97 protein-coding genes, 1 other RNA gene, 1 riboswitch and 3 other annotated features (1 of these 102 running past the window's edge) are annotated in these 115,343 nt (G+C 38.9%); of the genes, 12 read left to right on the top strand and 86 right to left on the bottom strand.

Annotated elements, in window-relative coordinates:
* The 7 genes from ruvX to HMPREF2802_RS00505 all read right to left on the bottom strand — a co-directional run.
* A protein-coding gene (gene ruvX / locus HMPREF2802_RS00535) for a Holliday junction resolvase RuvX (protein ID WP_070502424.1) crosses the window boundary here: on the bottom strand, positions 1–18 show its 5' end (the start). 411 nt of this gene lie to the left of the window's left edge; 18 of the gene's 429 nt are visible here — the first part of the coding sequence; it begins with the start codon at positions 16–18; its stop codon lies off the left edge, out of view.
* 2 nt (positions 19–20) lie between these two features.
* On the bottom strand, positions 21–284 hold the full coding sequence (locus tag HMPREF2802_RS00530; RefSeq protein WP_002471049.1) for an IreB family regulatory phosphoprotein: 264 nt from the start codon (positions 282–284) through the stop codon (positions 21–23).
* 68 nt (positions 285–352) lie between these two features.
* Positions 353–2,983, bottom strand: coding sequence for an alanine--tRNA ligase (gene alaS / locus HMPREF2802_RS00525; protein WP_070502423.1), 2,631 nt, complete (start codon positions 2,981–2,983; stop codon positions 353–355).
* Between the two features lie 329 nt (positions 2,984–3,312).
* Positions 3,313–5,775 (bottom strand): SF1B family DNA helicase RecD2, encoded by a 2,463-nt coding sequence (locus HMPREF2802_RS00520; RefSeq protein WP_070502422.1) that lies wholly within the window; start codon positions 5,773–5,775, stop codon positions 3,313–3,315.
* 20 nt (positions 5,776–5,795) lie between these two features.
* Positions 5,796–6,452 (bottom strand): tetratricopeptide repeat protein, encoded by a 657-nt coding sequence (locus HMPREF2802_RS00515; protein ID WP_070502421.1) that lies wholly within the window; start codon positions 6,450–6,452, stop codon positions 5,796–5,798.
* A gap of 557 nt (positions 6,453–7,009) precedes the next feature.
* A complete protein-coding gene (gene mnmA / locus HMPREF2802_RS00510) occupies positions 7,010–8,122 on the bottom strand; it encodes a tRNA 2-thiouridine(34) synthase MnmA (protein WP_049405562.1) in 1,113 nt (370 codons plus the stop codon).
* Entirely contained in the window at positions 8,123–9,265 is a 1,143-nt protein-coding gene (locus tag HMPREF2802_RS00505; RefSeq protein ID WP_070502420.1) for a cysteine desulfurase family protein, read from the bottom strand.
* 207 nt (positions 9,266–9,472) lie between these two features.
* Between HMPREF2802_RS00505 and HMPREF2802_RS00500 the strand changes: the two genes are divergently transcribed.
* On the top strand, positions 9,473–10,471 hold the full coding sequence (locus HMPREF2802_RS00500; protein WP_176744762.1) for an LLM class flavin-dependent oxidoreductase: 999 nt from the start codon (positions 9,473–9,475) through the stop codon (positions 10,469–10,471).
* Positions 10,472–10,626: 155 nt separating this feature from the next.
* On the opposite strand, the gene HMPREF2802_RS12080 is transcribed toward HMPREF2802_RS00500, so the two are convergent.
* The 3 genes from HMPREF2802_RS12080 to cymR all read right to left on the bottom strand — a co-directional run bounded on the left by HMPREF2802_RS12080 (position 10,627) and on the right by cymR (position 11,570).
* Complete coding sequence (locus HMPREF2802_RS12080; protein ID WP_002470877.1) at positions 10,627–10,788, bottom strand: hypothetical protein; 162 nt, start codon at positions 10,786–10,788, stop codon at positions 10,627–10,629.
* Positions 10,789–10,815: 27 nt separating this feature from the next.
* Positions 10,816–10,998, bottom strand: a complete 183-nt coding sequence (locus HMPREF2802_RS00495; RefSeq protein ID WP_002470875.1) for a CsbD family protein — start codon at positions 10,996–10,998, stop codon at positions 10,816–10,818.
* 152 nt (positions 10,999–11,150) lie between these two features.
* On the bottom strand, positions 11,151–11,570 hold the full coding sequence (gene cymR, locus HMPREF2802_RS00490) for a cysteine metabolism transcriptional regulator CymR (RefSeq protein WP_002470874.1): 420 nt from the start codon (positions 11,568–11,570) through the stop codon (positions 11,151–11,153).
* 224 nt (positions 11,571–11,794) lie between these two features.
* Between cymR and HMPREF2802_RS00485 the strand changes: the two genes are divergently transcribed.
* Complete coding sequence (locus HMPREF2802_RS00485; RefSeq protein WP_070502418.1) at positions 11,795–13,075, top strand: replication-associated recombination protein A; 1,281 nt, start codon at positions 11,795–11,797, stop codon at positions 13,073–13,075.
* Between the two features lie 250 nt (positions 13,076–13,325).
* Positions 13,326–14,261: a malate dehydrogenase gene (gene mdh / locus HMPREF2802_RS00480; RefSeq protein WP_070502417.1), complete on the top strand. Its 936-nt coding sequence runs from the start codon at positions 13,326–13,328 to the stop codon at positions 14,259–14,261.
* Between the two features lie 136 nt (positions 14,262–14,397).
* Here mdh and HMPREF2802_RS00475 read toward each other — a convergent pair whose 3' ends face one another.
* From HMPREF2802_RS00475 to HMPREF2802_RS00340, 29 genes are all read right to left on the bottom strand, one after another.
* Positions 14,398–15,171: a tRNA threonylcarbamoyladenosine dehydratase gene (locus HMPREF2802_RS00475; RefSeq protein ID WP_070502416.1), complete on the bottom strand. Its 774-nt coding sequence runs from the start codon at positions 15,169–15,171 to the stop codon at positions 14,398–14,400.
* Between the two features lie 77 nt (positions 15,172–15,248).
* Positions 15,249–15,439: non-coding RNA, 6S RNA (gene ssrS, locus HMPREF2802_RS00470), on the bottom strand.
* Positions 15,440–15,523: 84 nt separating this feature from the next.
* On the bottom strand, positions 15,524–17,290 hold the full coding sequence (gene aspS / locus HMPREF2802_RS00465) for an aspartate--tRNA ligase (protein WP_070502415.1): 1,767 nt from the start codon (positions 17,288–17,290) through the stop codon (positions 15,524–15,526).
* 12 nt (positions 17,291–17,302) lie between these two features.
* Positions 17,303–18,565, bottom strand: a complete 1,263-nt coding sequence (gene hisS, locus HMPREF2802_RS00460; RefSeq protein ID WP_070502414.1) for a histidine--tRNA ligase — start codon at positions 18,563–18,565, stop codon at positions 17,303–17,305.
* Between the two features lie 369 nt (positions 18,566–18,934).
* Positions 18,935–19,810, bottom strand: a complete 876-nt coding sequence (locus HMPREF2802_RS00455) for an N-acetylmuramoyl-L-alanine amidase family protein (RefSeq protein ID WP_049411469.1) — start codon at positions 19,808–19,810, stop codon at positions 18,935–18,937.
* The gene (dtd, locus tag HMPREF2802_RS00450; protein WP_070502413.1) at positions 19,807–20,259 is read right to left on the bottom strand and encodes a D-aminoacyl-tRNA deacylase; all 453 of its coding nucleotides are present in this window, start codon (positions 20,257–20,259) and stop codon (positions 19,807–19,809) included. The genes HMPREF2802_RS00455 and dtd overlap by 4 nt, the downstream gene beginning before the upstream one ends.
* Before the next feature lie 15 nt (positions 20,260–20,274).
* Positions 20,275–22,464: a RelA/SpoT family protein gene (locus tag HMPREF2802_RS00445; protein ID WP_070502412.1), complete on the bottom strand. Its 2,190-nt coding sequence runs from the start codon at positions 22,462–22,464 to the stop codon at positions 20,275–20,277.
* Between the two features lie 327 nt (positions 22,465–22,791).
* Positions 22,792–23,310 (bottom strand): adenine phosphoribosyltransferase, encoded by a 519-nt coding sequence (locus HMPREF2802_RS00440; RefSeq protein WP_049411459.1) that lies wholly within the window; start codon positions 23,308–23,310, stop codon positions 22,792–22,794.
* A gap of 12 nt (positions 23,311–23,322) precedes the next feature.
* On the bottom strand, positions 23,323–25,599 hold the full coding sequence (gene recJ / locus HMPREF2802_RS00435) for a single-stranded-DNA-specific exonuclease RecJ (RefSeq protein WP_070502411.1): 2,277 nt from the start codon (positions 25,597–25,599) through the stop codon (positions 23,323–23,325).
* Positions 25,600–25,968: 369 nt separating this feature from the next.
* Positions 25,969–28,254 (bottom strand): protein translocase subunit SecDF, encoded by a 2,286-nt coding sequence (secDF, locus tag HMPREF2802_RS00430; RefSeq protein ID WP_070502410.1) that lies wholly within the window; start codon positions 28,252–28,254, stop codon positions 25,969–25,971.
* Positions 28,255–28,561: 307 nt separating this feature from the next.
* On the bottom strand, positions 28,562–28,813 hold the full coding sequence (yajC, locus tag HMPREF2802_RS00425) for a preprotein translocase subunit YajC (protein WP_082144720.1): 252 nt from the start codon (positions 28,811–28,813) through the stop codon (positions 28,562–28,564).
* Positions 28,814–28,850: 37 nt separating this feature from the next.
* A complete protein-coding gene (yajC, locus tag HMPREF2802_RS00420) occupies positions 28,851–29,111 on the bottom strand; it encodes a preprotein translocase subunit YajC (RefSeq protein WP_002473120.1) in 261 nt (86 codons plus the stop codon).
* A gap of 23 nt (positions 29,112–29,134) precedes the next feature.
* On the bottom strand, positions 29,135–30,274 hold the full coding sequence (tgt, locus tag HMPREF2802_RS00415; protein WP_002473126.1) for a tRNA guanosine(34) transglycosylase Tgt: 1,140 nt from the start codon (positions 30,272–30,274) through the stop codon (positions 29,135–29,137).
* 15 nt (positions 30,275–30,289) lie between these two features.
* Positions 30,290–31,315, bottom strand: a complete 1,026-nt coding sequence (gene queA / locus HMPREF2802_RS00410) for a tRNA preQ1(34) S-adenosylmethionine ribosyltransferase-isomerase QueA (protein WP_070502409.1) — start codon at positions 31,313–31,315, stop codon at positions 30,290–30,292.
* Positions 31,305–32,318 (bottom strand): Holliday junction branch migration DNA helicase RuvB, encoded by a 1,014-nt coding sequence (ruvB, locus tag HMPREF2802_RS00405; RefSeq protein ID WP_070502408.1) that lies wholly within the window; start codon positions 32,316–32,318, stop codon positions 31,305–31,307. Before ruvB ends, queA begins: the two co-directional genes overlap by 11 nt.
* Positions 32,319–32,352: 34 nt before the next feature.
* Complete coding sequence (gene ruvA, locus HMPREF2802_RS00400; RefSeq protein WP_049405507.1) at positions 32,353–32,958, bottom strand: Holliday junction branch migration protein RuvA; 606 nt, start codon at positions 32,956–32,958, stop codon at positions 32,353–32,355.
* Between the two features lie 14 nt (positions 32,959–32,972).
* A complete protein-coding gene (locus HMPREF2802_RS00395; protein WP_002471528.1) occupies positions 32,973–33,428 on the bottom strand; it encodes an ACT domain-containing protein in 456 nt (151 codons plus the stop codon).
* Between the two features lie 11 nt (positions 33,429–33,439).
* Positions 33,440–34,741 (bottom strand): GTPase ObgE, encoded by a 1,302-nt coding sequence (obgE, locus tag HMPREF2802_RS00390; protein WP_070502407.1) that lies wholly within the window; start codon positions 34,739–34,741, stop codon positions 33,440–33,442.
* Between the two features lie 121 nt (positions 34,742–34,862).
* Entirely contained in the window at positions 34,863–35,147 is a 285-nt protein-coding gene (rpmA, locus tag HMPREF2802_RS00385; RefSeq protein ID WP_002471533.1) for a 50S ribosomal protein L27, read from the bottom strand.
* A gap of 12 nt (positions 35,148–35,159) precedes the next feature.
* Positions 35,160–35,480, bottom strand: a complete 321-nt coding sequence (locus HMPREF2802_RS00380; RefSeq protein WP_070502406.1) for a ribosomal-processing cysteine protease Prp — start codon at positions 35,478–35,480, stop codon at positions 35,160–35,162.
* A 2-nt stretch (positions 35,481–35,482) separates the two neighbouring features.
* Complete coding sequence (gene rplU, locus HMPREF2802_RS00375) at positions 35,483–35,791, bottom strand: 50S ribosomal protein L21 (RefSeq protein ID WP_002471542.1); 309 nt, start codon at positions 35,789–35,791, stop codon at positions 35,483–35,485.
* Between the two features lie 12 nt (positions 35,792–35,803).
* Positions 35,804–35,877: a sequence feature (ribosomal protein L21 leader region), on the bottom strand.
* Positions 35,878–35,906: 29 nt separating this feature from the next.
* Positions 35,907–36,431, bottom strand: a complete 525-nt coding sequence (gene mreD / locus HMPREF2802_RS00370) for a rod shape-determining protein MreD (protein WP_070502405.1) — start codon at positions 36,429–36,431, stop codon at positions 35,907–35,909.
* Entirely contained in the window at positions 36,431–37,270 is an 840-nt protein-coding gene (mreC, locus tag HMPREF2802_RS00365) for a rod shape-determining protein MreC (protein WP_002471543.1), read from the bottom strand. The genes mreD and mreC overlap by 1 nt, the downstream gene beginning before the upstream one ends.
* 217 nt (positions 37,271–37,487) lie before the next feature.
* A complete protein-coding gene (locus HMPREF2802_RS12075; protein ID WP_002471526.1) occupies positions 37,488–37,643 on the bottom strand; it encodes a hypothetical protein in 156 nt (51 codons plus the stop codon).
* Between the two features lie 71 nt (positions 37,644–37,714).
* A complete protein-coding gene (locus HMPREF2802_RS00360) occupies positions 37,715–38,173 on the bottom strand; it encodes a DUF4930 family protein (RefSeq protein ID WP_070502404.1) in 459 nt (152 codons plus the stop codon).
* Positions 38,174–38,621: 448 nt separating this feature from the next.
* Entirely contained in the window at positions 38,622–39,302 is a 681-nt protein-coding gene (gene radC / locus HMPREF2802_RS00355) for a RadC family protein (RefSeq protein WP_070502403.1), read from the bottom strand.
* Positions 39,299–40,000 (bottom strand): prepilin peptidase, encoded by a 702-nt coding sequence (locus HMPREF2802_RS00350; protein ID WP_070502402.1) that lies wholly within the window; start codon positions 39,998–40,000, stop codon positions 39,299–39,301. Before HMPREF2802_RS00350 ends, radC begins: the two co-directional genes overlap by 4 nt.
* Positions 40,001–40,216: 216 nt before the next feature.
* A complete protein-coding gene (locus HMPREF2802_RS00345; RefSeq protein ID WP_049411427.1) occupies positions 40,217–41,485 on the bottom strand; it encodes a bifunctional folylpolyglutamate synthase/dihydrofolate synthase in 1,269 nt (422 codons plus the stop codon).
* 11 nt (positions 41,486–41,496) lie between these two features.
* Complete coding sequence (locus HMPREF2802_RS00340) at positions 41,497–44,127, bottom strand: valine--tRNA ligase (RefSeq protein WP_070502401.1); 2,631 nt, start codon at positions 44,125–44,127, stop codon at positions 41,497–41,499.
* Between the two features lie 44 nt (positions 44,128–44,171).
* Positions 44,172–44,412 (bottom strand) — a binding site (T-box leader).
* Positions 44,413–44,471: 59 nt separating this feature from the next.
* On the opposite strand from HMPREF2802_RS00340, the gene HMPREF2802_RS00335 reads away from it, so the two are divergent.
* Positions 44,472–45,056, top strand: a complete 585-nt coding sequence (locus tag HMPREF2802_RS00335) for a DNA-3-methyladenine glycosylase I (protein WP_070502400.1) — start codon at positions 44,472–44,474, stop codon at positions 45,054–45,056.
* Positions 45,057–45,261: 205 nt separating this feature from the next.
* On the opposite strand, the gene HMPREF2802_RS00330 is transcribed toward HMPREF2802_RS00335, so the two are convergent.
* The 28 genes from HMPREF2802_RS00330 to HMPREF2802_RS00195 all read right to left on the bottom strand — a co-directional run bounded on the left by HMPREF2802_RS00330 (position 45,262) and on the right by HMPREF2802_RS00195 (position 78,335).
* The gene (locus HMPREF2802_RS00330; RefSeq protein WP_070502399.1) at positions 45,262–46,326 is read right to left on the bottom strand and encodes an AbrB family transcriptional regulator; all 1,065 of its coding nucleotides are present in this window, start codon (positions 46,324–46,326) and stop codon (positions 45,262–45,264) included.
* Between the two features lie 264 nt (positions 46,327–46,590).
* Entirely contained in the window at positions 46,591–47,880 is a 1,290-nt protein-coding gene (gene hemL, locus HMPREF2802_RS00325; RefSeq protein ID WP_070502398.1) for a glutamate-1-semialdehyde 2,1-aminomutase, read from the bottom strand.
* Between the two features lie 12 nt (positions 47,881–47,892).
* Positions 47,893–48,870 (bottom strand): porphobilinogen synthase, encoded by a 978-nt coding sequence (gene hemB, locus HMPREF2802_RS00320; RefSeq protein WP_049411414.1) that lies wholly within the window; start codon positions 48,868–48,870, stop codon positions 47,893–47,895.
* Positions 48,871–48,873: 3 nt separating this feature from the next.
* Positions 48,874–49,557, bottom strand: a complete 684-nt coding sequence (locus HMPREF2802_RS00315) for a uroporphyrinogen-III synthase (RefSeq protein WP_070502397.1) — start codon at positions 49,555–49,557, stop codon at positions 48,874–48,876.
* 13 nt (positions 49,558–49,570) lie between these two features.
* The gene (gene hemC / locus HMPREF2802_RS00310; RefSeq protein ID WP_070502396.1) at positions 49,571–50,497 is read right to left on the bottom strand and encodes a hydroxymethylbilane synthase; all 927 of its coding nucleotides are present in this window, start codon (positions 50,495–50,497) and stop codon (positions 49,571–49,573) included.
* A gap of 31 nt (positions 50,498–50,528) precedes the next feature.
* Positions 50,529–51,365 (bottom strand): cytochrome c biogenesis protein, encoded by an 837-nt coding sequence (ccsA, locus tag HMPREF2802_RS00305; protein ID WP_002471540.1) that lies wholly within the window; start codon positions 51,363–51,365, stop codon positions 50,529–50,531.
* Positions 51,366–51,388: 23 nt separating this feature from the next.
* The gene (gene hemA / locus HMPREF2802_RS00300; protein ID WP_070502395.1) at positions 51,389–52,732 is read right to left on the bottom strand and encodes a glutamyl-tRNA reductase; all 1,344 of its coding nucleotides are present in this window, start codon (positions 52,730–52,732) and stop codon (positions 51,389–51,391) included.
* A gap of 309 nt (positions 52,733–53,041) precedes the next feature.
* Positions 53,042–53,629 carry a ribosome biogenesis GTP-binding protein YihA/YsxC gene (gene yihA / locus HMPREF2802_RS00295; protein WP_070502394.1) on the bottom strand — a complete coding sequence of 196 codons (588 nt, stop codon included), beginning with the start codon at positions 53,627–53,629 and terminating at the stop codon, positions 53,042–53,044.
* A gap of 260 nt (positions 53,630–53,889) precedes the next feature.
* On the bottom strand, positions 53,890–55,152 hold the full coding sequence (gene clpX, locus HMPREF2802_RS00290) for an ATP-dependent Clp protease ATP-binding subunit ClpX (protein WP_070502393.1): 1,263 nt from the start codon (positions 55,150–55,152) through the stop codon (positions 53,890–53,892).
* Between the two features lie 242 nt (positions 55,153–55,394).
* Positions 55,395–56,717, bottom strand: a complete 1,323-nt coding sequence (gene tig / locus HMPREF2802_RS00285) for a trigger factor (protein WP_070502392.1) — start codon at positions 56,715–56,717, stop codon at positions 55,395–55,397.
* Between the two features lie 114 nt (positions 56,718–56,831).
* Positions 56,832–57,755: a hypothetical protein gene (locus HMPREF2802_RS00280; protein ID WP_070502391.1), complete on the bottom strand. Its 924-nt coding sequence runs from the start codon at positions 57,753–57,755 to the stop codon at positions 56,832–56,834.
* 15 nt (positions 57,756–57,770) lie between these two features.
* Entirely contained in the window at positions 57,771–58,379 is a 609-nt protein-coding gene (locus HMPREF2802_RS00275; protein ID WP_070502390.1) for an NUDIX domain-containing protein, read from the bottom strand.
* Between the two features lie 213 nt (positions 58,380–58,592).
* Positions 58,593–58,949, bottom strand: coding sequence for a 50S ribosomal protein L20 (gene rplT, locus HMPREF2802_RS00270; RefSeq protein WP_002470931.1), 357 nt, complete (start codon positions 58,947–58,949; stop codon positions 58,593–58,595).
* A gap of 46 nt (positions 58,950–58,995) precedes the next feature.
* Positions 58,996–59,196 (bottom strand): 50S ribosomal protein L35, encoded by a 201-nt coding sequence (gene rpmI / locus HMPREF2802_RS00265; protein ID WP_049411397.1) that lies wholly within the window; start codon positions 59,194–59,196, stop codon positions 58,996–58,998.
* Positions 59,197–59,213: 17 nt separating this feature from the next.
* Positions 59,214–59,747: a translation initiation factor IF-3 gene (gene infC, locus HMPREF2802_RS00260; RefSeq protein WP_040805965.1), complete on the bottom strand. Its 534-nt coding sequence runs from the start codon at positions 59,745–59,747 to the stop codon at positions 59,214–59,216.
* Between the two features lie 24 nt (positions 59,748–59,771).
* Positions 59,772–59,895, bottom strand: a sequence feature (ribosomal protein L20 leader region).
* A gap of 64 nt (positions 59,896–59,959) precedes the next feature.
* Positions 59,960–61,453: an amino acid permease gene (locus HMPREF2802_RS00255; protein WP_070502389.1), complete on the bottom strand. Its 1,494-nt coding sequence runs from the start codon at positions 61,451–61,453 to the stop codon at positions 59,960–59,962.
* A 128-nt stretch (positions 61,454–61,581) separates the two neighbouring features.
* A riboswitch (Lysine riboswitch) is annotated at positions 61,582–61,756 on the bottom strand.
* 67 nt (positions 61,757–61,823) lie between these two features.
* Complete coding sequence (thrS, locus tag HMPREF2802_RS00250; protein WP_070502388.1) at positions 61,824–63,761, bottom strand: threonine--tRNA ligase; 1,938 nt, start codon at positions 63,759–63,761, stop codon at positions 61,824–61,826.
* A 400-nt stretch (positions 63,762–64,161) separates the two neighbouring features.
* Positions 64,162–65,088 carry a primosomal protein DnaI gene (gene dnaI, locus HMPREF2802_RS00245; RefSeq protein WP_002470933.1) on the bottom strand — a complete coding sequence of 309 codons (927 nt, stop codon included), beginning with the start codon at positions 65,086–65,088 and terminating at the stop codon, positions 64,162–64,164.
* Positions 65,085–66,503 (bottom strand): replication initiation and membrane attachment family protein, encoded by a 1,419-nt coding sequence (locus tag HMPREF2802_RS00240; RefSeq protein WP_070502387.1) that lies wholly within the window; start codon positions 66,501–66,503, stop codon positions 65,085–65,087. Before HMPREF2802_RS00240 ends, dnaI begins: the two co-directional genes overlap by 4 nt.
* Entirely contained in the window at positions 66,500–66,973 is a 474-nt protein-coding gene (gene nrdR, locus HMPREF2802_RS00235) for a transcriptional regulator NrdR (RefSeq protein ID WP_002470932.1), read from the bottom strand. Before nrdR ends, HMPREF2802_RS00240 begins: the two co-directional genes overlap by 4 nt.
* A gap of 310 nt (positions 66,974–67,283) precedes the next feature.
* The gene (gene gap, locus HMPREF2802_RS00230) at positions 67,284–68,282 is read right to left on the bottom strand and encodes a type I glyceraldehyde-3-phosphate dehydrogenase (protein ID WP_002470923.1); all 999 of its coding nucleotides are present in this window, start codon (positions 68,280–68,282) and stop codon (positions 67,284–67,286) included.
* A gap of 413 nt (positions 68,283–68,695) precedes the next feature.
* The gene (gene coaE / locus HMPREF2802_RS00225; protein ID WP_002470929.1) at positions 68,696–69,331 is read right to left on the bottom strand and encodes a dephospho-CoA kinase; all 636 of its coding nucleotides are present in this window, start codon (positions 69,329–69,331) and stop codon (positions 68,696–68,698) included.
* Between the two features lie 15 nt (positions 69,332–69,346).
* The gene (gene mutM / locus HMPREF2802_RS00220) at positions 69,347–70,219 is read right to left on the bottom strand and encodes a bifunctional DNA-formamidopyrimidine glycosylase/DNA-(apurinic or apyrimidinic site) lyase (protein ID WP_070502386.1); all 873 of its coding nucleotides are present in this window, start codon (positions 70,217–70,219) and stop codon (positions 69,347–69,349) included.
* A gap of 15 nt (positions 70,220–70,234) precedes the next feature.
* The gene (gene polA, locus HMPREF2802_RS00215; RefSeq protein ID WP_070502385.1) at positions 70,235–72,865 is read right to left on the bottom strand and encodes a DNA polymerase I; all 2,631 of its coding nucleotides are present in this window, start codon (positions 72,863–72,865) and stop codon (positions 70,235–70,237) included.
* Positions 72,866–73,242: 377 nt separating this feature from the next.
* The gene (gene pnpS, locus HMPREF2802_RS00210) at positions 73,243–74,937 is read right to left on the bottom strand and encodes a two-component system histidine kinase PnpS (RefSeq protein WP_070502384.1); all 1,695 of its coding nucleotides are present in this window, start codon (positions 74,935–74,937) and stop codon (positions 73,243–73,245) included.
* Positions 74,937–75,644 carry a response regulator transcription factor gene (locus HMPREF2802_RS00205; RefSeq protein ID WP_049411368.1) on the bottom strand — a complete coding sequence of 236 codons (708 nt, stop codon included), beginning with the start codon at positions 75,642–75,644 and terminating at the stop codon, positions 74,937–74,939. The genes pnpS and HMPREF2802_RS00205 overlap by 1 nt, the downstream gene beginning before the upstream one ends.
* A 234-nt stretch (positions 75,645–75,878) precedes the next feature.
* A complete protein-coding gene (gene icd, locus HMPREF2802_RS00200) occupies positions 75,879–77,147 on the bottom strand; it encodes an NADP-dependent isocitrate dehydrogenase (protein ID WP_049407370.1) in 1,269 nt (422 codons plus the stop codon).
* A 66-nt stretch (positions 77,148–77,213) separates the two neighbouring features.
* Complete coding sequence (locus tag HMPREF2802_RS00195) at positions 77,214–78,335, bottom strand: citrate synthase (RefSeq protein WP_070502383.1); 1,122 nt, start codon at positions 78,333–78,335, stop codon at positions 77,214–77,216.
* 711 nt (positions 78,336–79,046) lie between these two features.
* On the opposite strand from HMPREF2802_RS00195, the gene HMPREF2802_RS00190 reads away from it, so the two are divergent.
* Complete coding sequence (locus HMPREF2802_RS00190) at positions 79,047–80,405, top strand: amino acid permease (RefSeq protein WP_002471205.1); 1,359 nt, start codon at positions 79,047–79,049, stop codon at positions 80,403–80,405.
* A 239-nt stretch (positions 80,406–80,644) separates the two neighbouring features.
* On the opposite strand, the gene pyk is transcribed toward HMPREF2802_RS00190, so the two are convergent.
* The 8 genes from pyk to HMPREF2802_RS00150 all read right to left on the bottom strand — a co-directional run bounded on the left by pyk (position 80,645) and on the right by HMPREF2802_RS00150 (position 92,874).
* Positions 80,645–82,405 carry a pyruvate kinase gene (gene pyk, locus HMPREF2802_RS00185; RefSeq protein WP_070502382.1) on the bottom strand — a complete coding sequence of 587 codons (1,761 nt, stop codon included), beginning with the start codon at positions 82,403–82,405 and terminating at the stop codon, positions 80,645–80,647.
* Between the two features lie 22 nt (positions 82,406–82,427).
* Positions 82,428–83,396, bottom strand: coding sequence for a 6-phosphofructokinase (pfkA, locus tag HMPREF2802_RS00180; RefSeq protein ID WP_049411358.1), 969 nt, complete (start codon positions 83,394–83,396; stop codon positions 82,428–82,430).
* Between the two features lie 323 nt (positions 83,397–83,719).
* Positions 83,720–84,667, bottom strand: a complete 948-nt coding sequence (locus tag HMPREF2802_RS00175) for an acetyl-CoA carboxylase carboxyltransferase subunit alpha (RefSeq protein ID WP_070502381.1) — start codon at positions 84,665–84,667, stop codon at positions 83,720–83,722.
* Positions 84,660–85,526 (bottom strand): acetyl-CoA carboxylase, carboxyltransferase subunit beta, encoded by an 867-nt coding sequence (accD, locus tag HMPREF2802_RS00170; protein ID WP_002471215.1) that lies wholly within the window; start codon positions 85,524–85,526, stop codon positions 84,660–84,662. The genes HMPREF2802_RS00175 and accD overlap by 8 nt, the downstream gene beginning before the upstream one ends.
* A gap of 265 nt (positions 85,527–85,791) precedes the next feature.
* Positions 85,792–87,027 (bottom strand): NADP-dependent malic enzyme, encoded by a 1,236-nt coding sequence (locus HMPREF2802_RS00165; protein ID WP_070502380.1) that lies wholly within the window; start codon positions 87,025–87,027, stop codon positions 85,792–85,794.
* Positions 87,028–87,239: 212 nt separating this feature from the next.
* Positions 87,240–90,434: a DNA polymerase III subunit alpha gene (locus HMPREF2802_RS00160; RefSeq protein WP_070502379.1), complete on the bottom strand. Its 3,195-nt coding sequence runs from the start codon at positions 90,432–90,434 to the stop codon at positions 87,240–87,242.
* Between the two features lie 14 nt (positions 90,435–90,448).
* Complete coding sequence (locus HMPREF2802_RS00155) at positions 90,449–91,384, bottom strand: DHH family phosphoesterase (protein WP_070502378.1); 936 nt, start codon at positions 91,382–91,384, stop codon at positions 90,449–90,451.
* A gap of 197 nt (positions 91,385–91,581) precedes the next feature.
* Positions 91,582–92,874, bottom strand: coding sequence for a DRTGG domain-containing protein (locus HMPREF2802_RS00150; protein ID WP_070502377.1), 1,293 nt, complete (start codon positions 92,872–92,874; stop codon positions 91,582–91,584).
* A 216-nt stretch (positions 92,875–93,090) separates the two neighbouring features.
* Between HMPREF2802_RS00150 and HMPREF2802_RS00145 the strand changes: the two genes are divergently transcribed.
* Positions 93,091–93,504: a universal stress protein gene (locus HMPREF2802_RS00145; protein ID WP_049406170.1), complete on the top strand. Its 414-nt coding sequence runs from the start codon at positions 93,091–93,093 to the stop codon at positions 93,502–93,504.
* A 114-nt stretch (positions 93,505–93,618) separates the two neighbouring features.
* Here HMPREF2802_RS00145 and HMPREF2802_RS00140 read toward each other — a convergent pair whose 3' ends face one another.
* A complete protein-coding gene (locus HMPREF2802_RS00140; RefSeq protein WP_002471203.1) occupies positions 93,619–94,308 on the bottom strand; it encodes a metal-dependent hydrolase in 690 nt (229 codons plus the stop codon).
* 152 nt (positions 94,309–94,460) lie between these two features.
* On the opposite strand from HMPREF2802_RS00140, the gene HMPREF2802_RS00135 reads away from it, so the two are divergent.
* Complete coding sequence (locus HMPREF2802_RS00135) at positions 94,461–95,519, top strand: M24 family metallopeptidase (RefSeq protein WP_070502605.1); 1,059 nt, start codon at positions 94,461–94,463, stop codon at positions 95,517–95,519.
* 53 nt (positions 95,520–95,572) lie between these two features.
* Here the strand turns inward: HMPREF2802_RS00135 and ald are convergent, their stop codons facing one another.
* Complete coding sequence (gene ald / locus HMPREF2802_RS00130; RefSeq protein ID WP_002471233.1) at positions 95,573–96,688, bottom strand: alanine dehydrogenase; 1,116 nt, start codon at positions 96,686–96,688, stop codon at positions 95,573–95,575.
* A 144-nt stretch (positions 96,689–96,832) separates the two neighbouring features.
* On the opposite strand from ald, the gene HMPREF2802_RS00125 reads away from it, so the two are divergent.
* Both HMPREF2802_RS00125 and HMPREF2802_RS00120 read left to right on the top strand, forming a co-directional pair.
* Entirely contained in the window at positions 96,833–97,336 is a 504-nt protein-coding gene (locus HMPREF2802_RS00125; protein WP_002471230.1) for a universal stress protein, read from the top strand.
* Positions 97,337–97,605: 269 nt separating this feature from the next.
* Positions 97,606–102,135: a putative mucin/carbohydrate-binding domain-containing protein gene (locus HMPREF2802_RS00120; protein WP_070502376.1), complete on the top strand. Its 4,530-nt coding sequence runs from the start codon at positions 97,606–97,608 to the stop codon at positions 102,133–102,135.
* Positions 102,136–102,437: 302 nt separating this feature from the next.
* Here the strand turns inward: HMPREF2802_RS00120 and HMPREF2802_RS00115 are convergent, their stop codons facing one another.
* From HMPREF2802_RS00115 to ezrA, 8 genes are all read right to left on the bottom strand, one after another.
* Positions 102,438–103,634: an acetate kinase gene (locus HMPREF2802_RS00115; RefSeq protein WP_002471232.1), complete on the bottom strand. Its 1,197-nt coding sequence runs from the start codon at positions 103,632–103,634 to the stop codon at positions 102,438–102,440.
* A gap of 81 nt (positions 103,635–103,715) precedes the next feature.
* Positions 103,716–104,663, bottom strand: a complete 948-nt coding sequence (locus HMPREF2802_RS00110; RefSeq protein ID WP_049411330.1) for a class I SAM-dependent methyltransferase — start codon at positions 104,661–104,663, stop codon at positions 103,716–103,718.
* Between the two features lie 660 nt (positions 104,664–105,323).
* On the bottom strand, positions 105,324–105,878 hold the full coding sequence (locus tag HMPREF2802_RS00105; RefSeq protein WP_070502375.1) for an RDD family protein: 555 nt from the start codon (positions 105,876–105,878) through the stop codon (positions 105,324–105,326).
* Positions 105,879–105,887: 9 nt separating this feature from the next.
* The gene (gene sppA / locus HMPREF2802_RS00100) at positions 105,888–106,883 is read right to left on the bottom strand and encodes a signal peptide peptidase SppA (protein WP_070502374.1); all 996 of its coding nucleotides are present in this window, start codon (positions 106,881–106,883) and stop codon (positions 105,888–105,890) included.
* Positions 106,884–107,039: 156 nt separating this feature from the next.
* Positions 107,040–107,813 carry a sulfite exporter TauE/SafE family protein gene (locus HMPREF2802_RS00095; RefSeq protein ID WP_070502373.1) on the bottom strand — a complete coding sequence of 258 codons (774 nt, stop codon included), beginning with the start codon at positions 107,811–107,813 and terminating at the stop codon, positions 107,040–107,042.
* Positions 107,814–107,857: 44 nt separating this feature from the next.
* Positions 107,858–109,081: a tRNA uracil 4-sulfurtransferase ThiI gene (gene thiI, locus HMPREF2802_RS00090; protein ID WP_070502372.1), complete on the bottom strand. Its 1,224-nt coding sequence runs from the start codon at positions 109,079–109,081 to the stop codon at positions 107,858–107,860.
* Entirely contained in the window at positions 109,078–110,214 is a 1,137-nt protein-coding gene (locus HMPREF2802_RS00085) for a cysteine desulfurase family protein (RefSeq protein WP_070502371.1), read from the bottom strand. The genes thiI and HMPREF2802_RS00085 overlap by 4 nt, the downstream gene beginning before the upstream one ends.
* A 291-nt stretch (positions 110,215–110,505) precedes the next feature.
* Positions 110,506–112,212, bottom strand: a complete 1,707-nt coding sequence (ezrA, locus tag HMPREF2802_RS00080; RefSeq protein ID WP_049411308.1) for a septation ring formation regulator EzrA — start codon at positions 112,210–112,212, stop codon at positions 110,506–110,508.
* A 270-nt stretch (positions 112,213–112,482) separates the two neighbouring features.
* On the opposite strand from ezrA, the gene HMPREF2802_RS00075 reads away from it, so the two are divergent.
* Entirely contained in the window at positions 112,483–112,947 is a 465-nt protein-coding gene (locus tag HMPREF2802_RS00075; RefSeq protein WP_070502370.1) for a GAF domain-containing protein, read from the top strand.
* 228 nt (positions 112,948–113,175) lie between these two features.
* Positions 113,176–113,778: a 30S ribosomal protein S4 gene (rpsD, locus tag HMPREF2802_RS00070; protein ID WP_070502369.1), complete on the top strand. Its 603-nt coding sequence runs from the start codon at positions 113,176–113,178 to the stop codon at positions 113,776–113,778.
* Between the two features lie 89 nt (positions 113,779–113,867).
* On the opposite strand, the gene HMPREF2802_RS00065 is transcribed toward rpsD, so the two are convergent.
* Positions 113,868–114,641, bottom strand: a complete 774-nt coding sequence (locus HMPREF2802_RS00065) for a glycerophosphodiester phosphodiesterase (protein ID WP_070502368.1) — start codon at positions 114,639–114,641, stop codon at positions 113,868–113,870.
* Positions 114,642–114,716: 75 nt separating this feature from the next.
* Here HMPREF2802_RS00065 and HMPREF2802_RS00060 point away from each other — a divergent pair, with 75 nt between their 5' ends.
* Positions 114,717–115,169, top strand: coding sequence for an SACOL1771 family peroxiredoxin (locus HMPREF2802_RS00060; protein ID WP_070502367.1), 453 nt, complete (start codon positions 114,717–114,719; stop codon positions 115,167–115,169).
* Positions 115,170–115,343 lie beyond the last annotated feature (174 nt).

The raw sequence follows: 115,343 nt of genomic DNA, 5'->3' as shown, positions 1-115,343 counted from the left end.
AATCTTATGCTTGAGCATCGTTAAACTTCTGAGTGCGCTTTAAGATAGTTTGATACGAGTTCTTCCATAATATCGTCGCGGTCGATGCGGCGAATCTGATTTCTCGCTTCATTGTGACGTGGAATATAAGCAGGATCTCCAGATAAGAGATAACCTACGATTTGATTTACAGGATTGTAACCACGTTCTTCAAGAGTGGTATAGACATTCTGTAGCACGGACTTGACATCTTCTTTCGGGATATCATCATAACTAAATTTCATCGTTTTGTCGAAGTTTTCCATTTTAAGACACGCCTCCCAGTTAGTATAGAATTGAACACACTCTCATTCTACACTACTCAGATGTTGAGTTATAGAGATTTAATATAATTTTTAATAAAACGTAAAGATTCTGTTATGTTCTCAGGTTCGCTGCCGCCACCTTGAGCCATATCAGGACGGCCGCCACCTTTACCACCTACAACAGGTGCCATTTCTTTGATGATATCGCCAGCTTTCACTTGATCTGTTAATGATTTAGGCACTGTAGCAATTAATGATACTTTACCGTTCACATTGCTGACTAAAATGATAATCGTATCTTGTAATTTAGATTTAAAGTCATCCATCGTTTCGCGAATCGCTTTAGGATTAGGTACTTCGACTTCAGTAGCTAACACTTTAAAACCATTGATGTCTTCTACTTGTTCAGTGATATCGCCCATCTTCAATGAAGTGATTTCTTTGTTGAGTTGATCTACGCGTTTATTTAATGATTTTTCTTCGTCGATTAATTGCGTTACTTTATTTACGACTTGGTCATCTGACTTCGCTTTTACTTGACCTTTAATCGTATTGAATTGAGATTGAATGTCCTCTAAATACAAGAATGCTGCTTGACCTGTGAGCGCTTCGATACGGCGTACACCTGCACCTGTACCTGATTCACTTACGATTTTAAACAAGCCGATTTCAGCAGTGTTAGAAACGTGAATACCGCCACAAAGTTCAATAGAGAATGGTGCCATGTTGACAACACGCACGATATCGCCGTATTTTTCACCGAAGAGCGCCATTGCACCCATTTCTTTCGCTTCTTCAATTGGCATTTCTTGAATACTTACTTCAATACTATTCCAAATTTCTTCGTTCACACGACGTTCAACTTGTTCTATCTCTTCTTCTTTCATCGGTCCGAAGTGAGAGAAGTCGAAACGCATGCGGTCTGGAGCAACGAGTGAACCTGCTTGGTTAACATGGTCGCCTAGCACTTCTTTTAAGGCTGCATGAAGTAAGTGAGTCGCACTATGGTTCTTCTGAATTGCACGACGTTCTTTATGATTAACTGATGCTGAAACTTCAGCTCCGGATTTAACCGTACCGAATTGGACTTCACCAGTGTGTAAGTTCTGTCCATTTGGTGCTTTAATCACTTCAGTGACTTGAATTTCGAAATTCTCATTACTAATCGTACCGTGATCAGCTACTTGACCCCCGCTCACAGCATAGAAAGGCGTTTCTGCGAGGATGAAGTAGATAGTGTCACCCGCTTCTGCCTCTTCCACTCGTTCACCATTTGCTATGATATCCGTAATGGTTGTGACTTTATCCATCACATCGTAACCTACGAAAGTGCTGTCAGTCGTAATATTCTTCAATACTTCACTTTGTACTTGCATAGACTCTGAAGATTGACGAGCTTGACGTGCACGTTCACGTTGCTTACTCATTTCAGTTTCGAAGCCAGCCATATCCACAGAGAGATCTTCCTGTGCAGCCATCTCTTCTGTTAACTCAACTGGGAAACCATAGGTATCATACAGTTTGAATGCATCTTCCCCACTAATTTCATTCGTCTGGCCTTTCGCTTTAGAAATGAGATTGTTAAGGATAGACATACCTTCTTCCAATGTTTCGTGGAAACGTTGTTCTTCTGATTTCACTACACGTTTGATAAAATCAGCTTTCTCTTTCACGTTTGGATAGTAAGGTTCCATAATGTCTGCCACGATATCCACTAAGCGATACATAAATGGTTCATGAATATCTAGTGATTGGCTGAAACGTACAGCACGACGTAACAGACGACGCAATACGTATCCACGACCTTCATTAGCAGGTAATGCACCATCAGCAATCGCAAATGAGATGGTTCTAATGTGATCAGCGATAACTTTAAATGCAACATCGTAGTCATCTTGAGTTAAGTATTTTTTATCAGAAATAGACTCTACTTCATGAATAATTGGCATAAATAAATCTGTTTCATAGTTTGTGCGGACATCTTGTGAAATAGAGGCCATACGCTCTAGACCCATTCCAGTATCAATGTTTTGGTTAGGAAGTGGTGTATACGTATGGTCTTTATTGTGATTGAACTCACTAAATACGAGGTTCCATACTTCTAAGTAACGTTCATTCTCACCACCTGGATACATTTCCTCAGATCGATCATCTTGACCATAATCTTCGCCGCGATCATAGAAGATCTCTGTATTCGGTCCAGATGGTCCTTCACCAATATCCCAGAAGTTACCTTCGATACGGATAATACGGCTTTCTTCTAAGCCGATATCTTCATTCCATAAACGGTACGCTTCTGTATCTTCAGGATGGATCGTTACATAAAGTCGCTCTGGCTCCATACCCATCCAGTTATCACTTGTTAGAAATTCCCATGCAAATTCAATTGCTTCTTTTTTGAAATAATCACCGATAGAGAAGTTCCCGAGCATTTCGAAGAACGTATGGTGACGTGCTGTAAAACCAACATTCTCGATATCATTTGTGCGAATCGCTTTTTGAGAGTTCACGATACGTGGTTTACGTGGGATTTCACGACCATCAAAGTATTTTTTTAACGTTGCGACACCAGAGTTAATCCATAGCAATGAATCATCATCGATTGGGATCAGTGGCGCAGACGGTTCGACCATATGGTCATGTTCTTTAAAGAAATCTATAAATTTCTGACGTATTTCACTCGCTTTTAAATGCTTCATATTCAATCCTCCATTTTACTCTAATCATCTTTAAGATTATAGATAATACCGCTTCAACCCATAATATTTCTCTTAGCACGAAAAAAACGCTCATCCACAAGGGACGAACGTTTCGCGGTACCACCCTAGTTATAAATTGACGATTCGCTAGCTATCATAACTCAACAGTCAATTTATCACTCAATAATCGTTATTCATTCTGACATAAAGTAGCGTTCAAACATGTTAGCTGTATCTCTCACCCAACGACACATCTCTGTATGCCTAACATGATTTACTCGTCTTTATGAATTTAATACTATTGTATTGGCTTTCGACTTTAAAGTCAATCACTGTTTCACGAAATCGTAAGGTGTAACTTGGCCCATGTTAATCATCGGATCGATTTTATAGATCGTTTCTTCGGTAAGTACGATAGATGATGAGTCTTTCTGAGAAGGTTCAGCCTCTTCTTGCGTGGAACCTGCTACTGCGCTTTCTGACGCTGATTGTGGTGATTGATCTGGAACGACTGATTTGTTCTCATCCGTTTCTGTAGTGATATTAAAGTACGATTGCACGATGTGGCGCAGTTGGGTCAACCGTGTTTGTCCTTGAGTAGTCAATCCAATATGGAAAGCTTCAGGGTCTCCTAATAGCACAAGAGATTGTTTCGCACGTGTAAGTCCAGTATAAAGGATTGGACGTTGTAACATGCGATAATACTGTTTCACCATAGGCATGATGACGATAGGAAATTCAGAGCCTTGCGATTTATGAATCGAAGTGCAGTATGCATGTGTAAGCTCTAAGAAATCTTGTTTCGTAAAGATAATTTCGTTACCTTCAAAATCGACGATGATAATGTCTTTATCGAGTTCGTTCTCTTTCGCCCAGAAGACACCAACGATGACGCCGATATCACCATTGAAGATATTATCGTTAGGTCGATTGACTAACTGCAAGACCTTATCTCCTTTACGGAAACTAACGTCCCCGAACGCGATTTCACGTTTATCTTCAGATTTCGGATTAAGAATGTCTTGTAGCACAGCATTTAATCTACGAATTCCTGCTGAGCCTTTATACATCGGTGCGAGCACTTGAATGTCACTCATATCATAACCTTTACGTACAGCACTTTGCGCGACTTTCTCAACGATATTTGGAATTTGATCCGTACCACATTGGATAAAATTACGGTCATGAAACTTCTGCGTTATATCGATTTGTTGACCTAATTTGATACGGTGCGCCAACTCAATGATACTTGAGCCATCTTGTTGACGGTAAACCTCTGTTAGATTCACGCGAGGTATTGCTTGAGAATCTATAAGATCTTTAAATACTTGGCCAGGTCCTACTGACGGAAGCTGATCTTCATCACCCACGAAAATGATTTGCGCATCGAGTGGCACAGCATCCATAAACTGATGGAATAACCATGTATCCACCATCGACATTTCATCAATGATGATTAAGCTCGCATTGATCTCATTATCTAGAATGTCTTCAGGCTGTGTATCTTGATTCCATCCTATCAAGCGGTGAATCGTCATCGCTTCAAGTTGCGTTGCTTCAGCAAGGCGTTTCGATGCTCGACCTGTTGGCGCAGCTAGAACGATAGGATAATCATCTTCTTGATAGTCATCATAGTCTAATGACAGATCATGAATCTCTGCATAAAGCTCAACTATTCCTTTAATAACCGTCGTCTTACCTGTCCCTGGTCCACCAGTGAGTAACATCACTTTAGAATTGATTGCTGTTTCTAGCGCTTCCTTTTGAGATTTCGCATAACTCACGCCTTGGCGTTCTTCAATTTCACCAATGTGCATTTGTAAATCCGATTGTTCAAAGTGTTCGATCTTTTGCGTATAAGTGTAATTTCGGTAAAGGTTTTGGCTACTTTTAAGCTCAGAATAGTATAAGCTCGGTACAGCTAATTCCTCTTCCTGTTGAATCATTTTATTTTCTTCAACGAGTTCTTGAACCATTTTACTAATGTGGTCGGAAGTAATTTCGGCCTCTTGAGGATCAGTCAACATATCTATCGCTTCGTCGTAAACCCTTGTCTTAGGCAAATATGTATGACCTTGCTTGATACAAGATTCCTCCAGCACGTAGAGAATTCCTGCTTTGAGACGCTCATCATCGTCGTAAGCGATACCCATCTTACGTGCGAGTGTATCTGCTTTGTTAAAACCAATCCCTTTAACGTCATATACCAGACGATAGGGTTCTTTCTCTATGATTGTTAATGTTTCATCTAAGTAAGTTTGATAAATCGTCATAGCAAGTTTAGGTCCAAAGCCTAAATCATGTAAGCGCACGATAATACGTTCTGTTTCTTGATTAGCTTGAATTTGTTCAGCAATCTGTTTGCGTTTCTTCTTAGATAAGCCTGAAACCTTATCTAAGACTGAAGCATCGTCAAGAATATCAGTAATGGCTGTTTCACCTAACGTATTAACGATATTCTGTGCGGTCTTTTTACCTACACCTTTAAACAATTCACTAGAAAGATAGCTTACGATGGCCTCTTTCGTTTGTGGCAACTCTTTCTCAAAGGTATCTGCTTTGAGTTGCTTACCATACTTGGGATGAGAGACGAATTGCCCCTTAAAGGTATAAACATCACCCTCGACGATATCCGGGAAGAAGCCGACGACAGTAGCGAGATCATCTAAATCTTCATTCGTCTCAATCGTTTCCACTTTCAATACTGTATAGAAATTGTCCTTATTCTGAAATAAGATTGCGTCAATCGTGCCTTTAAGCATCGAATAGTTAAATAAAGTATCGTCAGCCATTCAAGTCGCCTCCTTTCTCTTTAAAGTTGTTCAAAGGTTTGTAGTGCGTGTTGACTCATGTGATGTTCAGGATTGATGTCAACTGCACGTTGGAAGTAATCCATAGCGAGCGCTTTATCTTCAGTGAGCATATATTGTGCGAGTCCAAGATTGTAAAGCGCATCAACATGTTTCTCGTCTAATTCAAGCACGTGTTGGAGTTGAGTGACCGCTTGCTCGTACAATTCTAAGTGACAGAGGACGAGTCCATATTGAAACTGAACTTCAACATCTCCTTCGTTATCTAATTCAGCTGCACGCATGAGATATGGCATTGCTTCCTTATGTGCGCCAAGCTGATTAAATGACATACCAATCATATAGTTTGTATCGACTTGATGTACCTCAGGAGATTGAAGCGCTTGTTGATATAACTTAATCGCTTCGTTAAAACGCCCTTCGTTGTAGTAAACATTAGCAAGATTGTAAAATACTGCAGCATTCTCAGGGTCAAGTACGAGAGCACGCTGGAAGAATTTTTCTGCTTTCTCTACTTCGCCAGCTTCAGCGATGAGAATACCAGCATTGATGTAGTTCTCTATTTCTTTAGGATTACGTTCGATATTATTAAATAGCGCTTGTAAAGCTTGTTCTATTTCACCTTTTTTAATAAGTTCATATATCTTTTCTTGTTCCACAAACACTACCTCATTTCATTACGTCTTTTGTTCTATTCTACAATAACAATTTCATAAAAAGAAAGGGAGAGAAGCACAGAAATCTTCGATTTCGTCGTGCTTCCTCCGCAAGGTTGAGTAGACGGGTCTAGGGCAAATTAAAACTTACTAATTTTCAATGTTAAAACTCTCGCTTGCTTATGGGACCACACTCAACTAATTCTTTTCGCTCAAAGAGTTCGAAGAATGGATTTTCGTTGTGGTCTAGTTCCATCAAGCGTCTCGAGTACACATTGAAAATTTACTCAAGAATTTATTTTAAGCTTGCTTTTTATTTATCTCAGAAGTTAAATTCCATTAATATCCCATACTCAGACAGTTACTGCGCTATTACTATTTTAGGACTTAGTCTATGTTTTACGTACTCGTATATGTAAGAAGTTCACATCAAAATTGCACAGAAACCTCTGATCTAGTAGTGCTTCCGCCGCAATGCAAAGATTAAGGTTCGAAAAAGTATCATTACCTTTTCGAACCCAACTTTTAAAAATATTTAGTACGTATGAAACTTTAACTTCTTAAACTACATAATCTAACTGCCCACTATTTTTATAAACATCATCAATAGTAGCACCGCCGAGACAAACTTCACCGTCGTACAATACTACTGCTTGTCCAGGTGTAATTGCACGCACAGGTTGGTCGAAAGTCACGCGAATACTGTCATCAGATTCACGTTGTACAAAGACCCCTGTATCTTTCTGACGATATCTAAACTTAGCAGTACAGTGGAAGCCGTTCTCAAGGTCGACTGGATTGACGAAAGACACGTCAGAAGCGATGAGATAATCACTGTAAAGCGCATCGTTATCAAAACTTTGGCCGACATATAACACATTGTCTTCTAAGTTCTTACCAACAACGAACCATGGATCGCCGTCTCCGCCAATACCTAAACCATGACGTTGACCGATGGTGTAATACATTAATCCAGAATGTTGACCTTTCACTTCGCCATCGAGTGTTTGCATTTCACCTGATTGAGCTGGCAAGTAATTAGATAGGAATTCTTTGAAATTACGTTCTCCGATAAAGCAAATTCCTGTAGAATCTTTTTTCTTTGCAGTAGCTAAGTTCTGTTCTTCAGCAATTTCGCGTACTTTAGATTTCTCAATATCACCGATTGGGAACATTACGTTTGCCAACTGCTCTTGAGAAAGTTGGTTTAAGAAATACGTTTGATCTTTATTATTATCTACACCACGAAGCATTTCTACATGACCGTCATCATGACGTCGTATACGGGCATAATGACCTGTAGCCACATAATCAGCACCTAAGTTTAATGCATGTTCAAGGAAAGCTTTAAACTTAATTTCTTTATTACACATCACATCTGGATTCGGTGTACGTCCTTTTTTGTATTCATCTAAGAAATACGTGAAGACTTTATCCCAATATTGTTGTTCAAAGTTCACTGCGTAATAAGGGATACCAATTTGGTTACATACGGCGATGACATCGTTGTAATCTTCTGTAGCTGTACACACGCCATTTTCATCTGTGTCATCCCAGTTTTTCATAAAAATACCGATGACATCATAGCCTTGTTCTTTGAGTAAGTAGGCCGTCACGGAGCTATCGACACCGCCTGACATCCCTACGACTACTCTAATATCGCTGTTGTCCAACTAGACTTCCTCCTTTTTAAACTTATGATAAATCTTGTGAAGTTCTGCTACGACTTGTTTAATTTCACGTTCGGTCGTCATTTCGCTAAAACTGAATCGGATAGAGTGGAATGCGCGTTCTTTATCATACATAGCTGAGATGACATGGGAAGGATCAGTTGAACCTGCAGTACAAGCTGAACCTGAAGAAACATAAATGTTCGCTAAATCTAATAATGTGAGCAATGTTTCTACATCAATAAATGGGAAGTATAAATTGACGATGTGCCCTGTTGTTTCAACCATAGAACCATTGAGCTCAAATGGAATCGTACGATCTTGTAAAGCAACTAAAAATTGATTTTTTAAATTCATCAAATGTAGATTATTGTCATCTAATTCGTCCGTAGCCGTCTTTAATGCTTCACTGAGTCCGACAATTTGTGGAATATTCTCCGTACCTGCACGACGTTTAACTTCTTGTTCCCCGCCGAGTTGGCTAAACTGAATGTCCGTGCCATTTTTAACTAATAAAGCGCCTACGCCCTTAGGTCCACCAAACTTATGAGCAGTTAAACTCATCGTATCGATGTCTAGCTCGTGAAAGTCGACGGGTAAATGCCCTATCGCTTGTACAGCATCCACATGGAAATAAATATCTCTGTCTTGAAGTAAATGGTCAATATCAAACATTGGCTGAACCGTTCCTACTTCGTTGTTTATAAACATGATTGATACGAGAATCGTCTCTTCAGTTAAAGCAGATTCAAGTTGTTCTAAATCAACAAGGCCTTCTTCATTTACGTCTAAATACGTGACCTTGAATCCTTCTTTCTCGAGTTGTTCAAACACATGCAGAACAGAATGGTGTTCAATCTTCGTTGTAATAAGATGATTCCCTTTATGTCGGTTCACATAAGCGAGCCCTTTGATTGCAGTATTATTAGATTCAGTGGCACCACTTGTAAAGATGACCTCGTTAGGTTGTGCGCCTAACTTCTCCGCTACTGTACGACGTGCGTCATCTAAATACTTACGTGCATCTCTACCTATATTATGGATAGAAGACGGATTACCATAATGATTCTGATAAATATCCATCATCGCTTCAACAACATTTGGCTTTACTGGCGTTGTAGCAGCGTAATCAAGATAAATTCCCATGTTTAAGACACTCCAATCTATATTCTTAACGCTACTATAATAGCACCTCTATAATTAAATTTCTACCGGCCTGTTTTAGTCATTATTGTAATATCTACCGTGTGTATAGGTAAAATGCTCTAACTTGAGCAAGTTAATATCTGAGTTATTGGGGAATTGTTAAAATATGTGTATGCATTTAAATGAGGAGGATATCAATTGAAAAATATGAAACTATCCGCTTTAAACTTAGTGCCTATTCGTCAAGGTCAAACAGATCGCGACGCAATTAATGATATGGTGTCTCTAGGCCAACATCTTGAATCGCTTAATTATGAACGCTATTGGATTGCTGAACACCACAATGCACCTAATCTTGTCAGTTCAGCGACAGCATTACTGATTCAACATATTCTAGAACATACATCTTCAATGCGTGTAGGTTCTGGCGGTATCATGTTACCTAACCATGCCCCACTCATCGTAGCGGAACAATTTGGTACGATGGAGACGATGTTCCCAGACCGCGTCGACTTAGGACTAGGCCGTGCACCGGGAACAGATATGATGACAGCGAGCGCATTACGTCGTGATCAGCACAACGGCGTGTACGAATTCCCTGAAGAAGTCGAACAGTTAGAAACGTATTTCGGACCTGCGAATCAACAAGCGTATGTTAGAGCTTATCCTGCTGTAGGTAAAAATGTGCCATTATATATTCTAGGTTCATCTACAGACTCTGCACATCTTGCAGCGCGTAAAAGTTTACCGTATGTCTTCGCGGGACACTTTGCACCACAACAGATGAAAGAAGCAATTGAAATTTATAAAGAGCTCTTTGAACCTTCCGAACATCTCGCAGAACCTTATGTTATTGTATGTCTGAACGCAATCGTTGCAGAAACTGACGAGCGTGCAGAGTACTTAGCTACGACACAAGCACAAACAATGATTAGCATCGTGCGCGGTCGTATGCAACCGGTTCAACCACCTACAGATGATTTACAAGGCTTACTTACGCCGAGAGAGTATGAAATGGCGAAACAACGCTTAGAACAATCACTCATCGGTTCTGAAGAAACGGTTAAACAGAAATTTGAGGAGTTTGAAGCGACTTATGGAGAAGTTGACGAACTTATGGCAGTCAGCTATATCTATGATCAAGAAGCACAACATGAATCGTATGAGCGCTTAATGAATATCTTTAATAGTAAAGATGACAAATAATAGCGTATGTGTAACTGAAACGAAACGGCTTTATTCACTTTAAACACAAAAAACCGTCAATTTCCTGAGTTACGACTCAATAGAAATTGACGGTTTTTTATGTAAGAAGAAGTGATGATAACATCACTTCTTAAAACGTTTAGACGTTTGAAAGATTATTTATCTTTCTTATCTTTTTTGTCGTCTTTTTTATCTTCACCTGTAACGGAATCAATTTTATCGCTTACTTCTTTCGCTTTATCATTGTCCGTTTTCTTTAAAGTGTCTGATACGTTTTTAGCTGCATCTTTGGCTTTATCTAAGAAATTTTCACTCATTATAGATAACTCCTTTCGATTAGTACATTACTTAGTAAATTTATCAATCACTTCAGTTGCTTTATCTTTCGCGTTTTCCACGAATTCTTTAGCTTTGCCTGAAGCTTTATCCTCTTTACCAGAATTCTCTAAGTCTTTGTTGTCTGTAGCGTTACCTACTGTTTCTTTGATGTTGCCTTTAGCTTGTTCGAATTTACTTTCGTCTGCCATTGCGATGTCCTCCTTCGTTGGTGTAATTCTTTTATACCCCTATCTTTAAGATCTAAACATCTCATTTTGTAAAAGATAGGATTTCTTAGTGATTAATTTAGTTCTCATGTGAATTATTAGTTTTGTTTAAGTACTTATCTAGCTACTATTTCTTAAATATAGAACATATAGCCATCTAAATTGTTTGTTTCTTTATACTCTGCTAAATACTTTAATGTTGTGTTATCTAGAACTTCTCTCACGGCATCACGCATACGGATCCACAATTGCTTTTGTGCTGGCGGTTCTGATTCAATGCTTTCAACGAATGTAATCGGACCTTCAAGTAAGCGAATGATATCACCTGCTTTAATTTCTTCTGCAGGGACACGAAGTTGATAGCCGCCTTTCGCTCCTCTCACACTGCGAATTAATCCCGCGTTACGCAATGGTCCGACTAATTGTTCTAGATACAAATCACTTAATTGATTCTCTTCTGCGATAGTTTTTAGAGAAACACAACCTTGGCCTTCTTTCTTAGCAAGGGAAATCATGAGTGTTAATCCATATCTGCCTTTTGTTGATATCTTCATTTTATTACCTCACTTAGTTCGAATACTGTTGCAATCTATTGTATCATCTCAAACGTATTATAACATTTATCAACTGTAAGTGTCTGTTTGTGTTATAAAATAAATAAAAAAATTAAACTGAACTCTAGGTCATACGGTTAATTTTACTCTACATAGCTAAACTTAAAATCATCTTCAACTCCTCTAGAGTATGTTAAAATCATAGCGAGAAAGGTGTGAATAACGTGGCAAACGAACCATTAGCTTCAAGAATGCGTCCGAACAATATTGACGAAATTATTTCACAACAGCATCTTGTTGGAGAAAAAGGTATTATAAGACGAATGGTCAAGACGCGTCAATTATCATCCATGATCTTCTATGGGCCTCCAGGAATTGGAAAGACGAGTATCGCCAAGGCGATTGCGGGAAGTACGGAATATAAATTTAGACAGTTAAATGCGGTAACGAACACGAAGAAAGACATGCAAATGATTGTCGATGAAGCCAAGATGTCAGGCCAGGTCATCCTACTCTTGGATGAAATTCATCGACTAGATAAAGCGAAACAAGATTTCTTACTTCCTCATCTCGAGAACGGTAAAATCGTACTTATTGGAGCGACAACTTCCAATCCGTATCATGCGATCAACCCGGCGATTCGTTCACGTGCGCAAATCTTCGAACTCTATCCTCTCGATGAGGATGATATCTATCGTGCTTTGGAACGGGCATTACATGATGAGGAACGTGGATTAGGCAAATACAACGTTAAAGTTGATGACGAAGCGATGACGTATTTCGCTACGCAAAGTCAAGGTGATGTGCGCAGTGCGTTAAACGCTTTAGAACTCGCTGTCTTAAGTAGTGATGTTTCTAAGGATGATTTGCGTCACATTACATTACAAGATGCCGAAGACTGTTTACAACGTGGAGCATTTCTAAGCGATAAAGATGGAGATATGCATTACGACGTAATGAGTGCATTCCAGAAATCTATTCGTGGTAGCGATGTTAACGCAGCACTTCATTATCTTGCTCGTTTAATCGAAGCTGGCGATCTCCCTACGATTGTACGTCGTTTGCTCGTGATTAGTTACGAAGATGTGGGGTTGGCTTCCCCAGGTGCTGGTCAGCGCACTTTGGCTGCGATTGAATCTGCTGAACGTCTCGGATTTCCGGAAGCTCGGATTCCTCTCAGTCAAGCGGTCATTGAGTTGTCGTTGTCTCCAAAGTCGAATTCCGCAATTACTTCGATAGATGCGGCACTTAGTGATATTAGAAAAGGCCAAGCGGGACAAATTCCAGATCATTTAAGAGATGGACATTATAGTGGTGCTAAGAAGTTAGGACGCGCGATAGGCTATCAATATCCACACAATCATGAAGGTGGCTTTGTTGCGCAACAATACCTTCCTGATAAGCTTAAAAATCGAATTTACTACGAACCTAAGACGACTTCGAAAAGTGAACAACAGTTTAAATCAGTACATGATAATATTCTTGCTGCTCAGAAAAAGTTGTGACAGTTCGATACTTTATTAGTTCTATCCCCATCAATGTACAGTTGATGGGGTTATTTTTATTTAGTAACTGAGCGTTACATTGCTAATTTTATAATCCATGAATTTTAAAATTGGCGTCGTCCATCCTCCCCCTTTTAAGAAAGGAATCAAACAATGTATTTCACACATAAGAAAGCCCTTTCACACTACAACCTATGGTATAATAAAGTTGTAAAAGATATATTCAACAACTTAAAGGGTGTGAACACACATGAACAGAAAAAAAGTATCAATTATTGGTGGCGGTAATACGGGAGCAACACTCGGATTTATTACTGCGACGCACGAATTAGCGGATGTCGTACTCGTCGATATTCCTCAAGTCGAAGATCCGGTTAAAGGTAAAGCATTAGACATGTTAGAAAGTAGTCCGATCTTTGGCTTTGATGTCAATGTAACGGCAAGTTCAGATTACGAGAAGACGAAAGATTCAGATATCGTAGTTATCACTGCAGGTATCGCTCGTAAGCCAGGTATGAGTCGTGATGATTTAGTTCAAACGAACGAGAAAGTCATGAAAGAAGTTACTCAACAAATTGTTAAATATTCTCCAGACTGTACGATTATCGTGTTAACTAACCCAGTCGATGCGATGACTTATACTGTATATAAAACATCTGGTTTCCCTAAATCTCGCGTCATTGGTCAATCAGGTGTGCTCGATACTGCACGCTATCAAACATTTATCGCTCAAGAGTTAGGTGTTTCTGTGAAAGATGTTCGTGGTCTAGTTCTTGGTGGACACGGTGATACGATGGTACCACTTGTACAATCTACAAATGTAAATGGCGTACCAGTGACAGAATTGATTGCTAAAGATAAACTTGATGCAATCGTTGAACGTACACGTAAAGGTGGCGCTGAGATTGTTGGATTATTAGGAAATGGTTCAGCATATTACGCTCCTGCTGCGGCGATTTACAATATGATGGAAGCGATCTTAAAAGATCAACGTCGTTTACTTCCAAGTATTGCATTACTTGAAGGCGAATATGGTTTCGACGACATTTACTTAGGTGTACCAACGATTTTAGGTGCCAATGGTGTAGAACAAATCGTTGAATTAAACTTAAGTGAAGAGGAACAAACACAGTTGAAAGCTTCTGCAGAGGCAGTTAAAGAAGTTAAAAACGCTTTAAGCTTTTAAGTTCAAACGTGATTAAAAAGTACAAATACAAGGGTCACTTTCTCTTTGATGGGAAAGTGACCCTTATTTGATCTACACAAAAGATATTTTATATCGCATTTCTAAGTTTTTTCATTATTCACAAATGGTAATGTGATTATTGTCCTTTATCTTTAATTCGGGTTACTGGAAAATCTTTCAGAATATCATTAACTACGTAACTTGCGCAGATAAGTCCTACTGTACTCGGTACGAAAGCATTTGAAGATGGAGGCATCTGCCCTTTTCTTGTCGTAGCATTCGCGTCGCCTACGACTTCTTTAACATCTTCACGAATAACGATTGGGCTTTCGTCAGAGAATACGACTGGTACCCCCTTTTTAATCCCATCCTTTTGTAATTTACGTCTAATGATACGCGCGATAGGATCAGTATGTGTTTCAGAAATGTCCGCAATCTCAAATCTCGTAGGATCCGTTTTGTTTGCTGCTCCCATGCTTGAAATGACTTTAATATTGCGTTTCAAGCACTCTTTCATTAAATGCACTTTATACATAATTGTATCGCTCGCGTCCACAAAGTAATCGATATCATAATTATTAAATAAATCTTCGTACGTTTCTTCAGTGTAGAACATATGTAACGATGTGACTTTGCAATTTGGATTGATGAGTTTAATTCGTTCTTCCATTAAAGAAACTTTACTCTGACCAATGGTTGTTGTGAGCGCATGAAGCTGACGATTGACGTTTGTGATATCGACATCGTCTTTATCAATCAAGATGATATGACCAATGTTCGTACGTGCGAGTGCTTCAGCTGCGAAAGAACCTACACCACCTACACCTAGTACGACGACGGTCTTGTCATGTAATCTTTCAATACCTTCTGAACCATATGCAAGTTCATTACGTGAAAATTGATGTTTCATGTTCAAACTAACTCCTATTCCTACCTACTTCTGTTGTTAAAATCAAAAAAATACGCAAGGCGAACGCCTTGCGCATGATAGAATCCGTTCGTGCCGTAGTTGTAAAAAGCTTGATCATTCGGCCTGCTAAGTACAGGTGGGTGCCCTGTTTCTTGGTTTGCAAGTCCTCAGAACGAGGCATGTGCGCCGCAAGAAAACCTATTGGGCTCCCGGATCAAAGAGTGTTAGGCCCAAATAAAAAGCAAACTTTCGAACACAACAGGTTCTATCTCTATGGTTTAATAGTACCACATTGACTGGCGCATTGAAATTAATTAACTCAGGATTGGACACACTGCCCAGTAATCTTAAATTAATGTTTAATGCGTAGTGATAATTCGTCTAATTGTTTATCAGACACTTCGCTTGGAGCGTCAGTTAAGAGACATGTTGCTGATGCTGTTTTAGGGAAAGCAATTGTATCTCTTAAGTTAGTGCGACCTGTAAGTAACATTACGAGGCGGTCTAAGCCAAGTGCAATACCACCGTGTGGAGGTGCACCATATTTGAATGCATCGAGTAAGAAACCAAATTGTTCTCTCGCTTGTTCTTCAGTAAATCCAAGTACTTCGAACATTTTAGCTTGCAAGTCTTCGTTATGAATTCTGATTGAACCTCCGCCAAGTTCATAACCGTTAAGCACAATATCATACGCATTTGCTTGAGCATTTTCAGGTTCAGAATCTAATTTAGCAATATCTTCTTCTTTCGGAGAAGTGAATGGATGGTGAGCGGCTACATAACGCTTAGCATCTTCATCATATTCAAGAAGTGGCCAATCTGTTACCCATAAGAAGTTCAATTTAGATTCATCGATAAGATCGAGTTCACGTGCAAGTTTCAGACGTAAAGCACCTAAACTTTGTGCTACAACTTTAACTGAATCTGCTACGAAGAAGACGATGTCGCCAGATTTCGCTTGAGTTAATTCGCTTAGGCGTGACACATGTTCTTCTTCAAAGAAACGCGCAATCGGGCCGTTGAGGCCTTCATCTGTCACTTTAACCCATGCGAGACCTTTAGCACCGTAAATATTCACAAATTCCATGAGTTTATCAATATCTTTACGTGTATATTTGTCTGCAGCACCTTCCACGACGATTGCTTTAACTTGACCGCCACTGTTAACAGCATTGCTAAATACTTTAAAGTCCATTGTTTCGCCGAGTTCAGATACGTCAATGAGTTCCATACCGAAACGTGTATCTGGTTTGTCAGAACCGTAACGTGACATCGCTTCAGCGTAAGTCATACGTGGGAATGCACCTTCAAGTTCAACGCCTTTCACATCTTTGACGATTTTTTGAAGAAGTTCTTCTCCCATTTCAATGACATCTTCTTGGTCTACGAAACTCATTTCGATATCGACTTGAGTGAACTCAGGTTGACGGTCCGCACGTAAGTCTTCGTCACGGAAACATTTAACGATTTGATAGTATTTGTCGAAACCACTGATCATTAATAATTGCTTAAAGATTTGTGGTGATTGTGGTAAAGCGTAGAATTCACCTTCATGAACACGAGATGGAACGAGATAGTCACGTGCACCTTCTGGCGTTGATTTTGTTAATACTGGTGTTTCAACGTCATAGAATCCAGCACCATCTAAATATTCACGAATTGATTTAGTTGTTTGATGACGCATTTTGAAAGTTTGTGCGAGTTCTTGACGACGTAAGTCAAGGTAACGATATTTCAGACGTACGTTCTCATCTACATTGATGTTCTCTTCGTTAATCGCAAATGGTGGTGTTTGAGATTTATTGATGATTTCAATGTTAGAAACTTGAACTTCTACGTTACCTGTTTTGATTTTAGGGTTAACTGTTTCAGGGTCACGCTTTTTAACCACACCTTGAACTTCAACGACATACTCTGAACGAACTGTTTCAGCCACTTGGAGGGCTTCTTCAGAGAATGAAGGGTTGAAGACGATTTGAACATGGCCTTCACGGTCTCTTAAGTCTACGAAGATGAGACCACCAAGGTCACGACGGTTGTGAACCCATCCTTTCAATGTAACCTCTTGTTCTAAAAATTCTTCTGTGATTAAACCACAATATGTTGTACGTTTAGACATTCTATCTACTCCTTATTTAGTAAAAAATTCACCGATTTGATCTAAAGCTATTTCTTCAGATTCACCTGATTGCATATCTTTAATTGCAATGCGTTGTTGTTCTAATTCTTGATCTCCAATAACGACAGTGTAACGAGCATTAAGTCGATCAGCTTGTTTCATCTGTGCTTTGATTTTACGATTTAAATAATCTTTATCGACACTAATACCTTGCTTTCTTAAATCATTGAGCAAGCGTACAGCATAACGATCTGCATCATCACCCATCGTAACGACGAAGAGATCTAGAGGTTCTTCGTCAACAAGCTCGATGCCCTCTTGTTCCAATGCCATTAACAAGCGTTCAATACTTAATGCGAAACCAATGCCAGTTTGATCTGGTCCATCAAGTAGTTGTAGTAAGCCATTGTAGCGACCACCACCACATAGTGTAGTGATTGCACCATCGTAATCAGGATCGTCAATCATCAATTCGAAAGCCGTATGCGTGTAATAATCTAAACCACGAACAAGGTTAGGATCTTCTTCGTAGCGAATATTCAAGTCATCTAAGTGAGCTTTCACTTGGTTGTAGTACGCTTGAGACTCGTCATTGAGATAATCTGTGATTCGCGGTGCAGTCTTCACTGCTTCTTTATCGCGATCCACTTTACAATCGAGAATACGCATAGGGTTAGTGTGTAGTCTTGATTGACAATCTTGGCAGAAATCGTCAATCACGGGTTCAAAGTGTTCGACTAACGCTTGATTATATTCTTGGCGAGAATCGATATCACCAATACTATTGATGACTAGTTTTAGATTTTTTAAGCCAAATGATTCGTATATATGTACGACCATGGCTAGTACTTCGGCATCAATGCTTGGATCTTCTGAGCCGATCGCTTCAACACCGAATTGAGTGAATTGACGATAACGTCCTTTTTGTTTACGTTCATAACGGAACATAGGTCCTACATAATAAAGTTTCACGGGTTGATTCGCTTGCCCCTGCATTTTCTTCTCTATATAAGATCTCACTACGGCCGCTGTACCTTCTGGTCTTAAAGTAAGGTCGCGATCACCTTTATCTTTAAAATTGTACATTTCTTTCTGTACAACATCTGTGGAATCGCCAACACCTCTGGCAAAGAGATCTGTACTCTCAAAGATAGGTGTGCGAATCTCTTGATAGTTATACAGCTTCATTAATTCTTCAAGTCTGGATTCGATAAATTGCCATTTCTTCGTTTCTCCAGGAAGTATATCTTGCGTACCTCTTGGTATATTAATCATAGAATCTCTCCTCTTCTACATTAAAAAAGCCCTTGCGTGATAACAATGATCACACAAGGGACGAATTTCCGTGTTGCCACCCTCATTGGTTATATCTGATATATAACCCACTCTCGACGTTTATCGGACGTCACGCGCTTTACTCTCGTAAAGTACCTCTTCTTGTGTTCCACCTACAAGTTACTCAGCGTCTTCTTTCAGCTATGAATGACGTCTCTACAAGTTCTTCGATTAAAAAGCAATGTCAGCATCTACGCTCATCGCTTCAAAGAACTTTACCTCTTTCACATGTAGTTATCAAGAATATTAACGGTCAATACTATTAGATTCAATCTATATATTAAAGGCTTTCGTGGTTGTTTGCAAGTATTAGTTACTAAAATATATTTTTAGTCCATCAACAACTGCTTCTTCTACAACATGACGATGTAATTTATCAGTAATCATATCTTCGTCAGTAGGATTACTAATGTAGCCTAACTCTAGTAATACTGCAGGTTGATTGGTTTGTCTTAATACTTGGAAATTTTCTTGCTTGGCTCCTCGATTGCTAAGCAAGGCTTTTTTCTGAATGCTTTGATTCAACGTTTCGGCTAAACTTTCTTGACTTTTACGATACCAGTAGACTGTACCTCCGTTGGCTTTCGTCGAATCGAGTGAGTCGTTATGTATACTGATATACGCATCACCTTTTAAATTACGGTCACTCAAAGAGACGTATGAGTCGTCTTCACGCGTCATTTTAACATGTGCGCCTTCACGCGTAAGTAGTGACTTTAACTCTTTAGCTGTTTTAAGGGTATAAACTTTCTCTAAACTCTTTTTCTGAGTACGACTTGAAGCGCCCTGATCACTACCACCGTGACCAGGGTCGAGGACAATCGTCTTACCTTTTAAAGAATCTTTGCTCGCAGTGACATCTTTCTTAATATCTAGATTCGTATGCCAGCCGGCGATCCATCCCTTTTCTTTCTTATTATGCGATTCAACTTGAATCCATTTACCAGATTTACCTATTTTATGAAAGTTATCGCCTTTATGCACAGGATAAAGTTCTGGATAAGCAGCATTCGGGCCAGTGCGTAACTCCGCATCTTGCGTCACATAAATCGTACTACTATTCTCATCGTTGTGATTCATCACCATAAATAAGAAGATGACGAAGATTAGAAAAAGTACTAAGGCAATGAGTGTGGGCAGATTCCACATTCGATGTTTACTCAGCCATCTACGTACTCCTGTCATAGAATCTTACCGTCCTGACTTTCATAAATAACCGTTACAGGGCCATCATTAGCGATATCCACTAACATGTCTGTTCCGAATTCGCCTGTCTTAACGGTAATCCCATAACTTTCTAACGCTTGGTTAAACTTCTGATACATCTCTGTAGCCTTGTCTGGCGGCATAGCGTTAGAGAAACCAGGGCGATTCCCTTTTTTAACATCTGCATATAACGTGAATTGGGAAATAGATAAGATTTCACCTTCAACTTGTTGAATGTTTAAGTTAAGTTTCCCATTATCGTCTTCAAATAAGCGTGCATGCGCTATTTTTTTAGCTATTGCTTCTACGTCTGCTTGTGTAGATTCTTTTCCGAGACCTACGAGTAGACAATAACCTTGTTGAATCTCATTGTGTATTGAGTCATTTGAGACACTCGCATGTTTCACACGTTGTACTACTACTTTCATCTTTATATCACACCTCTAATTCCACACGCGTGACACTGTATACACGTCACCGAGTTGCTTGATCTTCTCTACAACTTTGAAGACTTCGTTGACGTTCTTAACCATCACGCTTAAGTTAATAGTTGCATTCTTCTCGACATCAGATTTACCTGAGACTTTGACGAGATGACTCGTCGTTGAGTTAACTGCCTGTAAGACTTCGTTGAGTAGTCCGTTACGATCATATGCTGAAATCTCTAAGTCGACTTGGTAACGTTGCATAGCATCTTTCGATTTCACCCATTCAACATCAATTAAACGCTCTTGTTCGTTTCTGATATTTGGACAGTCAGAACGGTGAACTTTGATACCATGTCCCTTAGTGATATAGCCTACAATATCATCGCCAGGAATCGGATTACAGCATTTAGAAAGTTTGATGAGTACGTTGTCTAAACCTTCAACATACACACCACTTTCTGTCGTAATACTATCTTTAATCGGCACTGTTTTGCTAACTTCTTGAGGGTCATTTAAAGCTTTCTGTTTATCGAGTACCCGTTGTTTTTCAGATAACTTATTGACGATTTGTAAAGCGGTCACACCGCCAAATCCAACTGCGGCAAATAAATCATCACTGTTAGAGAAATTATATTTTTCGTTCACGACTTCGATATTTTCTTCAGTTAAAATATCTTCGACTCGATAGCCCTGATCTCTTATTTCAGCTTCGACCATGAATTTACCTTTTTCAATATTGGATGAACGATCTTGCTTTTTGAAGAAGCTTCGTATTTTACTTTTAGCACTGGAGGATTTTACGATTTTCAACCAGTCACGGCTCGGTCCATAAGAATGTTTACTCGTTCTAATTTCAACGATATCGCCAGTCTGTAACACGTAATCAATCGGTTCGATCTTGCCATTGACTTTCGCGCCGATCATCTTATTCCCTACTTCGCTATGGATAGCATAAGCGAAATCAATAGGAACCGCACCATAAGGTAGCTCGATGACATCACTTTGAGGCGTAAAAGCATACACTTTATCACTTTGTAAGTCGAATTTAAGGGATTCCATAAATTCTTGAGCATCCGAAGTCGTCTTGTCCGTTTCAGCAAGTTCCTTTAGCCAATTGAGTTTATTCTGGAAGTCTTGGGTCTTGCTATTCACTTTCTTGCCTTCTTTATAAGCCCAGTGTGCGGCTACCCCATGCTCAGCAATTTCATGCATTTCGTAGGTACGAATTTGAATTTCTAATGGATCTCCATTCGGTCCTACTACTGTGGTATGCAGTGATTGATACATATTCTGTTTAGGCATAGCGATATAGTCTTTGAACCGACCTGGCATCGGTTTCCACAAGGTGTGAACCAAGCCTAATACTGCATAACAATCATTAATACTGTTCACGATGATACGAATAGCGAGTAAGTCGAATATTTGATCGAATTGCTTCTTCTGCTTCACCATTTTACGGTAAATACTATAAATATGTTTTGGACGACCATTGATTTCGCCTCGAATATTCATTTGTTGCATTTCTGAATTGATGTGGTCAATCGCATGTTCAATATAAGCTTCCCGCTCACTACGCTTTTTCTTCATTAAATTAACTATTCTGAAATATTGTACACTATCTATATAGCGTAATGCAGTGTCCTCGAGTTCCCATTTGATCGTATTGATACCAAGACGATGCGCTAATGGCGCGTAAATTTCTAGCGTTTCCTTTGAAATACGGACTTGTTTATCACGTGGCATAGCTTTCAAAGTACGCACGTTATGTAAACGGTCTGCAAGTTTAACTAAGATCACGCGTACGTCTTTAGCTAATGCGATAAATAATTTGCGGTGATTTTCAGCTTGTTGTTCTTCCTTCGAACGATATTTGACCTTTTTAAGCTTAGTCACACCTTCAACTATGACTGCGACTTCTTCGTTAAAGATATTTTTCACATCGTCGAAGGTATAAGGTGTATCCTCGATGACATCATGAAGAAAGCCAGCAACAATAGTTGGACCGTCTAAGCGCATTTCAGTTAGTATTCCTGCTACCTGGATGGGATGCATGATGAAAGGCAAGCCATTTTTACGGAACTGGCCTTCATGAGCTTCGTAAGCGATATGATAACTTTTTAGTACATATTCGTAATCATCTGGAGAAAGATACGATTTCGCTTTAGATAATACTTCGTCTACGCTGTATGGATATTCGTTATTCAAGTTAGACACCCCTATACCTTATTACTGAAATTCCTTATTGTACGTCATTTACTCTATATTGTAACTTACCAGACTGGCTTCACGTCAACTGTCCTCGTTCAATAGAATATTAGTTCTATCATACTACAACTTTTCACAGAAATAAATCACTTCAATTACAAGATAGGTTAAGGAGTTAAAATGCATTAGAGAACGGGAAGCACTATGAGCATTTAACTTCCCTTTTACTATGACAAGCTAAAACAAACTCGCTCCAAAGTAGAAAGATTCTACCTTAAAGCGAGTGTTTATTATACGTATGGAAATCAATGAATGACGTAGGTTTGCTTATTCATCATATGAAATTAAGCGATAAACGTCATAGTCTTTAATTCGCTCAATACCATTTAAATATTTGAGTTCAATTAAGAAAGCGATACCCACGACGATGCCACCAAGTTTCTCAACCAAGCCAATCGCCGCCTCAATCGTACCACCAGTAGCAAGTAAATCATCAGTGATAAGGACACGTTGACCAGGTTTGATCGCATCCTCATGCATCGTTAGGACATTCGTGCCATATTCGAGTTCGTATTCATAACGGATGACCTTGCGTGGTAACTTACCTTCTTTACGAACAGGAGCAAATCCAATGCCCATAGAGTAAGCGACAGGACAACCGATGATAAACCCGCGTGCTTCAGGTCCAACGACCACATCTACGTCACGTTCTTTCGCATATTGGACGATTTGATCTGTAGCATAACCAAATGCTTCACCATTGTCCATTATCGTCGTGATATCTTTAAAGCTTACCCCTGGTTGTGGCCAATCTGGCACCTCTGATACGTATTTTTTTAAATCCATAAGATTTGCCTCCTAATTATTGTTCATTTCTGCTTTAATCCAGCTTTTTAGTTTATTAAAATCTTCATATAGAAGCAATTGTTCTACTTCAATTCGTGATTGACGTGCTTGGTACAGTGAACTTGAGTCAATTGCCTTCGTTGTTGAATCAGGGTTGATCACGATGAGATCTTCTTCATTTTTGATAAAATCTAAATCATAGAAGACGCGTAAAATAAATTTCAGATGATCGGGTTTGATTCTCAAGTACTCACATAATTGCATGCCTTCAGATGCTAAATTTAAATTTCCTTTTTGATAAATCGCTTTATAGCAAGCTTTAAAACTTTCCATCTTGGGAATACCTTCAAAGTACACAGAATGCTGGTGTGTTAAAACTAAATAAATTTGTGCATTATTAATCTGTTTTAAAGTTTGTTGCATTGCTGATAGTGTTTCTGGCAACTCCATCATGACATATTTCTCATAAGGCTGTTGGAACGTTTCACCATAGTAGTAATGGTGTTCTGAAGGTTTATCTTGCTCACTTCGAATGATGTAGGCGACTTCATTACTATTTTCAAAAGAAATATGCTTGTTTTTGCTACGATAATCCAAGATCTGTAATTGATTGCTTGCTAAATCTTGAATCATCACTTGTGGAGATTGATGACCGTTCCACTCATTAATTTCAAGCGTACCAATTAAATCAAGCGGTTGGCTTTCACCGAGTTCCGATGCTAACTGGCCATGCTGCCAGTAAAGCGCTTGAAGACGATCTGCGCCAAGCGTCAGCTTTAAATGACGTTTCTCTTGACCGATGCCCTTTGCTTGAATCACGTTGATATCACTCAGTTTAAAGCACGGCATCGCAAAATCGGTACCGAATGGACGTAGTTTCTGTAAATCCCTTATATTATTAACCGAAATATCAGATTCTGCTATCTCAACATCGACTTTCTTAGTTGGAACGAGTGAGACTTGTTTAGCTAAAGCTTGCATCGTTTGATCTAGTGCTTGATGTAAAGGTTCAATATTCTCAATCGGTAAAGTCATACCCGCTGCCATGTGATGACCGCCAAATTTGGTAATCAAATCGGATTGTTCGCTCAAGATTTCAAACATTGAGACTTGATCAATACTGCGTGCAGAACCTTTCGCATGATTCTGAGATTCATCGATATTTAAGATTAACGTCGGTAGATGATAGGTTTCCACTACACGAGAAGCGACAATCCCTAACACGCCCTCATGCCAATCTTGTTGGGCTAACAATAAGAACTTTGATCCTTGTCCAACTTGCTCTTGCGCCATTGCCATAGCTTGCTCAGCGATGGATTGGACGATGTCTTTACGTTCATTATTAAAATACTCAACTTGCTCAGCTAAAAATTGAGCTTCTTCCATTTCATCTGTCATCAATAACTCAGCAGCAAGACTCGCATCTTCTAATCGCCCTACCGCATTTAAACGTGGCCCGATAATAAAACCTATCGTTTCTTCTGTGATCGTTTGATCGAAACCCGCTTGTTCCAACAAAGCTTTGATAGGAACCGGAAGATGTTGATTAAGAACTGCCAGCCCTTCTTTGACTAAAGTTCGATTCTCATCCGTCATCGAAACCAAGTCTGCAATTGTTCCTATTGCTACTAAAGCTTTGAAATAGCTAGGAGGATTATCTAATAGTGTTTGCGCAAGTTTATAAGCTACACCAGCACCACATAAATATTTAAATGGATAATCATAATCTGGATGCATCGGATGTACTATAGCATATGCTTCTGGTAACGTGGGCCCTATTTCGTGATGGTCAGTCACGATAACGTCAACACCTTGGTCTTGTACGAGTTTAATTTCGTCATGACCTTGAATACCATTATCGACTGTAATGATCAGTGAGACACCTTCATCAACTGCATTCTGGAAAGCTAACTCGTTAGGACCGTAACCTTCAGAGAAACGATTAGGTATGTACCAACCGACGTGAGCACCTAATTCCCTCAATGTTTTCACAAGAATAGTTGTTGAGGTTACCCCATCAGCATCATAATCCCCATAAACGAGTATGGTTTCATTGCGATCCAGCGCTTGATTAATCCGTTCGACCGCTTTAGTCATATCACTCATCGTTGCAGGGTCATGAACAAATTGTCCTTTGAGCAAGCGTTCAATCTCTTCTGCTGTTGTGATTGCTTTACTTTCTAACACTTGTTTCATGATAGGAGTCAATTTAAATTGTTGTGCGATGTCGTCAGTAATTTGATTGTCGTTCGTTTCTGATAAAAGCCAATTGTATTTCGGTTTAATCATTTTTACGCCCTCATTTCCACAAGTCATTATACAAGACAACCGCGTAAATAAAAAGTATCTCTTCTTCGTTAACACGATATTTCAAAGGCAATAAGCCTGAGACGTTAATGAAAATGATCTTCTGAGCTCTATATAAACTAAGCTTAAAATAAACTTTAAATGTGTACTCGAGGTGCCTGTAGTGCCTATGATTTTCGAATATATAATTCAGTACGCCAGTAATGTATTGAATATATTATCTATCTCATAAATGGATAGAATCCTGCCCTACTCCTATGTATGGAGGTGTGATTATGTTCAAAAATAAGTTCTATCATAGAAATCAAAAAAGCCCGTAGACGAAGTTGTCTACGGACTCGATATCAAAGATTATACTAAAATCTTTTCATCATTTGATTTTTTCTCTTTGTGAACGACAAGTTTACCGTTATTTTTCTTCAACTCGCGTTTTTTCATAATACCCCAAAGAGGTACGGCGATGAATACAGATGAAATAACACCTGAAACTAAGCCGATGAGTAATGCGAGTGAGAAGTTAAAGATACTTGTTGCACCAAAGATGAGTAATGCGATAACCACAACGACTACAGTAAGTACTGTGTTAATGGAACGTGTCATGGTTTGTCTAATTGATCTATTGACGATGTCATCAATTTGTTCTGGTTCGCGAATGACTTTCACTTTCTGCAAGTTCTCACGTACACGGTCAAAGGTAACGATGGTATCGTTGATTGAATAACCTACAATCGTTAAGACGGCTGCGATAAATGTAATATCTACTTCTAATCTAAAGATACTGAATACCGCAACCATGATAAAGACGTCGTGGAGTAAAGCAAGAATCGCTGAAAGACCCATGCGCCACTCGAAACGTAAAGTTACGTAAATAATGATACCGATTGAAGCAAGTGCGAGAGCTTTCATCGCGTTCATAGCTAACTCTTGACCAATGAGTGGTGAAACAGTATTGACTGTTGGATCGTGACCGAATTTATCATGTACCATGTTTTTCAGTTTTGAAACTTGGTTTTTATTTAAGTCATCTTTGAATTGCACGGTAACATTTTTACCACTTTCGCCAATTGAGATTTGATCTGGCTTGTAATTCGCTTTATCAAATGTCTCAGTAACTTTATCTTGTTTCACTTTGTTATCTGTAGTGAAGTCCACACGTGTACCACTTGAGAAGTCGATACCTAAGTTCAATCTAAAGATGAAGAGAATGACTGCACCGACGATAACGATAAGCACACTTAGTGTTAATAATGGCTTTGCGAGTTTCATAAAGTCTAGACGTTCATAAGGCGTTTTGAGATCATGAACATCTTTACCTTCGTTAATATCGTGACGATCTTTCTTAGACACACCGAATAGCCAGTATGATTTCTTGAAGTAGTTTGAAGAAATCAATAATGACATTAGAATTCTTGATAAGAATACGGCCGTCACGAAGATCATTAAGATACCGAGTAAGAGTAACGTTGCGAAACCTTTAACTGAACTTTCCCCGAAGAAGAATAGTACAGCAGCGGCGATGACCGTTGTTAAGTTGGCATCGACTATCGTTAAGAACGAGCTCTTATTCGCTTTCTTATAAGCCTGTTTCAACGTTCGTCCGACTTTCAGTTCGTCTTTAATCCGCTCGTACATGATAATGTTGGCATCTACTGCCATACCTACACCGAGCACGAGGGCTGCGATACCTGGTAGTGTGAGCACACCAGAAATAAAGTTGAAAGCGACGAGTGTTAAATAGATATATGCAGTTAATGCGATGTTAGCGACTAAACCTGGAAGTCTGTAGAAACCAAGCATAAATAAGTACACTACTGCAACACCAACAAGAGATGCAAAGAGTGTCTTGTTCAACGCATCTTGACCAAATTGTGCGCCGACTGAGTTAGAGTAAATTTCTTTCAAGTCGACTGGAAGTGAACCTGCATTGAGTAAGTCAGCGATTTGTTTCGCACGTTCTACGCCTTCCTTACCATTGAAGCCACCAGAAATTTCAACACTATCACTGTTGATTGGTTGATCTACATTGGCTGCAGAAACGTACTTCGGTTTCTTACCTTCTTGTTCTTTCTTAGACTCTTTATGGTAGGAATCACCTTTTTCATAGTCTAACCAAACGACCATGACATTCTCTTTTTTCTTAGAGATTTCTTCTGTAACTTTTCTAAACTTGTCAGAGTCTTTCACTTTGAAAGTAACGGTTGGTGAGTTTGTATTTTGTTTGAATTCTTGTTTCGCTGTCCCTTGTTTCAAGTCTTTACCTGTAAGTTTGACGTTATCATCAGCGTCACGTACAGTGAGTTTCGCTTTAGAAGAGAGGATATCTCGTGCTTGCGATTGGTTCTTAATACCAGCAAGTTGTACACGAATACGGTTCTTATCCTCTACTTGAATCTTCGGCTCGGATACACCGAGAGAGTTGACACGGTTCTCCAACGTTTTAGATGTGGATTTAACCGCTTTGTCGTCAATCTTATCACCTTTGTCTAGTGGGTTAACTTGATAGAGGACTTCAAATCCCCCTTGCAAGTCTAGACCTAAGTTTACGTTTTTAACTACGCTCTTATATGTAAGTCCCATACCAGCGAATAATAATACGACTAACAGTATGAACGCAGCTATTCTACTTCCTTTCTTCACATGAACACCTCATTGTTAACTAATGTCTTAATCATACTTGATACGTATGCGTTAGTTCAAGCTATTATCGGTCTTTCTCTTTGTCTATGACCTACTTATAATAACATACAACATTTATAATCCAAACTATCAAAGTATTTCACAATCTATTATGTATCTTTGTTCAGTTGAAGTCACTAAATATCTATACGAATAGTAAGATTCCACTTTTAACACTTCTCAGTGAATTAAAAAAAGATTCAAGTTGATACTGTTCAGTACAACTTGAACCCTTCCTCACCCTATAATGCTTTGTCATAGTGATTCATTATGATGGATCAATTTGTTTGATCGCTTGTTTCTCTATAGCGAGCTCTTCACCTTTATCGTTTAACACGAGCACCACAACATTGTCATCAACGCTGCGTACTTTCGCTTTTATACCACCTAAAGTAGTCACATGTTGACCTGACTCGAGTTGTGATAACATTTCACGATGTTGTTTCTGTCTCTTCTGTTGCGGACGTACCATGAACAAATACATCACAAGGAAGAGTACAACGATAATTATAATTTGCACAGTTAATAAACTCCTTTATTGATCAATATTTGTGTGATTAAGATGGATCCACTTGCTTAATTGCAGGTTTTTCCATAGTAATTTCTGTGCCTTTGTGTAACTTGAGCACAACTGTTGTTTCATCAACAGAGTGAACAGTTCCTTTAATACCACCAATTGTTGTTACCTTTTGGCCTTCACTTAATTGTTGTACCATTTCACGATGTTTCTTCGCTCTTCTTTGTTGTGGGATAATCATAAACACAACTAAGACGATTAATAGAATAATAGGAATGATAAGCGTAGTCATTGAACCCATTAGTGTATTCCTCCTCAGTATTGTTAAAAGTTTTTAGGGTTATCTACATTGAGACCATATTGTTCAAAGAATTCTTCTTTGAAATCTAATAGTCGATCTTCTCTAATCGCTTGTCGAATTTGCTCCATCAATTTGAGAAGAAAATGTAAATTATGATAAGTAGTAAGACGGATTCCGAATGTTTCTTCTGCTTTTACTAAATGTCTGATGTAAGCACGACTATAATTACGACAAGTATAGCAATCACAGTTTGAATCAAGCGGTCCTAAATCATCTTTGTACTTGGCATTCTTAATGACGAGACGTCCGTTAGAAGTCATACAAGTACCGTTACGTGCTATACGTGTTGGTAGCACGCAATCGAACATATCCATACCACGAATACTACACTCAATTAATGCATCTGGAGATCCAACTCCCATTAAATAGCGTGGTTTATCAAATGGCATAAATTGTTCGGTATACTCTACCATCTCGTACATTGTCGGCTTCGGCTCACCAACTGATAGTCCTCCAATCGCATAGCCTGGGAAATCAAGTGCAACGAGTTCTTCGGCACTTTGCTTACGTAAGTCTTTGTACTCGCCACCTTGTATAATACCAAACAATGCTTGGTCCTCTGGTCGTTGATGCGCTTCTAAACAACGCTTCGCCCAACGCGACGTACGTTCGATTGAATCCTTAACATATTGATATTCAGCTGGCATGGGTGGACATTCATCAAAGGCCATCATAATATCGGAACCTAAATCATTCTGTATTGCCATCGATTTCTCAGGGCTCAAGAATAGTTTAGAGCCGTTCTTATGGTGACGAAATGCGACACCCTCTTCAGAAATTTGTCTTAAATTACTCAGACTAAAGACCTGATAACCTCCTGAATCTGTAAGGATGGGACCATCCCAATTCATAAATTGATGTAGTCCCCCACTCTTTCTGATAATATCATTTCCGGGTTGCAACCACAAATGATAGGTGTTCCCCAAGATAATCTTAGCCTCCATTTGATGCAACTCTTCAGGACTCATCGTCTTAACTGTAGCTTTAGTTCCCACAGGCATAAACATAGGTGTTTCAAATGAGCCGTGTGGAGTGTGAACGATGCCTAGACGTGCACCTGATTGTTTACAAGTCTTGATATGTTCGTATGTAACAGCAGGCATGACTGTTCCTCCCTATTAAATAATTAACATTGCGTCGCCGAAACTGAAGAAACGGTACTGGCGTTCTACGGCTTCACGATATGCGTTAAGTACGTTCTCTCTCGTGCTAAAAGCTGAGACGAGCATGACTAAAGTCGATTTCGGTAAATGGAAATTTGTGATGAGACCATCAATCGCTTTAAACTCATAGCCAGGATAGATAAAAATATCTGTCCAACCACTCGCCGCTACAAAGTGATCGTGTTGTGATCTCACCGTTTCTAAAGTGCGCGTTGTAGTTGTTCCTACAGAAATAATACGGCCGCCTTCACGTCGCGTTTCATTAAGAAGTTGTGCGGTATCTTCTGAGATTTGATAATATTCACTATGCATTTCATGATCGTCAATATTGTCCACACTGACAGGACGGAATGTACCTAACCCTACATGGAGCGTGATAAAGACAATTCGAATACCTTTCGCTCTAATTGCTTCGAGTAACTCATCAGTGAAGTGTAAGCCAGCTGTGGGTGCTGCAGCAGAACCACTTTCCTTAGCATACACTGTCTGATAACGATCAGGGTCATCTAAACGTTCTTTAATGTAAGGTGGCAAAGGCATTTCACCGAGTTCATCTAAACGCTCTTGTAAGATACCTTCATAATGAAGACGCATGATTCGACCGCCTTGATCTAGTTCCTCAATACATTCAGCCACGATCTTACCATCACCAAATGACAAACGCTGCCCGACTTTAATGCGCTTAGCTGGCTTTAGTAAGACTTCCCAATCATTGTCCTCGAGATGCGTTAACATCAGCATTTCTACTTTAGCTCCAGTTTCTTCCTTGATACCGAATAGACGCGCAGGCATCACTCGTGTATCGTTGAGTACTAAAGTATCGCCCTCTTTGAAATAGTCAATCACATCCGCAAAGTGTTGATGTGTCGTCTTCCCAGATTCTCTACCCATGACGAGCAAGCGACTTTGGTCACGATGCTTCAATGGTGTCTGAGCAATGAGCGATTCTGGCAAGTCATAGTCAAATTCCTCAATATTCACTTTGGTCCCTCTTTTCTCCTTTTTGAAAATGCTCATAAGCTAATGCTGTCGCACGACGTCCTCGTGGCGTACGTTCAATAAAGCCTTTTTGAATAAGGAAAGGCTCATACACATCTTCAATAGTGATGTGTTCTTCGCCGATAGAAACTGCAATCGTGTCTAATCCTACAGGCCCACCGTTATATTGATCGATAATACAATTGAGCATCTTGTGATCGATATAGTCTAATCCATGATCGTCGACTTGGAGTAAATTCAATGCTTTCTTAGTTGTTTCGATATAGATTTGATCATCCTCGTTCACTTGTTGGAAATCTCTAACACGTTTTAATAAGCGGTTCGCTACACGCGGTGTACCGCGGCTACGTTTAGCTAATTCGAGTGCACTTTCCTCATCTATTGCAGTATCTAATACTTCAGCAGTGCGAGTAATGATTTCTTTCAATTCTTCTTCACGATAGTATTCAAGGCGTAGATGGACACCGAAACGATCTCTTAACGGCGCAGTTAAACTACCTGCACGTGTCGTTGCTCCGACAAGGGTAAAAGGTGGGAGATCGATACGAATACTTCGCGCTTCTTCGCCTTTGCCAATCACAATATCTAAGAAGAAATCCTCCATAGCAGGATAAAGTACTTCTTCGACCACGCTACTGAGACGATGAATTTCGTCAATAAACAATACATCACCAGGTTGTAAGCCAGATAAGATAGCTGCCAGATCACCAGGTCTTTCAATTGAAGGACCCGAAATTGTACGGATATTAACATCCATTTCATTTGCGATGATATTAGAAAGTGTCGTCTTTCCGAGCCCAGGTGGTCCGAATAGTAGGACGTGATCCAATGGTTCTTCTCTTAATTTAGCGGCTTTAATGAATACTTCTAGATTTGATTTAATCGAGTTCTGTCCGATGTACTGTCGTAATCGTGTTGGACGTAAGGATAACTCGAACGAAGATTCTTCGTTATGCATATGCTGATCAACCATTCTGTCGTCCACTGCGTTACCTCCTTTCTATCTCACAAGAAACGTTTTAAGATACGAGCATTTGCAAGCCTTGGCGCACAGCGTCATCTACACTATCAGGTGTCTCAGCCACTAATTTTTTCTCAACTTTCTTAAGTTCGCGTTTTGAATAGCCTAAAGCTTCTAAAGCAAGTAACGCTTCTTTGACAATACTTTGTGATTCATCTTGAGATGCAGTTGGTTGTAACAAGTCCATTTGACTTTCATCTGTGATTTCAACTTTTCCTTTCAAATCAAGCACAATTTGTCTCGCTGTCTTTTTACCGATACCTGGAAATTGAGTTAAATAGGCATCATTCTCGTTCTCAATCGCGCGCTTCACGTCATTAGGGGAACTACTTGCTAAGATGGCAAGCGCAGATTTCGGACCTATACCTGTCACTTTGATTAAACTTAAAAACATCGATTTCTCTTCTTCATCGTGGAAACCATATAGTAATTGTGAATCTTCACGTACAATGAGTGAGGTATAAATCGTCACTTCTTGGTCTAAATGACGTTGAAAACGATATGAATTAGGCGTCTGAATTTCGTAACCTACTCCGCCTTGTGCTTCAACTACTACATGAGTAGGAAAGAGTTGCGTTAATGTTCCTTTGATATATGCGTACACAATTACACTTCCTCTTAAATCGTCATACTAATAAGTTCAACTTTGGTCACATTATCGATTTCTTTCAATAAATCGACAACATCATCGAGTTCAAGGTCTGTATCCGTCGCATCGAGCGAAAGCGTAATCGTCGCTCGATTTTTCATCGGGATACTTTGATGGATAGTCAGTACCGAAAGATGCCAAGTGGATAATTTGTTTAACACATTTGCTAACATACCTACGACATCATTCACATATAGGATAAGTGTGAATTCTTTCGTCGTCTGCATCTTTTCTTCTACTGGGAAAATCGTGTCACGATATTTATAGAATGCACTTCTGGATAAATCAAATTGTTTCACTGCTTCAAAAATCGACATATCCGGATCCTGTTTAAGTGCTTCTTTAATTTTTAAAGTTTTCACTACAGATTCTGGCAGCACATCTTCTCGAATGAGAAAGAACTTTTTATAATCCTTGTTGTTCATTTACGCCACCTCTATTCGACAAATTCAAATTCTCCACCTAGAATTCTAACGATATCACCGTTTTCACAACCACGTTCACGTAAAGCTTCGTCAATACCCATAGAACGCATTTGTCTAGCAAAGCGTCGTACTGCAGGGTCACTGTTAAAGTCAGTCATCTTGAATGTACGTTCAATGGCTTTACCTTGAACCACATAAGCACCGTCGTCATCACGTGTAATCGTAAAGTGATCTTGACTCGGGGTATGTTTGTAAAGCACACGATTCACGCCGAGATCTTCTTCGGTCTTGTAGAAGTCAATATCTTTCACTTCTTCAAGTTTATCTGCAATCGCAAACAAGAGTTGCTCAACATTGTGATGTGTAACTGTAGATAATGGAATGATTTGCACATCTTCGTGACCATCTTCCTTAAGTTGCTCTTTAAAGAGCTCTAATTGGTCTTCAGCTTCTGGTAAATCCATCTTGTTCGCAACAACGATTTGTGGACGATCCTCTAAGCGCTGCTCATAAGCCTTCAATTCTTTTTTGATGATTTGGTAATCTTCGTAAGGGTCACGTGCTTCTGATCCACTCATATCAATCATATGAACAATTACTTTCGTACGTTCAACGTGTCTCAAGAATTGATGACCTAAACCGACGCCATCGGATGCGCCTTCGATAAGTCCTGGCAAGTCTGCCATAACGAAGCTACGTTGATCAGGTGTGGATACTACACCTAAATTAGGTTTAATTGTTGTGAAGTGATAATTACCTACTTTCGGCTTAGCTTTCGAAACGATGGATAGTAATGTAGATTTACCTACACTTGGGAATCCAACGAGACCTACATCAGCTAACAGTTTAAGCTCGAGTGTAACTTCAATTTCTTCACCTGGTTCCCCATTTTCACTAAAGTCTGGTGCTGGGTTGCGTGGCGATGCGAAACGTGAGTTACCTCGGCCACCTCGACCGCCTTTAGCAATAACCGCTCTTTGTTTATGCTCCACTAGATCTGCTAATACTTCTCCATCTTCAACATCTTTGACGATTGTGCCTGGAGGTACGTGTAGCACGAGATCTTCAGCATTTTTACCATGCATGTTACTACTTTGGCCATTATCGCCCTTTTTAGCTTTAAAATGACGTTGGTATCTGAAATCCATTAACGTGCGCAGACCTTCGTCTACTTCAAGTACCACTGATGCCCCATTACCGCCGTCACCGCCAGCAGGTCCGCCGAAAGGTACATATTTCTCACGACGATAGGCAGTGATACCATTACCACCGTCTCCTGCTTTGAGTAGAATCTTTACTTGATCGACAAACATCGTCTCACCTCTTTTTCTTAAAATGTATCCTAACAATTATATCATTAACTTAGCACTTAGAAAATAAAACAAAAAATTAACACCAGTGGTCGAAACCTACTGGTGTTAACATAGACAAGTATTATTCAGCTGCTGCGTAAACAGAAACTTGTTTCTTGTCACGGCCTTTGCGTTCGAATTTAACAACGCCATCAATTTTAGCAAATAAAGTATCGTCTCCACCACGACCAACGTTTTGGCCTGCATGGATTTTAGTACCACGTTGGCGGAAGATGATTGAACCTGCAGTTGCAAATTGACCGTCAGCACGTTTAGCACCTAGGCGTTTAGATTCTGAGTCACGACCGTTTTTTGTTGAACTTACCCCTTTTTTAGAGGCGAAGAATTGTAAATTTAACTTTAGCATAGGGTTTACACCTCACTTATAATTTAATCTTATATTATCATGATATTCTTCTTCAATCGTTTGTAATGAAACGAGCATCGCTTGTAATATCAATTGAGCTTGTTCATTATTCGTATCAACACTTCGAACGTGGAAGTGCCCTCCATCATCATCGTAATCAATGTCAGGTTGTTCAGCTGTTAAGCCCATGATGGCATTCACACTGCCGAACACGACTGCAGAAGCACCGGCACACACGATATCATGACCGTATTCGCCGTAGTCTGCGTGACCATCCATGACTACATCCGTCACTTGACCTTCGTCATTCAAAGAAATATCAACAGTAATCATAATTAAGCGTTGATTTTGTCGATAGTTAATTTAGTGTACGGTTGACGATGACCTTTTTTACGTTTAGAGTCTTTACGACGTTTGTAAGTGAATACAGTGATCTTACGGCCACGGCCTTGTTTGTTAACTGTAGCTGTAACTGAAGCACCATCTACTGTTGGCGCACCAACTTTAACTGAGTCTCCACCTACAAATAAGACTTTATCAAATGTGAATGAGTCACCTTCGTTAGCATCTAATTTCTCAACGAAGATTTCTTGACCTTCTTCTACTTTGATTTGTTTTCCACCTGTTTCGATAATAGCAAACATACTTTGCACCTCCTATAATCTAAGTCACGCCAATTTCAGGTGACAGTCATGTACTTAAACCTGAAATCGAGCGGTTGTATGTAGCTATAAACTACTCAACTTCTGCATTTTAGCATTACCCATGTAGATTGTCAATCTTACGTTGAATTTTTTTGAAAAACTTGTGTAAGATCGGAAATAAAATAATCAGCAATATCAAGTTGAGAATTAGGGTTGGTATGATACGGAAAAAGATAAACGAGACAATGTTAAAGTCGATAAGACCGAGCACACCGTAAATAATTGCTGAAAATATTTCAAAACCTAACGTACTGAGTAACACTAAAATAAACAGCATAGACTTGTCACGATAGAATACTTTGAACAGCTGATCAAATAATACGACAAGCAGTAAGTATCCAAATAGGTAGATACCATAAATCGTACCAATCGTCACATCTGTAATAATACCTATAATGATAGATAATATCAAAGCTACGTTGAGACCGCGATAAATACAAATCATCACTAAATACATGAGCGTGAGATGTGGGACGAAAATAATACTTGTGTGACCGATATGCATAGGGATAACTAAACTAATAGCGACATCAATATAGAACAGTAAGAGACCGATTAAGAAGTAATATAGCGCGCGCATTACTTATCCCCACTTTCGCTATCTGCTGAGCTCGCTTCACGTTTAGCTACGTAAACATGATTAAGATCACTAAGCTCTGAACCTGTCTTCACACGAACTTGTTTCGCTAAGCCGTAGCCATCGTTCTCCACTTTCGTTACCTCACCTATGTATAACTTACTAGGCAACTGATCTGCGAGTCCACTTGTAACGACCTTATCTCCTTTTTTGACTGAATCTTTATTATTTATATCACTAATCACGAGTTCTCCAGTCTTATCATCATAATGATCGATTAATCCAAAGACGTTAGTGTCTTTATGTTGAATATTTACCGATAAACGATTATTTCGTGTATTTGTAGAGATGAGATCGACTTGTGAAGAGAATTGGTTCACTTTCGTAATACGACCCACAAGACCCTCTGAAGTCATGACAGCCATATTATTTTTGACGCCATCCTTTGCCCCTTTATTAATGACGATCGTATTCATCCATTGATCTGGATTGCGTCCGATGACAGTGCTTGAAATAGGATCATATTTAGAAATATCTTCGACATCTAACTCTTTTTTATATTTTTTATTTTCAGCTTCTAGACTTTCGTTTTTTGCCTCGAGCTGTTTAATTTTATTCTTAGTTGCTTTAGACTCGTCTCCAGAGAAGACCTTTCCGATTGAGCCTGCCACAAATTGAACAGGATAGCTGACTATACGTTGCCCTGCTGACGAAGAGTCCCCTATGTATTGTTCAACAGAAGATTGCGACTGCGAACGTATAGACAAGCCGATAAGGGCGATAAATACGATGATAGAGCATAATATCACCACTAGCTTGTTATTCTTGAAAAACTTTGACAACCTAAACACCTCTAATATAACCCGAAATTTAATGTTCTTTATTTATTCTATCTAAATGGTGTTCCTAAATAAAGTACAAAGTCTAAAGATTAGGTGAAGTTTAAGAAGAGTGATTGACGATTCCAATTAATAAATACAAAAAAAGGGTTTAAGTTGAAGTTACTTCATCATCAACCTAAACCCTTGCAATCATATTCGAAGACGTTATTATGCTATTTTAGTCATCTTTATTTTGATTGTCTGAATCCGTTTCTTCTTTCTCGTTATCTTTTTCGTCTTCTTTATATAAAGTCTCGTCTTTTCTCCAACGTGCGAATAAATTTTGCGCTTTTGCTTGTTCATCTGCTTTTTTCGCTTTAGATTGTTCACTCATTCTTAGACACCAACCTTTATTAGCTTAATACAATATAAGGCTAACGCATTTAATTGCGTATTTCAAATACTCTATTCAAAGCTTGAAGCAGGTTTGAGCTCGATGTCTTGACCGAGCTGCTTTAAATCTTGTTTCATTTCAATTTCAGTAGCATAGACGCGCATCTCATCTGAACCAAATTTATACATAATGAACTGCTCGTCTCGCTGGCCGATGAGAAACTCGTCATTATATCCCATCTTAGAAAAGCCAGTGACAGACATAAACTCTTTCTTATCTATCCAATCGAAGACATTTTTAGTTTGACTTAATGGGACATTATTTAAAATATCATTCTTTTCTAGGCTATAACGTTCACCGTGTTGAAGTTCTGGCGGATTATCACTCTGAATCATCGAGGGCGTATGATGATTGACAGGGTTCCAATCCTTGTCTTTTAAGAAGGGTGCGTATTTTAAAGCGACAAGAACAATTGCTATAATAAGCACAATTGCTATGATGTTTTTAATAATTGAAAAGATAAAACGCATGCGACACCCTCCTATATGATTACACTCATTATACCTAAAACGATATGAAAGTAAATCCGTCTTAAGCACGACATAAACAACTGCTCAAGACCGATGCACAACAAGTCTTCAACTATTATAATATATTATAAAGGAGTGAACTACATGAATGTACTTGCGATTATATTAATTGTTTTCCTCGCAATCATCTTATTTAAAATCGGCATACGTTTATTACGATTCATTATATCGCTGGGTATTCTTGCATTGTGTATATATCTTATTTATCAAGGTATCTTGTGGATCTCCGAGAATTACCATCAATTTCTTAATTAGATATACGTATCGCAGTTCGATAATTATATATTCAATTTCCAACAGTCTGTTTAGGCATTAGTTATAGTGTCTTAGATAGGCTGTTTATTTTGGTTATTAATATCCTTATAATTCAATCATCATTTACTCTGCACTACCCTTCCAAATAACCTTCTTCAACCAAACTTGTAAACTGATTATCGCCTATGATGACATGGTCAAGGAGTTCGATGCCTAACAGCGCTCCACAATGAATAAGTCGTTTCGTGGTTTCGGTATCTTCAGTTGAAGGTCTTGCGTCGCCCGAAGGATGATTATGCAATACAACAATAGAGTTACAAGCGATTTTTACTGCCTCATTAAACACTTCTCTAGGATGTACAACTGAAGAAGTAAGCGTACCGCGAAAGATTTCTTTTTGCTTAATCACAACATTTTTAGCATTCAAGTACAGAACGACAAATTGTTCTTGAGAAAGATGCTGCATCCGCCCCATCGCAAATCTAGCCACGTCTTCCGGACTCTTAATCTGAAATTTCTCAGAAGTATCTGCCGAATGCATACGTTCACCGAGCTCAAAGGCAGCTTTTAGTATGATTGCTTTATACATACCTATTCCTTTAATTTCCATGAGTTCATTAATCGATAACTGTTTTAATGCCTTTAAAGATTTCGTCTGTTTCAACAGTTCTCCAGCGATTTCAACACTTGAGTAACCCTTTCTACCTGTATTTAAAAGTATCGCCAGTAATTCAGTATGTGATAGTTTGTCTGCCCCGTAATGTAATAAACGTTCACGAGGTTTTTCAGTGGGTGCGAGTTCTTTTATTTTCATAATAATTCTCCTCCAAATAAATAAGAATAAGTAGCCATTACAAAGCAGAAGGCACTAAAGATAAAAGGAACAAGTGGAATCATCAGACGTCGACGGTAGTAGCCACAAATGATGACGATAATCGCAAATAGTCCTGCAAAAACAAAAGTAAATAATAAAATGTAAGTAAATAAATGAAAAGGTAAAAATAAAGCGAGAAAATTGATTAACAGTATATCGCCATAACCGATACCGAAACGAAAGATAAAAAATAAAATGTGAGAAATAAGTAGTACTATTAAAAATTGAAGCCAATCACAATGAAATAATACGACACACATCAACAAAAAAACAAAAAGCAAGTTGAGTGAAATTGTTAAACTTACAAGGTCACTAATAGCGGAAGTGAGTAACAACAAAAAAAGCGCGATAAATAGCGAGTGTGAAATCGGGAGTTCCCGAGCAAGTAAGAAAGCACCAGCTAAAGCTGAGCATTCTCCGATAAGATAATAGACAGATAATCGTTCCCGGCAGCATGAGGTTCTCCCTCTCTGTACACAAAAACTAAGTATGGGAACTAAATTAAAGAATTTTAAAGGTTGATGACAGTGGTCACAAGTAGAACGTTGAAGTAGATATTTGAACGATAGTTGTTCTTCAGTAGAAAGTTGATACAAGAAACTGAACAATATAGGTAACATTATAAATACTGAAATCATGCGAACCTCCTCAGAACGATTATAGCACGATTTAATATTAAATAACAAATTTATATTTTTGATAAATTACACAGTAAACTGCAATAAATTATAGAAAATACACCTAATTGTTCATGAAACATAAAAAAGTAGTGCCATTTTCATCCAATAAAACGAAAACAGCACTACTAAAATTTTTTCGCCCAACCTCAGCTGATGATTAAGCGGCTTTAACTATTAATCTTCAAAGTCGATCTTAGACTTCACTTCACTGATAAAATATAAGCTTCCTGTAATGAGCAAGGCCTGTCCTTGGTAATTTTTAATAAAATTAACGTAATCCTCAACGATTTGCTTGTTCTCACCTGGAACCGCTTCTATAATCTCTTCGCTCGGCAATGCTTTAGGAAAATCAAAATCAGTCACATAAAACTGACGTGCAATCCCTTTTAACCGACTGACCATGTCGTCGATAGGTTTGCCTTTAATTGCTGAGAAGAGTACATCAATATCTTCAATATGATAATAATGTTGTAGCGTATCAATCAACGCATCAACACTTTCGCGATTATGCGCCCCATCGATAATAATCAATGGTTCATCCTGAACACGTTCAATACGACCTGTCCATTGCACATGTTCAATACCGTCAATCATTTTATTAAAATCAAGATTAACGTATCCCGCTTCGTTCAACTCAATCAAAGCGGTAATGGCAAGCGACGCATTCTCTTTCTGATGCTCCCCGACCATATTTAACGCCAATGTTTCTAGTTCATAATCTTTATAGCGATAAGTGAATTCGTCGTCTTCAGACACAATTGTGATATCACGATCGAACTCGATACCTTTCGCCTCAAGCTGTTCAACTTGATCACGCATAATTTTTAAAGCTGCTTCGTTCTTCACGGCGTAAATCACGGGCGTGTGAGGTTTGACGATCGCACTTTTATCCTTAGCGATGTCCGTGTAACTATCGCCGAGAATTTCAGTGTGATCGAGCCCCACACTCGTTAGAATCGTCAAGATTGGGTCAAAGACATTCGTTGAATCATTCTTCACACCGAGTCCTGCTTCAATCACGACGAAATCAACAGGATGTAGTTCTCCGAAATAGAGATACATCATTGTGGTAATAATTTCAAATTCAGTCGCCGTTCCGAGTTCTGTCTCTTGTTCTAGCTCTTCACTTACAGGTTTCACTTTCTGAACCAAGTCAACAATGGCGTCATCAGAAATGGGTTGCCCGTCGATACTAATACGTTCATTAAAGGTTTCAATAAATGGAGAGGTAAAGGTCCCCACCGTGTAGCCGTTGTCATTAAGAGCTGCTCTTAAGTAAGCAACCGTTGAACCTTTACCGTTCGTCCCACCTACATGGATGCCACGAATATGACGTTCAGGATGCCCTAAACGCTCTAACATCCACTCCATACGTTTCACACCTGGCTTGATGCCAAATTTCGTTCTCTCATGTATCCAATATAAGCTATCTAGGTAATTCATGATAAGGACTCCTACGATTTTAATTGTTTGATTCTAAGTTTCACACCATCATATTTATCTTGATAGTTCTCTTTCTTCTGACGCTCTTCGTTAATAATCTTCTCTGGTGCTTTATTGACAAAGTTCTCGTTTGCCAACTTGCCATTGACGCGATCTAATTCTTTCTGCCACTTGTCTAATTCTTTCTCAAGACGTGCGATCTCTTTATCCATATCAATTAATCCCTCAAGTGGAAGAACGACATCCCCTGCCGTAGTTACGGACGTCATTGCTTTTTCAGGAATATCGATATCTGTCTCAATTACTAACTCACTTGGGTGACAGAAACGGTCAATGTAGTTTGCATTCGCTTCAAGCGTAGCCTTGATATTGTCATCTTTCGCTTGAATATAGATTGGAATGGCTTTAGAAATCGGCGTATTCACCTCTTGACGAGATTGACGTACAGATTTGATGATTTCTACAAGTTGTTCCATCGTTTCCTTACTTTCTGTAAAAGTCAACTCATCTTTAACTTCTGGCCAACTTGCAGTCACAATTGTTTCGCCAACATGTGGGAGGTTCTGCCAAATTTGTTCAGTAACAAAAGGCATGAATGGATGTAGCATGCGCATTGTATTATCTAACACATAAGTTAATACTGAACGTGTCACTTGTTTTTGCTCTTCGTCATCACTGTTCATAGGGATTTTACTCATTTCAATATACCAGTCACAGAACTCATCCCAAATAAAGTTGTAAAGCGCACGACCCACTTCACCAAATTCATATCTATCGCTTAAATGAGTGACAGTTTGAATCGTTTCGTTTAAGCGAGTAAGAATCCATTGATCTGCAAGAGATAAGTTGCCTGATAAGTCAACATCTTCTACTTTAAAGTCGTCACCAATATTCATAATACTGAAGCGTGCTGCATTCCAAATCTTGTTAATAAAGTTCCAAACTGATTCGACTTTATCAGTGGAATAACGTAAATCTTGACCTGGTGAAGATCCTGTAGCTAGGAAGTATCTTAAGCTATCTGCCCCATATTCATCGATTACATCCATAGGATCCACACCGTTACCAAGAGATTTACTCATCTTACGTCCATCTTCTGCTCGTACAAGCCCGTGAAGTAATACATCGTTGAATGGGCGTTGATCTGTAAACTCAAGACCTTGGAAGATCATACGCGCAACCCAGAAGAAGATGATATCGTAACCTGTCACTAAGGCATTTGTTGGATAATAGCGTTGGAAATCTTCATCGCTAACATCTGGCCAGCCTAGTGTTGAGAATGGCCACAATGCACTAGAGAACCATGTGTCGAGCACATCTTCGTCTTGTGTCCAGTTCTCAGCATCTTCAGGTGCATCCATACCGACATAAAGTTCGCCCGTTTCGTTATGATACCAAGCTGGAATTTGGTGGCCCCACCATAGTTGTCTAGAAATCGTCCAATCACGAATTTCTTCCATCCAACGATTGAATGTTTTTTCAAAACGTGGTGGAACAAAGTTTACGCGATTATCAGTATCTTGGTTATTTAAAGCTTGTTCAGCGAGCGGTTTCATCTTCACGAACCATTGTGTTGATAAGTAAGGTTCAACGACCGCCCCAGAACGTTCTGAATGACCCACTGAGTGTTCGTGATCTTTGATATCAATGACCAAGTCTTCAGCTTTAAGATCTTCAACGAGCTGTTTACGACATTCGAAACGATCTAAGCCTTCGTATTTACCTGCTTCTGCGTTCATTTTACCTGCTTCGTCCATCACGACAATGCGTTCAAGATCGTGACGATTACCGATTTCGAAGTCGTTAGGGTCATGAGCTGGCGTTACTTTCATCGCCCCACTACCGAACTCCATATCAACGTACTCATCAGCGAGAATAGGCAATTCACGATTAACGATAGGCAGTAGTACTGTCTTGCCAATCACGTCTTGGTAGCGCTCGTCATTTGGATTAACCACAATTGCTGTGTCCCCGAGCATAGTTTCTGGACGTGTCGTTGCAATTTCGATATAGCCATCACCATCTGCGTAAGGATATTTAAAGTGATAGAACTTACCTTGCACATCTTCGTGAATAACTTCGATATCAGATAAAGCGGTTTGGGCTTCAGGATCCCAGTTGATGATGTATTCTCCACGATAAATAATGCCTTTGTTGTACAAGTCAACGAAGACTTTACGCACAGCTTTACTGAGCCCTTCATCTAGAGTAAAACGCTCACGGCTATAATCTAAACCTAAGCCGAGTTTCGCCCACTGCTTACGAATAAATGTTGCATATTCTTCTTTCCAATCCCAGGCTTTTTCTAAAAATTTCTCGCGACCTAAATCATGACGAGAAATTCCTTCCTCACGTAATTTCGCTTCAACTTTAGATTGTGTCGCGATACCTGCATGATCCATACCTGGTAAATATAATGTGTCATAGCCTTGCATGCGTTTCATACGCGTAATAATGTCCTGTAACGTTGTATCCCATGCGTGACCTAAATGCAGTTTACCTGTAACATTTGGGGGCGGAATAACAATCGTATAGGTTTCTTTCTTATCATCTTCAGCCGCTTTGAAGTAGCCTTTATTCACCCACTCATCATAGCGGCCTTGTTCCACTTCACGTGGATTATATTTAGGTTTCATTTCCATAGCATTTCCTCCTTAACGTAAAAAAATCCGTTCTATTAACTTAATAATAGGACGGATCTTCCGTGGTACCACCTAACTTCGTAAGCGCACGACGTATCGTCGCAACAACTTACGCACTTGTTTGCATGATTAACGCTCAATTCACGCTTTAGCCTAGTGGCGACATTCGCTTTCAACTAAAGTTCAATCGGGCTACCTTCACTACACTCATATGTATACTTTCAGCTCATGTATACTCTCTGGAAATATGAAGTCGTAGTTACTCTTCCCACTTACATTATTATATTTACTTTAATTATAGTATAATGGAACGCACAATAAGTCAATGTACTGGAGGGAAATTTATGAACGCTTGTGCTTTCAATGCAACGGATCCGCTATATATTGACTATCATGATCATTATTGGGGACAACCCCATTATGACAGCCTTGAACTCTTTAAGTTGTTGGCTTTAGAGTCGCAACATGCTGGTTTGTCTTGGTTAACGATTTTAAAAAAGAAAGAAGCATACGAAGAAGCTTTCTATAACTTTGACCCTGAGAAAATAGCGGAAATGACTGATGAAGATGTAGATGAGTTAATGAACTTTCCAAATATTGTTCATAATCGAAAGAAATTAGAAGCGATTATCGGGCAAGCACGTGGTTATTTACAAATTGAACAAGATTATGATAGCTTTAGTGATTTTTTATGGTCGTATGTCGATCATCAACCGCTTAATATGAACTATCAATCAGCTTCAGAACGTCTTACTGTAGACGAACGTGCGACTCAACTTTCGAAAGATTTAAAGCGTTATGGGTTCAAATTTTTAGGTCCAGTGACGGTGTTTTCATTTTTAGAAGCGGCCGGCTTATATAATAGTCATTTAGTCGATTGTCCTTATAATCCGAAGAACCGATTAACTGAACCTGAAAGAGAATTGTAAAATTCAAGCATAGATTGAGCTATTAGCATGAGACGATTTCGGAAGTGATACAATCTCATAATTTAATAAAGGTGCACCCTATTAAAGTGAATTACTGTTAGGGTGCACCTTTATTTATTCTTTAATTTAAATTTCAAATTGAGTATATCATCTTCTGACGTAAATCAATTTCTCGTATTGCATCATTCCTTTTACCCTCTATCAGCTAACGTCGCGCCCGATATTTTAAATAATAATTAATCAACGGAGCGATAAGGAATAAGATAAAGAATACACGGAAGATATGATAGCTCGAGATCATCGCTACATCTGCCCCAGTTTCCATCGCAACGAGAATGATTTGACTCATACCACCTGGAGCTGCTCCAAGGAAGAGATCGTTAATTGAATGATGTGTCGCATAACCTATAATGCAAACCATCACGAATGCTACAAGGATAAGCATAATATTTTGGAAAGCAATTGCTACTGCAATACGTCCCTTCAGTTGATCAACAAGTTTCGCAATTTGAATACCGATGCGAATCATATACATCACTTGTGCTGCCGCAATGAGGTAATTATCCAAAGTGAACGTAATGCCTGTAATTAAGTTCCAAGCAATTAACACCACGATAGGCGCTAACATTTGTTTCGTTGGAAAGTTAATCTTAGCCATGATGAAATATACAATCGCAATAGCTGCAACGAGTATTAAGAAATTTGGAAGATTAATCGCTTGCGTAAGATCAGGTTGTACTGCGCCCTGACTAGATTTCTGTCCACTTGATGTGCTTGTGAAATAAGAGATAAACGGAACGAGTATAACTACGAAGATGATACGCGACGTCTGAGTTAAACTCACCACCATGATATTGGCATTCTTATCTTCTTCAGCCATGAGCAGCATTTGACTCAAAGCTCCAGGAATGACACTTAAAATAGCGGTTTCTGTATTCACTTTAGCTATTTTCTTAAAGAAGATAGAAACGATTAATGCGATGACGAGTAATAATACCGATATCAATACAACAGTAAGCCAATCATCTTTGATATCGCCGATAACACGTTGGGTGAAACTTGAGCCAATTTGTACACCGAGCAAGATTAAACCGAGCTGGCTAATCCAAAATGGCCATTTGACTTCCATCTTGAACAGCTTGACGCAGATCAGTGCTGCAATAATCGGGCCGAACATAAACGGAAGTAACATATGAACTGCTTTGAGTAGTAAACTGATTACAATAGCAAGCAGTAATACGATGAGATTATTTAACCAATTACGTTTCATACTTATCACTACTTCCCTTATTGTTGTTACCTTAAAAGTGACACAAAACACGCACTGTAGCAACAAAAATGCAATGAGACGTATACAATATAAATAAGCCTAACTTATCAAATTAGCGCGATCACACTAAGTATAAGTTATGATTTCGATTGTTAATAATAAAAAATAAGGAAACCGAATAATGATAGATTGAAGTGATAAGTAAAATAAATCATTTTACTTTCAAGCTATCAACGTCCGATTCCCTTAAATCAACTTATACTATTATTTTGTAATGCGACCTAATGCCGTATCAAAGGCTTGAATTGTTTGTTTAATATCTTCTTCTGTATGCGCCATAGATAAGAATGTACCTTCGAATTGAGATGGCGGTAAGAAGACACCTTCTTTGGCCATTTCACGATACATTTGTCCAAAGAGTTCTAAGTCACTCTTATTCGCTTGATCGAAATTAGTCACAGGTCCTTCATTTAAGAAGTAACCAATCATAGAACCTGCACGGTTAACAGTAATTGGCACATTGTGTTTTGCGAACACTTCTTTGAGACCTTCTTCAAGTAAATCACCTAAATGATTGAAGTGATCATATGACTCTGGAGTCAATTGACTGAGTGTTTCATAACCGCTCGTCATCGCAAGTGGGTTACCTGAAAGTGTACCTGCTTGATAAATATCTCCTACTGGTGCGATGTGATCCATGATTTCTTTTTTACCACCAAAGGCACCTACTGGAAGTCCACCACCAATAACTTTACCTAAGCAAGTTAAGTCAGGAGTGACATTAAAGTAACCTTGAGCACAGTTGTATCCTACACGGAAACCTGTCATGACCTCGTCAAAGATCAAGAGTGAACCATATTCTTTAGTAATATCACGTAGGCCTTGTAGGAAACCTTCTTGAGGAGGTACAACACCCATATTACCTGCCACCGGTTCAACGATGACCCCAGCGATGTCGTCTCCAAAGTTCTCGAATGCTGTTTGAATCGCATCTAGGTCATTATATGGAACCGTAATCGTATTCTTAGCAATACCTTCTGGTACACCTGGAGAGTCAGGTAGACCTAAAGTGGCAACGCCTGATCCTGCTTTGATTAAAAGTGAGTCACTGTGACCATGGTAACAACCTTCAAATTTAATAATCTTGTTACGTCCTGTGTAACCTCTAGCCAAACGTAACGTATCTAATGTCGCCTCTGTACCAGAAGACACCATACGTACTTTCTCAATAGATGGCACTCGGTCAATAACGAGTTGCGCGAGTTTATTCTCTTGCAGTGTTGAAGAACCGAAACTTGTACCTTTACCTACTGCTTCATGTAACTTCTCAATGACACGTGGGTTTTTATGACCTAGAATGAGTGGTCCCCAACTTAGCACATAATCAATATATTCATTTCCATCAATATCATAGATATGTGAACCTTCACCATGGTCCATGAAAATAGCGGGTGTATCTACTGAATTGAATGCGCGCACTGGGCTATTAACCCCTCCTGGCATAAGTGGCTTAGCTTCTTCCATTGCGCGCTCTGATTTAGCGTAACGAGACATCGTAATCCTCCTTTATTGTTGATCTAAATATTTACAAATATCTTTGGCAAAGTAAGTGACAATTAAGTCAGCACCTGCACGTTTCATAGAAATCATTTGTTCCATGACAACGGCTTCTTCATCAATCCAACCTTGAAGTGCAGCTGCTTTCGTCATGCTATATTCACCGCTCACATTGTAAGCGACAACTGGAACATTTGTATGATTACGCACATCGCGAATAATGTCTAAGAAACTTAATGCTGGTTTAACAATCATCATGTCTGCACCTTCACGCAAGTCACTTTCGAGTTCACGCATCGCTTCACGACGGTTCGCTGGATCCATTTGATATGTCTTGCGATCACCGAACTGTGGTGTTGATTCCGCTGCGTCACGGAATGGGCCGAAGAAACTAGATGCGTATTTAATACCGTAACTCATAATCGGTACATTTTCATAACCTGCATCGTCAAGACCTTGACGAATTTCAGTAACGAAGCCGTCCATCATATTACTTGGCGCAATGATATCCGCACCAGCTTCAACTTGTGAGATCGCTGTTTTAACCAAGTAAGTTAATGATTGATCATTGTCCACATCTTTCGTCTCGTGATTGATGACACCACAGTGACCATGATCTGTATATTCGCATAGGCAAGTATCTGCAACGATGAGTAAATCATCGTACATCGCCTTTGCCTTACGTGTTGCTTCTTGAATGATACCGTTATGATCGTATGCACCTGAGCCTGTCGCATCTTTCTCGTTAGGGACACCGAAGAACATGATGGCTCTGATACCTAAATCATAAGCTTCTTTCAATTCTTCTTCTAAAATGTTTAAACTTAATTGATAAATTCCTGGCATAGATGGAATTTCTTCTTTCACATTATCACGTTCAACAACGAAGATAGGATAGATTAAATCTTCTTTATTGATACGTGTTTCAGTTACCATATTACGCATTGTTTTAGAACTACGTAAACGTCTATGTCTATCGAATTTCATACTTTACATCCAACTTTCTTTAACTTTTTCAATTAATCCATCTAATGTTTGTTCGTCTGCTACTTTAGCCTCTACCCCATATTCATGGATTGTAGACAAAGTTTGTTGTCCTATTACATAGTAGTTTGAAAATGCTTTCGTCATTTCAGGCAGTGAACGATTGAAGAAACCATCCACAGCTGAAGAACTCGCAAACGTGATAGCGCCTACATTGTTTTGAGCTAATAGTTGATCAATATCCGTGATATGAGCAGACCACGTACCAGGTTTATAGAGATCAATTTTAGTAACTTCGAAATCTCTATCTCGCAAAGTATCGACGAGTAATGGTCGAGCAGCTTGACTTGAAGGTACAAGAATCTTTGTGTTCTCTTGCGCTTCAAAGTCAGCAAGAAAGCCCTCTTGTGAATAATCATTGGGACAGAAATCAACTGCTATACCTTGTGCTTCGCAGTACGCTTTCGTCTTCTTACCTATGACGGCAATATGACGATGTGCGGTCTGTTGTAGGTAGGGATAAAAGTATTTCACAGCATTTTTAGATGAAAAAAGAATCCAGTCATAGTTTAACTTTAACAAGTCTAAATTAAAAGAAAGTGGCTCAATCTTAATCAGCGGTTTATGAATAATAGATAAGCCATCCTGACTATAATTACTTGTCTGTGTCATTACTATAACTGAATTCATATTCGTCATCCTCTTATAATTCTTCGTTGAGCTTCCGAATAATTTCGTAAGCCCCTTGATCTTTCAATACTTGACTTACTTCTTGACCTAATTGTACTGGATCATTACCGCGTGCTGTATGTTGGTAGCGTTCTTTACCATCTGTAGACATGATGAGACCGGTGAACTCTATCGTACCCTCTTCATCTTTCGTCGCATATCCACCGATTGGAACTTGGCAACTACCATCCATTTGCTTTAAGAAAGTACGTTCTGCTGTGACACAATCGGCTACATTCTGATTGTGCACTTGATTTAATAAATCGAGTAGTTCTTGATCATCTGAACGACACTCGATACCTAATGCGCCTTGACCTATAGCAGGGACAAGCGTTTCTTTGTCTAGATAACTTGTTACAATATCATCTGACCAACCCATACGCTTTAACCCAGCAGCTGCCAGGATAATCGCATCGTAATCTTCATCTTGTAATTTCTGTAAACGCGTATCAATATTACCACGAATCCATTTAATCTCTACGTGAGGATATTTCGCTTTAATTTGCGCACCGCGTCTTAAAGAACTTGTACCCACGATACTTCCTTCTGGTAAATCTTCAAGCGCAACATGGTCATTTGCTACATAGGCATCAAATGGATTCTCACGATCAGGTATACAGCCTAATGTTAACCTTTCGGAAATGACGCTTGGTACGTCCTTTAAGGAATGGATCGCCATATCGATTTCATGGCTGTATAATTCGTTCTCTATTTCTTTAACGAATAAGCCCTTACCACCTACTTTGGATAATTGCTTATCAACGATCTGATCCCCTTTAGTCACAATTTCTTTAATTTCAATCTCTAGTGATGGATCTATCTTTTTAAGCGAATCAATAAATTGTCGGCTCTGAGTCATAGCTAATTTGCTACGTCGTGAACCTACGACTAGTTTACGCATCGCGCGCAACCTCCTATATAAATATTGTTAATTATAATGACGTCCACTGATGGAAATTCGGTATATGGGATGCGAAAAGCAAGTTCACCATACATAATCCAAACAGAACGATGTTGAAATAGATTAGCAATTGTTTATTCAATAATTGCTTCACTCTACAGAGAAGATATAAACCGTACATGACGATAATAACGATAGAGAGAATCATCTTAGAGTCGATAACGAATTGATGGTCTAATGAATTCACGCCCCATTGTGCACCTAGAATAGTGCTGACAATAAGTAGAATGAAACCTATCAATGAGCTATAGAACACTGTCTTCTCTAACGTCGCTACGCTACCTATACGGAAATACTTCTGAGTAAATCGTTTCTCCTTTAGATTACGATATTGAATCAAATACAACAAGCAATTCACGAATGCAAATGCAAACACAGCATAACTTAATGTCGCGAAGCAGACGTGAACGATAAGCAACTCGTTGATGAGTGTTAATTTCTGACCTTCAGTTTGATTGTAGGTCGGCTGAAATGTATTGAGCGCAAGCAAAGTAAACCCGATAATATTGAATAAAAATATCGAGAAGTTAAGTTGCTTGATGACGCTAATGACAATAGAAATCGAAATAATGAGCCATGTCAATGCGAAGAACACATCAAAAATATTATTTAATGGTACGTGCCGCGTCATGTTGATATAGATAGACAAAGAGATTGTTTGTAATACCCAAACAATCCCTAAAGTGATGAACCCAAAATTTCTTATTCTATAATTTTTATTTAGAAAATCATAAAAATAACAAGCAATACTAATTAAATAAACGAGTAAAATGAGTTCATGAAAACGAATGAACAACGTATCTTGCATATCATCACCATATTAGCTTGAGCTTATTCAAAACTTAGAATTTGAGTGCGAAGATCTTGTTTAGAACTTTGGCTTCGCTCTTTTTTCTTAGGAAGCGCATCTTCTGCTTCGATATCGAAAATATTTTGGAATAGCTCTAGTTTTTCATTACTTTTCTTCTCATTACCTAGCTCTTTCGCTTGTTTAATAGGATCTTTCAACATTTGATTAATGATACTTTTCGTATGCTTAGAAATAACCTTTCTTTCACGTTCTGAAAGATGAGGTAACTTTCTATCTATGCTATCCATAGTTTCAGATTGGATGTTCATTGCTTTTTCACGTAGAGCGCGAATGACAGGTACAACACCTAGCATATTTACCCATTCGTTATGTGCGTCAATTTCTTGCGGTATTTGTGCAGCGATAGCATCCGCAGCAAGTTGACGCTCTCTCAAGTTAGCATCTACTAATCCTTTAAGATCATCTACATCATAGTTAAAGACATCCGTAATTGCGTTAATATTTGGCTCCACATCTCGTGGCAACGCAATGTCGATGAGTACAAGTGAATCATTTTTACGTTGAGATGCAATACTTTGCATCATACTATTAGTGATAATATAATCACTTGAACTTGTTGAGCTAATAACCATATCAGCATCTGTTAATAAAGCTGGTAATGAATCAATTGAAGCATAAGAAACACCATGATTATTTGCAAGTGTTTCTGCTTTTGAAACAGTACGGTTAACGATTGTAATATCATTAACACCTGAACCTTTAAGATTTAAGAGTGAGAGTTCACTCATTTCCCCTGCACCGATGATGATTGCCTTTTTATTATCAATCTTACCGAAGATTTTCTTACCTAATTCAACGGCCGCATAAGACACACTAACGGCATTATCCGCAATATCTGTCTCATTATGCGCTTTCTTCGCAAAAGTAATTGCTTGTTTAAATAAGTGGTTGAAAATCGTTCCCGTCGTATCTTCTTCTTGCGCGATGAAGAACGCATTTCTCATCTGACCAAGAATTTGCGTCTCACCAAGTACGATGGAATCTAATCCAGAAGTTACACGCAATAAATGATTTACTGCTTCGTCCCCCACTTTAACTTCTGAAATTGCTTTAATATCCTCCACTTCTAGACCAGAATTACGTGCTAAAAAGCGTTGAACGTAATAACGTCCAGTGTGAATTTGGTCTGCGACAACATATACTTCTGTGCGATTACATGTTGATAAAATGACGTTCTCTAAGATTGCTTTCGTTTCAAATAAATCAACATTCGCTGAACGTATGATATCTTCTTTGAAGGCAACTTTCTCTCTCAATGCTACATCTGCAGTGCGATGGTTAATACTTATCGCAATTAAATGCATTTATAACGCCCTCCATACATATTACAATAACTACATTATAACACAATTTATCCCGTAGTTAAGCACTCTGCTTGAATTAATTATAAATATTCTAATGTAAGAATCATAGAAGTATATTCTGAGACTATCAAATGTGAATGAACTATACCTTAATACTATATTTGCGCTCTCGCCTTACTTATAGATGTCACATCTTTTATAAGCACACTCAAAAGGATGTCACACGATTCTAATCTAGCCACATTCTACTATGAAATTTGATCGAAATAACACTTAGTAAATTAACAAGTCGTTATCACATTAGAATAATTATAAATAACTTTCGATAACGTCCCAAATCTGTTGCTGCTTATTTCCTTTTATTGATGAATAGCTAATGATTTGATCGTCTTCTTCAAGCTCTAACTCGCGTTTCACCATAGCGAGTTGTTTCTGTACTTGGCCGCTTTTAATCTTATCCTCTTTCGTCAACACAATCAGCGTCGGTATTTCAAAGTGCTTAAGATAATCATACATCAGTACATCATCTTCTGTCGGTTTGTGGCGAATATCAACAAGTTGTACTACGAGTTTCAGACTTTCTCTCTGTGTGAGATAAGCTTCAATCATCTTGCCAAACTCTTCACGTTTCTTCTTACTCACTTTGGCATATCCGTATCCTGGCACATCGACGAAGATAAGCTGACTGTCGATATCATAGAAATTCAATGTTTGTGTCTTACCTGGCTGAGCAGACGTACGTGCCATATTCTTGCGACCTATCATACTATTGATAAAGGTCGATTTCCCCACATTAGAACGTCCACTCAATGCCACTTCACTAAGTCCTGTTTCAGGATATTGCTCTGGCTTTACAGCACTGATGAGTAGTTCGATTTTATTCGGATTAACCTTCATAGCTACCCTCTCTTCTCTATTTAACTAACTGTTTCATTATATTATATTGTGAACGGAGATGCGAGTGCTGTCACGAAAGTTTCATATTATTCATTATTTATTTTGAGTAAAATGCAATACTCAATGGTGTGATTGCTAAATCCATTATTCATCCCCTTTTCTTATTCATAACTCATAAATCTAAAAAATCGCTCATCTGCCTTATAAAGACAAATGAGCGACACTATAATCATGCAAACTTTAACAATTATAGCACCTAGCTATGCAGAAGTTTGCTCTTTATTAACTAAATTACCTTCTTTATCATATAGTTCTGGTTCAATTTCATCTGTAATTGTTTGTTCTGTAATAACGACTTTCACTACGCCATCGCTTGAAGGCACATCGTACATAATATCAATTAGTGCTTCTTCAATGATTGAACGTAAACCACGTGCACCTGTCTTACGTTCGATGGCTTTGTTACTAATGGCAGCTAATGCTTCATCAGTAAATTCGAGTTCTACATTATCTAATTCGAGCATCTTCGTATATTGTTTAACTAATGCATTCTTAGGTTGAGTTAATATATTTTTCAATGCTTCAACATCTAATTGTTCGAGGTTAGCAACAATAGGTACACGACCGATGAACTCAGGAATTAAACCGTAAGATTGTAAGTCCTCTGGTCGAATTTGTTCTAATAATGCATCTTCGTCGTATTTAGAAGCTTCACTACTAGCAAAGCCGATAACCTTTTCACCTAGACGACGTTTAATCACGTCTTCGATACCGTCAAAGGCACCACCTAAGATAAAGAGGATATTAGTTGTATCGATTTGAATCAATTCTTGGTTTGGATGCTTACGTCCGCCTTGAGGTGGCACACTAGCACTCGTACCTTCAAGAATCTTAAGTAACGCTTGTTGTACACCCTCACCAGATACGTCACGTGTGATTGACGTATTTTCTGATTTACGTGCAATTTTATCGATTTCGTCGACATAGATGATTCCTTTTTCAGCTTTATCTACATCGAAATCAGCGGCTTGGATTAAACGTAAGAGGATATTCTCAACGTCGTCACCTACATAACCTGCTTCAGTTAAGCTCGTCGCATCGGCAATAGCGAAAGGCACGTTAAGCGTCTTAGCTAATGTTTGTGCGAGTAATGTCTTACCGCTACCTGTAGGTCCGATTAACGCAACGTTACTCTTTTGAAGTTCAACATCATCGTCATCAGGACCGAGTTGTTGAATACGTTTATAGTGGTTGTAGACCGCAACTGCTAGGGATTTCTTAGCTTTCTCTTGTCCAATGACGTAATCATTTAACTGATCCATGATTTCTTTAGGAGTAGGTAATTCAGTTAAACCTTCTGGAGCGGATTGAGAGAGCTCTTCTTCTACGATTTCAGAGCATAATTCGATACACTCATTACAAATGTAAACGCCGCTACCAGCAACTAATTTTTTAACTTGATCTTGGTCCTTTCCACAGAAAGAACACTTTAAGTTTTCTTCATCTTCATTGAATTTAAACATTATATTTACACCCCTATTCCCTAAAGACTATACTAGAATGAATTTTAATATGCAACTGACGGTAACTACAAGTTAAATGCCTTATATTTGAGACTTCAGACTTAACTTTCCCGTTAGTTAAAAAATATAAGCCCCAGCATGCATAAAATTTAAACTTTAGTTATGCTGGGGCCTCAAATTATTCACTTCAAAACAGCAATATGTGATTGCAATTTATGAAATTGGTTACTACTTTATTAAAATTATTCTTCGTCTTTGTTGTCTTTATCGTCTTCAGATGGTTCGACTAATTTCGCTTCGTCTACGAGTAAGTCGATAACTTTTTGAATACGTACATCATTTTTCACGATGTCTGTATTACCTAAAGTATTCTTAATATCTTCAACTGAGATGTTGAATTGCTCGCTCATTTTTTCAAGTTCTTTATCGATATCTTCTTCAGATACTTCGATATCTTCTTTATCAGCGATTGCTGTAAGTGTTAAGTTAGTGCGTACACGAGCTTCAGCGTCGTCTTTCATTTGTTCTCTAAGTTGAGATTCATCTTGACCTGAGATTTGGAAGTAAGTTTCAAGGCTAAGACCTTGTTGTTGCATACGTTGACCAAACTCTTGAAGCATGCGGTCTAACTCAGTGTTAACCATTGCTTCTGGAATATCAATCTTAGCATTGTCAGATGCTTTTTGGATTGCTTCTTCTTTTTGTACGTTTTCAGCTTCAGTTTGTTTTTGCTCTGCTAAGCGTTTACGTAAGTTCTCTTTGTATTGATCAACTGTTTCAGCATCTGAATCAAGTTCGTTTGCGATTTCGTCATCAAGTTCAGGAACTTCTTTATATTTAATTTCATTTACTTTCGTTTTGAAAGTCGCTTCTTTACCTGATAATTCTTCAGCGTGATATTCTTCTGGGAATGTCACGTTTACATCTTTCTCTTCGCCAGCTTTCACGCCAACTAATTGTTCTTCGAATCCAGGGATAAATGAACCTGAACCGATTTCTAAGTCATAGCTGTCCGCTTGGCCACCTTCGAATTGTTCACCATCAACATAGCCGTCGAAGTCGATGTTTACTGTGTCGCCTTCCTCAACAGCGCCGTCTTCTTTAACAACCATTTCTGAAAGTTGGTTAAGTTGTTGATTGATGGCTTCGTCAACTTCTTCGTCAGTTAAGTCAGCATCTTGTTTTTCAATTTCAAGACCTTTGTAGTCACCAAGTTCTACTTCTGGTTCTACTGTTACTGTAGCATCAAATTTGAAGTCTTGACCTTTTTCAATTTGTTGTACTTCGATTTCTGGTTGATCAACTGGTTTGATACCTGTTTCTTCAATTGCTTCACCGTAAGCTTCAGGTAATACGATGTCAGCTGCATCTTGATATAAAGCTTCAACGCCGAAACGTTGTTCGAAGATTTGACGAGGTACTTTCCCTTTACGGAAACCTGGTACATTGATTTGTTTAACTACTTTTTTGAAAGCTTTATCTAAAGCGTTATCAAATTTTTCTGAGGGTACTGTAACAGATAGTACGCCTTGATTACCTTCCTTTTTTTCCCAAGTTGCTGTCATGTATAAAAACCTCCATGATAATCCTATTTTAATTTTTCAACTTCATCATTATAGCACAGGTCTAGAACCTATACAAATGACTAGAATTATTACTATTCGCTCGTTAACAACAAGTTAAGGCTCTCGATCGATTGCTATAATTAATTGAATTAAATCATTCTGTTCATCAAGTTCGCTCATGCCGAGCATGGATTTAAAGTAATTCTGATACGCAGTGATCCAATCTTCTTGTGAACCAAGACGATAAATATCCAATGGATAGAGCATAATCGCATGGTTCGTTAATAAGCGATAAGCCTCTCGAACAAGCTGTGCTGCCTCTTCTTCGACGAATTCCAGTACTCGAGGAATCAACTGCTGTTTCATCTCAGAATGTTCAATTCCAGGTAAGTCATCAGGTATAACAGTCTTCTCATGCCCGTATTTAGATACTGTTAAACGTTCTTCGTAATGCGCTAATCGTAAGTATTCGAGCATAATACTGATGAGGTTAGGTGCTAACTCAAGTGTTTCAATCAAATTGGCTACGCTCGACTTGTAATTAAACTGACTATAATCAATTAATGTTAGAATGGTCTGCACTTGCTCGTGTAAAGCTAATTGGTCAAAGCTTTCGAGCTGTTGTGCTGCCTGCTGATTGTAGGCTTCAAGTTGAGATTCAGCATATTCTTTCAATGGAAAGAGACGCATTCGAGATTGATGGTTGCTCACTTCATCAATCACTTGATCAATGACCTTAACGACCTCGAAATACTGCCCTAAACCGTTCAATGCTTGGACGTAGTAAATCATGAGCGCATCATAACTACCTAAACCCTGCTTAAGAAGAATAATCGCCTCTTCTCGTAGCTCTAAATATCTTTCGAGTTGGTACAAGATATCACACTTTAATTCAGCAAGCGAATCATCCATTTCAAAGAAACGCTCATATTCTTCAAATAAGTCTGAGGCATCTTCATACAAACGGTCATAATAAGCTGTTTTAATCTCTTTGATTAACTTCTGCTTCGCTCGTGGAAAGGGAATAATATCAGACATAATGAGCCACCTCTCTTATAGCGCTTCTAATATCAGGCTACTCCATGTTTCAAAGTTGCTCGTATCTTCTATCTTACCTTGTTCAATCCATTCAATCGCAAGCGTATCTGTCTCTTGAACTTCAACATCGTTCTTATCAACAGTTATTTTAAACACGACACCTAAGTGAACCTCTCCGACTTCATTTGTATCATCGTTAATAAATCCTAAATATTGTAAGTTCTGACTTTTAGCTGGGGATAGACCCACTTCTTCTTCAAGCTCACGTTGTGCATTTGTACGTAAGACTTCGTTGATGGACTCTGCGCCTGGGACATCGTTCATGTGACCACCTACGCCGATGGAGCCTTGACCGTGAAGACGTGATTCACCACCGCCAGACAAGCGTTTATAAACGAGTAGCTCGCCTTGATGATTCTCAAGTAAACAATAAGATACGAGCTGTTTGTAGTTGGGATCTTCTTCCATATCACCGCGTCTTTTGACCTCGTAGTGTGAAAGTGCGTTAAAGATCTCTTGTCCTTGAGCTGTAGATTTGTTTAAAAATCCATTAAATTGGTTGCGTTCGTTATCGAAGACTAAGTCTCGTGGTACGACTGTAATCATCTCATCAAATTTAGACATAGTAATCTCCTTTATCATTTGTCATCTGGCTTTATTTTATCAAACGTTGCACACATATCAATCGTAAATATAGTGATTGGTATTTGTGCCCTTTCGTTTCTCATCATCTGTACGCTATTGTTGAAACGAATTTCAACCACGCTAACACTTCTAGTATGTAAAAAAATTCCTTCCAAATGGAGCGAAGCCATCTTTGGAAGGAATGATAGTTAATTATTTTAAAGCTTCTTTCGCTTTAGATACTAATTCACCGAATGCTTTGTCGTCAGAAATTGCGATTTCAGCAAGCATTTTACGGTTGATATCGATACCAGCTTGTTTTAAGCCGTTCATTAAACGTGAATAGCTGATGTCGTGTTGACGTGCAGCCGCGTTGATACGTGTAATCCATAATTTACGGAAGTTACGTTTTCTTTGACGGCGGTCACGGAAAGCATATTGACCTGATTTCATTACTTGTTGTTTAGCTGTTTTGTATAATGTACGTTTCGCACCAAAGTAACCTTTTGCTAATTTAATCGTTTTTTTACGACGTCTTCTAGTTACTGTTCCACCTTTTACTCGTGGCATAGTAAATTCCTCCTTCTAATATCTTGAACGAATGATTGATTTTAAATTATTTTTTGTAAGCAAGTAATTGTTTTACGCGTTTCATATCTGATTTATGAACTAATTTCGCTTTACGTAATTTACGTTTTTGTTTAGTGTTTTTATTTGCAAATAAGTGTGAAGTGAAAGCTCTAGAACGTTTTAATTTACCTGAACCAGTTCTTTTAACACGTTTAGCTGCTCCACGGTGTGTTTTCATTTTTGGCATGATAAATTCCTCCTAAATTATTTTTCATTGTCAGCATTAGGTGCTAACATGATAAACATTTGGCGACCATCCATCTTAGGTTTTTGTTCGATCGTCGCAATATCTTTCGTTTCTTCAGCGAATTTCTCAAGAACGCGTTGACCAATCTCTTTATGAGTGATGGCACGTCCTCTGAAACGAATAGAAACTTTACATTTATCGCCTTTAGATAAGAATTTACGTCCATTCTTCAACTTAGTTTGGAAGTCGTGTTCTTCGATAGTTGGACTTAAACGTAATTCTTTAACGTTAATTGTTTTTTGTTTCTTCTTCATTTCTTTTTCTTTTTTCTGTTGCTCGAATTTGTACTTACCGTAGTCCATGATTCTTGCGACAGGTGGCTTAGCGTTTGGAGCCACTACTACAACATCTAATCCAACTCGGTCTGCCATATCTAAAGCTTCTTTTTTAGATTTGACACCGATTTGGTCACCATTTTGACCGATTAGACGAATCTCTTTTGCACGAATACGTTCGTTAACTTGAGTTTGATTTTTTGCTATGGTTGACACCTCCATTATTTTTACGAAAGTAACACCAAGTAAAAAGAGCGGGTATACTGTACCCGCTCTTCAATCACATGATTAGTCCATGTCTATTGACCTGCCAACTGCTTTACGCGTCGCTACAGGTGAGAAGCGGATACTTCTACTTGGTTCGTTTCGTATTCAACATGAACAATCATACCAATATTCATTTCATAAGTCAATGCTTAATTTATCTTTTAATGATGTTTAATATCGTCCATTTTAACATCTTGGCGTAAATCCACTTGATCTAAAGGAATCTTCTTCGTTTTATAACGTATTTTGTGATAAATAAAGAAGACCAAGAAGACTGGAATTCCCATATAAGTCGTGATAAAGCGATTTAAATCAAAGTGACCTGTCTTGATGAAGTCCACGTCTTGACCAATGATGACGATCACACAGAGTACACCAGCAAATATAGGTCCAAACGGGAATAATTTCGCATGATATTTTAGTTTCGATTTGTCATAGTTCTGTGCATTAAACGCCTTTCTAAAGCGATAATGACTGATAGCGATACCGACCCATGCGATGAATCCAGTCATACCACTGGCTGCTACGATATATTCGTAAGCATCGCCATTTAGATGTTGTAGTCCAAAGATTGCTAGCACAATCACTCCTGTTGCAATAAGTGAAATGTAAGGTACGCCGTGTTTATTCGTTTTACCAAAGATTGGAAAAGCTAGACGATCCTTACTCATTGAATAAAGCATACGTGTTGATGCATACATACCAGAGTTACCAGCTGATAATACTGAAGTCAAGATTACAGCGTTCATGAATGATGCCGCAAAGGCTAGACCCGCATTTTTAAACACTAAAGTAAATGGCGACGTCGCAACATCACTATCTCCTCCCATTAACGCTGAACTATCATACGGAATCAACATACCGATGATAAAGATAGCGATAATATAGAAGAGTAGAATACGCCAAAAGACTTGTTTAATCGCTTTCGGCACGGCACGTTCTGGATTCTCAGATTCCCCAGCTGTAATACCGATAAGCTCAGTACCTTGGAATGAGAAACCAGCGACTAAGAATACGCCTAGAATGGACAGTAAACTGCCGCCTACCCCATTACCGAGGATAGGTCCGTCACCTTTCGTAAATGTATCGAAGCCAACGTAGTGACCTCCCATAATACCCACGATAGTGAGTAAACCGATAATGATAAAGATAATAACTGTGACTACTTTAATCAAGGCAAACCAGTATTCACTTTCACCATAAACTCGTACAGACAATGCGTTAAGCGCAAAGATAATCACGATAAAGATTAAACTCCAACCCCACGCTGCTAATCCTTTCATCGGCGCCCAATACTGAATGACTTGAGCGGCGATCGTAACGTCTGCAGCGACGGTGATTACCCAGTTAAACCAGTAGTTCCAACCCAAGGCAAAGCCAAGAGATGGATCGACGAAACGTGTAGCGTAAGTGCTGAATGATCCGGAAACTGGTAAGTAGGTTGCCATTTCACCAAGTGAGGTCATTAAGAAGAAGACCATGGCACCAATGATGGCGTATGCTAATAATGCACCGAGTGCACCTGCATCATGAATCGCACCACCTGAGGTCATAAATAACCCTGTACCGATACAGCCTCCAATCGCAATCATCGAAATATGACGATCTTTCAGACCTCTTTGAATCCCTTCGTTCTGATTTGAATGTTTCTCCATAGAAGCTCCCTTTCTAGTCTTTAGAGGTTACTCTCTTTCACTAGTGCTCGCTATTCGGTTATTTCTCTATTTATCATCCTATTGAAAAAGGTTGCATACCCTTTGGATATGCAACCGATTGAAGATTTATTATAGGTAGCACATCACAATTGTGACAGTCCAGCACCTTTCGATGTCTGACCCAACGATATCAATGAATGACAATGGATATCGCTTCGGCGACTTCGCCTTTCATTTGAGTTTCCTCAGCCTCATTCTGCCTACACTCAATTACTCATCGAAGTCGCAACCTCTAACTCTTATTGTAATATTCATCAAATTTCTATCTGACTAGATTTTAATATACAGTAAACCTTATCCTTTTTCAAGTTTAGCGTTGTTTTTTCAAACGAATTTCATCAACTAAATTCCAAATGAAATCATCTTTCTCCATAGTCTCTTGATCTTTAGAACCATATTCACGAACATTGACTTCATTATTCTCAACTTCTTTGTCTCCTACGACAACTTGGTAAGGTACTTTATGCATTTGTGCTTCACGAATTTTATAACCCATTTTTTCATTACGGTCATCGATATTGACGCGTACACCTTGGGATTTCAATTCATCTTGTAAAGCACGTGCATAATCGTAGTGTAAGTCGACATTAACTGGAATGATTTCAACTTGACGTGGTGCTAACCATGTTGGGAAGGCACCTTTAGTCTCTTCAGTTAAGAATGCGACGAAACGTTCCATAGTAGATACTACACCACGGTGAATGACTACAGGACGATGCTCTTCCCCATCATTACCGATGTAAGTTAAGTCGAATTTCTGTGGTAATAAGAAGTCAAGTTGTGCAGTAGATAATGTTTCTTCTTTACCCATTGCAGTTTGAACTTGAACGTCGAGTTTAGGGCCGTAGAATGCCGCTTCACCAATCGCTTCTTCATATTCTAAACCAAACTCATCTACTGCTTCTTTCAACATCGCTTCAGCTTTGTTCCACATATCATCGTCATCGTAGTATTTCTCTTTATCTTCTGGATCACGATAACTTAGGCGGAAGCTATAGTTTTCAAAACCAAAGTCGTCATACACATCTAGTATAAGTTGAACAACACGTTTAAATTCTTCTTTAATTTGATCTGGACGTACGAAGATATGCGCATCATTTAAAGTCATGCCACGTACACGTTGTAAACCTGAAACTGCACCACTTGCTTCGTAACGATGTTGTAAACCAAGTTCCGCAATACGAATTGGTAATTCACGATAAGAATGTGGTTTGTTTGCATAAACCATCATGTGATGTGGACAGTTCATTGGACGTAGCACCATCTCTTCATTCTCATCGAGTTTCATCGGTGGGAACATGTCATCTTGATAATGATCCCAATGACCTGAAGTTTTATATAAATCTACATTCGCCATAACAGGTGTATAAACGTGGTCGTAACCCATGCTAGTTTCTTTGTCTACAATGTAGCGCTCGATTTCGCGACGGATGACAGCACCATTAGGCAACCATAGTGGTAAACCTGCGCCGACGAGTTGGTTATTAGTGAATAAATCCATCTCTTTACCAATTTTACGGTGGTCACGCTCTTTACGTTCTTCAAGCATTTGAAGATGTGCTTTCAAGTCTTTCTTATCGAAGAACGCAGTACCATAGATGCGTTGTAGCATTTTATTGTTGCTATCTCCTCGCCAGTACGCACCAGCTGTAGATAAAAGTTTAAACTCTTTAATTTTAGATGTAGATGGAACATGCACGCCTCGGCATAAATCCGTGAATTCACCTTGAGAATAAAGTGTGACATTTTCATCTTCCGGAATCGCATCAATCAGTTCTAATTTGTAAGGATCGTCCTTGAAGAAGTCCTTCGCTTCATCACGAGATATGACATGACGTTCGATAGGATGATTTTCATCGACAATTTGTTTCATTGTCTTTTCAATCTTTTCAAAGTCATCTGAAGAAATGCGTTCATCCATATCGAAGTCGTAGTAGAAACCACCTTCAATGACAGGACCTACACCAAATTTCACATCACCGTATAAACGTTTCAATGCTTGTGCCATTAAGTGTGCTGTGGAGTGACGAAGTACTTCTAATGCTTCTTCACTTCCCGGTGTGATGATTTCAATCTCACCATCTGTTTCAAGTGGACGAGTAAGATCTACCATTTGTCCGTTGAATTTACCTGCGACCGCTTTCTTTCTCAATCCAGGACTAATAGAACGTGCGATATCTTCTGTAGTTGTGCCTTTATCAAACGCTTTACTATTACCATCTGGAAATTGAATATTAATCTGTTCCATCTAGAACCCTCCTATTGATACTTAATGATCTCGTCGACATGAAACGCAGTGTTATTCAAGCTTCTATTTCTTAGATGCCCTGATTCTAGGTTTTTGTATATTGATTCAAATAAAAAACGCCCTCACCCATAAAGGGACGAGGACGCCGTGTTACCACCCTAATTAGATATGTAGGTTTAAGTAGTGTGACATAAACTCACATATCTCACTTTACTTAAGATAACGGTCTTGAGCCGGATATTCATTACAAATATCAGTCATTAAGGGAGTAACAAACAAAGATGTCAATTAGCCTCTCAGCACCGCTAACTCTCTGTGTAACAGAGCTTTGTTTATCATATCCTTAAACGTTTCATGTCGATTTAGATTTATTCCTATTATACACTATCTATTATAAATTTCAAATATCCCTGTAATTCACGCCTTCTAGGAAATAGGGATGCGCAAGTGATTTAATACGTTCCATGATGCGTGCACCTTTGGTTGCTTCTGCACCTTGACGTGTGAGTGAGAAGTGATGCTCAAGTTCTTTGAAATTCAAGTTTGAACTGAAGAACGTTGGCAATTCATGAACCATGCGATAATGAAGTAGCGGACCTATCACTTCGTCACGTGCCCATGGTGTCGTTTCTTCTGCACCGATATCGTCTAAAAATAAGACATTGGCTTTCATGATTTGATTAAGACGTTTTTCAAAACTGTTATCATTAAATCCACTCTTCAACGTGCGAATAAATTCTGGTAGATAGACCATAGTGGAAGGAATATTCTCGCTCTTCAATTGATTCGCCATTGCACCAAGAATAAATGATTTACCTGTACCGAAAGGACCATATAAATATAATCCTTTCAAGTACTCTGTCTCTCCACTCTTAATACGTTTGCAAATATCATTCGCAGCCATAGCAACATCAAGGCGATCACGACGATTCGTATAAATATCTTTCAATTCAGCATCTAAAGTCGCACGTTGCATATGATGAGAAGTGATTAAATGCGCTTTGAACTTTGCTTCGTCATGTTTAATCTTACAAGGACATGGAAGGTATTTAATCTTGAAATGACCATTCTCAATATAGAGTTCTGGTACATGCCCTTTAACGAAGTTCGGACAATCTTCGAATGCATGGCCATCATAATGTTTCTGTTGGTCTTTATATTCTTGAAGAATATTTAAATCTCTATCAATCATAGAATTAGTGATTTCTGAGCGGTGTGCTTCAAGAAAAGCTTTGACATCAGGGTCTTTAATGACGTCTCTCTTAATCTTTTCAAGTCGCTGATTTAAATCTTTCGAATTCCCTAATATATCGTTTAAACTCTTCATTCTTTCTTACCTCCATTCCATGTCTGTTGTAAGTCTTGTAGGAAGGCTTGACGTTCCTTTTCAAACTGTTCATCGTGTTCTTCATTGGATGAGTCTTCTTTTTGTTGCGACCGTTGCTCACGATTTTTCAGCCATTCAGGCGTTAACTCTCGTGAATAAGGTTGATATTGTGGTCGATAATTTCTTTGGGGTTGTGCTTTTTTCTCTTTCTTCTTCGATTCTTGCTGCATGGTTTGTTGATAAGCCTGTTTAGCAGTGGTATACCCCTTTTTCTTCCAATTCGAAGCAATTTCCATAATATAATTCTTCGGCAACTTCATGTCTTCTTTCAGCATGACATATTGCAAGAGGATGTTGATTACGCCGAAAGAAAGCTTTTCGCGTTCAACCAGTTCTTCGACCATGCGTTTCTGATGATCAGTCGGCTCTGATTCTGACCACGACGCTAACATTTCAATAGGACTCGTGTTATCGAGTAATTCTAACCAGCTATCCGACCCTGGTTTAAGTTCGTCTTCTTCATTTTTTGCTGCGCTGTTAGCCGTTCCTTGTACTTGTGTATTGGCTTGTGCAGGCTGTTTAACTTGAATGTTAGGAAGTTGCTGATCATGTTCCATCAAGTAATACGTCCGTGCATGCTTTCTCAACTCTTCGAAAGAGAGTTCTTGGTCGCTTGTAAGTGATTTTAATATAATACTCTTCATCGCTTCAGGCGTCAGTCCATATAGTGTTGCGAGCTGCGTAATGAGTTGTTTCGTCTGACTGCCGATAATTTTACTACTGATAAAATGCGATTGCAGTAAATCATACAACGCTTCAAAGTCAAATTCGACGTCTGACAAATTAAGTCCTTGATATGTTTGTTCTTCTGTCACTTGAATGTCTGTGTCAGGCACGCGTTGATGCGGAATATTAAATACATCTGTATATTTACGAGTAATTTCCGTAAACTGACTCAAGTCAACTTGTGTCTTAGAAGATGCAAAGAAACGCTTTAATTGATGGTAACGCTGATGTCCTACTTCACTATATAGAAAGACTGATAACATCGGGTCATCGAAAAATTGTTTACCTGTTGGTGGTTGAATGAGTTCATAGATAAAATGCGAATGTGCCGTATCATGATGCACGTATGTCTTCACTAGTCCTATCGCTTCAAGCACATCCATTTGCTTGCGAAATTCTAATAAATTAATCTTGAGCTCACTCATAATCGTATAATGTGTCAGCTCTGATTGCGACGCTTGCCCACTAAACTGATCTAAATAAATATACAACCCCGTACTGCTAGAGCCTATGAGAGGTGTGAAGAGTCGGTTAAGAATATCCATATGGTTACTATGAAATTGAAATTGGCGTAGGATTTGAAAGTCATCTTTAGCTCTCAAACCATAATCTTTAGACTTTAAATTCATTCATCGTCACTCCGCTCATCTTTCGACAAGATACCTTGCATAGAAGCTAACAATTGGTCGACATCCTTAAATTCTTTGTATACTGAAGCAAAGCGTACATAAGATACCTGATCGACATGCATGAGTTGGTTCATCACATGTTCACCGATTTCTCTAGAAGAAATTTCTGCGTGACCATCGTGCCTTAACTTCCATTCTACATGGTTGGTAATTTCCTCGAGTTGTTGGTAACCAACGGGGCGCTTTTCACAAGAACGTACTAATCCATTTAAGATCTTTTCGCGTAGAAATTGTTCTCTCGTTCCATCTTTCTTCACTACGATGAGTGGTCGTTTCTCGATATGTTCAAACGTCGTAAATCTCGTACCACAGTTCTCACATTCTCTACGACGACGTATCGCGTTGACGTCGTCCGCATGACGTGAATCAACGACGCGAGAATTGGTCGCACTACATTTAGGACACTTCATCGATATTCATCCTCTCTTCTAGATTACACATTATTATACTATAAATAATTATGAGACTAAAGAAAGGCCTACGACGATGCTTTGAATCAACAGAGTGTAGTTGTGAAGGGCGATGTGTTCTTGAGTTGCTACGCTCCTCTGTCATTTTACCTTAGATAATAAAAAGGCTTGCCTCGGGAGACGAATCTCAATCCGAGACAAACCTTCATTCAATTTATTGTATCAATCACACTTATAACTTATTGGTAACCTACCCTACTGGTTAAAGATGTTAGTGTTAAAATATGTTTAATTACTGACTTAACTTTAATTAAAGCGCTTGGCCAATTTGTTCAGCAATGTCTACAACACGGTTTGAATAACCCCATTCGTTGTCGTACCAAGCAATGACTTTCACTTTACGAGGACCCATTTGCATAGTGCTTGGTGTATCAACAATTGCTGAATGTGGATTTGTATTAAAGTCTGAAGAAACGAGTGGTGCATCTTCTGTTGCAAGCACGCCACCTAAATCGTTGTCTTTAAATGCTTGGTTGACTTCATCTACTGTGACATCTTTGTTTAAGTCTACAACTAAGTCAACAAGTGACACGTTCTTAGTTGGTACACGTAAAGCCATACCATGTAATTTACCTTCAAGTTCAGGTAGCACTTCTTTCAATGCTTTCGCAGCACCAGTTGAAGTTGGGATGATACTTTCGTTGCATGAACGTGCACGTCTTAAGTCTTTATGAGGATTGTCGATGTTTTTCTGATCATTAGTGATCGCGTGAACTGTAGTCATTAAACCATTATCGATGCCGAATTGGTCGTTAAGTACTTTCGCAACTGGACCGATACAGTTTGTTGTACATGAAGCGTTACTAAAGATATCGTATTCATTAACGTCTAAGTCGCTATCGTTAACACCTTTAACGAGCATTTGAACATGACCGCCTTTAGAAGGACCAGTAAGTAAGACTTTTTTAGCGCCAGCATCAATATGTGCTTGTGCTTTGTCACCATGGTTAAATACACCAGTTGCTTCAATAACAATGTCAATGTTGAGATCTTTCCAAGGCAAGTTAGCTGGATTACGGTCAGCGAGTAATTTGATTTCATGACCTTCTACTTTAATACCATTGTCTGTCGCTTCGACATCTAAATCAAACTTACCGTGAGTCGTATCGTGTTTGATTAAATGCGCAATAGTTTCAGCTGGGTAGCTCGCGTTGATTGCGACTACGTTTAAATTATCATTTTTCAATGCGATTCTTAGCACCATTCTGCCAATTCTACCCATACCATTAATTGCAATATTTGTCGACATAAAAAAAGCACCCCTCGAATTATGTGTTATACTTTATGGCATTAGTATAACATAAAGTTACTAATTTGAAAGCGGTTTCTATAAACTTTATGAAAAAGCTTACATAGACGTGTCGGCTGATATTTATAAATTAGGGAACATCTATATAGCACTATCACCTTTCAATGCATATTAAATTAGTAACTTACTTACATTTATATCCCAACCATGGTACTTTCTACGCTTGCCCACTATTTCACTACCGAGATGTGAGACTCTCCCACTCTCCACCTTTTAACGAAAAATAGCTATAGAAACGCCTCATAATTTGAGATTTCTATAGCTACTTCGCATCTGTTCAACTATCACATATCCGATGCATAAGCGAACATTATACTTTATTCAATTTCATTCAAAGACGCATGCATTTTACATCAAGCTTGTGCTTCATCCTCGTCATCTTCAAGCGTTTGATTAATATAACCTTCATCGAGTAGCAAGCGTTCAAGATTCTGTTTTAACTCTAATTTGCTATCACGGTTATCAATAACATGATCAGCCATGCGACGTTTCTTATCAATTGAAATTTGGCTATAAATTCTAGCCTTGGCATCATCAGCAGAAAGATCATTTCTTTCCATAAGACGATCGATTTGAATACTTTCAGAGGTGTAGACTAACCACACTTCATCCACTGTATCCTGTAGTTCGTTTTCAAATAATAAGGGAATGTCCATAATCACATTGTGACCTTCCGCCACATATTCCGCTTTCTTTTTGTCCATAATTTCACGCACGATGGGGTGAATAATATTATTGAGTTCAACTCTCTTCTCAGGTTGTTTAAAAACAATATCGCCCACATAAGCGCGGTCCATCTCACCCTCTTCTGTGATCGCATCATCGCCAAAGGCTTCGCGGACTTGTTCTAAGCCATGTGAACCTTTCGCGACTGCTTGTCTTGCAGCGATATCAGCATCCACAATCTTGAAACCGTGAGCTGATAGTAGTTCTGAAACGGTAGATTTGCCTGTCGCAATTCCACCTGTAAGTCCAATTACTTTAGGCATACTTTCCCTCTTTCTTTAACTTTGACATTCTGGGCAGAAATGACTATTTCTAGTCGCAATAACCTGCCTTTCGATAGGAGTTCCGCAAACTTTGCATGTGTCTTGCTTATAGACATTTAAGCGGTTTTGCATTTCACCACGCCGTCCATCGGAATGAACATAATCGGAAATACTTGTCCCACCATAGCGGATTCCTTCTTCTAATACTTCTCTAATATAATAGAATAATAATTTGCGTTCTTGCATCGTGAGACTATTGGCTTTGCGAGCAGGATGGATACCAGCACGGAAGAGCGCTTCACATGCATAGATATTTCCGCATCCAGCAATCACACGATGATCAAGAATCATAGCTTTAATTGGTTTTTTAAGAAATTTTCTTTCATTAAAATAAGATAGATAATGTTGTAACGCTTCTTCTTTAAACGGTTCCGGTGCAATTTCTAACAAAGGTGGATAGGCTGCTAATTCTGGAATGTTACGTATTTCACCGAATCGACGAATATCTGCATACACTAACATCTTGTTATTATCTAAATGAAAGATGACGTGCCAGTGTTTACGATAATTATGATTACCTATATCATCTAATTCGTTGACTACGAAGTACCCGCCTGTCATACCGAGATGACTTACCATGATACGTGTCTCGTCACCCCGTTGTAGATGAAAGTAAATATACTTACTACGACGTTCAATATGATTAATGGTATAACCTTCTGTAAACGTTTTAAAGGTATCCAGTTCCAGTCCTTTAATAATCGTTTCTCTTTGATTATTTTTACCTAGCTTAACCTGTTCTGAAAACTGTACCTCTTGAATCGTAGTACCTTCTACACCAGGCGCGATACCTCGCTTCACATGTTCAACTTCTGGTAACTCTGGCATATGCTCACCTTCTTTCTACTTCGCATCATACCAAGTTGCACCATAACTAGATTCAACCTTTAATGGTACATCGAGCTCTAATGCATGTTCCATAATATCAATCACAAATTCACTAAACGCATCTACTTCGTCCTTTGGAATCTCAAAGATAAGTTCGTCGTGAACTTGAAGCAATAACGTAGCATTAAAGTCACTATCTTGAATAGCATTCGCGTAATTGACCATCGCGAGTTTGATAATATCTGCTGCACTACCTTGAATCGGTGTATTCATTGCTGTACGTTCAGCGAAACTTCTCATATTAAAGTTGCGACTTGAAATATCTGGTAAATAACGGCGACGGTGCAGCAATGTCTCAACATACCCATTCGCTTTAGCTTCTTTTTTAATATTATGCATATATTCTTTCACGCCTGGGAAGCTATCTAAATAATCATCGATAAATTGCTTCGCTTGTTTACGCGTAATACCTAGACTTTGGCTAAGACCATAGTCACTAATACCGTAAACGATACCAAAGTTAACTGCTTTCGCCTGACGACGCATTAAACTGTCGACCTCATCCGCTTCCACATTAAACACTTTCATAGCCGTAGCCGTATGCACATCATGATCATGAATAAAGGCTTGTTTCATACTTTCATCGCCTGTGATATGTGCCAGTACGCGTAGTTCGATTTGTGAATAGTCGGCTGAGAAGATGACACTGTCCTTATGTGTCGGTTTGAATGCTTTACGTATGCGTTTCCCTTCTTCTAAACGTACAGGAATATTTTGCAAGTTAGGATCTACAGATGAGAGACGACCTGTTTGCGCAAGTGTTTGGTTAAAACGCGTATGGATGCGTTGATCTTTACTAATCATCTTCTGTAAGCCTTCAACATAAGTTGATTGAAGTTTCGCAAGCTGACGATAATCAAGAATGTAGTCGATAATTGGGTGTTCACCTTGAAGTTGTTCAAGCACATCTACAGCTGTTGAGTAACCCGTCTTCGTCTTCTTGATCACAGGGAGTTCAAGTTTTTCGAAGAGTACCACACCCAATTGCTTAGGTGAATTCACATTAAATTCTTCACCAGCCGCATCATAAATTTGTTGAACTAAAACGTCAAGTTTCTCTTTAATTTCTTGCTCCATTTCTTCTAAGTCAGATCGATCAGTATAAACGCCTGTTTCTTCCATTTCACTAAGGATGCGAGCAAGTGGCAACTCTATATCATTGAGTAATTCACATTGTTGATGCGCTGTTAACTGATCTATCATTTCTGGCTTACTTTCTGAAATACTGTGAACAATCTTACCTACGTATTCGTTCAGAACATCATCTTCAGGCACCGCACGTTTCTTACCTTTGCCATAAACTTGTATCTCTGAAGGTACGTAATATTGGTTATAATGCTCAACAACAGACTTCACATCACCAATAGAACGTGATGGGTCGATAATGTAACTTGCTAGCATAGCATCAAATTGGATGCCTTCAATCTGAATATCCAATCGATGCGCAACGACATAAGTTTTCTTAGCGTCATAAACCACTTTCTCAGTATTCGGATCTTCCAACCATTTAACTAGAGCATCATGCGCCGCAGCTGCTTGAGCATCAACCACTACATGTTGATCTTGCGCATAAATACCGAATTTAAGCATATCATCTTTCAGATAATTACTGCCATCAATTTCGAAATGGATCGTAGCTGAGGCGAGTTGAGTATAATCAATAGCGTCTAACGAAGTTTGAACTTCAATATCTAATTCTGTATCTCCACTATCAACAGATTCAACATCTAAATTGTTAAGTAGCTGATTAAATTCCAATTTCTTGAACAATTCTATTTTATCTTGTTCATCAATAGATTCTGGAAGTTGTGTATCTTTCAAGTTAACTTCTAGTGGACTATCCACGTTTATTGTCGCTAACTGTTTACTCATCAACGCATCAGACTTACCATTCTCTAGCTTTTCTTTTAACTTTTTACCTGATACATCATCTATATGTTCATAAACACCTTCAACAGACTCAAATTGATTTAACAATTTCAACGCTGTCTTCTCACCTACCCCTGCCACGCCAGGAATGTTGTCTGAAGTATCACCCATCAGACCTTTCATATCAATAATTTGTTTAGGTTGAATACCGTTGTATTTCTCCGCAATAAACTCAGGTGTATAATGATCGACGTCAGTAACACCTTTCTTCGTGTAGTAAATCGTCACACGTTCTGTCGCAAGTTGAGTGAGATCTCGGTCGCCGGTAATGATGATGGTATCCATGCCAGCTTGATCGGCTTCTTTACTCAACGTACCAATGATGTCATCGGCCTCGTAATTGTCAAGTTCGTAATGTTTGATTTGATACGCATCTAAAAGTTGTCGAATGTATGGAAACTGCTCACTTAATTCAGGAGGCGTCTTCTGTCTACCGCCTTTGTAATCACCATAGGTTTGATGTCTAAAAGTGGTCTTTCCGGCGTCAAATGCAACTAAGAAATGGTCCGGTTGCTCTTCTTTTAATATTTTCTCTAACAACATCGCGAAACCATAAATCGCATTCGTATGTATGCCGGCCTTATTCTGTAATAACGGTAAAGCATAGAAAGCACGGAAACTTAAACTATTGCCGTCAACTAAGACTAATTTACTCAATCTTGTAACCTCCAACGTTCGTTTACTCCCATTTTACCATAAACCGAAGTTCACCCGAACCTATAAGCAATAGATCAGTTGGATGACCGTGAGTTAAGGAAATACTTATAAACATGTTAAAAGCTCTTTCAAAATGAGAAGCTGTACTGAGTAAAAGGTATTGAAATTTCGCTTGTTAACAACAACAATTGTGAGATTGAACGCATATTTTGAAACGTATTTATAATACACAAAAGTGACAAGCATCCCTTATTCTGAGATACTTGCCACTCCAAAATAGGCTTAGAACTCGTCAGATAAATTGAAATTTTAACAGCTATACTCACCTTACTTTTACAAAAACAGTCCTCAAGTTCTGGATCAACAAAACCCTTACATCACTCACTCAAATCTAAAGTCACTTTAAACGTTGAACCTTCGCCCAACTCACTGTCGACTTCAATCTGACCTTCGTGCGCTTCAATAATATGTTTCGTAATCGATAAGCCGAGACCCGTTCCACCAGAGTCACGACTTCGCGCTTTATCCACACGGTAGAAACGTTCGAAAATACGTGATTGATCTTCGGGCGCAATACCCATCCCTTGGTCTTCAATCTCTAATAAACATTGATGCATGAGACGAGTTAACCTCACTTGTATTTGGCTTTCAGCAGTAGAATAACTAATCGCATTAGAAATTAGATTCACAATGACCTGCATAAGTTTGTCACGATGACCCTTCACAAAGATATCTTCATCAATATCATCAATGATTTGAATCGCTTTCTCCGACGCAAGATGCTTCAAGTTCAATACGGCTTCAAGCGTCAGTTCAGACATGTTTAACCGTTCTGTCGTTAGCGACGCTTGTTGCTCTATATGTGAAAGATCTAGTAAATCTGAAACGAGCGATTCTATGCGTTCGGATTCTTTATGAATAATGTTGAGGAACATCTCTAGGGAGTCAGTGTCTTGCGTTGCGCCATCAAGCAGAGTTTCAGAAAAGCCTTTAATAGACGTAATCGGTGTCTTTAACTCATGGGAAACATTCGCCACGAATTCTCGACGTAAATTCTCTAATTTCTTCAACTGTGTGATATCGTGAAGAACGACGATAATGCCATAGAGATACTTCTGATTGCTAGAGTGGACAGGGACACAAGCCATGTCAAAGTATTTGTCGTGAACCTCTGTCAGTTGAAGATTAATTTGTTCGTACATCGGTTTTTCAGTCTTGAAACTTTCGGCTACATATTGTTGTAATTTAGGGTTAAGACATGTGGAGTAACGCTCCCCTTTCAGTGAAGCGGTAGGCTTAAAGTTATGATAGTACGCTTGGTTGACTACCACCACTTCTCCTCGGTTATTAATCATCAAGATAGAACTTGGAATATTCTCTATCGTAGTCGTCAGTCGATGTGCTTGCAACTTCTGAGCATGATTGAGTCGTTGAAGCTGTCGCGCTAATTTATTCGTCGTCACGAAGAGCGCTTTCGTTTCTTTCACATTACTTTCAGGAATTCGAATATGATAATGACCCTCCACGAGCAGAGATGTCGCATAGGTCACATCATTGATTGGACGAATATAAGAACGATGTATGTACCGTACGATCAAATATAGCAGAATCATGACCACTACACCGATAAGCGCAAGATACTTCCATATCTGAATCCTTAAGTCGTGCACTTTATCATCTACTCCGCTGATGATTACACGATAATTTCCTGAATGATTTAATGAGGTGAACCGATGTTTCCCTTGGTGTTGATCATAGATAAAATGTGTCGGATTCGCTTCCTCAGTGATATTTGGATTCGTGGCTACTTTTCCCTTTTCAGTAAAAACCTCTTGTCCGTGCTTATGAATCGCAACCGTCAATGCTTTATTTTCAATAATATTTTTGAGTTGATCTTTCTTGCCGTGTTTGAACAGATCGACATAATGCTCACTCTCATGCGCTAATTCACGCTCTTGACTATCGAAGACAACCTGAGTCACTACATGCGTGACAATAATGCCGAGTAAGATAAAACTAACGATTGTAACAGTCCACAACAATAGCAGAAGCTTATGATGAAATTTCAGCATTAATCTTTGGGACGCTCCAATTTATAACCTAAGCCACGTACTGTCTTAATTAATGTCGGTTGTTTCGGATTCTCTTCCAATTTGTCACGTAAGTGACTCACATGTACATCTACAATTCTTGAATCACCTGCAAACTCATAATTCCACACGGAGTTCAACATATGTTCGCGTGACATCACACGACCTTGACGCTCTATTAAATAGAGCAACAATTCAAACTCTTTTGGTGTTAATTCTAATAACTCATCATCTTTATAAACTTCAAAGAAATCAGGGCGTATGCGTATGGAGCCGATGATAATATCTTCATCTGTATCGTCTTGGCTAGCAGTTTGAACCATTTCTGAACGTCGTAATATAGCTTTAACTCTAGCTACAACTTCTCTAGGTGAGAATGGTTTCGTCATATAATCATCAGCGCCTAACTCCAAGCCAAGTACGCGATCAAACTCATCATCTTTAGCAGTTAACATCAAGATTGGCACTAGGTTCTTCTCTGTACGAATCGTCTTACATACTTCAATACCATCTTTCTCAGGTAACATGACATCGAGAACAATGAGGTCAGGATTAAATGTTTCTAGCTTGCTCAATGCCTCATTACCATCGTAAGCCACATCCACCATGTAGCCTGCTTGTTCTAAATTGTACTTTAATAATGTTACGATTGATTGCTCATCATCTACAACTAATACTTTATAAGACATAGGATACCTCCAGAACTGAATTCACTCGCTTATACTCCAAGTTTAATTTAAATTATTATAGGTTAAAATACCTTTTACATAAACTTAACAATTCATTATAAAAATTTAATGAGAGAATGGAAATTTACATTGATTTCATGGTGGCGATTCTTTATAAAAATTAAAAAAGAGGCTAAGCAACGCATGGTTGCCTAACCTCTTAGTCATCTATTAAAGATGAGTACGTTTAATTAATTATTTAATGTTTTTGATTAATTCGTCAGCAAATGCTGAAGTAGAAACTTCTTCTGCACCTTCCATTAAACGTGCAAAGTCATAAGTTACTACTTTAGAAGCAATTGTAGTTTCAATAGCTTCTGTAATCTTATCAGCAGCTTCTTGCCATCCTAAGTGTTCAAGCATAAGTACGGCACTTAAGATTTCTGAAGAAGGGTTAACTTTGTTCATGTCAGCATATTTAGGTGCTGTACCATGAGTCGCTTCAAAGATCGCGTGACCTGTTTCATAGTTAATGTTTGCACCAGGTGCAATTCCGATACCGCCAACTTGAGCAGCAAGCGCGTCAGAAACGTAGTCACCATTTAAGTTCATAGTTGCTACTACGTCGTGATCAGCTGGACGAGTTAAGATTTGTTGTAAGAAGATGTCAGCAATTGAGTCTTTGATGATAATTTTACCATCTTTTTCAGCTTTTTCTTGTGCTTCGTTCGCTGCATCTTTACCGTCTTTCTCAACGATTTCATCGTATTGTTGCCAAGTGAATACTTTGTCGCCAAATTCGTTGTGTGCAAGATCGTAACCCCATTGTTTGAACGCACCTTCAGTGAATTTCATGATGTTACCTTTGTGTACTAAAGTCACTGATTTGCGGTTGTTTTCAATAGCGTAGTTGATTGCAGCACGTACGAGACGTTCTGTACCTTCTTTAGAAACAGGTTTCACACCGATACCTGAAGTTTCAGGGAAACGGATGTTTGAAACGCCCATTTCATTTTGTAAGAAGTCGATTAATTTTTTAACTTCTGGAGTTCCTTCTTTGTATTCGATACCTGCGTAGATATCTTCTGTATTTTCACGGAAGATAACCATATCAGTATCTTCAGGACGTTTAACTGGTGAAGGTACACCTTTGAACCATCTAACTGGACGTAAGCAAGTGAATAAGTCTAATTCTTGACGTAATGCAACGTTAAGTGAACGGATACCTCCACCGATTGGTGTAGTTAAAGGTCCTTTGATTGCGATAAGGTAATCTTTAATTGTGTCTAACGTTTCTTGTGGTAACCATTCGCCAGTTTCGTCATAAGCTTTTTGACCTGCTAATACTTCTTTCCATTCAATGCGTTTTTCGCCATTGTATGCTTTTTCAACTGCAGCATCGATTACACGACTTGCAGCTTTCCAAATATCTGGTCCAATACCGTCACCGATAATGAATGGAATGATTGGTTCGTTAGGTACGTTTAAACCATCTTTTTGTTTTACAATTTTGTCTCCTGCCATGAGTTAAACCTCCGCTTTTACTAGTTTTAGTATTGAGTCAATTATGCCTTACTGCAATTGAAGCGCTTAGTCACGTTCTTCAATTGGTAAGTAAGTACGATTTGTTTCACCAATGTATTGTGCACGTGGTCTGATGATACGGTTGTCTCTATATTGTTCTAACATGTGAGCAATCCAACCTGAAGTACGACTTACGGCAAAGATTGGTGTGAATAAATCGTGAGAAATGTTTAAGCTGTGATAAACAGTTGCACTATAGAAGTCAACATTAGGAATTAATCCTTTTTCTTCGTGCATTTTATCTGCGATTTTCACAGAGATATCGAAGAGTTGGCTTTGGCCTGTTTCTTCTGTAATCTTCTTACTCATTTCTTTCAAGTATTTCGCACGTGGGTCGCCATCTTTGTATACACGATGTCCGAAGCCCATGATTTTTTCTTTATTTTTAATTTTTTCATCAATATAGTCATCTACAGCGTCAACCGTCTTCACATCTGAAAGCATGTTCATAACACGTTCGTTTGCACCACCGTGTAAAGGTCCTTTTAATGAACCAACGGCAGCCACGATACCTGAATACATATCAGATAATGAAGAAACTGCACATCTTGCTGTGAATGCTGATGCGTTTAATTCGTGGTCAGCATGTAATACTAATGCTTTGTTAAATGCTTCAACTTCGATGTCTGTAGGCACTTCACCACGTAACATGTAAAGGAAGTTGCCTGCATAGCTTAAGTCTTTGTTAGGCATAACAGGTTCTTTACCTTCACGCACACGGGCAAACGCAGTAACAAGTGATGCAATCTTAGCTTGAATGCGGATTGCACGTTCAAATTTCTTATCTTCACCTTCGTCTTCAGCATCTGGATCGAAGTGTGCGATGTAAGATACTGAAGTTCTTAAAGCAGTCATCGGGTGAACATGATCTGCAGCGTATTCTTTGAAGTGGTTATAGACACTATCGTTGAGCGGCATATACTCATGTAACTTCTCTTTGAGTTCTTTAAGTTCTTGTTTATTAGGCAATTTGTAGTGCCATAATAAATAGATGATTTCTTCAAATTCTGCATTTTCAGCTAAATCATCAATATCATAGCCCGCATATGTTAATTGACTATCGATGATTGAGCTTACTTTTGTTTCAGCTGCGATAACCCCTTCTAGGCCTTTTTGTAATTCTGCCATGATAAATTCCCCTTTTCTCTTTCATAATGAAATGGCTTTCAACGTATATTATACCGAAATTCATGTAATTATGAAACCTTATAACTTAGTATGGTTGCTGATAACTAACAATAAAGTTGATATTATCTGATTCAACACATACGACTTTCCTTATACTTTACCCTTTTACGTCAAACTAAACGCATGCCATTCTTATATGAAATTATTGTGTTATTTCATTATGGTGTAGATCCATCATGAAGTTTGATATATCTATATTTTAAGGGTAAATCGCTTTCACATCAATTTTTCTATGCTTTTCAATTCTTTATCACTGTTAATAACAATATATGAACATTGTAGAGCAGTTTTACACTTATATACTAAAAATAATTGTCTTATCCTTAAAAAAGTATCATAATAGGTTTATTAAGATAAGTGAGTGTACGCTAGCCGCTACAACGAACTAGAGTGACCTTCGTATTGAGCGTTGTGAAACACCGGAATCGCTTTCACAATATTCAATCAACTTGATAGAAAATAAGTCACGTAGTTATTAGTTAGAAACGCACTCACTTCACTTTTAATAAAGGGGATCGTGTTATCACAATAAGTTAGTTTACAGCTAGATGAGTTATGACACTGATTTGTGATCACACATAGTAGTTGAGTTCCACACCTAATTTGGCTGCTATGAACAGATCAAAGAAATCCAACAAAGGAGTAATAATCATGGCAAAACAACAATTACAGCGAGAATTAAGTAGCCGCCATGTCCAGCTCATTGCCATCGGTGGCGCAATCGGTACAGGTTTATTCTTAGGTGCTGGACAAACGATCCACCTCACTGGGCCATCAATCCTATTAACATATATCATCATAGGATTTATGCTCTTCATGTTTATGAGAGGTTTGGGGGAAATATTAGTCGCGAATACAGGATTTAAATCTTTTGCAGATGTAACTGCACATTACTTAGGACCTTTCGCGGGATTCGTCACTGGATGGACTTACTGGCTTAGCTGGGTCATCACAGGTATGGCAGAAGTTACAGCAGTAGCGAAATACGTGAGTTATTGGTTCCCAGAAATACCCAACTGGGTTACTGCATTATTCTGTGTACTCTTCCTGATGTTTCTCAACTTACTCAGTGCTAAGTTATTTGGTGAGTTAGAATTCTGGTTTGCAATCATTAAAGTAGTAACGATTATTGCTTTAATCGTCATCGGTATAGTAATGATTGTTTTTGCGTTTAAAACACCGTTCGGACACGCGTCACTATCAAATATTTACAAACACGGTTTCTTCTCAGATGGGCTCAACGGTTTTATGATGTCCTTCCAAATGGCAACTTTCTCATTTGTAGGTATTGAGTTAATCGGTGTGACAGCTGGTGAGACGAAAGATCCAAAGACAATTATTCCGAAAGCTATCAATAGCGTGCCTTTACGTATCCTTGTATTCTACGTAGGTGCCTTAGCCGTTATTATGTCAATCATTCCTTGGACACAAATCAATCCAGATGACAGTCCTTTCGTTAAATTATTTGCGTTAATCGGTATACCATTTGCTGCGGGTATCATTAACTTTGTCGTACTTACTGCTGCTGCTTCATCTTGTAACAGTGGTATCTTTTCAAATAGTCGTATGCTCTTCGGTTTATCTAAAAAGGAACAAGCACCGCCTATCTTTGAAAGTACGAATAAAAACGGTGTTCCACATATGGGTATCATCGTATCATCAGCATTACTCTTTATCGCAGCATTTTTAAACTACGTTATTCCGAACTCAACGTTAGTGTTTACGTACGTAACAACACTTTCTACAGTACTATTTATCATTGTTTGGATGCTGATTACACTCGCGTATATTAAGTATCATCATGATAATCCTGAAAGTCATAAGAAAGCGAAATATAAATTACCTGGTGGAAAATACATGGGTTATATTATACTCGTATTCTTCCTTGTCATCTTCGCCCTCTTATTCGTCAATCAAGAAACAAGAATCGGAATCTATATTACACCAATTTGGTTCATTATCTTAATCTTGATGTACTTACGTTATAAGAAAGTAACAAAACAGAGCTAAGTAAACGAAGAAGATGATTCTATACACTAGTTTAATTTGAATATCTATCAAATTAATGTTGCCTGACTGCATCTACTCATGTGGTCAGGCTTTCTTATATCTTAAATAAGCGAAATATAAGTTCTTGAAATGTACACTTCATATTCTAACCATATCATAAGAAAAAGTAGGACAAGGAATAAATTCATTCCCTGTCCTACTCTCATTTTACCTATAGCTACAAACGCTTTAACTGTAAATTAAAGCACGTTTGCGTAACCTTCGAAGATCTTACCTTGGTTTGCATCTACTGTTACTAAAGCGCCCTCTTCAAATTCGTTAATTGCATTGTCAACACCTACAACTGTCGGAATACCTTTCTCGAGACCGATAATCGCACTTGGAGAAGTAATACCGCTTTCTTCAGTAACTAAGCCCACTGCCTCTTCAATGTAAGGGATGATAGACTCATCAACTGAAGTCGTTACGATAACGGCATCAGATAAGTCTTTACCTTCTAAGTCACGGGCGTCTTTCGCGATCACTGTATGACCTACAACTGAGTTACGACCTACACCTGTACCGTTTGCGAGTTCGTCACCTACTAAGTGAAGTTTCATCATGTTTGTCGTACCTGGTTCACCTGTTGGAACACCTGCAGTGATGATGATGAGGTCACCATTCTGAACACGCTCAGTTTCTACAGCAGTCGCAACTGCATTGTTGAGCAAGGCGTCTGTAGTCTTACGTCCTTCTTTAACGACTGGGTGGATACCCCAGACAATCGCACATTGACGTGCTGTTTCAGGATGTGGTGTTACTGCGATGATATCAGAGTGTGGACGATATTTAGAAATTGTGCGTGCAGTAGAACCACTTTCTGTTGCTGCAACGATTGCTTTGACATTTAAGTTTAAAGCAGTATGCGCTACAGATACCCCAATCGCATTCACGAGTGAAGTTTGAACGAGATTTGTACGGTCAGATAATAGCTTTCTATAATCTTGTGCGCCTTCAGCAGAAACTGCGATATTACGCATCGTTTTCACTGCTTCTTCTGGATATTGTCCTGCAGCTGTTTCACCTGAAAGCATAACTGCATCTGTACCATCGTAAATAGCGTTAGCTACGTCACTGGCTTCGGCACGTGTCGCACGAGGATTGTGTTGCATAGAATCTAACATTTGAGTCGCTGTAATAACTGGTTTACCAAGTTTATTACATTGTCTAATTAAATCTTTTTGAACCATTGGTACGGATTCAGGTGGAATTTCAACACCCATGTCACCACGCGCAACCATGAGGCCATCTGATACTTGAAGAATCTCTTTAATGTTGTCGATACCTTCTTGGTTCTCAATCTTAGGAATGATACTGATTGTGTCACAATTCTCTTCTTCAAGAATCTTGCGAATGTCTAATACATCACTTGGGCGACGTACGAAACTAGCAGCGATGAAATCGATACCTTGTTCAATACCGAAGTGAATATCATTCGCATCTTTATCTGTAATACCAGGGAGGTTCACTTTCACTCCTGGTAGGTTCACACCTTTTTTATTTTTCAATTCGCCTGTGTTAAGTACGTCACAGAGCACTTCGCCTTTTTCTTTGTCAATACTTTTAACTTGTAGTTCGATAAGACCATCGTCGAGTAGAATGTAAGAACCTTCATCCACGTCATCAATGAGATGATCATATGTCACAGAAATCTTGTCAGGTGTACCTTCAACTTCTGTCATGCTCACAACAACTTCTGAGCCTTTCTCAAGTTCAATCACACCATCTTTCATGTTGTGAGTACGAATTTCAGGTCCTTTTGTATCAAGTAGGATACCTACCGTCTTGTTTAAGCGTTTCGCAACTTTACGAATCGTATCGATACGTGCTTTATGCTCATCATGATCACCATGTGAAAAGTTTAAGCGTGCAACGTTCATGCCGGCTTTCATCAACTTTTCAATCATTTCTTCAGATTCTGAAGCTGGACCAATTGTACAAACAATCTTTGTCTTTCTCATTATTAAATGACCTCCTGTTTCTCTATATAGAAAGTTCTTTCGTTAATTTAAACATATTATAGTCAAACTCATGTTTATTATTTCTAAAGATTTCTTCAAATGGTGTAGAAGTGAGTGCATTATTTCTAATACCGACACCAAGTGCTGTTTTACCATCTAGCAATAATTCAACTGCATAGCCACCGAGTCGTGATGCTAAGACACGATCCTGTCCTGATGGACTACCGCCGCGCTGAATGTGTCCGAGTACAGATACACGTGCATCAACATTGATGTATTTCAATAATTCTTTTGAACATTCTTCACCAGACATACAACCTTCAGCAACCATGATGATTGAATGTTTCTTACCTCTTTTAATACCGTTCTCAATACGTTCTGCAATTTCTTTAATATCTGTATCCACTTCTGGTAAGATGATTGTTTCTGCGCCGACTGAGAGACCTGCCCATAGCGCAAGGTCACCGCAGTCTCTACCCATCACTTCAATGATAAAAGTACGGGCGTGACTGGACGCAGTATCACGAATCTTGTCGACAGACTCAATAATTGTATTGAGCGCTGTATCAAAACCAATAGTGAAATCTGTACCATTGATGTCATTGTCAATCGTACCTGGCACACCAATCGTTTGAATGTCTTTACATTCCTCACTGATACGTTGCGCGCCACGGTAACTACCATCGCCACCGATGACTACTAGTCCTTCTATACCCCTTTTACGTAGGTTCTCAATCCCTCGTTGACGAACACTTTCTTCTTTAAACTCTGGACAGCGTGCTGAATAGAGGAACGTTCCTCCACGTTGGATTGTATCCCCTACTGCACCTAAATCAAGTTGATGAATATCATCATTGATTAATCCCTGATATCCATGGTAAATTCCGTAAACTTCAATATCATTATAAATTGCTGTTCGAACAACTGCTCGGACAGCTGCGTTCATACCGGGTGAATCTCCGCCGCTCGTTAAGACTGCAATTTTTTTCATGACGATTTACCTTTCTTACTTAGAATTCATAGTTTTAAAATACCATAAAAAAGGCTCTAAAGCTATTAATATAGGGCTTTATGAGCGATGAAAACGTTTAAGGTTATACTAATTCAATTCAATGATGAAGTATGTCATATTATATCGATAAGATGATGCTATTGGTATGTCATAATCAAAGTTAAGCGCTAACAGCTATGCTAAAACATGTTTTTTAGTAATAAAGTAAATATAAGACAACAAACCCGCAAATGAAAATCTGTAATCATTTGCGGGGAGTTCAAATGTGAGTTGGACTCACTTATAAAATTTTAAAACTAAGCTTAGCCTTCGTTCACTTCACCAATACATCTAAACTTGTCATAACGCTGATCGAGCAATGCATCTTGGTCAAGAGATTGTAAATCAGCAAGTTGTTGTTCAAATACAGCTTTAATGCGTTCAGCTTGTTGCTCAACGTCTTTATGTGCACCGCCTAATGGTTCATGGATAATCTCATCAGCAATACCTAATTGGTGTAAATCATCAGCAGTAATCTTCATCGTTTCAGCAGCAATCTTCGCTAAACTGCTATCTTTCCATAAAATACCTGCTGCACCTTCAGGAGAGATGACTGAATACGTGCTATTCTCTAACATGAGCACACGGTTGGCAATACCTAGACCTAAGGCACCACCACTACCACCTTCGCCAATGACGATGGAAATCACAGGTACAGACAATGAAGCCATCTCAATAAGATTACGTGCAATAGACTCACTTTGTCCACGTTCTTCAGCTGCTTTACCTGGGTATGCCCCTTTGGTATCGATAAACGTAAAGATTGGACGGCCGAATTTCTCGGCTTGTTTCATTAAGCGTAAAGCTTTACGGTACCCTTCTGGATGAGCCATACCGAAGTTGCGATAAATATTATCTTTCGTATCTTTCCCTCGTTGTTGACCTACAACAGTCACAGCTTGTCCATTCAAATAGCCAATTCCGCCAATCATAGCTGGATCATCGCGGAAAGTACGATCACCGTGGAGTTCGATGAAAGAGTCAAAGATATATGGAATGTAATCAAGAGATGTTGGGCGCTCTTGTAAACGTGCGAGTTGTACGCGGTCCCATGGCTTGAGATTCGTGTAAACCTTTTGCGTTTCACGGTCGAGTGACGCTTCAAGCATATCGATTTCTTCTTGAAGGTCGACATCATTTTTCTCTTGTGATTCTTTTAAGGACTCAATTTTACTTTTAATCTCAAAGAGCGGTTTCTCGAAATCAAGCATTCTCATTCACCTCTTGATGCATTTTTAATAAATTAGCCAACGTATTGCGCATATCTTTACGATGCACAACTTTATCGAGTTGACCATGTTCGAGTAAGAACTCAGAAGTTTGGAAGTCATCTGGCAATTTCTCATTAATCGTCTGTTCGATTACACGACGACCAGCAAAGCCGATGAGTGCTTTAGGTTCACTGATATTGATATCGCCTACTGAAGCGAAACTTGCAGAAACGCCTCCTGTTGTAGGATTAGTAATATAAGAAATGTAGAGTAAACCTGCATCCATATGGCGTTTCAAGGAGACGCTCGTCTTACCCATTTGCATGAGTGAAATAATTCCTTCTTGCATTCGTGCACCACCACTTGCTGAGAAGAGGATAAATGGAAGACGTTCTTTCGTACAATGTTCAATAATACGACAGATCTTCTCACCTACGACAGAGCCCATGCTGCCCATACGGAAGCGTGAATCCATGACTGCTACGCCATATTCAATACCTTCAAGTTGTGCCGTACCTGTTACGACAGCTTCATTCAAGCCAGTCTTCTTCTGGTCTTTCTGTACTTTCTCTTCATAACTTGGAAAATCGAGTGGATTCGCTGACGTCATCCCTTTATCAAATTCTTCGAACGTCCCCTCATCAGCAATCGCATTGATACGATCATGTGCCGTGAGGATAAGATGGTGGTCACAGTTGAAACAAACGTTCAAATTCTCAGCTAGTTCTTTCGTATACATAATCTTTTTACATTTTGGGCATTTCGTCATGATTCCAGCTGGGACTTCATTCTGTTTTGAGTCCGATACTGTCACGTATTTTTTCTTTTTACTGCTTCTGTTAAAAAAGTCTTTAAACATCAGTAAACCTCCAATTGCCATATGGTAGTAGCTACATGTAGATTTCAAAGAGCATCCTACACTGCAATACTCTTAGTTTAAATTAAATTCGGTGAATGAACCTGCATCGGCTATCATCGAGTCAATTATCTCTTGCATTAGAAGTGCGAATACATCAACTATATCTCTACAATGGTTCACATCTTCTTACGTAGCTAAGTAAAATATGTATTAGGAAGTTAGGCGTTGAACTCTATACGTTCAACCCTAACTTACAAGTTCTCATTTATCGATCATTGAGATCCGTTAATTTCATGGTTTTATCATAAACATCTTGTGGATCAATTTCAATACGTGCTACACCAGAATCCATTGCCGCACGTGCTACTTCACGCGCAACAGATGGTGCGACACGAGAATCAAACGGACCCGGAATACAATAATCTGGATCGAGTTCGTCTGAATCAATGAGATTTGCAATCGCTTCAACCGCAGCTTGCTTCATTTCTTCATTGATGTGTGTCGCTTCTACGTCGAGTGCCCCTCTGAAGATACCAGGGAATGCAAGCACGTTGTTGATTTGGTTTGGATTATCAGAACGACCTATACCAATTACTTTAGCTCCAGCTTCTTTCGCTTCATCAGGATTAATCTCAGGGTTAGGGTTAGCCATCGCAAAGATGATAGGGTCATCTGCCATAGAACGTACCATGTCTTGCGTTAAAATATCGGCAACACTCACACCGATAAAGACATCTGCATCTTGAATTACTTCTTCAAGATCGCCTTCTGTTTTATCACGATTGGTCCATTTCGCCACTTGTTCTTTCGTTTCATTCATACCGTGGCGACGACCTTCATAAATCGCCCCTTTAGAATCGCACATAATCATATCACGAATACCATAGGAATATAATAATTTTACTATAGCAATACCTGCAGCACCAGCACCATTTAAGACAACTTTAATATCTGACATGTCTTTATCTACGATGCGTAGCGCATTGATAAGCCCTGCTACAGTGACAATAGCTGTACCGTGTTGGTCATCATGAAATACTGGAATGTTCGTTTCTTTCTTAAGACGCTCTTCAATCTCGAAGCAACGTGGTGCTGAAATATCTTCTAAATTGATACCACCGTAGTTAGGTTCTAATAATTTCACAGTATTAACAATTTCATCTGTATCTGTGGTCTTGAGTGAAATAGGCACGCCATCGATACCAGAGAAACTCTTGAATAAGACTGCTTTCCCTTCCATAACAGGTATACTTGCTTCTGCACCGATGTTGCCTAAACCTAATACTGCTGTACCATCACTGACTACAGCTACTGTATTACGTTTCATAGTATACTCGAATACCTTACGAGGGTCTTCATGAATTTCTTTACAAGGTTCAGCTACACCTGGAGAATAAGCTAAACTCAGTTCGTCTTTGTTTGTCACCTTAACTTTAGGTGCAACTTCGAGTTTACCTTGATTTCTTCTGTGCATCTCTAATGCTTCATCTCTTAAAGTCATTTGAACACTCCTTTATCTAGCTATTCCAAGTTAACCATCAATATACACTTTTATTACATAACTATCCAGAAATTGACATGCTTCTCTTCTTAAGTGATGTAATAAAAATGTATAGTGAGGCGTTTAATTCAACTACTCAGTACCATAAAAACTGATGGCTGCTCATTGCGAACCATCAGTTAACTATATCATACCTCTTACAGTGATTAAAGTTATACAATTCTTACATCCCGTGGCGAGAACAACTCGAGAAAGGCTTGAATACTCTCCCTGTTACGCTCAATGACACCAATCGGTTCTATCTGTTGCTGTGCTTGATTGTAATAATAAACGGGTAAATCGCGTTCTGTTTCTTGTTGCTTAAGTAACGATTTCTGAGACACATTTTGTAGCGGTTGCCGTACCACGAGATATTTCGCTTGCTTCATCTTTTGTGCTTCAAATTGCTCCACTGACATTAAATCATTGACGATGAGCTGTAACTTGTCGTTACGCGTTTCGTATTTACCATAACAGATCATCGGTTTGTCATCTTGTAAATCTAACTCGTATCTCTTATAGACATTCGGAAAGAGCACACCGTCTAACGTATCTCTACCATCATTCAAAGTCACAAAGGCCATATTTTGACCTTTTTTAGTACGGATTCGTTTAACCTCATCTATTTGAATGAGCAACGGTTGGTTATCCTTACTGTTCGCAATTTGGAACATGCCGTATTGTTGCTTTTTCTCGAAAAGTTTCTCCATTGGATGTTTCGTAATGTAAAATCCTAGATATTCTCGTTCATAATCACTTAAGACATTGTCTGGCAATTCTTCTTTCTCTTCGATATTCACTTTAGGAGTGAGCGCTTCAAAAATAAAGCCATCTTGTTCAACATCACTAACATCATCTAGCACTTCATCAATTGAATGGAGTAATGTGGCCCGATTAAGACCAAAGTGATCAAAAGCACCTACCAGAATTAACGCTTCAAGTGTCGAGCGTGTCTTCACACGTTTAGGTAAACGTCTCGCAAAGTCAAAGAAATCTTTAAATGGACCATTGGCCTTACGCTCATCCACAATGGATTTCACACTTTGATACCCTACTCTTTTAATCGCGCCTAAAGATAAATAGATTCCTTTCGGCGTCGCGCGATAGAACCAATAACTTTCGTTGATATTAGGCGGCAGAATTGGAATAGCTTGGTGTTTCGCTTCATCAATCATCATCTTCGTCTTCTGACCACCGCCAATGGCATTCGTTAATATATTGGCAAAGAAATATTGCGGATAATGGACTTTAAGATAAGCCATGATATAAGCAATTTTTGAGTAGCTGACAGCATGCGCACGTGCGAAGCCATAATTTGCAAATTTCAAAATCAGGTCGAATATTTGAGTGCTTACACTATCATCATAACCATTGGAACGGGCACCTTCGATAAAGTGTTGACGCTCACTTTCAAGCACCGATAATTTCTTTTTACTCATCGCTCGACGTAAGATATCCGCTTCACCATACCCGAAATTAGCAAAGCGATTAGCTATTTGCATAATCTGCTCTTGGTAAATAATAACCCCATAAGTATTCTGAAGAATGGGTTTCAAGTCAGGATGAATATACGCCACTTTAGAAGGATCATGACGACGGGCAATATAAGTCGGTATCTCTTCCATTGGGCCTGGACGATACAATGACGTCACAGCTACGATATCTTCGAAATGTTGCGGTTTCAACCGCTTCAATACATTGCGAATACCCTCTGATTCGAGTTGGAAGATACCTGTCGTATTGCCTTGAGATAATAATTTAAAAACTTTAGGGTCGTCGAATGGTATATGTTCAATATCTATGTGTTTTTTATGATGATACGCCACTTGTTTAATAATTTGATGAATAATAGATAGGTTTCTAAGTCCAAGAAAGTCAATCTTTAACAGTCCTAGGCGTTCATCTTCAGTCATTGTCCATTGTGTTAGGACGCCATTATCCCCCATAACGAGTGGTACATAATGATGTAATGGATGATTATTAATAATGATACCTGCCGCATGAGTTGAAGTATGACGTGGCAAACCTTCTAACTTTTTACTAATCTCAAACCATTTCTCATGGCGATAGTTTCTATGAATAAAGGCTTGGAATCGCTTGCCTTGTGACGCTTCCTCTAACGTAATCCCATGCTTATGTGGAATTAATGAGGAAATTTCGTTTAAAGTGATATCATCAAAGCCCATTATTCGACCCACATCTCGCGCTACAGCACGTGCTTGTAAATGTCCAAAAGTCACAATACCTGCAACATGTGAGTCACCATATTTCTCTTGCACGTAAGAAATGACGCGCTCACGTTTCGTATCCTCGAAGTCGATATCAATATCCGGCATCGTTACCCTCTCTGGGTTGAGGAAACGTTCAAAAAGTAAATCGAATTCCAATGGATCGACTGTGGTGATATTTAATAAATAACTGACGAGAGAACCGGCTGCTGATCCACGACCAGGACCTACCATGACGTCATGCGTCTTTGCATAATGAATTAAGTCACTGACGATTAAGAAGTAATCTTCAAATCCCATCGTAGTAATGATGTCGTATTCATGTTTCAAACGTGTTTCGTATTGCTCAGTAGCTAGACCTTTATCCTGTAAACCTTGTTGGAGAAGTTGCCAGAGATAACCTTTCGAACTGCTGCCATCTGGTGTATCGAATTTAGGAAGTAAAGATTGATGATACTCAATTTCAGCATGACATTGCTCTACTACCTCTTGCGTGTGCTGCCAAATACTGTCATCTAACGCCAATGCTTTAAGCTCTTCTCGTTGATAGAAGTGTTGATCTAAATCTTGCGTTTCTTTCACTAAATCTAACTGCGTATTATCTCTAATCGCGTGTAAGGCGGGAATCGTATCCGCATCCACTTTATCTAGGTAATACGCACTTTGCATCCACACTCGAGGTATATCATTAAGCGGTTCACTTTCATGATTGAGATAGACAGTCGCTTTCTCTGCGATAGCGTTTACTAGTGAGTGATCATTGCCTGATACCTTTTTAAAAATAACAATCAGATGTTCGCACTTATCCAATAACCAATCTGTCGGCATCTCTTCCCTCGACTCAAGTTGCATATCAGAAGACAGTTGATATAAATCTTCTAACCCTTGATTATCTCGTGCTAGCAAGACAGTTTCTGCAGTATCCAAATTGTCGGTGAGATGCGTGGTCATACCGAAAATAGGTTTGATACCCGCTTCCTTACAAGCATCATAGAACTGAGGATAGCCATAGAGTACGTTCGTATCCGTAATTGCGAGCGCCTCATAACCCTCGTCAGCCGCTTTATTTACCACATCTTTAATACGTAGACTTGAGTGAAGTAAATCATATGATGTATGAATATTGAGATGTGCTACCATCAGTTCTCCTCCTTTTACAACTTGTTATTGAGCGCAGTAGCAAGTTCATTGAAACGATCCCAGTCACGTACGGAGACGCCTGAAGCGTTTGGATGACCTCCGCCACCGAAATCGTTAGCCACATCATTAATAACAATACCTTTTGAGCGAATGCGACAGCGTATATCTTTACCTTCATCAACTGCAAAGACCCAAACCTTCAATCCACGGATGTCCGCAATCGTATTGACGAATAATGACGCTTCGTTCGGCTCAAGTTCATATTTTTTAAGAATATCTTGAGTGATTTGCACTTTCGCGAAACCTTGGTCGTTCAACTCAAAGTTCTGTAAGACATAGCCCTGGAACGGTAAGAGTCGCGGATCTTTCTCAGCCATTTGATTTAAGGCTTTCATGTGATCAAAGTCGAAGCTTAAGAGTTCAGCAGCAATGTGCATCGTATGAGGCGTTGTATTATTGAAGAGGAATCTTCCCGTATCCCCTACGATGCCTAAGTAAAGTAAGCGTGCCACTTCAGCATCGATTATAGATTGATCATTAAAATGTGTGATCATATCATAAATAATCTCACTTGTTGAAGAGGCATCTACATTCACGTAATTGACTTCACCGTATTGATCCGTCGCTGGATGGTGATCAATCTTCAACACATGTGCACCATTTTGGTAACGCTGGTCACTGATTCGAGGTGCATTAGCTGTATCACAAACAATGACAAGCGCATCTTGATACAAATCATCTTCAATTTGATCTGTTGTTCCCATGAAATCGAGCGAAGCCTCAGTTTCTCCTACTGCATAGATGGCTTTGTCAGGGAACTTAAGTTGCAGATAACGTTGTAATCCTAACTGGGAACCGTACGCATCTGGATCTGGTCGCACATGGCGATGGATAATCACCGTTTCATTTTCTTTCACACGATCCATGATTAATTCAAATTCTTTGGCCATTCCAATTTCCTCCTCTATATATTCACGCCTATGTTTTAAATTATTGCTTTCAGGTATTAATCTCTTTTTAAAAATGCTCTTTCATTATATCAAATGTCTGTGCAAGCTCATACAAAACGAGAGTGACCCGAAATGCTTTATAGACGTTTCGAGTCACTTTACTGATTTTATTATAATAACCTACATCAAAAGTACATCTAATCAATGAGCTGACACATAATAATTGCATTCGCTACCTTCTGTGTACCACTCGACATATTAACTTCTAGCTTAGCAAAGTTACGTCCCACATCGAACATTTCATAGTTCACTTCAATATCTGATTCAATAGGTAACGACTTAATATAGACGATATTTAAACTTTCAATCATGACTTCAAGTTTTTTATACTTACGCATTTCAAAACGAATGGTCTCTTCAATAATCGCTACGATGACTGATTTACTTAACATTCCAAACTGATTAGTCAGCAATGGCGAAACTTGTAAGTGAATGCCATCATTATTAATCGTAATATGTTTCGCAATTTGATCGTTAATGGTTTCACCAACGTGCGGCTGTTGACCAATCACTTGCATCGCTTTCAGTACATCTTCACGAGTAATGACACCGACCAGTTTTTTACTCGGTGAAATGACTGGTAGAAGCTCAATACCTTCCCAAATCATCATGTGCGCACAACTTGCCACTGTCGTGTGCAATTGCGCATAAATCGGTGGTCGTGTCATAAACTGCTCGACGCAATCGCCATTGCGCATGTTAATAATCTCTTTACTCGTCAAGATCCCTGTTAAACGCCAATCTTGATTGACAACTGGGAAGCGGGAATGCCCCGTTGTCTTCGCGTAATATTTATAATCTTCTAAAGTCATCCCTTCAAAGAGGACACAAATTTCATCAATATCTTTCACGATATCATCAACAACGAGTACTTCTGTGCGTATCTTCTTATTATATAATGAACGGTTAATAATATTCGCTGCCATGTACGAATCATAATTGCATGAAATTACCGGTATATCATATTTATCTGCGTAGTCGATAATGCTTTTAGACGTATTGAAACCACCTGTGATGAGGACAGCAGTTCCTCTTTGCAGTGCTTCATATTGAACTTCCAGACGATTTCCAACGATGAGTAATGTATGGGAGGTTAAGTATTTCATCACGTCATCGACTTCCATTGCGCCGATAGCGAAATTGGTTAATGTTCTATAAAGACCTCTTCTACCACCGAGTACCTTTCCGTCAACGATAGATACAATTTCGTTATAGGTTAATTGCTCTATACGTTCTCGCGCTTTCTTTTCAATACGTACAGTCCCTACTCTATCTATAGTCGCCACTAATCCCATATGGCTAGCATCTTTAATTGCCCGATACGCTGTTCCCTCTGACACTCGTAAGACTTTAGCTATCTTTCTTACTGATATTTTCGATCCAACAGATAACGATTCTATGTGTGCTAGTATTTGTTCATGTTTAGTCATCTTTTGTACCTCGTGTTTTATTAGTTTTGATACTCATATTATAACTTTTAATGCAAGGAAATGCGATTTATGTAACTAATATTTTTCATGTTTGCATTTTTTACACCACTACAGTAGCTGATAATAAAATTTTTGTGTACTTATTTGAAAAGTATAACAATTTTATTGCAATAGGAGCCAAAATTTTACTAAAATGAAGGTGAGGAGGGATGAACAATGTTCAAAAATATACTATTGGGTGTAGATACACAATTAACGAATGAGAAAGCTTTGAAAGAAGTTTCGAAACTCGCGGGCGAAGGTACAGTCGTTACGATTCTCAATGCAATTAGCGAGCAAGATGCGCAAGCGTCAATCAAATCAGGTATTCATCTAGATAAGTTGACAGAACAACGTAGCAAAGGATTAGCACCTACGCGTCAAGCTTTAGAAGATTATGGTATTGAGTATGAAGAAATGATTGTGAGAGGTAACGCGAAAGAGAAATTAGTGAAACAGGCTAATAGTGGTAAATATGATATTGTCGTGCTCAGTAACCGTAAAGCTGAAGACAAGAAGAAATTCGTGCTCGGCAGTGTCAGCCATAAAGTCGCGAAACGTGCCCACATCCCTGTATTGATCGTTAAATAAGCGTCGCATTTTCTTTCATACCACAAATTTATAATCATAGAGAAACGGCAATTTCTATGTTGAAGTAATAGAAATTGCCGTTTTAGTTATAGATTGTTGTATGTGAATAATAGATTAAAGTTCTACATCTTCACCTGGTTTAACGATTTGAACTTCACCGACATTGACCGCTGACTTGAATTCTTCAGGATCTTGCTCAATGTAAGGGAAAGTATCATAGTGAATTGGTACTGTGATCTTAGGTTGGATAAATTCATTGATTGCGTAGCTTGCGTCGTCAATTCCCATAGTAAAGTTGTCACCAATTGGGATGAAGCAAACGTCGACTGGATGACGGTCAGCAATCAATTTCATATCACTGAATAAACCTGTGTCTCCAGTATGATAGATTGTTTTACCTTCAACTTCAAGGATCACACCCATCGGCATTCCTAGATAGACAGGTACACCGTTGTCATCTGTTAAGCTAGAGCTATGGAAAGCTTGAACAAATTTAACTGAACCAAAGTCAAAGTCGACTTTACCGCCAATATTCATTGGACGCACATTGTCGTGACCTTTATTTGTTGAAAGATAATCTCCCACTTCAGCAGAACCAATCACTGTCGCATTATTCTTCTTCGCTAGTTCCACTGTATCTCCAAAATGGTCGCCGTGACCATGCGTAAGAATAATGTAATCAACTTCTAAATTATCTGCATCTAAATCAGATAGTTCATTGCCTGAAATAAATGGATCTACAATTACTTTTTTGTTATTTGCTTCTAAATAAATTGCTGATTGTCCATGAAATGATAACTTCATTATAAATCCTCCCCAAATCATGTTTACTTTGTATTATACCCTACTCTTAGCGTTTTATAACGTTATAGCAGTGTTTTTCAAGTGAATAAACACGCATTTTGATTATTGATAGCCGTTATTTTACAATAAAGAAAACTAATAGGGATGTGAATATTATGAAAATAGACAATTTAATTAACACAATCAAACGTGAACAAGCAGATGGGGCTTGGATTACTCGACCGATTAATATCTACTACCTCACAGGCTATCATAGCAATCCTAATGAACGTCTCTTCGCTCTACTCGTTAAGCCTTCTGGTGAACAAGTGTTGTTCTGTCCTCAAATGGAAGTGGCTGATGTGAACAATTCTTCGTACGATGGTGAAGTGATTGGTTATCTTGATACAGATGCGCCATTAAGTAAATTAAATGAAACATATCCTAAATTACTCATCGAAGCGGAACATCTCACTGTGCATCGTCAACGAGAGCTATCTGAATATCTACATACTGAAACATTTGCTGATGTGGATCTCACGTTAAAGCAACTACGAAATAATAAATCTACTGGTGAAATTGCGGAACTTACTATCGCAGCAGAACTTGCGGATAAATGTATTGAAATTGGTGTCGCCTATTTAGAAGAAGGACGTACAGAACGAGAAGTCGTCAATCATATCGAACACGAAATTAAGCGATATGGCGTCAATGAGATGAGTTTCGATACGATGGTATTATTTGGCGACCATGCTGCATCTCCACACGGCATCCCTGGCGACCGTCGCTTGCAAGCAAATGAATATGTGCTCTTTGATCTTGGCGTCGTTTATAACCATTATTGCAGTGATATCACACGTACTGTGGCGTTGGGCACACCATCTGAAGAAGCGCAACGCATTTATCGAGTTGTGTTAGATGCTCAAACACAAGCGATAGAAGCACTTCAACCAGGTGAAAAGATTTCAAAAATCGATAATATTGCGCGAAATATTATTACTGAAGCGGGTTACGGCGATTATTTCACGCACCGACTTGGTCATGGTTTAGGACTCGAAGCACATGAATATCAAGATATTTCCAGTCAGAATGATAATGAATTGGAAGCAGGTATGGTCATTACCATCGAACCAGGTATTTACGTTCCAAATGTAGCAGGTGTGCGGATTGAAGACGATATTCTTATAACTGAAGATGGTGCACGTAGCTTAACCAACTATCCGAAACACTAAAAAAAGATTGTCTCGCTCGAAATTGAGCGGGACAATCTTTTTTAAGTGCTATATTATTTTAAACCTTCTTCGACTGAAATGTAATCAAGATTTAACGCTTCCCCTACTGCTTTGTTAGTAAGTTTACCGTTAATTGTATTTAAGCCGTAAGAAAGTGGTTCGTTTTCTTTAAGTGCTTTTTCATAACCTTTATTCGCAATTTGTTGCGCATAAGGTAATGTTGCGTTGTTTAAAGCAATTGTAGATGTACGTGGCACTGCACCTGGCATGTTAGCTACAGCATAGTGTACAACTCCATGTTTCTTATAAGTTGGATCATCATGTGTAGTAATCTTATCAGTAGTTTCGAAGATACCACCTTGGTCGATTGCGATATCCACAACAACTGAACCGTCTTTCATTTGTTTAACCATGTCTTCAGTTACAAGACTTGGTGCTTTCGCGCCAGGAATGAGTACGGCACCGATAACGAGATCACTTTGTTTAACGCACTCTTCGATATTTAATGGGTTAGACATGATTGTGTGTACACGTCCATCAAATAAATCTTCAAGTTCTTGTAAACGTTTAGGGTTAACATCTAAGACTGTTACATCTGCGCCTAAACCTAAAGCAATCTTAGCAGCGTTTGTACCTGCTTGGCCACCACCGATGATTGTTACGCGACCTTTAGCAACACCAGGCACACCGCTAAGCAGGATACCCATACCGCCTTTATATTTTTGTAAGAATTCTGCTCCGATTTGTGAAGACATTCTTCCTGCTACTTCACTCATAGGAGTTAAGAGTGGTAAAGAGCGATCTGGTAATTGCACTGTTTCATAAGCGATACTTACAACTTTGCTATCAAGTAATGCTTTCGTTAATTCACCTTCATTAGCTAAGTGTAAGTAAGTGAATAAGATAAGTCCTTCTTTAAAGTATTGGTACTCTTCTTCCAATGGTTCTTTAACTTTCATAACCATGTCGACGTCCCATACTTTTTGTTGTGAATCCACAATAGTAGCACCAGCTTGTTCGTAATCTTTATCCTCGAAATAAGATCCCTCACCTGCTGATGCCTCTACTAATACTTTATGACCTTGATCTACTAACGCGTGAACTCCACTTGGTGATAAGCTCACTCGGTTCTCATTATTCTTGATTTCCTTTGGAATACCAATAATCATGTTCTCCACCTCCAAATTTATAGTAACGCGGAACGCATGAAAGCGCAATCACAAAGTTGTTAAAATTTTACAATTATACTTATTATTAAGATTTATATCAGTGTGGTATAATATAATTAAGAAAAGCTGAAGGGGGTACAAGCGATGTTAACTTATAAAAATATTCTTATCGCTGTAGACGGATCACACGAAGCAGAATGGGCGTTCAACAAAGCTGTTGAAGTAGCTAAACGTAATGACGCTCAACTCACAGTAGTCAATGTCATCGATTCTAGAACATATTCTTCATACGAAGTGTACGATGCTCAATTCACTGAGAAATCTAAGAACTTCTCTGAAGACTTACTACAAGGTTACAAAGAAGTCGCTACAAACGCTGGTGTTACTCAAGTCACTACACGTTTAGAATTTGGTTCACCTAAAGCGATTATTCCTAAGAAATTAGCTACAGAACTAGGCATTGATCTTATCATGTGTGGTACTTCAGGTCTTAACGCTGTCGAACGCTTTATCGTCGGCTCAGTTTCTGAATCTATCGTACGCCACTCTCCATGTGACGTGCTCGTAGTTCGTACTGAAGAAATGCCTGAGGACTTCCAACCTCAAGTTGCTACAGACGAATTCAGAGCGAAATATCAATCTCACTAAGTTTAAATGTCACAATCTACTATTTAGACCAGCTCTTTATTTTAAAGGGTTGGTCTTTTTTCAGGTTAAAATGCTGGTGACGGTCGTGCGTCCCCTTTCTTTTTATGAACTTACCTCGATTAGCTGTTTAATAGTGGTAACCCTTTTTCAAGACATTAATTGTAAAATTTCCGTTATCTTCTATCATATTGTAAAAAATCATTTTTATTTTAATGGAGTATGGGTATAATAGATAAGAATACAACAACGAAGGGATTTTAATAATAAATATGAAACACACTTATAAATTTGCAATAAGCTTAACTGTAGTCGGAGGCCTGACATTTGTCGCTTCTGAACATATTCACGAAGCTTATGCAGCAGAAATACAGGCAAACCCAACGCAAACAGACAATCACTCAAAAGCAGATAGCCCCAAAACTGAAACAACGTTATCATCTGATCAATCACAAGTAAGTGATGCTTCAAATCACACGGGGGCTATAACTTCTAACTCTTTAAATAAAGTAACGCAAAGCTCTGACTCAACACATAATAACAATGCACATTCAAAAGAAGAAAATGTTAATACTCAACCTGAGTCAGCTCCGCAAACTCAATCTACTGCACATTCACAGCAGGATTCACAAGGTGCGGACGAAGGTGTACAAACCTCACCTCACCCACAAGAGGACGCACAGCAATCAAATAATCAACTACGCTCAGCTCAACCATCTCAAGGAGACACTTCAGAAGAACGTAATGCAGGTCACACGCAACAACATGATGCTGCACAAGATCATTCACAACAAGATACATTATCAAACGACACTGACGCTACAGAATCACAACAAGATACATCATCACACGACACTGACGCTGCAGAATCACAACAAGAGGGCTCTACCTCATCACAACCAATCCTTAGAGCAACTTCGAATGCTGAAACACCAGAGACAACTTCAGCACCTATGGAAAATACGAAGACGATGACTATTAAAAATGTTGTCAGAGGAAATAATACAGCACAAGCAGGAACGCTTCGTGGACAAAATCACATGCGTCAAAGTTTGGACATCGTTGTACCTGCTAACACGAAAGCGTATATCCGTTCAAAAGATGTAGTGAACAAGAAACAACTTACAGCGGAATTAATTACAGATTCCTCTAAAAGTGATGCACGTACCAATTTCGCACTAGATAATCAATGGCATGAAATCCAAGCTTCTAAAGATGGTGCGCTTTTCATCAAGACACCTTCTAATCTCGATGGCTCAGTAGATGTGGAATATTATGTTGAAGGTAACAAAGGTGTCGAAATGCCTCATTACAAATTAAACGGAGACATTGAGAAGTTTAAACGTGACTGGCAAGAGACAGACGCTGCGTTTGCTGTAGCAGAATCTGAGCATTCCCAAATCTTGATTCCTCATGTCGACAAAGATTACGTTCTCGATATGGAAAACACGACGAACCCTATTGGTTTCAAATCTCTCGATGAAACACTCAATTATCATGAGGATATGTTAAAGCACTATGACCACTGGCTTGGTCTTGACGACAGTAGCGATATTGATGCTAACTCTCCACAACAATACTTTATTCGTGCAGATAAGACAGGTGCTGGCGCAGCTTATTACAACCCAGATCACACAGCCACAAATGGTGACTCAGTCGTACCGTTTCTATCTAGAAGTTGGTTACTACTACACGAAGTAGGTCATGGTTATGATGGATATGTTGTACATCCAAACACAGCGACAGACATCGTCTTACTTGAAACGTGGAACAATATTTACGGTAATTTGATGGTTTCTACGGTAGATCCTAAACAAGGTGACTGGCTTTATGGTGGTAAGCAAGAAGCCTATCAGAAACAAGAGTTAGATAAAATGACGAAAAGTGACGATGATTATCAGTTTATTCGTCAATCATTTAAATCACGACTCAACATTATGGCAACACTAGTACGCGGTACAGGTGAAGAAAGCTTTATCAAATTTAATAAATACATGCGTCAAATGAGCAATAAAGTTAAAGAACGCTCAATTAACGATCAACTTGCGGAAGAATGGGGCAACTTAAGTGATGTCAATCTCATCCCCTACTTCGATTTAGCCGGTATACCAGTTAACGAGAGTGTCAAAGAACGTATTTATGAACAAGGCAATACGATTCTTTATCCATTATCACTTCTTACATCTGACGAATCTGAACAGGATCGTATTAAAGAAAGTGAACATATGGTATCTCGTCATGATTTGGTTTCGACAGATGCCTTGAAAGACGCGGGTATAACAACATCGTCTACAATTGATTTGAAATTAAATGGTAATCAACTCCGAGATAACGCTGAAGTTAGATTATTAGACGGCAAACGTGTAGTTGCTACGGCACAAGTCAAAGATAATCAAGTACACTTTGAAGATGTACCTATGGGTGTTTATAAAGTAGAAGCGCCTTTTACTACAGATGGTAAATTACCTAAGACAGAATATATCGTTATGAAAGCGCATGAAGATAATCAGCTAGAACTCAACTACCCTGCCGACGCGAAATCCAACTACTCAGAAGTCGCGAACTTCTTAGGCTTGAGTAACGACAATGTAGCGAGTCTGACTTATAACCCGACGACAAATAAAGTGAAGATTACGGATTCACTTAAGGCACCTCATGTGTATTTTAAAACGAACTACATCACGATGACGATTAAAGATAAAAATGGTGAAGTGAAATATCATAAAGAGATGTTTGGTAACCAAGCGCGTACTGGCGATAATATTGAAGATGTTGATGTTCAACCAGGTGACACGCTTGAAATTTACCATGCTGAACCAGGACGTTTAAAATTTAGTAATAACAACACTAACCAACCTATTTCTGCGCTTGAAACGAAAAATCAGACGACAACGTATCATTTCACACCGTATGGTTTAACTAAAACGGATGAAGATGAAGCCTACCAACGTTACATCGATAACTTAAAAGCTGAACTTGATAATAAACAAGCTGATTTAGAGGCACATCCGGATCTCGATAGTCGTAAAATAGTGAGTGGTTTGTATGCTGAGATTAATAATTTAAAAGATCAGGATAAACAACAATTTATTGATGACTATCGTGAACTTCTTGAAAAAACGGGAGTTATTGAATCAGAAGATGCAAATGGTGATAATCACGAGGAAGACCCAACTGAACCGGGCGATGATGATAACAATAATGACGATGATGAAGATACAGGTAATAGTGAAGACCCTACGGAGCCAGGTAACAATGATGAACAACCTGGCGATAATGATAATAATCCAGGTGATTCTGAACCAGGCAACGATGATGACAATGCTGAAAATCCTGTAGATTCTGGTGACGATGAGCACCCTACTCAACCAGGTGATAGCGAAGAACAACCATCAGAACCAGGCGATGACGATAGTAATTCGGGTGATGCTGAACAACCAACTGAACCAGGTAATGATCATAATCAACCAGGAGACACAGATCAGCCTGGGGATAACGACAATGAACCGGATGATGACGAACAAACAGGAAATGATGATAATCAACCAGGCGAAGGCGAACACGAAGATCCTAGTGATCCGGGTGACAATGAGCAACCAAGCAATCCAGGAAATGAGGCACCTACTGAGCCTGGAGAAAATGAAACTGATCCTGGTTCTTCTGAGGAGCCGAGTGCGCCAGGTGATGAGACTGATCCTACTGTACCTGGCGATGAAGATAGCAACCATAGCAATGATGACACAGGCAGTAGCGAAGAGCCTACTGAGCCTGGTGATAGCGAAGAACAACCGGGCGATTCTGAACAACCAACTGAACCGAGCAACGAAGATGATAACCCTGAAAATCCTGTAGATCCTGGTGACGGTAATCAACCTACTCAACCAGAAGATAACGAGGAACAACCATCAGAACCAGTCAATGACCAAACTCAACCTGGAGACACAATGCAGCCTAGTGAGAACGATAATAATCCTGGTGATTCTGATGAACCTAATCAGCCTGGTAACGAAGAACAAGCTGGGGACAATAGCAGCGAGCCTAGTGGCAATGAGCAACCTACTCAACCAGGAGATAATGACAACAATCCTGGCGGTTCTGAACAACCAGACGAGCCTGGCAAGGATAGCAAAGATGATTCACAAGCAAACAACAATACAACTCAGCCATCAGAACCAACATCACCTCAACCAGGTAGCGTCACAATAACTCAACCATCTGATGATTCATCACACGACGACACTCAACCAGGGAAAGTGACGATTCAAGAACCTCAACCAGAACAACATCAAGATGGTGAAGCGCATATTACAATCGTAACGCCGAGTGAACAAGAACAAACATCATCAGTGGAACAATCATCTACGACGCATACAGAAGTAGATACGCAAACAACTCAAAATACAGGTCAACTCAATGCAGGAACATGTGGAACTGCTCTTGTTGATCAAAATTCAGTATTACAGGATGGATTAACATCTTCATCACTTCATCAACCTAACATCATTCAGTCAGCACAAGCATCACAATCTGAGAATACAGATATAAACAGTACGCTTATGTCAGATCATCATCTGAAATCTAATTCAGAATTAATTCAACATCCTGAGTACAAAGCAATACAACCTATTGCAGCGCCAACTATTCAGAACGCTAAAGATAGCAAAGATAGTACAGCGCCACAAACTCAATTACCTGATACAGGAAAAGCATCTCAGAATGGTTCATTGTGGGGCACTATAGCATTAATCGCTGGTATCTTTACTTTACGTTGGAGAAAACGTAAATCTACAGATAAAAAGTAAGTTTTTAAAGCAATTTAAATACTAACGAGATGTTCTACTCATAAACACTTTACATCCCTTATCTCTTCTCACATGAAGACTTAAGGGATGTTTTCAATTTACTAAGAATTATGTATAAATCTTTTTCGATGTCATTTTTTTAAATAAACCTATGCCTTTACTGTTTAAATCATGTCACCTTTTTCAAACATTTTATCTCCCCTGCCATACTAAAAAAGCTTGAGATAAGTCACTTTCAACTTACCTCAAGCTATATCATTTCAATATGACAGAACGCTAGTCACACAAATACAGTTTGTAAATTAAACTTCACCGTATTTCACTACGTCTCTAGCAATCATCACTTCTTCGTTCGTTGGAATTACCAAGACTTTCACAGGTGAATCATCTGTACTAATGAGACCTTCACCGTCTGTCATTGCTTGGTTCTTCTCTTTATCTAACTTCACACCCATAAATTCGAGACCTTGAAGTACACGTTCACGCGTTTCTGGAGAATGTTCGCCTACACCAGCTGTCATAATAATCACATCAGCACCTTGCATGTGCGCCGCATACGCACCAATGTAACCATGAATATGACGAGCATAAACTTGTAAACCAAGTTCACAACGCTCACAACCATTTTTGGCATCCATTTCAATATCTCGAACGTCACTAAATTTACCAGTCAAACCGAGTAAACCTGATTCTTTGTTTAGAGTATAACGCACTTCTGCTGCTGTCTTACCTGTCTTTTCCATAATAAATGGTACAAGCGCTGGATCAATATTACCAGAGCGAGTGCCCATCGTTAAGCCTGCAAGTGGCGTGAAGCCCATGGATGTATCAACAGATTCACCATTAACTACTGCAGCTACGGAAGCACCGTTACCGATATGACATGAAACGATCTTTAAGTCTTCGATTGGTTTATCAAGTAGTTTCGCAGCTCGGCGACTCACATATTTATGACTTGTACCATGGAAACCATACTTACGAATACGATAATCTGTATAGTACTCGTAAGGTAAACTGTACATGTATGCTGCTTGAGACATAGATTGATGGAATGATGTATCGAATACAGCTACATGTGGGACCTCAGGCAAGAGTTTACGGAAAGCGCGAATACCCATTAAGTTTGCTGGGTTATGTAGTGGCGCTAAATCACTAAGTCTTTCGATTTCACGTTCAACTTCATCTGTGATGTAAGCTGATTTAGGGAAAGACTCTCCGCCGTGAACAACGCGATGTCCTGTACCATCAATATCGTTGACATCTTTGATTAAATCATGTTCTTTCAAACTATCTAACATGATGTGTACTGCTTTGTCGTGGTCAGGAATATCTTTCGTTTCCTTAATCTTCTCACCGTTCAATTCAATCTTGAAGATAGAATTATCTAATCCAATACGTTCGATTAGACCTTTGGTGATTAACTTCTCCTCTGGCATTTCAATAAGTTGAAACTTCAATGATGAACTACCAGCATTGATTGCTAAAATTAATTTTGACATACCCGCTGCCTCCAATTTACAGATGTTTGATTCAATTTCTATTTAACCACTAATACAGTTTTTTATCAAGAGTAATACAGTTTATTTCTCTGAATGATTTTCCCCCATCCAATCATTGAGCTCTTGAATGAATCCTTGAAACTGTTGTGGGTTTTTGAAGTCTGGAATGTTAGCTAGCAATACCTCTACAGGTCTAGTAACATTAGCTTCTTTTTTCTGCAGAATTAACAGAGATTTACGTGCTTTTTCATTCTTGAATAAAGTGCTAGGTAAATGTAGGAAAGCCTGCATTTCTGCTTCTGTTGCAATATAACTTTGCAACTGTTTCACATGATCGCCTTCGAATATCTGGCTTGGAACGACGAGAAATGCGTATCCTGAAGGTTTCAATGTTTGAATTGCTTGTTCAATCAATAAATAATGTGAGTAGCTATGACCTTCATCAAAGCCAAGTTTCATTTCATGACTTCGTTCATCTAAAGGATAGTAACCAATCGGTAAGTCACTAACTACTACATCTGCTTCTTCAAATGGAAGTGGCATAATCGCATCTTGTGGGTACACATCGAATGGAATTTCTAAGAAGTTCGCTAAATGCACACTCACACGAGACAGAGTAGGATCCACTTCAACCAAATGATGCATGAGTGTGGTATTCTTTAACACTTCATGAACTGTCGCGCTCAAGTGACCTGCACCGCTCGCTAAATCAACGACATGCATTTCTTCATAATCCGACATAAATTTATCTACTAAGAAACCTAGGATTAAACCGATTGAATCAGGTGTAATTTGATGATTTGCTTGAACATCTTCTTCTTGCAATAAGCTTAAGTAAGCGAATTGAAATGCTTTACGACGATCTTGTAATGTCGCTTGTTCTAACAGATCACGCTGATTCGTATACACCTGTTCCATCGCAAGACCTAAGTTCTCAAGTAAACTTTGGCCATTCTCCTTGTGTAAAGCTTTAGCCTGTTCATCTAGCGTTGTGAAGAGTTTCTCCATTACCGTTTGTTCTTCAGTCATGACATTAGTCCTTTCTCTATAAAGTCCTGGTTAAATATTATTGAATACATCTGTAAATTAGGCAGACGCCTACTTCATTTTAACAATCTGCTACAATTTAGCGTATTCAATAATTATGGACAGAATAGTAACTGTTGTCAATGTCAGTGAACCGCTTCCCCTTCAGATACGTGATGCCATTTATTCGTATTCCATTTTTAAAATGCCAATTCAAACATCCCTTCTATGACCTAATGACGCACAATTGAATGTGTAAGTCAATCTAAATTAACAATTAATTTGTATAATTCAGACAACTAACTGTGCACTTGTAACATATTTCTCTAGACAATCTCTGCTCATTGTTCACACTTAACGTATTACAAAGTACATCGTCTTAGTAACAATTCATTTCGCGATGCTAATTTTCTTAAAAATATAAATAAAGACACATTGTTCGCGTTAAGACTTGTGAACTTTAGAAGTAATTGTGGCATTTAATAGGATGACTAGACTTCCTCGACGCGCTTACTTTCTGCCCTTTAGAGGCTCAATCAAGAAAGTACTAGTTCTAAACGTATGATCTATTCACACGCCCATCCTATCTCCACGAATTACTTCCTTACAAGCTATTATAACGCTTACAATATGTCTCTAACAACGTTTAATATCCATTTGAGGTCATTTTTTTAAAAAGAAGAGCTTGGCGTATTTATTTTTAATCACTACAGTATCGCCGAAGTAGTCATGAATCCCTCGATGTTGAGGCGTAAATAAGACTACAATATAAGGCAAGCACAACATCACGCCGTTTACAATTCGGCCTACCCACTCTCTAAATAACACATCTGACCAACGCAGAACTTCACGATCCACCCGTTCGACTCTAATATTACAAATCATCTTTCCTAAAGTCTGCTTAAAGTATTTCGTAAGCAGTACGAAGTAAAGGTAGAAGATCAGAGCTTTGACGAGATGATCGACGCTGAAATAATTTATCCATAACTTCCAGTCAGGAATATGTGTAAAATGATTTAAAGGTGCGAGAATCAGTCTTTGAAGCCCGTGAATGATTAACAAATCGATGATAAAACTTACGAGACGTATACCAAAGCCTGCATAGATTTGTTCACGAACACCTTCGTAATATAAGCTGGATAGCTCATCCGAGTTCGCTTGGTGTTTCATAGGCGACTCTGTATTATGAGACACGTCCCCTGAATATACATTCGTCATCTTCTTCACCTACCCTTCATAAAGATATTCCGGTTTCGCTTTAGAGTCATTATGAATGGCTGATTTCAACTGTTTCACATCATTCTTGATACCATCAATGGATGACTTAACAGAGAAGATAGATGAGAAGAAACCATCATCCATAGAGTACTCAAAGACTTCAGGGTTGTCTTTGCCGATGTCTTTACTTAAGGCTTTCAATGCGGTTTGCTTATAGCCAATCTCATCGATCAAGCCATTGTCTTTCGCTTGTTGCGCACTGTATACTCGACCGTCTGCAAGATGACGCACTTTCGATTCGCTCATATGACGACCATCTTTCACGACATCGACGAAACGATCAAAGCTGTCATCGATTACTGATTGCATAATTTGTTTCTCTTCTTTCGTCATATGACGTGAGCTACTTAAGATATCTTTGTGATCACCTGACTTAATCACGTTCTCTTTAATACCGAGTTTCTTCTGTAAATCTGAATAGTCAATATTAGACATGATAACGCCTATAGAGCCCGTCATACTTTGTGGACCCGCATAAATCTTGTCTGCAGGTGCCGATATGTAGTAACCGCCTGATGCCGCCATATCTTCCATTTGAACGTAAACTTTTTTATCTGCTTTCTTGATCTGTTTAATCTTTTGGTAAATTTCATCACTTGGATACGTACCGCCACCAGGTGAATTCACTGTGAGCAACATGCCGTCAACAGTATCGTCATCTTTCACTTTATCGAGCTGCTTTAGAAAGGCTTCGTGATTATACTCTCCACCACCGAAGAGGCCACCACTTTCGCCACCGCTCATAATCTCACCATTTAGCGTAAGATGCGCGATTCGATGATTACTATTTCCATCTTTTTCCACTTGTTCAGTAAAAGGATCGATGTCACCGATGCCTTGATTATTAAACATAGCAGAAACAAGTGCTGATATAGAACTTACCGTAATTCCACCGAGGATAATAACTACGGCTAAGATAATTGCGATGATTCGCTTTTTCGACATATTTCAACCTCCATGTATAGTATTACTGTTTTATTTAAACACATCTCATAAGCAACTGTATAGTTCCTGTTGTAGGCAATTAATAGCCACAATTAACAAAGGGCCTAAGCACATCACTCACTGATGAACCTAGACCCTTTTAAAACAGATATTATCCTAATGCAATAACTGCATGACATAATCATATGCGTTTTTCAAAATCAATAAAGCTGTAACCACAATGAAGAGCACTTTAACGTAGCCCACGCCTTGCTTGATTGCAAACATTGCGCCTACGTATGAGCCTGCAATCATACTTGCAGCCATAATCAAGCCGTAAAGATAATTGACTTCACCTAAGATCATAAACAGTATGAGTGCACCGAGATTGGAAGCAAAGTTTAACACTTTAGCATTACCTGCAGCGCCTAGAAAGTCAAAGCCAAACAAGAGGAGAATAAACATCATAAATGATCCTGTTCCTCCACCGAGGAAACCATCATAGAACCCTATTAGAGACAACAGCACAGTAATCAGTAACGCTTTCTTCACTGTGAAACTCTGAACTCTGCGTACGTCGCCCCAATCTTTTTTGAAAATCGTATATAACAACACGAGCGTTAATATGACAATGACAATAGGCTTTAAAAGTTGTGCAGGTAAGAACGTCGCTAAACTCGCCCCAAGCATTGCTAGTATGAACACAGGTACAAACAAGCGTCCAACAAGTTTCAAGTCTACTTTACCTGAGCGAATGAAACGAATGGCGCTCGTCATCGATCCAAATACACTTGCAAGCTTGTTGGTACCTAGGGCAATTGAAGGTGGTAATCCTACCGCTAGTAATGTCGGTATCGATATCAAACCGCCTCCACCCACCACGGCGTCAATAAAAGCAGCTAGAAAACCTAGAGCCATAATAATTAATATAATTGAAATACTCCAATCCATAAATACCCATCCCCTCCTTGTTGTCTTATCTTAGAAGTCTACGATTAGAATAAATCATTTGCTAAATCTTCTGTATCGAGCTCTTTCTCACTTTGATAGTCTTCAGTAATCGTTAATGTTTCAATATTATCTGTCGCACGTTGAATCATCTCTGAGAAGTCATAAACGCTTTCGTATTCTTCTACTTTCTCAAAGTCCGGCTCAGTGACAGGATTCTTCGGCGTAAAGATCGTACAGCAATCCTCATAAGGCTGGATAGATACCTCATACGTACCTATCGCTCTTGCCTTTTTAACAATTTCCTCTTTATCTAAAGTAAGCAACGGTCTAAGCACTGGCGTAGATGTTACATGGTTAATGGCATACATACTCTTCAGCGTCTGACTTGCCACTTGTCCGAGATTCTCACCATTCACGATGGCGTCCGCACCGACACGATGCACCAGTTTATCCGCCACACGCATCATCATACGACGTGTAGAAGTCATCGTATAGCGTGGATGGACCACTTTGTTAATCTGTTTCTGAATTTCTGTAAAAGGCACGATGTGCAACTTAATCGGCCCGACCTTCTTAGCAAGCAAACGTGTGAGTTCAATCACTTTCTCTTTCGCCTTTTCACTTGTAAAAGGTGGACTGTGGAAATGCATCGCTTCAATCGTCACACCACGACGCATCACTTCCATGCCAGCAACCGGTGAATCAATACCGCCTGATAACATAAGCACCGTCTTACCTCCTGTACCTACAGGTAAGCCACCGGGTCCAGGGATGACCGCATCGTAAATGTAGATCGCATCACGACGTACTTCAACTTGAATCTTATGATCAGGATGATGAACATCCACAGTAAGCCCATCGGTATGCTTCAACACGGCAGCTCCAATCGTACGTTGTAACTCAAATGTTTCCATTGGGAAAGACTTGTCTGAACGTTTGACATTAATCTTGAAAGTGTCGCCATCTTCGTAGCTCTTAGCAAATCCAACTGCCTGTTCATTCGCTGCTTCTAACGTCTTGTCAATCTTTAATACAGGACTAACCGATTTCACTCCGATGATTTCTTTCAAGCGTCCAATTACACTTTCAACATCTGTCTCTTCGGTGATTTCAATATACATACGATCGCGATTCGCTTTAATCTTCAATTCTTCAAAAGAAGACAACGCGCTTTGCGTATTCGCGCGTAGTTGATTCACAAATTTCTTTCTGTTTGCTCCTTTGAGCGTGAGTTCACCATATCTCACTAAGATATGATCATAAATCATCTTAACAGCTCCTTAACTTCTTGATATACAGACTCAAATGCCTCTTTAAACTGCTCAATATCAGCTTCAGTCGTCTTATTTCCTAATGACACACGAATACTTCCTTCAATTCGTGTCTCATCTATATGCATGGCAAGTAACACTTCATTTAACTTCGATTGTTTAGACGAGCACGCACTCGTGGTAGAAATCATTACATTATGTTGTGAGAAAGCATTGACGAGTACCTCTCCTTTTACCCCTGGGAAGCCGATGTTGAGTATATGAGGAATTGCACCATCTGGCGTATTCAAATGCACTCCTGGATATTGTGCGATAAATTGACGTAGGTCATCACTCAAACCTTGTATGCGCGTATAATTCGCATCCATATTCTGAACGTTGGCTTTCAATGCCTTTACAATCGCTATATCCATCGGTAAATTCACTGTCCCACTACGTAAGCCATATTCTTGGCCGCCACCTTGAATAATCGGTTCTAGGTGATGTTTATTACGGATGAGCAACAAGCCTTGCCCTTTCAACCCGTTGAATTTGTGGCCACTCACACTAAGGCTCTCGACACCTTCTGTCTCTAGTGGTACCTTACCTACCGCTTGTACTGCATCTACATGTAAAAATGCTTTAGGATAGTCCGCAACAATCTGTGCTACTTCACGTACAGGCTGACGTTGTCCCATAATATTATTGACCTGCATGCACGTTACGAGACCTACTTCACTCGACATTAATGTCTTCAAATGCTCAGTATCGAGTCTGCCTTCTCTTGTGACATTACAGTATTTAACTGTAAAACCTTCTTCTCCTAAAGCACGGACGACTTCAAGTACAGAAGGATGTTCGAGTAATGATGTGATGATGACAGGCGCAGAATCTTTCTTACGATATGCCAAACCTTTGAGAGCCATATTATTCGATTCTGTCGCTCCACTGGTAAAAATAATATCGAATTCATCATTTAAATTTAAGATTTGATTAATTTGTGATTTGCTCTGTTCTAATAATTGCGCTGCTTGTAAACCTGCTTTATGAGGACTATTTGGATTGTAATAAATAGATTGGTTCGCTTGTAAATAAGCTTGCAAGACGTCCTCATTTGGCGCTGTAGTTGCAGCATTATCAAGATAAATCACGGCTCTCACTCCTTTTAACGCTCTTTATCTTATCATATTCTAATTTCTTGTGACTATAGGATGATTGTTTTTTATAAATTGGGAGGCAAAATGTCACATAACACTATAAAATTATACGCATTTCAACCGAAATTTAAAGTGACGTGTTTACCTTAGACATTTAAAACATTTTACTGCTAATCAGAAATTTTATTTTCAAAATAGAAATTAATGTGTAGTCTATAGTTCAACACAAAAACACCTCTCAAAAAGTATGCTGTCATACTTTCGAGAGGTGCATTGCAACTCAAATTAAAGATCCTGTTCTTCTGTCACTTGTGTTTCAATTTTCTTCGTGATACCAGGTTCAATTGATTCTAAAGATTGTTCAGCAATTTCGATGGCGCGTTTATAGCGGTTGTTCTTGAATAAACGCTCAGCTTCGTTAAGGCTTTTATCAATACTAGAGTCATCTTTACGATAACGGTTACCGTATTGTATCAATCGTTCCGCGTAAACTGCGTTGACGAGCACGTCGTTCGCCTCATCTTCAAATTTATTCATTTGAAGTACGACTTTTGCCACTTTATCTTTCAGCTGCTTCACGTGAATCGGACGTACGCTAAATTTCTTATTCACTTCGCGTACTTCATAGTCGATTTCATTTTTCATGATGATGAAACGTTCAGGCACGCTCGTTAAGTTCGAAGCAAGCAAGCGACGGTAAACTTCTTCTTTCTTACCTTGAACACGTAAAATGTTCTCCTCAGCTTCTGCTTCATCTTCACGAAGTTGAATTAAGTGATTCTGAAGTTTTTCTTGTTTGTCATTGATAATGGCTACATGTTCTTCAATGTATTTTAAGTTATCTTCCACTTCGCTATAACGCACTGCCGATTTAGACATTTCTCTTAAGATTTCATCGTAAACTGAAATCAAGTTTTGAATTTCATTTTCAAATTGACGTACGTTTTGCACATCACTTTCATTAATGTAGTAATTTTCACGTACATATTCAATTTCAGTTTGAAGCGTGTAGTTCATGTCTTTCGCTCTGAACAAGTTATCAGTAATGACTTCTTTAGATTCCTCTACTTCGTTCTTCGCTTTCACTTCATGTTCAATCAAGTCGTACATTTCATCCAACTTGTCATTAATCGCGTTGAGTTTATCATTGGCTTCATCTAATTCAAGACGACTAATCATCGGTTCAACAAAGCTTAACTCCGTCTTCAATGTTTGAAGATTGCTATCTACCTTCACGTGATCTAAGTCATAACCTTCCACTTTCAAGTCACGACAACCATATTTTAAGTCTTGGAATTGACCTGGAAGTTCTTTTTGCGCTTCACGAATTAAGTCAGGAATTTCTTCCATATCCGCTTTCAAGTATTCCATATCTCCATGTAGAGTTTGGATATGTTGATGCGCTTGATTGTAATTTCCTTCTTCTTGAAGCGTGACATAGTTATCAAGTTCAGGCGCAAATGATTCAATTTCTTGTTCAAGCGGTGCTGCTGCTTCTCCAAATTGATGGCGGTTCGCAAGTACATCGCGTTTCATTTCACGATAATCTGTCTGACAAGCTTCGTACAGTTTATCGCTTTCTTTATGTACGGAAAAGACTTCTTCAACTTCAGTGGTTAAAGAGTTATAATTTTCCTCGTATTTATCCATCAACTCATGCGCTTCGTCGATTTCAGTTTGTGCTTGTGCAAAGCGGAACTTGTCTAAATGCGTTTCAGCTTCTTGAATCTTGTCTTCAACTGGCACTAAATATTGATTCTTACTTTCAGAAGCGTTGTGTTGTAATAAGCTATAACGCTCTTTCGTTTCTCCAGTCATTTCAAGCTTAGATAGTTGATTCAAGCTATCTTCATACGGAAGCTGTTCAATCTTCTCTTTACGTTCCTCAGCTTGTTCAATCATTCGTGTTTTTTGCGAGCGCATGTAAAATAAGACGCCAACAGCAATAACGATTAAAATCAGTATTGCTAATACAATATACAAGATTACCATAAGTCTTCTCCTCCTATTTAATCATTTTTAATTATAACGTAAGTCGGCTGTCTATTTAAATAGAAAATAGATGTTTACGTCAGATTATTTTCAAAAAATTTGTTAACCCCTTTTCAGTTCTTCATTCGGGATTTTTGAAACATTTTTTACACATCGCTACTTAACCTTTTTAAATGCGTAAAGTTTAACTTCAACAAGTAGAGGTTAAAATAATTGTTTCAACTATATATAGTTATTATACTAAACAGAAAAAGGAATCGAGGTAAAGTTATGACCCAATATTCAACTACAAATTATCGTGCACTTCATCAACAACTTAAAGGATTGCTTGACGGAGAACACGATTTAATTGCTATTCTAAGTAATGCTTCAGCTTTAATCAACGACCATCTCGACAACGTGAACTGGGTAGGTTTCTACCTCGTTAAGAACGAAGAACTACTGCTTGGACCATTCCAAGGTCATCCTGCATGTGTTCATATTCCTATCGGCAAAGGCGTTTGTGGTACCGCAGTATCTGAAGGTGCAGTACAACGCGTGGACGATGTTAACGCCTTCCCTGGGCACATCGCGTGTGATCCAAATAGCCAATCAGAAATTGTAGTGCCTATACGACGTGGGGGCTCTATTATCGGTGTGCTAGATATTGATGCACCTGTTACGCATCGTTTTAATGAAACAGATGCTCAAGGCCTCAAAGAAGTCGTGACAATTATTGAAGATCATTTAGCGTAAAATAGGTATTAGCTATTGACACCCTGCCGGATAATGTTACAATTAAGTTTGTGTGAATTAACGAAAATAGCAGTTGTATATTAAATCGCTCTATGTTGTTCCCGACGCGGACGTGCCGTGTAACCGGAGCTATGAGGCGAGGACACATAAAACAACATATCGATTTAAGCATACAACACTCTTTTTTGTTATTCATAACAACAAAAAAGAAAAAGGAGGAGTCTTATAATGGCTCGATTCAGAGGTTCAAGCTGGAAGAAATCTCGTCGCTTAGAAATTTCTTTAAGCGGTACAGGTAAAGAATTAGAAAAGCGTCCATACGCTCCAGGACAACATGGTCCTAATCAACGTAAGAAAATGTCAGAGTACGGTTTACAATTACGTGAGAAACAAAAATTACGTTACTTATACGGCATGACAGAAAGACAATTCCGTAACACATTCGAACTTGCTGGTAAGCAACACGGTGTACACGGTGAAAACTTCATGCAATTACTCGCTGCTCGTTTAGACGCAGTTGTATATTCATTAGGTTTAGCACGTACACGTCGTCAAGCACGTCAATTAGTAAGTCATGGTCACATTGAAGTAGATGGTGGTCGTGTAAACATCCCATCTTACACTTTAAAACCAGGACAAGAAATTTCAGTACGTGAAAAATCTCAAAAATTAGACGTAATCAACGAATCAGTTGAAATCAATAACTTCGTACCTGAGTACTTAGAATTTGATTCTGATAACCTCACTGGTAAATTTGTTCGTATTCCTGAGCGTAGTGAATTACCAGCTGAAATTAATGAACAACTTATCGTTGAGTACTACTCAAGATAATAACTTTTTCTATCTATTTAGACCCGAGCGAAACAAGGTGTTCGCCCGGGTCTTTACTTGTTTATATTTAATTCATCAATGACCTTATCTCATTTTACGCCTGCCCCACTCTCACTTAAACGTTCCATAAGCTGGCACATGAGTTGCGGCTGATCGGTAATTAATCCATCCACTCCTTTACGATACAGACGATACCCCTGCAAGAGCCGATTCACTGTATAGGGCATGACTTTTGCGTGATGTCGATGTATTTCTTTGACCAAACGGCGCGTGACATTTTTAAAATGTGGATTAATGTAGTCACAGATTTGTGTATACGTCTTTAAATGCGGCCAGCGTTTCCAAAAATGTTTGCGTTTTAACAATAGGCCTAACGTAAGTGCATCATCTAACTGATGTAACTGCCTTAAGCTCTTGAAATCGAATGACTGTATAATCAACTGTGAATAAGGGAATTGCAGATCACGAATTTCTGAGATTAATTGCCGCTCAATACCTGGATATTTATGCGGTAACTTTAATTCTACTAACAGCTGACGTGAGGTATCTCGCATATACGCTAAGATTTCTTTAAAGGTCATGATACGCTGATTGGAATGATGTCTACCTCTCCAAATACCGAAATCATACTGCTTCAACTCTGCTAACGTATAGTCACGCACGTACCCTACTCGGTTACATGTCCGATTTAATTTCTCATCATGTATGACGACTAACTGGTTATCACGTGTCATATGTAAATCAATTTCGATCATAGGTGCTGCGGTCTCAAGTGCTGCGGCCATACTGACCAAGGTATTCTCAGGAAAGCGATAGGAATCGCCGCGATGTGCAACGATGGTTATCGGTTGATTAATTATCATGAGTCTTCACTCTTTCATTTACACTATTAATCATCTAAACTTAATTTAACACATTACATGAGGAGGTCAACGCACATGAAAACACATGATTTCAAGGTACAAACGTCTTGGCAAGGTGGTCGTGACACAGTTGGTAAGGTCCAAGGCGACGTCCTTGATGAATCCATTTCTATTCCGGATGGTCTGGGTGGACAAGGCGTGGGCACTAACCCTGACGAAATGCTCGTCTCAGCTGCATCCTCTTGTTACATTATTTCACTGGCTGCCGTGCTAGAACGCGCACATTATGAAGATGTAGAGATAGCTCAAACATCTATTGGTACTGCTGTGTTAGACCAAGGTAAGTTTAAAATGAAATCCATCACCCACTATCCAACCATCACTATACATGAAGATGACGCTACTCGTCTCAATCGTCAACTATCAAAACTACTCAAGCTCGCGGATCAGAACTGCATGATTTCAAATTCTGTACGAGGGAACGTAGAGATTAACATTGAACCTAACATTCGATACTTGAACGACTAACAAGATTATTGTCGTACTTTCATAACTGACTTGAATTTGGTTAGTTGAAACACGATCTCAAATTCAAGTCTTTTTTATTAAGCGCTTATCAAAACTAACGACATCCAATCGATGTGAAGTCATCTCATTTAGAAAGAACTTAATGAGCGTGGGACAAAATTAAAACTTATTAAT

The organism is Staphylococcus sp. HMSC071G07, from assembly GCF_001811435.1.
GTDB lineage: Bacteria > Bacillota > Bacilli > Staphylococcales > Staphylococcaceae > Staphylococcus > Staphylococcus pettenkoferi.
Note: the sequence above shows the minus strand (reverse complement) of the source record. Positions and strands in the feature narration are given on the sequence as shown.

What these genes read in the sequence shown, in the direction of transcription:
- HMPREF2802_RS00530 (WP_002471049.1), bottom strand. Translation starts at nt 284, where the DNA reads ATGGAAAACTTCGACAAAACGATGAAATTTAGTTATGATGATATCCCG.
- alaS (WP_070502423.1), bottom strand. Translation starts at nt 2,983, where the DNA reads ATGAAGCATTTAAAAGCGAGTGAAATACGTCAGAAATTTATAGATTTC.
- HMPREF2802_RS00520 (WP_070502422.1), bottom strand. Translation starts at nt 5,775, where the DNA reads ATGGCTGACGATACTTTATTTAACTATTCGATGCTTAAAGGCACGATT.
- HMPREF2802_RS00505 (WP_070502420.1), bottom strand. Translation starts at nt 9,265, where the DNA reads ATGGGAATTTATCTTGATTACGCTGCTACAACGCCAGTAAAGCCAAAT.
- HMPREF2802_RS00500 (WP_176744762.1), top strand. Translation starts at nt 9,473, where the DNA reads ATGAAACTATCCGCTTTAAACTTAGTGCCTATTCGTCAAGGTCAAACA.
- HMPREF2802_RS12080 (WP_002470877.1), bottom strand. Translation starts at nt 10,788, where the DNA reads ATGAGTGAAAATTTCTTAGATAAAGCCAAAGATGCAGCTAAAAACGTA.
- HMPREF2802_RS00495 (WP_002470875.1), bottom strand. Translation starts at nt 10,998, where the DNA reads ATGGCAGACGAAAGTAAATTCGAACAAGCTAAAGGCAACATCAAAGAA.
- cymR (WP_002470874.1), bottom strand. Translation starts at nt 11,570, where the DNA reads ATGAAGATATCAACAAAAGGCAGATATGGATTAACACTCATGATTTCC.
- mdh (WP_070502417.1), top strand. Translation starts at nt 13,326, where the DNA reads ATGAACAGAAAAAAAGTATCAATTATTGGTGGCGGTAATACGGGAGCA.
- HMPREF2802_RS00475 (WP_070502416.1), bottom strand. Translation starts at nt 15,171, where the DNA reads ATGAAACATCAATTTTCACGTAATGAACTTGCATATGGTTCAGAAGGT.
- aspS (WP_070502415.1), bottom strand. Translation starts at nt 17,290, where the DNA reads ATGTCTAAACGTACAACATATTGTGGTTTAATCACAGAAGAATTTTTA.
- hisS (WP_070502414.1), bottom strand. Translation starts at nt 18,565, where the DNA reads ATGATTAATATACCAAGAGGTACGCAAGATATACTTCCTGGAGAAACG.
- HMPREF2802_RS00455 (WP_049411469.1), bottom strand. Translation starts at nt 19,810, where the DNA reads ATGACAGGAGTACGTAGATGGCTGAGTAAACATCGAATGTGGAATCTG.
- dtd (WP_070502413.1), bottom strand. Translation starts at nt 20,259, where the DNA reads ATGAAAGTAGTAGTACAACGTGTGAAACATGCGAGTGTCTCAAATGAC.
- HMPREF2802_RS00440 (WP_049411459.1), bottom strand. Translation starts at nt 23,310, where the DNA reads ATGGATTTAAAAAAATACGTATCAGAGGTGCCAGATTGGCCACAACCA.
- recJ (WP_070502411.1), bottom strand. Translation starts at nt 25,599, where the DNA reads ATGATTAAACCGAAATACAATTGGCTTTTATCAGAAACGAACGACAAT.
- yajC (WP_002473120.1), bottom strand. Translation starts at nt 29,111, where the DNA reads ATGGGTTCAATGACTACGCTTATCATTCCTATTATTCTATTAATCGTC.
- tgt (WP_002473126.1), bottom strand. Translation starts at nt 30,274, where the DNA reads ATGCCTGCTGTTACATACGAACATATCAAGACTTGTAAACAATCAGGT.
- HMPREF2802_RS00395 (WP_002471528.1), bottom strand. Translation starts at nt 33,428, where the DNA reads ATGAACAACAAGGATTATAAAAAGTTCTTTCTCATTCGAGAAGATGTG.
- obgE (WP_070502407.1), bottom strand. Translation starts at nt 34,741, where the DNA reads ATGTTTGTCGATCAAGTAAAGATTCTACTCAAAGCAGGAGACGGTGGT.
- rpmA (WP_002471533.1), bottom strand. Translation starts at nt 35,147, where the DNA reads ATGCTAAAGTTAAATTTACAATTCTTCGCCTCTAAAAAAGGGGTAAGT.
- HMPREF2802_RS00380 (WP_070502406.1), bottom strand. Translation starts at nt 35,480, where the DNA reads ATGATTACTGTTGATATTTCTTTGAATGACGAAGGTCAAGTGACGGAT.
- rplU (WP_002471542.1), bottom strand. Translation starts at nt 35,791, where the DNA reads ATGTTTGCTATTATCGAAACAGGTGGAAAACAAATCAAAGTAGAAGAA.
- mreD (WP_070502405.1), bottom strand. Translation starts at nt 36,431, where the DNA reads ATGCGCGCGCTATATTACTTCTTAATCGGTCTCTTACTGTTCTATATT.
- HMPREF2802_RS12075 (WP_002471526.1), bottom strand. Translation starts at nt 37,643, where the DNA reads ATGAGTGAACAATCTAAAGCGAAAAAAGCAGATGAACAAGCAAAAGCG.
- HMPREF2802_RS00360 (WP_070502404.1), bottom strand. Translation starts at nt 38,173, where the DNA reads ATGCGTTTTATCTTTTCAATTATTAAAAACATCATAGCAATTGTGCTT.
- radC (WP_070502403.1), bottom strand. Translation starts at nt 39,302, where the DNA reads ATGAAAATAAAAGAACTCGCACCCACTGAAAAACCTCGTGAACGTTTA.
- HMPREF2802_RS00350 (WP_070502402.1), bottom strand. Translation starts at nt 40,000, where the DNA reads ATGATTTCAGTATTTATAATGTTACCTATATTGTTCAGTTTCTTGTAT.
- HMPREF2802_RS00345 (WP_049411427.1), bottom strand. Translation starts at nt 41,485, where the DNA reads ATGAATTACCTAGATAGCTTATATTGGATACATGAGAGAACGAAATTT.
- HMPREF2802_RS00340 (WP_070502401.1), bottom strand. Translation starts at nt 44,127, where the DNA reads ATGGAAATGAAACCTAAATATAATCCACGTGAAGTGGAACAAGGCCGC.
- HMPREF2802_RS00335 (WP_070502400.1), top strand. Translation starts at nt 44,472, where the DNA reads ATGAACGCTTGTGCTTTCAATGCAACGGATCCGCTATATATTGACTAT.
- HMPREF2802_RS00330 (WP_070502399.1), bottom strand. Translation starts at nt 46,326, where the DNA reads ATGAAACGTAATTGGTTAAATAATCTCATCGTATTACTGCTTGCTATT.
- hemL (WP_070502398.1), bottom strand. Translation starts at nt 47,880, where the DNA reads ATGTCTCGTTACGCTAAATCAGAGCGCGCAATGGAAGAAGCTAAGCCA.
- hemB (WP_049411414.1), bottom strand. Translation starts at nt 48,870, where the DNA reads ATGAAATTCGATAGACATAGACGTTTACGTAGTTCTAAAACAATGCGT.
- HMPREF2802_RS00315 (WP_070502397.1), bottom strand. Translation starts at nt 49,557, where the DNA reads ATGAATTCAGTTATAGTAATGACACAGACAAGTAATTATAGTCAGGAT.
- hemC (WP_070502396.1), bottom strand. Translation starts at nt 50,497, where the DNA reads ATGCGTAAACTAGTCGTAGGTTCACGACGTAGCAAATTAGCTATGACT.
- ccsA (WP_002471540.1), bottom strand. Translation starts at nt 51,365, where the DNA reads ATGCAAGATACGTTGTTCATTCGTTTTCATGAACTCATTTTACTCGTT.
- hemA (WP_070502395.1), bottom strand. Translation starts at nt 52,732, where the DNA reads ATGCATTTAATTGCGATAAGTATTAACCATCGCACTGCAGATGTAGCA.
- yihA (WP_070502394.1), bottom strand. Translation starts at nt 53,629, where the DNA reads ATGAAGGTTAATCCGAATAAAATCGAACTACTCATCAGTGCTGTAAAG.
- clpX (WP_070502393.1), bottom strand. Translation starts at nt 55,152, where the DNA reads ATGTTTAAATTCAATGAAGATGAAGAAAACTTAAAGTGTTCTTTCTGT.
- tig (WP_070502392.1), bottom strand. Translation starts at nt 56,717, where the DNA reads ATGACAGCAACTTGGGAAAAAAAGGAAGGTAATCAAGGCGTACTATCT.
- HMPREF2802_RS00280 (WP_070502391.1), bottom strand. Translation starts at nt 57,755, where the DNA reads ATGTCTGATATTATTCCCTTTCCACGAGCGAAGCAGAAGTTAATCAAA.
- HMPREF2802_RS00275 (WP_070502390.1), bottom strand. Translation starts at nt 58,379, where the DNA reads ATGTCTAAATTTGATGAGATGATTACAGTCGTACCACGAGACTTAGTC.
- rplT (WP_002470931.1), bottom strand. Translation starts at nt 58,949, where the DNA reads ATGCCACGAGTAAAAGGTGGAACAGTAACTAGAAGACGTCGTAAAAAA.
- rpmI (WP_049411397.1), bottom strand. Translation starts at nt 59,196, where the DNA reads ATGCCAAAAATGAAAACACACCGTGGAGCAGCTAAACGTGTTAAAAGA.
- HMPREF2802_RS00255 (WP_070502389.1), bottom strand. Translation starts at nt 61,453, where the DNA reads ATGGAGAAACATTCAAATCAGAACGAAGGGATTCAAAGAGGTCTGAAA.
- thrS (WP_070502388.1), bottom strand. Translation starts at nt 63,761, where the DNA reads ATGGAACAGATTAATATTCAATTTCCAGATGGTAATAGTAAAGCGTTT.
- dnaI (WP_002470933.1), bottom strand. Translation starts at nt 65,088, where the DNA reads ATGAAGAGTTTAAACGATATATTAGGGAATTCGAAAGATTTAAATCAG.
- HMPREF2802_RS00240 (WP_070502387.1), bottom strand. Translation starts at nt 66,503, where the DNA reads ATGAATTTAAAGTCTAAAGATTATGGTTTGAGAGCTAAAGATGACTTT.
- nrdR (WP_002470932.1), bottom strand. Translation starts at nt 66,973, where the DNA reads ATGAAGTGTCCTAAATGTAGTGCGACCAATTCTCGCGTCGTTGATTCA.
- gap (WP_002470923.1), bottom strand. Translation starts at nt 68,282, where the DNA reads ATGTCGACAAATATTGCAATTAATGGTATGGGTAGAATTGGCAGAATG.
- coaE (WP_002470929.1), bottom strand. Translation starts at nt 69,331, where the DNA reads ATGCCTAAAGTAATTGGACTTACAGGTGGAATTGCGACAGGCAAATCT.
- mutM (WP_070502386.1), bottom strand. Translation starts at nt 70,219, where the DNA reads ATGCCAGAGTTACCAGAAGTTGAACATGTGAAGCGAGGTATCGCGCCT.
- pnpS (WP_070502384.1), bottom strand. Translation starts at nt 74,937, where the DNA reads ATGCTGAAATTTCATCATAAGCTTCTGCTATTGTTGTGGACTGTTACA.
- HMPREF2802_RS00205 (WP_049411368.1), bottom strand. Translation starts at nt 75,644, where the DNA reads ATGTCTTATAAAGTATTAGTTGTAGATGATGAGCAATCAATCGTAACA.
- icd (WP_049407370.1), bottom strand. Translation starts at nt 77,147, where the DNA reads ATGGCAGGAGACAAAATTGTAAAACAAAAAGATGGTTTAAACGTACCT.
- HMPREF2802_RS00195 (WP_070502383.1), bottom strand. Translation starts at nt 78,335, where the DNA reads ATGGCAGAATTACAAAAAGGCCTAGAAGGGGTTATCGCAGCTGAAACA.
- HMPREF2802_RS00190 (WP_002471205.1), top strand. Translation starts at nt 79,047, where the DNA reads ATGGCAAAACAACAATTACAGCGAGAATTAAGTAGCCGCCATGTCCAG.
- pyk (WP_070502382.1), bottom strand. Translation starts at nt 82,405, where the DNA reads ATGAGAAAGACAAAGATTGTTTGTACAATTGGTCCAGCTTCAGAATCT.
- pfkA (WP_049411358.1), bottom strand. Translation starts at nt 83,396, where the DNA reads ATGAAAAAAATTGCAGTCTTAACGAGCGGCGGAGATTCACCCGGTATG.
- HMPREF2802_RS00175 (WP_070502381.1), bottom strand. Translation starts at nt 84,667, where the DNA reads ATGCTTGATTTCGAGAAACCGCTCTTTGAGATTAAAAGTAAAATTGAG.
- accD (WP_002471215.1), bottom strand. Translation starts at nt 85,526, where the DNA reads ATGTTTAAAGACTTTTTTAACAGAAGCAGTAAAAAGAAAAAATACGTG.
- HMPREF2802_RS00165 (WP_070502380.1), bottom strand. Translation starts at nt 87,027, where the DNA reads ATGACTTTAAGAGATGAAGCATTAGAGATGCACAGAAGAAATCAAGGT.
- HMPREF2802_RS00160 (WP_070502379.1), bottom strand. Translation starts at nt 90,434, where the DNA reads ATGGTAGCACATCTCAATATTCATACATCATATGATTTACTTCACTCA.
- HMPREF2802_RS00155 (WP_070502378.1), bottom strand. Translation starts at nt 91,384, where the DNA reads ATGGCCAAAGAATTTGAATTAATCATGGATCGTGTGAAAGAAAATGAA.
- HMPREF2802_RS00150 (WP_070502377.1), bottom strand. Translation starts at nt 92,874, where the DNA reads ATGACTAAACATGAACAAATACTAGCACACATAGAATCGTTATCTGTT.
- HMPREF2802_RS00145 (WP_049406170.1), top strand. Translation starts at nt 93,091, where the DNA reads ATGTTCAAAAATATACTATTGGGTGTAGATACACAATTAACGAATGAG.
- HMPREF2802_RS00140 (WP_002471203.1), bottom strand. Translation starts at nt 94,308, where the DNA reads ATGAAGTTATCATTTCATGGACAATCAGCAATTTATTTAGAAGCAAAT.
- ald (WP_002471233.1), bottom strand. Translation starts at nt 96,688, where the DNA reads ATGATTATTGGTATTCCAAAGGAAATCAAGAATAATGAGAACCGAGTG.
- HMPREF2802_RS00125 (WP_002471230.1), top strand. Translation starts at nt 96,833, where the DNA reads ATGTTAACTTATAAAAATATTCTTATCGCTGTAGACGGATCACACGAA.
- HMPREF2802_RS00120 (WP_070502376.1), top strand. Translation starts at nt 97,606, where the DNA reads ATGAAACACACTTATAAATTTGCAATAAGCTTAACTGTAGTCGGAGGC.
- HMPREF2802_RS00115 (WP_002471232.1), bottom strand. Translation starts at nt 103,634, where the DNA reads ATGTCAAAATTAATTTTAGCAATCAATGCTGGTAGTTCATCATTGAAG.
- HMPREF2802_RS00110 (WP_049411330.1), bottom strand. Translation starts at nt 104,663, where the DNA reads ATGACTGAAGAACAAACGGTAATGGAGAAACTCTTCACAACGCTAGAT.
- HMPREF2802_RS00105 (WP_070502375.1), bottom strand. Translation starts at nt 105,878, where the DNA reads ATGACGAATGTATATTCAGGGGACGTGTCTCATAATACAGAGTCGCCT.
- sppA (WP_070502374.1), bottom strand. Translation starts at nt 106,883, where the DNA reads ATGTCGAAAAAGCGAATCATCGCAATTATCTTAGCCGTAGTTATTATC.
- HMPREF2802_RS00095 (WP_070502373.1), bottom strand. Translation starts at nt 107,813, where the DNA reads ATGGATTGGAGTATTTCAATTATATTAATTATTATGGCTCTAGGTTTT.
- thiI (WP_070502372.1), bottom strand. Translation starts at nt 109,081, where the DNA reads ATGATTTATGATCATATCTTAGTGAGATATGGTGAACTCACGCTCAAA.
- ezrA (WP_049411308.1), bottom strand. Translation starts at nt 112,212, where the DNA reads ATGGTAATCTTGTATATTGTATTAGCAATACTGATTTTAATCGTTATT.
- HMPREF2802_RS00075 (WP_070502370.1), top strand. Translation starts at nt 112,483, where the DNA reads ATGACCCAATATTCAACTACAAATTATCGTGCACTTCATCAACAACTT.
- rpsD (WP_070502369.1), top strand. Translation starts at nt 113,176, where the DNA reads ATGGCTCGATTCAGAGGTTCAAGCTGGAAGAAATCTCGTCGCTTAGAA.
- HMPREF2802_RS00065 (WP_070502368.1), bottom strand. Translation starts at nt 114,641, where the DNA reads ATGATAATTAATCAACCGATAACCATCGTTGCACATCGCGGCGATTCC.
- HMPREF2802_RS00060 (WP_070502367.1), top strand. Translation starts at nt 114,717, where the DNA reads ATGAAAACACATGATTTCAAGGTACAAACGTCTTGGCAAGGTGGTCGT.